This is a genomic window from Vibrio chanodichtyis (assembly GCF_028863985.1).
In the GTDB taxonomy this organism is placed as follows: domain Bacteria; phylum Pseudomonadota; class Gammaproteobacteria; order Enterobacterales; family Vibrionaceae; genus Vibrio; species Vibrio chanodichtyis.
In genome coordinates, this window is record NZ_JARBFT010000004.1 from 70,327 (window position 1) to 185,669 (window position 115,343).

A 115,343-nucleotide genomic window follows, 5' to 3' on the forward strand; every position below is an offset into this window, starting at 1 on the left:
GGTGGCTACGACGGGATTTGAACCTGTGACCCCATCATTATGAGTGATGTGCTCTAACCAGCTGAGCTACGTAGCCATCTTTTCGAGCGAGAGACTATAATACAATCCCGCTCTGACTTCCAATGGTTTTTACCAACTTGAAAGTTAAATAAAAATGGCAGGTCTACCTGGATTCGAACCAGGGAATGGCGGCATCAAAAGCCGCTGCCTTACCGCTTGGCGATAGACCTGCAGTGATGATTCACATCATCGTAATATGGTGCGGAAGAAGAGACTTGAACTCTTACACCTTGCGGCGCCAGAACCTAAATCTGGTGCGTCTACCAATTTCGCCACTTCCGCAAACTTGTTTCAACTTGATGCCTTTGGTGCGGAAGGAGGGACTTGAACCCTCACGTCCTAAGGACACTAACACCTGAAGCTAGCGCGTCTACCAATTCCGCCACCACCGCGTGTTCAAAGCATCAAATTGTCAAAATTTGGTGGCTACGACGGGATTCGAACCTGTGACCCCATCATTATGAGTGATGTGCTCTAACCAGCTGAGCTACGTAGCCTAATTTTCTCTCGCTGAGAAGGTTTTGCCTTATCGCTGAGAACGGAGCGCATTATGCGGATCTGACCTCGGAGCGTCAACAGTTTTTTTGAATAAATTCTTTGAAATTAACCGTTCGAGTTTTTTTTAAACAAAGAGGCGTGTTTATGATCAAAAACCATCAGCAAAACAACCAATTCATTACGCTGGATAGATCACAAAGATCATTTTTTATAGCGTATAAACAGCAAAAGCCAACACTTAGGTTGGCTTTTGCTTGAGCATTGCGTGAAATTTAAACGTTGAAGCGGAAGTGGATTACATCGCCATCTTTGACAATGTACTCTTTACCTTCCAAACGCCATTTCCCAGCCTCTTTGGCACCCGACTCACCGCTAAATTGGATGTAGTCATCATAACCAATCACTTCGGCACGGATAAAGCCACGCTCAAAATCGGTGTGGATTTTTCCTGCCGCTTGTGGCGCGGTCGCTCCAACCGGGATGGTCCATGCGCGTACTTCTTTAACACCCGCGGTGAAGTAGGTTTGCAGATTCAGTAAATCATAACCAGAGCGGATCACGCGGTTTAAGCCCGGCTCTTCAATGCCAAGATCGGCCAAAAACTCATCGCGTTCTTCTTCTTCCAGCTCAGACAGCTCAGCTTCGATAGCCGCGCACACCGCCACCACCGAAGAACCTTCTTGGGTGGCAAACTCGACCACGGCATCTAAGTAAGGGTTATTCTCAAAGCCATCTTCATTGACGTTAGCAATGTACATGGTTGGTTTGAGGGTGAGCAGATTGAGGTAACCGATCGCTTGCAGCTCTTCTTTGCTCAGTGCCACTGAGCGAGCCGATTCGCCTTCGCTGAGAACCGGTTGCAGTTTTTCTAATACGGTGAGTTCAAATTTGGCCTCTTTGTCGCCACCTTTTGCGCGTTTCGCTTGACGTAAAATCGCGCGATCACAGCTATCTAAGTCGGCCAATGCCAGTTCAAGATTGATCACGGCAATGTCTTCCAGTGGTGATACTTTACCAGCCACATGGATGATGTTTTCGTTTTCAAAGCAGCGTACAACGTGACCAATCGCATCGGTTTCGCGGATGTTTGCCAAAAATTTGTTGCCTAAGCCTTCCCCTTTTGATGCGCCCGCAACCAGACCGGCGATGTCAACAAACTCCATGGTTGTTGGCAAAATGCGTTCTGGTTTAACGATTGTGGCTAATGCATCTAGGCGAAGATCCGGCACCGGAACAACACCGGTGTTTGGTTCGATAGTACAAAACGGAAAGTTAGCCGCTTCGATGCCCGCTTTGGTCAGCGCATTAAAAAGAGTTGATTTACCTACGTTTGGCAAACCGACGATGCCACATTTAAAACCCATGACTGTAACCTTATTCAGCTTTGAAAGTGTGTAAACGATTTTGTGCTTTGGTGATGCCATCCTTCAATAGGATTTCGAGGCAGCGAACCGATTCGTCGACCGCCGCTTCAAGGCACTCCTGCTCTTTGGCGGGGGCTTTGCCTAACACATAACCTGCTACTTTATCTTTGTGTCCCGGATGACCAATGCCAAGCCGCAGACGATAGAATTCTTTGTTGTTGCCTAATTTGCTTATGGTGTCTTTGAGCCCGTTATGGCCACCATGTCCACCACCTTGCTTAAATTTAGCCACTCCTGGTGGCAAATCGAGCTCATCGTGGGCAACCATGATCTCTTCTGGTTTAATTTGATAAAAATTGGCCAGTGCCGCAATCGCTTTACCGGAGAGATTCATAAAGGTGGTCGGAATTAATACTCGTAATTCTTGCCCATTAATCAACATCCGCCCGGTCAGGCCAAAAAATTTCGCCTCATGCTTTAGGGTGACGTGATGAGCACGAGTGAGTTGTTCAACAACCCAAGCCCCCGCATTATGACGCGTTTTGGCGTATTCCGGCCCAGGATTGGCTAGTCCGACAAGCAGTTTGATTGGTTGACTCAAGGCTAAGATCTCTTCGGAAACTCAAAAGCGCAGTATGATAGCACACATCTTATTCAAGGTGCGAGTGAGCGTCTGTGGCAATAAAAAAGCGCTTCATCATCGATGAAACGCTTTCAGAGATTCAATCAATCGAATATAGACTATCAACGACCAGGCTTACCGAGCGTGGCTTAGCTAAACATGGCTGAGATAGACTCTTCGTTGCTGATGCGACGAATCGCTTCAGCCAGCATGCTTGATAGAGTCAGTTGCGTGACTTTACCGGTTGCTGCCATCTCTTTCGAGAGGGTGATAGAGTCGGTGACAATCACTTGATCCAATACTGAGTTTTTGATGTTTTTCGCAGCGTTACCTGAGAATACGGCGTGAGTTGCGTAAGCAAATACGCGTTTAGCACCACGCTCTTTCAGCGCTTCAGCGGCTTTACACAATGTGCCGCCAGTGTCGATCATGTCATCGACAATCACACAGTCACGGCCTTCAACATCACCGATAAGGTTCATCACTTCAGAAACGTTGGCACGTGGACGACGCTTATCAACGATCGCAATATCGATATCACCCAACGCTTTGGCCGTTGCACGCGCACGCACGACGCCACCTAAATCAGGTGAGACCACCACGGGATCTTCTAGATTACGTGCTTTCATATCTTCTAGCAGCACAGGTGTTCCGAAGATGTTATCAACCGGAACATCGAAGAAACCTTGGATCTGTTCAGCGTGAAGGTCAATGGTCAGCACGCGGTCAACACCAACGTTAGACAGAAAATCAGCCACGACTTTAGCGGTGATAGGCACACGCGCCGAGCGCACTCGACGGTCTTGGCGAGCATAACCAAAGTAAGGAATAACTGCCGTAATACGGCCTGCAGAAGCACGGCGCATTGCGTCAATCATAACCACCAGTTCCATTAGGTTGTCATTGGTTGGGGCACAGGTGGATTGAATGATAAATACATCGCTACCACGCACATTTTCATTGATTTGTACTGCCACTTCACCATCCGAGAAGCGGGAAACAGTAGCATCACCAAGCGAAATGTACAGACGATCTGCAATACGTTGGGCTAGTTCGGGTATAGCGTTACCAGCAAATAGCTTCATATCAGGCACGGTGGAAACCTCAGGGTTGCGTCCAGTTTTTAGTAAGGTCGGATTTTGGCTGATTGGTAATCAGCCAACGTCTTTATCAGCGGTGAAACATTGCGCCCTTCGGCGACAAACGCTAAGACGTGGTCAGATAATTGAGCGAAGACGGCCTGCGCATCTTTCCTGCTCGAAAACTCAGCAAAAACGCAAGATCCCGTCCCAGTCAATCTTGACGGCGCGTATTGTAGCAGCCATGAAAGTTGCTGATCAACCTCGGGGTACAGTGATCGGACAATTTTTTCGCAATCGTTTTCGTAAGGGGTGGTAAGAAGGCTTGCCAGATCACGCTTTGGGGTATCTCTCGTCAGCTGTGGATGGCTAAAAATATCTTTGGTCGCGATGCTGACTGGCGGGCGTACCACTAAATACCATTGCTCTGCTGGTGTGGCCGGGGTTAATTGTTCGCCCACGCCTTCGGCAAAAGCGGCAAATCCACGGGTAAAGACTGGCACATCCGCGCCTAAGGTTAAACCGATCTCGGCCAGTTGTTGGTCGCTAAGTCCGGTTTGCCACAGGTAGTTAAGCGCAACTAAAGTGGTCGCTGCGTTGGAAGATCCGCCACCGATCCCGCCGCCCATGGGTAACACTTTATGCAGTTTAATCTCTGCGCCGTAAGCGGATTGGCTATAGTCTTTGAGCGCGATTGCCGCTTGATAAATCAGATTATCTTGTAACGCGACGTCGGCGAGAGCCGGCGAGAGGGTGATATTCCCGCTGCGGTTGGCGGTAATGGTCAGCTCATCACCGTAATCGAGAAACTGAAACAAGGTCTGCAGATCGTGGTAGCCATTAGCACGGCGACCGGTGATATACAAAAACAGATTAAGTTTAGCCGGCGAAGGCCACACAGTGGTACCGTGGATCATGGGTGCAGTGTCCATTGTGAAATTGCGAGTTGAATCGAAGTGTTGTTTTGCTGGAGTTTGAGCCGATCAGGCAGTAACAACTGCTGATTTTGCCATTCAATCGTCTGATAACGTTGATATTCGACTTGCCATTGTGCAGTGGCGGTAAACTTACTCAACTGGGCAAGGGTGTTATGTGAATTAAGCTGATAAGCGCTGGCTTGGGTTGGCAAACCTAACAGCCAATCTTCCAACTGCGCCACTGGAATATCCAACCCGGTTAAACGTTGGATCAGGCTTTGCGCATCTTGGTCGCGGTAGGTTTGATCATCATAGGTATCGACTTGTGCGCCTTGCTCATTAACGTGTAAATTCAGCACGGTTTGACCAAGGAAATTGGTTAAACGTAGTGAAAGTTGCTGTGGGCTTTTTTGCCATTGAAAATTGAATGACTGGCGCTGATCTGGGGCGATATAACCGAGTTTTCCGGTCAGTTGATAGGCTTGAATGTCCTGTAAGACTAATTGGTGGGTCTGCCATTCAACATTAACGGGCTGCGATGGGGAAGTGGCACAACCGGCCAAAACCAGCAGACTGACCCATCCGAGAATCATATGGCGTATGAGAGAATGCATAGGGCGTTTTTTATCCCAAAAGACAATGAAAACGCGCTCACTATAGCATTGTTCTCGCCAACTGCGGAAAACAAATCCGGTCTGCCCTTTCAATCAAAGAGGGCATCAAGTAAAATTCGCTGTCTAAACCTTCACCCTATCTCGGAACACGCTATAGATGTCTTTGCTTGCCATTGGAATCAATCACAATACGGCGTCGGTAGAATTGCGAGAAAAAGTGGCATTCGGGCCAGAAAAACTCTGTTTGGCGCTGCAGCAACTCGCCAGCTATTCCTACGTAACCGGAGCGGTGATCCTCTCGACCTGTAATCGTACTGAAATTTATTGTGATGTGCGGGCGACAGGTAAACAGAAAGTGATTGAGTGGTTATCTCACTTCCACCAAATCAGTCTGGATGAGTTTAAACCGAGTCTGTATATCCATGAAGAACAAGCAGCAATTCGCCATTTGATGCGCGTGGCGTGTGGGCTGGATTCATTGGTGCTCGGTGAGCCGCAAATATTAGGCCAAGTAAAGCAAGCCTATGCGCAAGCCAGAGACGAACATGCGGTGAGCCCGGCTATCGAAAAGCTGTTCCAAAAAACCTTTTCCGTGGCCAAACGGGTACGTACAGAAACCGAAATTGGTGGCAGTGCGGTATCGGTGGCTTACGCCGCATGTACCTTGGCAAAACACATTTTTGAATCGCTGGCACAGGCTACTGTATTGTTGGTTGGTGCGGGCGAAACCATTGAGTTGGTAGCCAAACATTTGGCGAGTCACCATTGCAAACGGATGATCGTCGCCAACCGTACTCGTGAGCGAGCGATGAGTTTCGCTCAGCAGTTTGACGCTCAAGTCATCGCACTCAATGAGATCCCTGCTTATCTTGCGCAAGCCGATATTGTGATCAGTTCCACCGCAAGCCCACTGCCGATTATTGGTAAAGGTATGGTGGAAAGCGCGCTCAAAGCGCGCCGCTATCAGCCCATGCTATTGGTGGATATCGCCGTCCCGCGTGATATTGAACCGCAGGTTGGTCAGCTTAATGATGCTTATCTCTATTCAGTCGATGATCTGCAATCGATTGTTGAGAGCAACATCGAGCAGCGCAAGGTGGAAGCCATTGCTGCCGAGGCGATGGTTAGTCAAGAAAGTGCGACCTTTATGGGTTGGATGCGCTCATTACAGGCGGTGGATAGTATCCGAGATTACCGTCAGCAGGCTAATCAAGCGCGTGAAGAGCTGGTGAGTAAAAGCCTACAAGCGCTGGCGGCGGGAGGCGATCCCGAAAAATTGCTTATAGAATTAAGCAACAAACTGACCAACAAACTAATTCACACCCCGACCCGCGCCTTACAACTGGCGGCGGAGCAAGGGGAACCGGCTAAATTGGCCGTGATCAGACAAAGTTTAGGTCTTGACGATCTAAATTAAATCTCAACTTAGAGTTTAAAGAAGCAATTATGAAAGCGTCGATTTTAAGCAAGCTGGAATCCCTTGTTGAACGCTACGAAGAGGTGCAACACCTCCTCGGCGACCCAGCAGTTATTGGTGATCAAAATAAATTCCGTGCTCTTTCCAAAGAGTATTCACAACTGGAAGAGATCACCCAGTGTTTCCAAGCTTACCAACAAGCGAAAGATGACTTGCTGGCGGCCGAAGAGATGGCACAGGAAGATGACGCCGAAATGCGTGAAATGGCGCAAGAGGAAATCAAAGCGGCTAAAGCAGCCATTGAACGCCTCACTGATGAGCTGCAAATTTTGCTGTTGCCGAAAGATCCAAACGATGATCGCAACTGTTTCTTGGAAATCCGCGCTGGGGCCGGTGGTGATGAAGCGGGTATTTTTGCTGGCGATCTATTCCGCATGTACAGCCGTTTTGCCGAGAAAAAAGGCTGGCGTATCGAAGTGATGTCATCCAGTGAGGCTGAGCACGGTGGTTATAAAGAGATGATTGCCAAGGTCAATGGTGATGGTGCATACGGTACGCTGAAGTTTGAATCTGGCGGTCATCGTGTGCAACGGGTACCGGCCACCGAAGCGCAAGGGCGTATTCACACATCGGCTTGTACGGTCGCGATCATGCCTGAAATTCCTGAAGCAGAAATTCCAGAAATCAAAGCCAGCGATCTGAAAATCGATACATTCCGCTCCTCGGGCGCGGGTGGTCAGCACGTTAACACCACCGATTCGGCTATCCGTATCACTCACTTACCGACTGGTATTGTGGTTGAGTGTCAGGATGAGCGTTCGCAGCATAAGAACAAAGCTAAAGCGATGTCAGTGTTGGCGGCGCGGATTGCCCAAGCGGAAGAGTCGAAACGTGCGGCGCAAATTTCAGATACGCGACGTAACCTGCTCGGCTCTGGTGATCGCAGTGACCGGATCCGCACCTATAACTACCCACAAGGCCGGGTTTCTGATCACCGGATTAACTTGACCGTGTATCGCTTAACCGAAGTGATGGAAGGCGATCTGCAATCACTGATTGAACCGGTGATCCATGAACATCAAGCCGATCAGCTCGCGGCACTGGCGGATCAAAACTAATCCATGTCAGTCACGATTGAAGCGGCATTAAAAGCGGCCAGCGAGCAACTGCAACACAGCGGCAGTGATTCGCCAGCGCTTGATGCCGCGGTGTTACTTTGCCATGTATTGGCTAAGCCGCGCTCTTATTTGCTGACTTGGCCAGATAAACTGTTGGATCAAGCCACGCTGGCCGCTTGGCAAAATCTGCTCGCGCGTCGGATAGCTGGCGAGCCGGTGGCTTATATTCTTGGTGAGCGCGAGTTTTGGTCGCTGCCATTCAAAGTCTCTCCCGCCACGCTGATCCCACGTCCTGATACTGAACGCTTGGTCGAATTAGCGCTGGAGAAAGCGGCGTTAATTGACGGAGAACTGCTTGATTTAGGTACAGGAACTGGCGCGATTGCGCTGGCCTTGGCATCCGAATTACCAACGCGGCGAGTCACGGGCATCGATTTACGTCCGGAAGCGGCGGAGTTAGCTCAGGAGAACGCGACTCGCTTGGCGCTCGGCAATACGCAGTTTTTGCAAGGCAGTTGGTTTAGTCCGCTAGTTTATGGTACGAAGTTTGCTTTAATTGTTTCCAACCCGCCCTATATTGACCCACACGATCCACATTTAGATCAGGGGGATGTCCGGTTTGAGCCGAAAAGCGCGTTAGTCGCGGCTGAAAATGGTTTGGCGGATATTCGCTATATCAGTACCCATGCGCCTGATTTTTTACTCGATGGTGGCTGGTTGCTGTTTGAGCATGGCTATGATCAAGGGGCGGCAGTACGCACTATGTTGCATCAGTTGGGTTATCAAAACATTACCACTGAGCAAGATTATGCGGGTAATGATCGAGTGACACTCGGGCAATTCATCACGGGATGTGCATCATGTACGAAGGATTAAAACATTTTCATCTATTGACGATTGGCGTGAGCGCCATGCTGTTATCGATTCGCTATGTGTTGATGATGCTCGACTCAGTGCATCTTGAGCGTAAGTTTTTCAAAATTTTTCCCCATGTCAACGATACGTTATTGCTGTTATCGGGGATTGCTCTGGTCATGATCACTGGCTTTATTCCTTTTACCGATGCTGCGCCGTGGATGACCGAGAAATTCACCTGTGTATTGGCTTATATCGCGTTAGGCTTCTTTGCGCTTAAGCTCGGTCGCAACAAACTGCTGCGCAGTTTTGCCTTTTTTGGCGCATTAGGTTGGTTGGCGATGGCTGGTAAAATTGCGGTCGCCAAAGCTCCTCTTCTGTTTAGTTAAGGTAAGGGCTGGCTCATGCAGAACTGGTGTGATGAAGATTTTGATGCGCTGGAATTAGTTGAGGGTGCATTGGTACTTAATCAAGCAATTAATCCTGATACCCAAGTGGCATGGGCGCAGGGCGAGTTAACTCGCTTATTAAAGGAAGCGCAATTAGCGCTGAGCGATGAACATGATCCGCAAGCGCGTTTTACACGCTTTCTACACCTGTTCTACCATCAGTGGGGTTTTAGCGGTGATAGTGAAGCGTATTTTGATTCACGTAATGCTTTTATCGATCAGGTTCTAAAGCGTCGCAAAGGGATTCCGGTCAGTCTTGGCGCATTGCTACTCTATATCGGGCGTAAACTTGGCTTTCCACTGCACAGCATTAATTTTCCGACCCAATTTCTGTTGGCGCTGGATTGGCCGGGAGAAGCGCCGATCTATCTCAATCCGTTTAATGGTGAACGGGTCAGTCAACATACTTTGCAAGCTTGGCTGGTTGGTCAGCAAGGCCCGCTGGCCAAGCTCAACTCATCCCATCTACCGCGGGTGGATAACCCGAGTATTATTGGCCGCTGGTTGGCGCTGATCAAAAGTGCTTTACTGCGCGAAGAACACTATACTCTGGCGTTAAGATGCACCAATTTGGCGCTTACTTTTGTGCCCGATGACCCTTATGAAATCCGTGATCGTGGTTTTATCTATCAACAGTTAGCTTGTCACCAAATTGCGATGGCGGATTACCAATATTTTATTGAACATTGCCCGCACGATCCGGCGAGTGAACTGTTAAAAAAACAAGTCAATTTGCTCAGTCACGGCAGACCAGTGACGCTGCATTAACCTAATAAGAGAGATTAAGATGGAACACAAAATTGTCCATGTCGGTGATATTCCGGTAGCGAATAATCTGCCATTTACCCTATTTGCGGGCATGAACGTATTGGAATCGCGTGATTTGGCGATGCAAATTTGTGAATACTACGTAAAAGTGACTGAAAAACTCGGCATTCCTTACGTGTTCAAAGCCTCATTTGATAAAGCCAACCGCAGCTCAGTGCACTCATATCGTGGTCCGGGTCTTGAGCAAGGCATGAAAATTTTCCAAGAGTTGAAGCAAACTTTTGGGGTGAAAATCATTACCGATGTGCATACCGCAGAACAAGCTCAACCGGTTTCCAAAGTGGTGGATGTGATCCAATTGCCGGCATTTCTGGCGCGTCAAACCGATCTGGTGGAAGCGATGGCTAAAACCGGTGCCGTGATCAATGTTAAAAAACCACAATTTATGAGCCCAGGTCAAGTCGGCAATATCGTTGAGAAATTTGCCGAATGTGGCAATGACAAGGTGATTTTGTGTGAACGCGGCTCTTGCCATGGTTACGACAATCTGGTGGTGGACATGCTCGGGTTTGGCGTGATGAAGCAAGCATCTAACGGTAGCCCGATTATTTTCGATGTCACTCACTCACTGCAAATGCGTGATCCTTCAGGAGCGGCATCCGGTGGCCGTCGTCAGCAAACTGTCGAACTAGCCAAAGCGGGTTTAGCAACGGGCATTGCCGGTCTGTTTATTGAAGCGCATCCGAACCCAGACCAAGCGAGATGTGATGGTCCATCAGCGCTGCCACTGGATAAGCTTGAACCGTTCTTAGCGCAAATGAAAGCACTGGATGATCTGATCAAAAGCTTCGGGAACATCGATATCCGCTAAGCGGACGTTTTTCGCTCTAGCATCGATTTAAGGCCACCGACAGGTGGCCTTTTTCATTGTGCTGTTCGTCGGTCGTGTTTTGAACCGATGCTAGTCTGAGCCGATTGCTGGCCGCTATTGGGGCTTTTAAGTGATCTGAGCGACATAAATATGCAATTAAGCTGTCGCATTACTTATGTTATTTTAGACTCAAACGAGTTTTAATCGTGTGATCCGCCGCGTGTAGGATGTTAGCTCGCGGCGATACGATTGCTCATCTGCACTTTTTAGCCGTGGTTTTTTCCGATCAAAGGTATGACAATGCAATTAAAGCCTATTCTAAAATCTTTACTCAGCGTCGCGATCGTCGCCTCTTTGGCCGGGTGTGTCACTCAGCCAACACATCAGTGGCAAGCCGACCAAACTTACCGATTGACCATTTTACACACCAACGATCACCATGGCCGTTTTTGGCAGAATCAATATGGTGAATATGGCATGGCGGCTCGTAAAACACTGATTGATCAGTTACGGGCCGAGATTGAAGCGCAGGGCGGTAGTGTGTTGTTGCTCTCGGGGGGCGATATCAATACTGGCGTGCCAGAGTCTGATCTGCAAGATGCAGAGCCTGATTTCAAAGGCATGAGCAAAATTGGTTACGATGCGATGGCGCTCGGCAATCATGAGTTTGATAACCCACTCGAAGTGCTGTTTAAGCAGCAACAATGGGCCAATTTCCCGATGCTGTCAGCCAATATTTATGATAAAGCCTCCGGCAAGCGCCTGTTTGAACCGTACCATATCTTTGATAAGCAAGGGATCAAGATTGCTGTTATCGGGCTGACCACCGAAGATACGGCAAAAATTGGCAATCCTGAATTTATCGCTGGTATTGATTTTCGCGATCCCAAACCAGAAGCGAAACAAGTGATCGCTGAGCTAAAGAAAAAAGAGAAGCCGGATCTGATCATAGCGGTTACCCATATGGGGCACTACCAAAATGGCGAGCATGGAGTGAATGCGCCGGGTGATGTGGCTTTAGCCCGTTATCTGCCTGCAGGTGAGCTTGATATGATTGTCGGTGGCCACTCACAAGAACCGGTGTGTATGGAAGGGCCGAATCTGATCACCAAGAACTTTAAGCCGGGCGATCAATGTAAGCCGGATTTCCAAAATGGCACGTACATCGTACAAGCTTACGAATGGGGTAAATACGTGGGCCGTGCCGATTATGAGTTCCGTAATGGTGAGCTGAACATGGTCAGCTATGATCTGATCCCTGTGAACTTAAAAAATAAAGTTGACGTTAATGGTCAAACACAGCACGTATTTGCCACTACGGAAATTCAGCAAGATGCCGAGCTATTGGAATTTCTGCGCCCTTATCAGGAAAAAGGTCAACAGCAACTGGGGGTAAAAATTGCCGACAGCAATGGTAAGTTGGAAGGTGATCGACATGTCGTGCGCTTTCAGCAAACCAATTTAGGGCGAATGATTGCGCTTGCCCATATGCAGCGTGCCAAAGCGGATTTCGGTATTATGAACTCGGGTGGTGTGCGTGATTCGATCCCCGCCGGTGATATCACTTATAAAGATGTGTTGAAAGTGCAGCCGTTTGGCAACATCGTGAGCTATGTGGATATGAATGGTCAGGAAGTGCTGGATTATCTGAACGTGGTGGCGACTAAGCCGGTTGATTCGGGAGCCTATGCTCAGTTTGCTGGGATCGCGTTGACAGTGGCCGATGGTAAAGTCACCAATGTGCAAATCGCTGGTAAACCGCTGCGCCTAGATCAAACTTACCGTTTCACGCTACCCAGTTTTAATGCGGCAGGCGGTGATGGTTATCCAAAAATTTCCGATCATCCCGGGTATGTGAATACTGGGTTTGTCGATGCGGAAGTCTTGAAAGATTTCCTTGAAGCCCAGAGCCCGATTGACATCAAACGTTTCGCTCCAGCCGGTGAAATTGTTTATCGTTAATAAGATTTGACTGTGTGGGTTGAATTGCGTTTACTGACAAGCGGTGTAAAACACCGCTTTTTTGTTTTCCATTTCAATATGGAAGCGAGCTTTATCTGCCCAACCAGTAGGGTGAGTCAATGAGGATACGCGATTTATGACGCCTGCGATTAATCTTGCCAAGAAAAATAAAATCTCTCATATCATTCATCAATATCAACATGATCCGAACCACACCAGTTATGGCTTAGAGGCTGCGCAGGCACTTGGTCAAGATCCTAAACAAGTGTTTAAAACCTTACTGTTTTGCCTTAATGGTGAAGAGAAAAATCTCGCGGTGGCGATTATTCCAGTTGATTTAAAACTGAATTTAAAATTAGCCGCCAAAGCGGCACACGCCAAAAAAGCGGAGATGGCCAAGCCGGAGATTGCAGAGAAAACCACCGGTTATGTGGTGGGTGGGATCAGTCCACTTGGTCAAAAAAAATTATTGCCAACGTTTATTCACCAGAGCGCAGCATGCCAAGCGACCATTTGTGTCAGTGCCGGTAAACGCGGCTTAGAAATTGAGTTATCTCCCCAAGATTTGGCACGTTTAACGCGTGGTCAGTTTGCCGAATTGTGCCAAGCGGATATTTAGCCGCGCTAAATAAAAACGGCCTTGATCAAGGCCGTTGCTTTACTATCGCGAGATGAATGATGCTGCGAGATTATCATGTCGTTGAGAGATTAATCTCGCGCTTCTTGTTCCATTTGCGCATTGTCCACGACGTGGTTTTCACCTAAGTCTTTTGGCAGAATGAGGTTGAGCGCAATCGCAACGATACCGCACAAGCTCACCCCTTGTAGGCTGAAATCACCAACACCAAATGCCATGCCGCCGATACCAAACACTAAGGTTACCGCGACAATCACTAAATTGCGTGATTTGTGCAGATCTACTTGATTTTTGATCAGCGTATTCAAACCTACCGTGGCAATCGAACCAAACAGCAAGATCATAATACCGCCCATCACCGGCACTGGAATGGTTTGCAGCAATGCGCCGAGTTTACCCACCAACGCGAGGATAATGGCGGTGATGGCTGCCCAAGTCATGATCGCCGGATTAAATGCGCGGGTTAGCATAACGGCACCAGTCACCTCACTGTAGGTGGTGTTTGGTGGCGCGCCAAACATAGTCGCGGCCATGGTGGCCACTCCGTCACCAGCAATCGTGCGGTGTAAGCCTGGCTTTTTCAGATAATCTTTGTTGGTCACGTTAGAAATAGCCAACATATCGCCCACATGTTCAACCGCAGGAGCAATCGCGACTGGGATCATAAATAGAATGGCGTTGATGTTAAATTCAGGAAAGGTAAAGTTTGGTAACGCCAGCCAAGCCGCTTGTTCGACCGCTGTAAAATCGACCACGCCCATCACCAGTGACAACGCATAGCCGCTAATAATGCCCGCCAAGATTGGCACCAGCTTGAAAAAGCCCTTGGCGAACACGCTAAAGACAACCGTGACTAACAGCGAGAGACACGAGATCCACAGTGCCGCTTGTGGGTCGATGAGTTGTAGAGCGCCATCCCCTGTTTTACCAAGCGCCATATTGACCGCTGCCGGCGCTAGCCCTAAACCAATCACCATTATGACTGGGCCAACCACCACTGGTGGTAGCAGTTTATGGATGATGGCAACGCCACGTAATTTGATGACACAACCGAGGAAGATATATACCGCACCGGCTGCCATCAACCCCCCCATGGTTGCTGGGATCCCCCAAGTTTGGATACCGAACATGATTGGGGCAATAAAAGCAAATGAGGAGGCGAGGAAGATAGGAACTGAGCGGCGGGTAATGAATTGGAAAAGCAGTGTTCCGAAACCGGCACCGAACAGTGCGACATTGGGATCTAATCCCGTCAGCAATGGAACCAGAACCAACGCTCCAAATGCAACAAACAGCATTTGCGCGCCTTGGATGGCATTTTTCATCGTATTTTCCCTGATGCAAATAAAAATTCGCGCGATCTTACCATTTCTGCAATCGATTGCGAGCGCGGTGAGATCAAAAAATGCCAGAATTATTGGTTGCTATTGGATAATGACCTAGATCGCGTCGCACCAATTCAAATACGGAACGCTAGTCTGTCTGCCTTGCTGAACGAGGGATAGTTGCTTATCATCGTCATTCAGTAAACAGAATGTAGGTATAGTATGCGCTATTTAGTTGTGTTGATGCTGGGATTGCTGACCTTTCCCGCCCTCGCACTCACTCAAGTCAACTTGTATCAAACCGAAGTAGTGCTGGATCTGCAACAAAGCGATGCTGATGCTGCCGCACGTGTCCGTGCCATGCAAGAGGTGATTGTGCGCGCGACCGGTAGTCAAGCGGCTCTCACCAATGAGGCGGTGCAAAAAGCACTGCGCCAAAGCAATCAGTACATTACCCAGTTCAGCACTCTGCAGCAGGGCTCACAGCCTGTGATGCGCTTACAATTCAGTGCGCCACATATTCGTGCCTTGCTCACCCAAGCGCAGCTGCCTTTTTGGCCCGAAAATCGCAGTAACTTGTTAGTTTGGCTGGTTGAAGAGGCAAACTATGATCGCACGATTGCTTGGGAGCACTCTGATACTCAATGGCTAAACCAGATCAAAGCACGTGCGCGGGCGCGTGGCTTACCTTTGACCGTTCCTGTCGGTGATTTTGATGATGTGACTGGGGTACAAGTGGCGGATTTGTGGGGCGGTTTTGTCAATCCAATCAGTGTCGCCAGTCAGCGCTACCCAACCGATGCGGTATTGGTCATACGTGCTCAAGGTGCGGATTTACGTTGGAGTTTGTTTGATCAATCAGCCCGTTCGATGCTGCAGCAACCGACCTCCCCTTTGACTGGTCAGGCATCCGGCGCGCAAGCTGCCAGTGATATGATTGATCAAATCAGTGATTACTACGCGCGTAAAAGTGCTGTCGTGGTGAGCAGTGAATCTTCTCAGTTTGTGCTTGCGCAGTTTAGCCCGCTCAATAGTGGGGCGGATTTCTTTACGGTCGAGAATAAACTTAAGCGGTTAAGTTCGGTCGCGTCATTAGAGATTTTAAATATTCAGGGCGCTCAAGTGACGTTTAAAGTGCATTTGCTAACCAGTGCACAAGAGTTTAGCAATGAAGTGCTCAGAATGGGGCAAACAGTATTGCTCGATACACCAGCTGCCGAGCTTTCCTCGCCATCACCCGCTGAATATAGCGCTGGTGAGATTGCTGGCGAGGTGCCGAGCAATCAAGCGGATTTGCTGCCCGTGCAGCCTGAGCGGCCATCATCTCAACCGATGACGCTGTATTTTACTTGGCAAGGCTAAGTCATTTAGCGATATGTGATGGATAAAATAGCGCCCAATTAAGGCGCTATTTTTATGTGCTAATTTGATCTCATTTTGGGCGATGACGATGGCTAAGCGCCGCGTTTTGGGTTGCCCATAGGTAAAAAGATCATCGTTGGTCAAAAGGGGCGTTTTTTACGTTTTCAAATGGAACCCGCCACGTCGCTTATTGCTGAGTATTTACAGAATTTCCAGCACTTGCTCGGGTGGACGACCGAGACGTGCCTGACCACGACATACCACAATTGGCCGTTCGAGGAGTTTTGGGTGCTGCGCCAATGCGGCAAACAGTGCGTCATCACTTAGTTGGTGATCACCTAACTGGAGCTCGTGATACAAATCGTCTTTGCAGCGCATCATGCCACGGACTTCACTCAAGCCTAGCTGTTGGTAGAGTTGCTTGAGTTCTGGTATTGAAGGTGATTGCTGTAAATAGTCGATCACTTGCGGGGTGATCCCTTGCTGAGTCAATAGCGCTAAAGTTTCGCGACTTTTCGAGCATTTCGGATTGTGGTAAATCACGACTGACATTCTTTCTCCTTAACTGATTTTATTATTGGAGTGATAAAAAGCGTTCACGCTGCACCATCAACTGATCTATTCGTGCATCATAACGGGCTTGAGCTAAGCTGCCGAGTTCAACCAGTTGACTGGCCTGAGTGTAAAACTGAATGGCTTTGTTCCAGTTGGCTTGCAGTGCCATGATTTCGGCGCGTGCGGCAAGCTCTTCCGCACTATTGCCTAAGCGGTTATTGGCCTCTGACAGGAGTTGCCATCCATTAAGATCATTGGGGTGGTCGTGACTATAGCGCTGCAAGATGCGAATGGCATCGGCAAACTTATCCTGTTTGAGCAGTACATTGGCATAGTTTATGGTCAACACTGGGTTGTTGGGCGTTTGTTTGAGCGCAGTTTCTAATCGACTTTGCGCTTTGGTCGCTTGTTGAGTATCAAGATACAAATCGCTGATCGCATCGAGGTAAAAAGGGTTGTCTGGCTGCTGGCTGACCAATTGGCTAAGCAGCGGCTCCGCTTGATCGAATTGTTTTAAATCGAGATACACTAAAGCCTTACCATATTGAATGGCTGGCTGCAGGTTTGGGTTGATTTTTTTCTCATTACGGGCAAACCAATCTAAAGCGGCATCGGCATCAATCCCGGCATAACGGGCGATAATCCGCGCACGCGCTAACTGATAGTCGAGATCCGGAGTCCAACGAAGTGGCGGATATTGCCGTGCACGTTCCCGACTATCGGTGATGCGATCTTCGGGGAGTGGGTGAGTGAGCAGCATTGGCGGTGGTTTACTGGCATAACGGTATTCATCGGCGAGACGACCAAAGAATTGCGGCATTGCATTAGCATCGAATCCCGCTTTGGCTAAGGTCGCAATACCAAATCGATCTGCTTCTTTTTCATTATTGCGCGTGTAGTTAATCTGGCCTTGAATGCTGCCGGCCATAGTGGCATTGATGGCGGCAATGCCAACTTCTGGAGCGGCAATCGCTAATAGTAACGAGCCTGCCAGTGCGGCAATGGTTGCAGGAGAGCGGCGTGCTTGTTCTTCCATACTGCGCGCCAAATGACGTTGTGTTACGTGAGCGATTTCGTGCGCCATCACCGAGGCGAGTTCACTTTCACTCTGGGCATGTAAAAACAGCCCTGAATGCAGCGCGACATACCCGCCAAAGAAGGCAAAGGCGTTGATATTGCGATCGCGGATCATAAAGAACGTAAATGGTGTTTTAACATCATTGGCATTGGCGACCAAACGGTGGCCTAAATTATCGATGTATTGATTAAGTAACGGATCATTAATCACCGGTTGGCTATTACGCAGCATGCGCATATAGGCATCACCATAAATCAGCTCTTGATCGATAGTTAAGGTTGCTCCGGCGACGGTGCCGATATCCGGCAACTCGATGCTTTCTGTTTGAGCCAAGGTAAAGCATGAATGAGCGGCAATGCACAAGCATAATACGGTGCGGGTCGGGAACAATTTCATGATAGCGGTGCATACTCCGAATGTATTTGCCAGTAAGACATAATGGATGCCAATTGGTTGCGAGATCCGGCGCTAGTGCCGTGAATTTCCTGTTAAAATCTGTTAGCTATCAACGGCAATAGGTGTAACCCTGAACGAAAGCCGATACAATGTGTCACCTATATTAAGGATTAAGCGCCAGAATGGAACCGATTCTTCTCGATTTGCGTCAGCAACGTTGCCCGATAGCTTTGTTGTTAGCCAAGCGAGCCACCGCGGCACTCTTGCCCAATCAATCATTAACTATTTTGATTGCCGATCCCGCCTCATTACACGATATTGAACAATATATGGCTCAGTTGCCTGTTCACTGCCAGCGTACCCCACATCGCGAGTATGATTCGCTGATGGTTAGCCAGGAGATTTGTTTGAATGTTTGAAATGATCAGTCGTTGGTATAAGCGACGTTTCTCTGATCCGCATGCGGCCAGTTTAGTCGCGATTTTGCTATTTGGTTTTATTATCATCTATTTTTTCGGACATTTGATTGCGCCTTTGTTAGTAGCGATTGTGCTGGCTTATTTGTTGGAGTGGCCGGTCCATCAACTGCATCGCTTACGTATTCCGCGCACGCTGGCGGTGATTTTGGTGATCACCGTGTTTACTGGCTTGATGATTTTGGCGCTGTTTGGTCTAGCACCGACGATTTGGAAGCAGGTCGGTAACTTAATTAATGATGTACCGAATATGTATAACGGTACCCAGCAGTTCATCACCAGTTTACCTGAACGCTTTCCTGAATTGGCTCATTTGGAAATTATTGAGCCGGTGATCAGTAATGCGAAAAATAAAGTGCTCGGCATGGGTGAGAGTGTGTTGAAAGGCTCACTGGCCTCGTTGATCAGTTTAGCTACGCTAGCGGTTTATTTGATTTTGGTGCCTTTATTGGTGTTTTTCTTGCTCAAAGATAAACAACAAATGTTGCATATGGCGAGCGGTATTTTGCCGCGTAATCGCAAGCTGGCGACCAAAGTATGGGAGGAGATGAACCAACAAATCTCTAACTATATTCGCGGTAAGGTACTGGAAATCGTGATCGTCGGTACGGTCAGTTATATCACTTTCGCGATATTAGATTTACGTTACGCCGTGCTGCTGGCGGTCGCGGTTGGGCTTTCAGTATTAATCCCTTATATCGGTGCGGCGGCGGTAACGGTACCGGTGGCGATTGTGGCTTTGTTTCAATGGGGACTGACGCCACCTTTTTATACTCTGCTGATTGCTTACAGCATCATCCAAGTGTTGGATGGCAACATATTAGTACCAGTACTCTTTTCGGAAGCGGTTAACCTGCACCCGGTAGCGATTATTGTGGCGGTGTTAGTGTTTGGTGGATTATGGGGCTTTTGGGGGGTGTTTTTTGCTATTCCATTAGCCACGTTGGTCAAAGCAGTGTGGAAAGCGTTACCTAGTGTCGATGACGATCACGAACTTACCCCTTAATGGCCGTGTTAAGGCCAAATTATGTGTTGTTAAGCCTCACTTGTGTGAGGCTTTTTGCATCCAATGTGATCGCAGCTAGTGGCAAGAAAAAGTTAAAGTTATACTCTTGCTCAACGATATAGTTGATATGTTCCCCCTATTTTGCTGCACACAACGCGCGGTATATCTGGAGTTAGGTATGAAATTTAGTCATAAAATTGTCGCAGCGTCCTCGTTGTTGCTGCTAATCGTGCTCTCTTTGCTTTCTTTTCAGCAACAAATCACGGTGCGCAGCCAAGTAGAGTCTTTCGTTAATAGCAGTTTAATCGAGCTGGTGGAAGGGGTGAAAAATACCATCGAAGCGGATTTGAACAGCAAAAAAACCTTGGCGCAGACCACGACCGAAGTGGTTGCACTCGATCCTGATAACCGTGAATTCGTGCGTCAAGTGTTAGAAACCCCAAAACTTAAACAGAGCTATATCACGGTCGGAGTAGGTTATGACAGCGATGGGGCGGTAGTTGAAAACGATGATGCGTGGGAAGTGGAAGCGGATTATGAACCACGCACTCGGCCGTGGTATCTCGATGCCAAGCAGCAGCGTAAACTGGTGGTAACCGAGCCGTATGTGGATGCCACAACTCGGCAAACGATTATCTCAATCGGTGCACCATTGATCGATCAACGTCAATTCAAAGGGGCAATTTTCTTTGATGTGGAATTAACGGAGCTGGCCGATTTAGTCAATTCGGTGAATCTGTTTGATGCGGGCTATCTGTTTATTGTCACCAAAGACGGCAGCACAATTGCTCACCCGCAAACCCATTTCAATGGTGAGTCGTTCAATCGTTATTTGCCCGGCGTGAAGATCCAGCCAGGCATGCAGACCATTAAACATGATGGAAAAACTTATCTGGTCAATTTCACGCTTATTCCTGAAGAGAATTGGTATATTGGCGCGGTGATTGATGAGTCGATCGCATTCGCGACCTTAACCGAACTGCGCAATAGTTCGATTATTTATACCTTAATTGGTGTGGTGATCAGTATCTTGGGACTCGGAATGCTGATCAAAATCTTGATGAAGCCACTTGGGGTACTCAATCTGGCTATTCAAGATGTAGCTTCAGGCCAAGGCGATTTAACCCAGCGCCTAGATACCGATACCGATCAAGAATTTGCTCAACTGGCCAGTGGTTTCAATACCTTTACCCAAACCTTGCAGGGACAAATTCAGCAACTCAAAGCGATTGGGGTTGAAATCATGCACGGTACTGAACAAACCGTGGCGGGTGCTCAGGAGTCGGCCCATGCGGTAACTCAACAGTTGCAAGAATTAGAGCAGTTAGCCACTGCCATGCATGAGATGGCGGTGACTGCTACTGAAGTGGCCAATAATGCACAAGGTGCTGCCACTGCGGCTAATGAAGCAGATCAAGCCTCGCTAGAGGGCAGTCAAGTGGTAGGCGAGACTACTCGTTCAATTGATACCTTGTCCGCACGTATCGAACAAGCGGTGGAAGAAGTTAAAGGGCTGGAAGTCGCGACGAGCAATATCGAAACCATTTTAAAAGTGATTAACGATATCGCCGATCAAACTAACTTATTGGCGCTCAATGCGGCCATTGAAGCGGCGCGTGCCGGAGAGTCTGGACGTGGTTTTGCGGTGGTGGCCGATGAAGTTCGTACCCTGGCGCAGCGTACCCAGCAATCGACCACTGAAATTCGAAGCATGATTGAACAGCTACAATCGGGGGCTAATGCCGTTTCCGTGGCGATGAATGAAAGCAAATACACCGCCGATGATGCAGTGCAGAAAGCGCAACATGCCAACCAGTCATTGCAAAATATTCGTAGTGCGATTCAGCGTATCAGCGATATGAATATGCAAATTGCTTCTGCAGCAGAAGAGCAGAGTCTGGTGGCGGAAGAGATCAATAGTAATACTGTGAAAATTAAAGATTTATCGACCAAAGTTGCTGACGCGGCGGCGGCCTCAAGTATTGCGATGGAAGTACAGACTGAAAATGTGCGTGAACAAGATCGTTTATTGAATAAGTTTATTGTCTAGTTGTTACAACAACTGAGTATTTTGCATAGCATAAGGCCAGTCATTGACTGGCCTTAAATATATCCAAGCTGTGCTAAGTGAATCAGGCACTGAAGATTAGGCTTGATTGAGATAATCGAGCACCACTTGATGATGATTGGTGGTTTTGAATTTATCAAACACTTGTTCAATCACTCCTTGTTGGTCGATCAAAAAACTGACTCGATGCAGGCCATCAAATAATTTGCCCATGAATTTTTTTTCGCCCCACACGCCAAACTGTTCAGCCACGTGATGATGCTCATCAGACAGTAGTGTGAAGTTGAGTTGATCACGTTCGATAAATTTCGCCAGCCGTGGTACCGGGTCGATACTCACACCGAGTACCACCACGTGATGAGCTTGCAGTTCGGCTTGAATATCACGTAAGCCTTGGGCTTGTACGGTACAGCCAGGTGTCATCGCTCTTGGGTAAAAATACAGCAACACTTTTTTGCCGGCAAAATCAGTCAAAGAGACGGGGTGACCATGTTGATCGGGTAAACAAAACATTGGAGCTGGGGTACCAATCGTGAGCGTATTCATAGTTATTCCTTTGATTACTGACTGTTTTTTATAAAGTTTAGCGAGCCTTGCACATTCAGTTCGCGGCACAGTGCAGCAAACTCTTCTTGCAACTGCATGAGATTGCAGCCTGAGTCGACGCGAGCGCTGAGCGCGATATGGAATTGATCTTGTTCACTATCCAATTTGGTTTTGTTGATGGTTTGCGCACTGAGTGATGCCATGCCAATTTGGCGCTGGGCAAAGAATTGCGTGAATTGTTCGGTCAGGCCGAGCTGGTCATCAGATTCCACATACACTTCCACAGTATAGGCATGAGTTTGCTGATCATGCGGAGAAGTTCGCTTGGTCATGGTGATCAGATCATGCTGCTGACCAAGCACCGGCAGTGTGGTTTCGACTCGCGTAATCGTGCTTGGCGCTCCAGAGATCAACATCAATAGGGTAAATTCTTTACCAAACAGAGCGATACGACTGTCGATGATATTACAACCGGCTTGGGTAACCAGCCGAACCACTTCATTACAAATACCGGGGCGGTCGGTGCCGACAGCGGTGATCACTAGATGCTGAATCATATTGTCACTATTGAGATGATTTTCTCGGCATGTTAACACAGTTAAACCAGAGAAAAAGCGTGATCCAAGCGGTTTTTCTGCGTGCTTAAACGAGAAATTATCCCACTTGGCGAGGCTCTGATAAACGGGCCACCCAACAGGCCATCACTGTCATAGCGCGGCTTTATTGGGGGCATCTTAGCAATATTGATCGACATGATGATTTAAGCCCATTTCTCCGCTTGTATTTTTTCAGCCCCATGCATTACCATGCAGAGAGGATAAGATTAGGGAGATAGACATGTTTTCAGGAAGTATCGTTGCGTTAATAACGCCATTCACTCCAGGCGGTGAGGTTGATTATATCAGCCTGAAAAAATTGGTCGATTTTCATGTTGCGGCGGGAACAGATGCAATTGTTTCTGTCGGCACCACAGGTGAATCGGCCACATTGACCGTTGAAGAGCACGTCAAGGTTGTGGCAAAAACGGTAGAGTTTGCTGAAGGTCGTCTGCCTATCATTGCCGGTACCGGTGCCAATGCCACTCATGAAGCGGTTACTTTCAGTCGCTTGCTGAATAATACCGGTATTGCTGGTTATCTGAGTGTCACACCTTATTATAATAAGCCGACTCAGCAAGGCTTATTTTTGCACTATAACGCGATTGCTCAAGAGACCGATATTCCGGTGATTTTATACAATGTGCCGGGACGTACTGCGGTGGATATGCAGCCTGAAACTGTGGCTCGTTTATCTGAAATCAACAATATTGTGGCACTGAAAGATGCGACCGGAGATTTAAGTCGGGTCGCCAAACACCGTGCGCTGTGTAAAGAGGGCTTTGTGCTGCTCAGCGGTGATGATGCAACCGGTCTTGAGTTCGTCAAATTAGGTGGCCAAGGTGTCATTTCGGTGACCAATAATATCGCGGCCGCTGACATGGCCAATATGCTGCATTTGGCTTTGGCTGGAAAGTTTGCTGAAGCGGAAATTATCAATCAACGTTTGATGACGCTGCATAAAAATTTGTTTATCGAATCGAGTCCGATCCCTGTGAAATGGGCCGCGCATAAGATGGGATTGATCGCAAATGGTGATCTGCGTCTTCCTTTGACCGAATTGTCTGAACCTGCTCGCCCAATCATTGCCCAAGCACTGTCTGAAGCCTGTCTTTATTAAAATGCTATCGATTACTATGCCGGGGGAGTGATTACCCCGGTCATTTTTAGGAGTTTCAATGAAGTTTTCTCGCCAGCTAGTTGTTGGTTCACTGGCTGTTTTGGTATTAACTGCCTGCTCCAACAGCGCAACCCAGCGTCGCCAAGCCAAAAACGATTTCGACTACCTCGAAACCACGCCATTGAAGCCTTGGGTATTACCGCAAGGTGCCACGCCACAGTTTTATCCCAATTATGACCTTCCTGAAGGGGAGTTCCACGGTGGTGTCGGCGATGTGGTGGATATTCGTCCTCCTCAGCAGGTATTAGAATTGATCCCCGGTGCGCGAGCCGAGCGTCAAAATGGCGAAGTAACCTTATGGATGCTGCGTAAAGAGGAAGCGCAAAAAGTGTGGGATACCGCACTGGGTATGATTGCACAACGCGAGATTCCGTTGCGTCAGCAAACCCCGACTCAGCTTGAAACCGATTGGGTTGAATGGGTGGCTGAAGATGAAGATGTGACGATTGGTAGCCGCTATTTAATCTCAATGCGAGAGGCGAACAACCGCTATGGCTTTAATATTTCGCTGATTGATTGGCGTGAAAATGGTCAGGTGCAAACGGTGACGACGACCAACAAAGAGCGCTACAACGCCTTTATGACCAATTTGGTAACCACACGTTATGATGCGGACGTCCGAGCCGAGGCCGCGCGCCGAGCTCAACAACTGGTTAAACAAATTCCGATCACTATGGGCGCCGATCGTAGTGGTCTGCCGGTGATTATTGCACGTACTTCTTATGACGTGTTATGGCCACGATTGCCGGATTTGCTGCCGAAAATGGGCTTTACTATTGAAGAGCGTAACCAATCACAAGGCACGATCAAAGCGAAATACGCGGCGCCGGGTGACGCATTCTGGCAACAGGTTGGTGTGCAGCCGATTGAACTCAAATCGGGCATTTATACGTTGTTAGTGGGTGATTTAGGTAACCGTACTTCAATTAACGTGACCGATGCGACCGGTAAACCGGTCAATGAAGCGCTACTTAAAGATATGGTGCCGGTGCTGGCAGCCGTGGCCGATCATCAGTAGCCTACCTAATGTGGTGACACCAGATTCAGATCGATAATATTAAGGGATGCATTGGCATCCCTTTGTTGTGTTATCCCCTTGCTATTTGAAGCTGCCGCGGTGTTGGCTACGTTCCTTCACCTCAATCACATCGTTTGCCTATGCTCATCGGGATTCATTCACTGGCCGTTTACCTGCAATTCCAAGTTGTTTGGGTATAGGTGATTGCGTTTATGATTTATCTTGTGGCTTTGGTGATTGGTCGGCCTGTTTGACCTTTGCGTCAGCCGCTTCAGCAGGATGGCGCAGCTGATCGAGTTCATTCAGGCGATCGAGTTGGCTTTTCTTATTCATTTGCCCCCATTTCATATTGGCGGTGTATTTGAGTGCGGCAATATTGCCGATCATGACCGCAACCACAATCAGCGAAATTACCCAAGGGTTAAACAGTATCTCCATCTTATACCTCACAAATATTAGTGATAAAGCGCAGATAAATCTCTGGCAGCATGGCATGAATGGTGGTTTTACCTTCAATCGCTGCGCTGGCAAGTTGGGCTTGCAATAAGGGCTCACTGAATTCGCTTAAGCATTGCTGAGCCGTGGCGCGATGACTGATATGCCATGGCTCAAAGCCCACACCTTGCCCATTTTGATAGGGGAAGAAAAAGCCAAATTGGCTGAGGTGGCTGGTTAACCATTGCCAAAATTGGCTTTGATGACCGGTTAAATATTCCCATGGTTCAAGTAACAAACGAGTATTGCTTGGTAGGGCATCTCGGTCATACACATCAAAGTCGGTACCCCAATGGTGACGGCTTGCCCCCGGTAGAGCTGACCAGTGCAATATGGCCAGTACTTTGTCCGCTTCACTGATCGCACTCACATTCAATGGTTGGCTTTGTTGATCTAAGATCGGTCTTTGGCCGGTCATTTTTTGATCCCAAATTGCCAGTTGCTGTTCAAATGAGCGAAAGCCACTGGCGATACACAGATTAAAGCCTGCTTGCGCCGCTGCTTGCTTGAGCGCCAGCAAATCGGCGCTCACTTGTGAATGAACAAGAAAGGCTTTTTGTCCGATCATCACCGAGACTAAATGGCTATCGGTTTGTCCGGTCAATTGCTCTGGTGTCATAGTCAGTCCAAAAGCAGGGTTAAGATTTTTTGGTACATATCGGTCAGTTTTTCTAGATCGGCGACTCGCACACATTCGTTAACTTTGTGAATGGTGGCATTGACAGGGCCGAGTTCGACCACTTGAGCGCCCATTTGGGCGATAAAACGTCCATCAGAGGTACCACCAGTAGTCAGTAAAGCCGGCGCTTGATGATTCACCTGTTCAACGGCGGACACCACTGCAGCTAGCAGTTCGCCGGTTTCAGTGAGAAAAGGTTGGCCACTGAGTGTCCAGTTAAGATCGTAATCCAAACCATGTTTATCGAGAATGTGCTGGACACGGTGTTGGATATCATGATCGGTCAGCTCGGTACTGAATCGGAAGTTAAACTGCACTGAAAATTCACCCGGGATCACATTGGAAGCCCCAGTACCTGCATGCAAATTAGGGATTTGAAAGCTGGTCGGGGGGAAATAGCGATTTCCCGCATCCCACTCGGTCGCCGCCAATTCTGCCAGTGCGGGGAGCGCATGATGGATCGGGTTATTAGCCAGATGTGGATAAGCAACATGGCCTTGTGTCCCTTTGACTTTTAAATCGCCAGTGATAGAACCGCGGCGTCCATTTTTGACCACATCACCGACTTGTTCGGTACTGGATGGCTCGCCGACGATACACATATCAATCCATTCATTACGTGCCTGCAGCGTTTCTACTACTCGCACGGTACCGTTGATGAAAGGGCCTTCCTCATCCGAGGTGATCAAAAAGCCGATAGAGCCTTGGTGATCCGGGTGCTCCGCAATAAAGCGTTCAACCGCAACAATCATACACGCCAGTGAGCCTTTCATATCGGCTGCGCCACGGCCATATAACATGCCATCGATCACCGTTGGCACAAAAGGTGGGGTGTTCCACTGTTCAATTGGGCCTGCTGGTACGACATCGGTATGACCGGCGAAGACAAATAATGGCGCTTGTGTCCCGCGGCGTGCCCAAAAATTGGTGGTATCCGCAAACACCATGCTTTCAATCGTAAATCCAAGCGCGCTTAAACGCTCAATCATTACGGCTTGGCATCCAGCATCGACAGGGGTGATGGATTGGCGGCTGATAAGGTCTGTGGCTAAAGCCAGTACAGGGCTATCGGTCATCCTTGAAATTCCTTGTATTAAGCAAAAAGTGCGCGGTACTGCGCATCGCTAAAACCAAGATGATATTGATCTTGATAGTGTAAAATCGGACGTTTGATCATCGCCGGTAACTCGACTAACAGGTCGATGACATTTTCGGTATCTAAGCTGGCTTTTTGTGCATCACTGAGTTGGCGAAAAGTGGTACCGCGTTTATTGAGCACCTGCTGCCAGCCCAGTTGCTGACAAAACTCAGTGACTAACTGGTGGTCAATCCCTTGTTTACGATAGTCATGGAATTGGTAGGCAATTCCTTGTTGTTCTAGCCAGTTGCGCGCTTTTTTTATCGTGTCACAGTTAGTAATCCCGTACAGCGTGGTCGTCATATTGATCCTTAGATGAGTTCTGATTGAAGTGCTGAATCGGTGGCTTAGTCAAGCTTAGCTTGCTGATCACCTTGATTATTGTTGATTCAATCCTAACAGGAAGGGGCGACAGAGACAAAAGTGTGAGGGGAATATTTCACGCTTGAAAAAAATAACTGGCTCAGCAAATCGATTGGCAAGTTATTGATCAAACGCAACACATGGCATGCTAAAACGGAAATAATGAGTACAGCATACTTTAGGAGGTATCAATGGAACTGAGTCCTGTCTTTGCAAGACGCTTATATTTAGCGCTGTTAGTGGAAAGTATTGAGCGCCCTAACGTCCCCAAACTGATTGAAAAAACCGGTTGGCCGCGGCGTACTATTCAAGATGTGATCAAAGCGATGCCTGGGATTGGCATTGAATTGAATTTTGTGCAAGATGGCCGCCGACATAACGATGGCTATTATCAACTCTCAGATTGGGGACCTTTTGATAGCCAATGGGTTACCCAGCGTAAGCAAGCGATTGCAACCAGTTTGGGTTTTTGCGCTTAAATCAGCATGATGGGCTTGTTTTCTGTTTTTGCCGATCGATCGCTGCGAGGCTGTTGTGCATCAGTAATGCAATTTAAGCCGCTTGATTAAGCGGCTTAAACTTAGCAGATTATGGCTCACCAGCGATCGGTTGGCAGCGGTAGAGGCTACCTAGCATGGTGACTGAAGTTTGAAAATAATTGGTATAATCTAATGTGATGGTGTCACCACCATGGGCCAGCGCTTGGTTTTTCAACTGATTGATCGCCCCTTGGATCAGTACATTATTCGGATAAATCCAAGAGTTAAACCAAAACCCTTCACTACCCGTGGCATCGCCTAGCCATTGGCATTGACTGGCATCAAAGCCCGCATCAGTACGGATCTGAATTTGCTCCGCGCCATCAGACAGTGAATGGATTGGTGAGCTGCACCCCAATAGTAGGCTGCTGGCCACGCTCAGCATAGCAATACGTATCATTGAAATACTCCTTTCAAAATAGAAATCCCAAAAAAATCAGCCAACTGAAGGCGAGCAGTGTCCAAGCTAAGCGAGCATTGTTAAACCAATGATTCTGCGCAGAGGGCAAAGGCAATTCGCTCATCAAGGGTAAAGTCTGTGTGGCATTGATGTGGCTGGTTTTGACATTCAGTGCTTTTTTACGCGCCTTATCGGCTTGGCGCTGCTTCTCTTTGTGCTGCTTTTTATACAGTGCAATTCCTTTTTCGATCCCTTGCGCGATAAGCTTAGTCTGCTCTTTGGTTTGACCCGGGCGCTGAGTCGCTTTGCTGATTTTCAGCGCTTCTTGTTGCGTTTGTGGTGAGGGAAGCGGGCTGTGGTTTTTCATTATTAACTCAAATTAAAAAGCATGGGCGTAAGACTAGCACGTGCTAGCTCAGTAAAAAATGACGTGTTAGCACAATTAGCAGTGGTCATTTTAATCTATTGCGCTAGAGTGGCAAACTTGTGTTGAGTCGCTAGAGATTACTGTGCGTTATTCTATAGAACAGTATGATAGTCAAGGTTTTTTAAAAGCCCCATTGTGGTTATGGTTAGGATGGTTGTGGCTAAATCGAGCTTGGGTGATCTTGGTGATGGCCGGGGTTAGTCGTGAGCATGGCTCACGCTTACTAGAGCGGGTTTATCCTGACCACGGATTGTTGTACACCGGGTTAGCGATGAGCTTACCGGTGTTGGGTTTGATGTGGTTAATCACCCTGCGTCATGTGCAGCGGCCACGAATTAACCAAATCATCGCCCAAGGCCGCTTGATTACTTTATTGGTCGTCGTCGGCCAATTTGTGCAAGCCGCGTGGCAGGTTTATTTACAGCAAGGCGCTTTCCATTGGGCTAATGCCCTGACTTTACTGCTGCTACTGTGGTTTGGCATCTATTTGCTACGCAGCCGTCAGGTCGCAGATAGCTTAGCCATTTCGAAATTGGATAAGGCGTGATCGCCGTCAACGCCTTGATGTTACATTGGATTACACTGCGCAATACCAAAAAAAGAAGGACTCATTATGTTTAAGTCACAGACCGCAATTTTGCCTGAAGCTGGCCCATTTGCGTTGTATACCTTGATCAAAGTTCGGCAAAATGTTGCTCAGGTTTTATCGGCGCTACAGGCGTTGCCACAATTAGTAGCCGAGATAAATCAGCAACAGCCGGGCGCTGAATTGGCCATATCGATTGCGTTCAGCCAATCGTTCTGGCAGCACTTTGAGCTCGCGCCACCGCCAGAATTGATCACTTTTGCTGAATTGGGCACAGGCGAAATACATGCGCCAAGTAGCGAGGTTGATATACTGATCCACTGCCACTCAACCCGTCACGATTTATTGTTCTTCGCGCTACGCAAAGGGATCAGCGAAATTGCTGAGGATATTGAAATCATTGATGAAACCTACGGTTTTCGCTATTTAGATGCCCGAGACATGACGGGCTTTATCGATGGCACCGAAAATCCACAAGCCGAACAGCGTGCACAAGTCGCATTGGTGGCTGAGGGAGAATTTGCTGGCGGCAGTTATGTGCTAGTACAACGTTTTGTGCATAATTTGCCGGCGTGGAACCGACTTAACTTAGCGGCACAGGAAAAAGTGATTGGTCGAACTAAGGCCGATTCGGTTGAGCTTGAGCAGGTTCCTGCCGCTTCACATGTCGGCCGTGTCGATATTAAACAGCAAGGCAAAGGGCTCAAAATCGTTCGCCACAGTTTGCCTTATGGCAGCGTTAGTGGTGAGCATGGCTTACTGTTTATGGCTTATTGTCATACGTTGCATAATTTACACACTATGCTGGAAAGTATGTATGGTGTTACCGATGGCAAAACCGACCAACTACTGCGTTTCACCAAAGCCGTGACCGGTGCGTATTTGTTTGCTCCCTCGTCAGCTATGCTGCAAGCGCTGACCTTAAAGCAGTCGTAAATTAGGCGACATCGCTTAGCGAATTGGTTAAAGCCGAGCCCTGTGCTCGGTTTTTTTTATTAAAGAACCCGCGCTATTGCCCGATAACTCCATTGGTCAGTGATGAAATCCATTCCAGCTAACAGGCTGGGGAGCGATGGCGTAATTTACGGTTAGCAAGCCCTTCGTCCACCGGATAAAAATCTTGAGTCATAAAATGCGTTTTTTGTGCATTTTATGTGTTTGATGAGTAATTTATCGCCAAACAGACTTTTTTCTAAAAAAATTGAAAAATTTTACTAAAGGATTCAAAAATCACGCCGTTATAAAAGGTAACTTTAAGAGAACTACTTTGGTTTTCCGAGACGTCGGAAACCGGATCCATCGGAAAATCAATTGGAGAAATCACCATGGCAGTAAATGTAAATACCAACGTCTCAGCAATGACCGCTCAACGTTATTTGAACAGTGCAACTAGCGCACAACAAACATCGATGGAGCGTCTATCTTCAGGCTTTAAAATCAACAGTGCTAAAGATGATGCGGCTGGCCTGCAAATTTCTAACCGCTTGAATGTACAAAGTCGCGGTCTAGATGTGGCGGTGCGTAACGCCAATGATGGTATTTCGATTGCTCAAACGGCAGAAGGTGCGATGAATGAAACCACCAACATTCTGCAACGTATGCGTGATTTGTCACTGCAATCGGCTAATGGTTCAAACTCAAAATCTGAGCGTGTGGCGATTCAAGAAGAGATCACCGCGCTGAATGATGAACTGAACCGTGTGGCTGAAACGACCTCATTTGGTGGTAATAAACTGCTTAATGGCACTTTCGCAACCAAATCATTCCAAATTGGTGCGGATAATGGTGAAGCCGTGATGCTGACCCTAAAAGATATGCGCAGTGATAATACTGCAATGGGTGGCACTGGTTATGTTGCAACAGAGCAAAAAGACAAAAACTGGAAAGTTGAAGCGGGAGCTAACGATATCACTTTCACACTGAAAGATGTGGATGGTAACGATCAAAATATCACCATTAACGCCAAAGAAGGCGATGACATTGAAGAAGTCGCAACTTACATCAATGGTCAAACTGACTTAGTCAAAGCGTCAGTTAACGAGAATGGTCAACTGCAGATTTTCGCAGGCAATAATAAAGTGAGCGGTGATGTGGCTTTCTCTGGTGGTTTGGCCGATGAATTGAATATGCAAGCCGGTAAAGCGGAAACCGTTGATACCATCAATGTGACCACTGTTGGTGGTGCACAACAATCGGTGGCGATTATTGACTCGGCACTGAAGTATGTTGATAGCCACCGTGCAGAGCTCGGTGCATTCCAAAACCGCTTCAGTCATGCGATCAGCAACTTGGATAACATTAACGAAAACGTTAATGCATCGAAGAGTCGTATCAAAGACACGGATTTTGCGAAAGAGACGACTGCACTCACCAAATCACAAATTCTGTCGCAAGCGTCAAGCTCTATCTTGGCTCAGGCCAAACAAGCACCGAATGCGGCACTAAGCCTACTGGGTTAATCCCCATCAACGTCACAAAATCCAGCTGCGGCTGGATTTTTTTTGCATTAAATTTCATTAACTCAGCTCCAGCTTCACAAAAAAGCCGGTTATTTTATTTTTTCTGCAAAAAGCCCAAGATTTTTCTAAAGGATAAGAATTTCTCGCCGTTACAAGAGACGAGAGAAATGGGGTAAACCGACGTGAGGTGAGAGACACCGAGGTTTACCAACTTATTCGCCTAAGGAGATCAATATGGCAATTAATGTGAACACCAACGTGTCGGCGATGACCGCGCAGCGCTATTTAAATGGTGCGGTTGATGGTATGCAAAAATCAATGGAGCGTTTGTCGTCTGGCTACAAAATCAACAGTGCCCGCGACGATGCTGCTGGTCTGCAAATTTCTAACCGTTTGACATCGCAAAGCCGTGGTTTGGATATGGCAGTGAAAAATGCCAACGATGGTATTTCTATCGCCCAAACCGCGGAAGGGGCGATGAACGAAACCACCAATATCTTGCAACGGATGCGTGATCTGGCGCTGCAATCATCTAATGGATCCAACTCTTCTTCTGAACGTACCGCGATTCAGGAAGAGGTGTCGGCGTTGAATGATGAATTAAATCGAATTGCTGAAACCACTTCGTTCGGTGGCAATCGACTGCTGAACGGTTCATTTGGCAGCAAATCATTCCAAATCGGTGCTGATTCCGGTGAGGCGGTGATGCTGAGCATGGGCAATATGCGTTCAGATACCGAAGCGATGGGTGGCAAAAGCTATGTGGCGCAAGAAGGTAAAGCGGCTGATTGGCGAGTTGATGCGGCTACCGACTTAACGTTGAGTTACACCGATAAGCAAGGTGAAGCGCGTGAGGTGACCATTAATGCTAAACAGGGTGATGATTTAGAAGAGCTGGCAACTTATATCAACGGCCAATCGGACGATGTAAAAGCATCCGTCGGTGAAGGTGGTAAGTTACAGTTGTTTGCTTCGTCACAAAAAGTGGCGGGTGAGGTGACGATTGGCGGCGGACTTGGCGCAGAAATCGATTTTGCCGCTGGCCGTGATGTCACGGTGGCTAAGATCAACGTTTCAACCGTGGCCGGTTCGCAAGAGGCGGTAGCCGTATTGGATGGTGCTTTGAAGGCGGTGGATAGCCAACGTGCTTCATTAGGGGCATTCCAAAATCGTTTTAGTCATGCAATTAGCAATTTAGAGAACGTTAACGAGAACGTTAATGCTTCGCGTAGCCGGATCCGTGATACTGATTATGCCCGTGAAACCACGGCGATGACCAAATCACAAATCTTGCAACAAGCCAGTATGTCTGTGCTGGCACAAGCTAAACAGTCGCCATCTGCTGCTCTAAGTTTACTTGGGTAAACCCGTTAAAGGGCTCAAGCGAGTCAGTCACGGGCGATGAACCGTGACTGATAAGGTAGAAAGGAGAGTGCTATGGAAATACCATCCTACACATCGACCATTCAGCCTTACGTTTTGCAAAGTGGCACTAAAATTGCTTCAGAAATCGATAATGCAACTCGTGTTTCGTTTTCAGGGGAGAATAACCGTTCGGTTTCGCGTACAGATAAACCATCTGAACATCTTTCTGAGCAGGTCAAGGCAAGACAACAACAATCGGTTGAGGCAAGGCAGCAAGCAAAGCAGCGCCAGCGTCTCGATGAGGAGCAACTTGCCAAAGTAGTGGATCAAATGAACGATTTTGTGAAATCCATTAATAAAAGCCTGTCTTTCAGATTGGATCAAGAATCCGGACGCGAGGTGGTTACCATCTACGAAGCTTCGACGGGTGATATCATTCGTCAAATCCCTGAAGAAGAGATGTTGGAAGTATTGCGTCGCCTTGCCCGTGAGCAGGATCATCGATCTGGCTTATTGATGGCGAAGGTGTAACACGGTTTTGAGGTGATTGAATGAGTTTAGGCCCGATGGGGATGAATACTGGCTTTGACATCAATGGTGTCGTCAGCAAAATTGTGAATGCGGAGCGGGTACCTAAACAGCAACGCATTGATAATGAGCGGGCGAACATTGATACCAGTATTAGTGCCTATGGTCGACTCAGAGAGTCGCTGGATACGATGAAAAATCTGATGACCCAATTTCGTCAGGAGAAAGCTTTTGCGGCACGCAAAGTGGATACCAGTGATGAAAAAGTCATCTCCGCGACCGCCACCACGGAAGCGATTGCTGGAAACTATTCCGTCGATGTGCTGCAGCTTGCTCAAAGCCATAAAATTGCCTCTGAAGTCTTAGACAAAGACGCAAAGTTTGGTCCGGGCAAGCTGCATCTTTCATTGGGGCGCAGGAATTTTACTTTTGATGTGCCGGCCAATGCCAAATTGGTCGATATTGTGCGTGGCATTAATGGTGAAAAATCCAATCCAGGGGTGCGAGCCTCCATCATTAATGATGTGCAAGGGCCGCGGCTGATTGTTGCCTCCCACCTTTCCGGTAAAGATCACCGAGTGCAGATGTCAGCGGAAGCTGAGCTTGGTAATCCACTCAAACAACTCGAATACAAATCGCTCGAACAGCGGGTGCTTGATCTTGAACAGGCCCGAGCTCAAGCGCAGCAATTGATCACACCATTGACTCCTGAACAGCAAAAAATCGCAGCGACAGTGGCCGAAAAAATCGGCGCGGCGGCGCGTTTAGTGGATCAAGAAGTGGCGCAAGAAATTCGCTCGGCGGCACAAACTGCCCAAAATAGTGCCGCAAACGATGTGACCAATCCAGCCGAACTGACCGATAGCGCACTGAAAACAGTCGCGAGTGCGGCCAGTGAGGCAAAAAAATACCTTAGACCAGAAGAGCGAATTCCGGGCTGGAGCGAAACCGCTTCAGGAACTTTGCTCGACTCTTATTGGGAGCCCGAAGCGGAGTTGGATGCGAGTGGACAACAAAAAGCCGCCAATATACCCGGTTGGAGTAATACCGCTTCAGGAACCTTGCTGGATTCTTACCTGACACCGCAAGAAGCGCAGCAAAAACTCGATCAAAAATTAGCCAAGCAACAGGCGCAAATGGAAGCGGCACTGAGCAGTGGCAAAATGAGCCCAGAAGAGGCCAAAGCACAAGCTCGCAGTCAACTGAGTGCCCAAGAGCGTGACTATATTGAACAAGTTGAGCAAGCACAAACCGCACTTGTTGCCGCGCAAGCTGCTTTTGACGGTTATGGTGGCATGCTTGAGGTGCAAGCGGCACAAGACTCGATGGTGGTGCTCGATGGCATCGCGACGTTATCGAGTAATAACAATATTATTGAAAATGCCATCGAAGGGGTGAACCTAACCCTCAAAGGTAAGACTGATCCCAATCAAGCTCCACCTGAGATTGGGATTGAATACGATCGCGATCGGGTACGCAACGATATTGAACAGTTTGTCGCGGCTTATAACCAGTTTTTTCAAATCAGCAAAGCATTATCTGGCGTCGATCCACAAACAGGACAAGCCGGTCCATTGGCCGGAGATAGTATTGTGCGCAGCGCCGATTCGCGCTTAAAAAACGTATTCTCATCCAGCATTGAGCAGGCCCCTGAACACCTAAAATCGCTGACTGAATTTGGTATTACCACCACTCGGCAAGGTGGGCTAGAAATCAACTATACGATGCTGGATCGGCAACTGAATAATAACTTTAACACGCTGGGGGATTTTTTTGGCGGCAATCAAGGCTTTGCCAAACGCGTTGAAGATGCGATTGCCAGCATGACCGGCGTGACGGGCTCCATTCGCACACGTGAAAAAAGTTTGACCGAACAAACTTACCGATTAGGCGATAACCAGCGCTCGTTGGATCGCCATATGGATAGTTTAGAGAAACGCACCCATGCCAAATTTAGCGCCATGCAAGATGCTACCAGCAAAATGCAGTCACAGTTGGCTGGCATGATGGGGGCATTAGGTGGCTAAACCATGGCAACGCGCGGTACTGATCCCGCGAGGAAGTGATTAAGATGCAAACACAACTGCAATGTTTAAGTGATCTTGATCAACAAATTACCACTCTGCTGGCTGAAGATGAGATTGATGCTGAAGATATTTTGCAACTGGTCGATAACAGAGAACAACTGTTGCACAGCTTGTTAAGCGATTTAGCCGAGCACCCTGAATGGGCGCAATCAGATTTGTGGCGTCAAGCGATTGATAACACCCAACAACTTGTTGAACGGATGCAGTCAAAAACGGTGGCAATCGGCCAAGTGCTGTATCATTATCGGCGCGGTAAGAAATCGGTTCAGCAATACAAAAAGTTTTTATAAGAGGAAGACTATGCGTGGTTCTTTACAGGCGTACAAAAAAGTATCAGTGGATAGCCAACTCAGTGCGGCCTCTCCGCATAAAATTGTCCAGATGTTGATGGCTGGAGCGATTGAGCGCCTGATCCAAGGTAAAGCGGCCATGCAGCAAGGCAACATTCCGGTCAAAGGTGAACGTTTAGGTAAAGCGCTCGATATTATCATCAGTTTGCGCAGTTGTTTGTCGATGGAAGATGGTGGGGATATTGCCAAAAACCTCGATCAACTGTATGACTTTATGGTTAACCAAATTACTCAAGCCAATCATAAAAATGATCCACAGTTATTAGATGATGTGATTGAGATTATCCGCGAAATAAAATCGGCGTGGGATCAAATTCCAGCTGAATTTCATAATTTAACGGCAGCCGATGTGGGCATCTGATTTCTATTACAGAAACTTTTAACACACATCACACCAAGCAAATGCTTGGTTGCCTTATTTGCTGATTTAAATAGAATAGAAGCCACTAACTAGCCAAGTGGCTTTTTTTGTTGCTAAAGTTCACCAATTGTTCATCGTTTGTTCAGTATTTATAACAAAAATCAATCACCTGAAAATGATGACAAAAAGTGTAACCACAACTTTTTATCATAAAGGCAAATAATCTCACCTATGCAGAGTGTAGCGAAACTACTTGTAATTGAGGACGATGCCAAGATCCGGCTAATCCTCAGTGTTATTTTAGAGTTTGTAGGAGAGCAGTGTGAGATCATTGAGTCTACGCAAATCGATCAAGTCAATTGGTCAACCGTGTGGGCCGGATGTATTTTAGGCTCGTTGCGTGAACAAAAGCTGTCTGAAGCATTAATTCACTCTTTGAGTAAAGCCAACCATATTCCACTACTGCTAGCCAACAAACAGCCTTATTCATTAGACGAGTTTCCCCATTATGTGGGTGAATTAGAGTTTCCGCTCAATTACCCACAGTTAAGTGAAGCGCTGCGTCACTGTAAAGAATTTCTCGGGCGTAAAGGCGTGCAAGTCTTGGCCTGCGCACGTAACAACACACTATTTCGTAGCCTAGTCGGGCAAAGTAGTGGTATTCAAGATGTTCGTCACCTGATTGAACAAGTTTCCAGCACCGAAGCGAATGTGATGATTTTGGGCGACTCTGGCACCGGTAAAGAGGTGGTCGCGCGTAATATTCATTATCACTCAGGACGCCGTAATGGTCCTTTTGTGCCGATCAATTGTGGAGCGATCCCGGCTGATTTGCTAGAAAGTGAGCTATTTGGTCACGAGAAAGGCGCCTTTACGGGGGCGATTACCGCTCGCAAAGGTCGTTTTGAGTTGGCTGAAGGTGGCACGCTGTTTTTGGATGAGATCGGCGATATGCCGATGAGCATGCAAGTCAAGTTGCTGCGCGTGTTGCAAGAGCGCTGCTTTGAACGTGTCGGTGGTAACAGCACGATTAAAGCTAATGTGCGAGTGATTGCCGCCACTCACCGCAATTTGGAAGCCATGATCGAAGATCAGAAATTTCGCGAAGATCTCTACTACCGTCTCAACGTGTTCCCAATTGAAATGCCAGCATTGCGCGATCGGATTGATGATATTCCCTTGCTGCTGCAAGAATTAATGGCGCGTATGGAAGCGGAAGGTGCGCAGCCGATCTGCTTTACACCAAGAGCGATTCATTCACTGATGGAACACGATTGGCCGGGTAATGTGCGTGAATTAGCCAACTTGGTTGAGCGGATGATGATCCTGTATCCCAATAGTTTAGTGGATGTTAACCATCTACCGACCAAATATCGTTACAGTGATATTCCGCAATTTCAGCCTGAGTCAAACCGCTTTAGTTCGGTGGAAGAGCAAGAGCGCGATGCGTTATGTGACTTGTTTGCGGAAGATTTCAATTTTGATCCGGCATACGAATTCACGGCAGAGCTTGATTTGCCTCAAGCGCTACCACCGGAAGGGGTTAACCTTAAAGAGCTGCTTGCCGATCTAGAAGTCAACCTGATCAACCAAGCGCTTGAAGTGCAAGGTGGCGTCGTCGCCCGAGCGGCCGATCTGTTGGGGATGCGTCGCACGACTTTGGTGGAAAAAATGCGCAAATATAATATGCAGCGCTAAAAAGCATCTTGTTAATCTGTTTTTAATTTTAACATGTTGATTATTAAGCTTAATGGCTTGGCGTGGCTCTTGCTTGTCAAGCCATTATTGTCTTTAAAGGATGGAGAGTGAATGATGAGCCCAATGCTAGAGCAGCACTCCCATTTGGACTCGCTGGAAGATCAAGTTGAGCGCTATAAACAAGTGCTCGATGTGATGCCTGCTGGGGTGATTTTGCTTGATACTCAAGGTATCGTGCGTGAGGCCAACCCTGAAGCGCAGCGTTTGCTGGACATCTCACTGGTGGGCGAAAAATGGTACAGCGTGATCCAAGTGGCGTTTGCGCCGCGCGAAGATGATGGACATGAAATCTCGCTACGTAATGGACGCAAGGTGCGCTTGGCGATTTCAGCCTCGGCGACCGGCCAGCTTATTTTGATCACTGACCTCACAGAAACCCGCTTATTACAGTCGCGGATCAGTGATTTACAACGCCTATCTTCATTGGGACATATGGTCGCATCATTGGCTCATCAAGTGCGCACGCCACTGTCGAGTGCCATGTTGTATGCGGCTAATCTTGCTGCGCCAAATCTTGCTCCTGCAACTCGCGAGCGTTTCCAAAGTAAACTGGTCGATCGATTGCACGATCTTGAAAAGCAAGTGAATGATATGCTGCTGTTTGCGAAAGGCGGTGATAATAAAGTGGTTGCGCCTTTTTCGATTGGTGATCTGGCTGCAGAATTTATGCCGATGGTCGAAAGCGCCTTGAAAAATAGCCACATCGATTATGGTCAAGAAGTGGAAGGTGAAGAGATTACCCTGCTTGGAAATGCCAACGCTTTAGCCTCCGCATTGAGTAATTTAGTGCTGAATGCGCTACAAATGGCAGGTAAAAACGCACAAATTGATGTGTTTTTTCGGCCAGTGCAGGGCGAATTGAAGATTTCAGTACAAGATAATGGCCCTGGAGTGCCCGAAGCATTACAGCGCAAAATTATGGAACCCTTTTTCACCACTCGCTCACAAGGGACAGGCCTTGGCTTAGCGGTCGTGCAAATGGTATGCCGTGCCCATGGTGGGCGATTAGAACTGATCTCTAAAGAGGGAGAAGGTGCGTGTTTTACCATGTGCATCCCTCTTGAGCGTCAACCAATGGATAGCTCAAATTCAGTGACTGGAGAGTGACGATGGCTCAAAGCAAAGTCTTAATCGTAGAAGATGATGAAGGTCTACGCGAAGCATTGATCGATACCTTAGCTTTAGCCGGATACGAGTGGCTAGAAGCAGATTGTGCAGAAGAGGCGCTGCTTAAACTCAAAGCAAACAGCGTCGATATAGTGGTGTCTGATGTGCAAATGGCTGGTATGGGCGGGCTGGCACTATTACGTAGCATCAAACAGCATTGGCCGAATTTACCCGTGTTGTTAATGACCGCTTACGCCAATATTGAAGATGCGGTTGCAGCGATGAAAGATGGCGCGATTGACTACATGGCCAAACCGTTTGCCCCAGAAGTGCTGCTTAATATGGTCAGCCGCTACGCGCCAGTCAAATCCGATGATAATGGTGATGCGGTGGTGGCTGATCCGCAAAGCCTAAAATTGCTGGCATTAGCGGATAAAGTGGCGAAAACCGATGCGAACGTGATGATTTTAGGGCCGAGTGGTTCGGGGAAAGAGGTGATGTCGCGTTATATTCACAACGCTTCACCGCGCAGAGAAGGGCCATTTGTGGCGATCAACTGCGCAGCCATCCCTGAAAATATGCTTGAAGCAACGCTGTTTGGTTATGAGAAAGGCGCTTTTACCGGTGCGGTGCAAGCTTGTCCAGGCAAGTTTGAGCAGGCGCAAGGCGGAACCATTTTGCTCGATGAGATCAGTGAAATGGATTTGAACCTACAAGCCAAGCTACTGCGCGTACTGCAAGAGCGTGAAGTGGAACGCTTAGGTAGCCGTAAAAGCATTAAGCTCGATGTACGAGTGCTCGCCACCAGTAACCGTGACCTTAAGCAGTATGTGCAAGCGCAGCGTTTTCGCGAGGATTTATACTATCGCCTCAATGTGTTTCCAATCACTTGGCCCGCCTTGCAGCAACGGAAGGGTGACATTGAACCTCTGGCGAACCATTTAGTGGAACGCCACTGCAAAAAGTTAGGACTGCCAGTGCCCAGTATCGCTCCAGCGGCGCTGAATAAACTCCTCAATTACCCGTGGCCAGGTAATGTTCGTGAACTGGATAACGTCGTGCAGCGCGCACTGATTTTAAGTGAGAATGGTCACATTGGTAGTGAGCACATTCTACTCGAAGGGGTGGACTGGCATGATGCGAGCAGTCTGCAACAAGCGGTCGCTGGTGAAGCGATGCCAGCACCTGAGATTAAACCGCTAGCCGAGCCGCAGCGCGATCAAGCTTGGGCCTCGGAAACCCATCAGCCAAGCTCTTTAGCCACGGCAAGCCCGTTCACTGCAAGTACCTCTGCTGCGGGTTCGCTGACTTCCAGTGCCGGTTTAGGCGGCGAGCTGCGCGATCAAGAGTTTGCCATTATCCTTGATACCTTGGCCGAATGTCAGGGGCGGCGTAAGGAGATGGCGGAAAAATTGGGCATTAGCCCACGCACTTTGCGCTATAAACTGGCGAAGATGCGTGATGCTGGAATTGATATTCCAGGCTAAGAGCATGGCATATAAATTGCTGATGAGAGTGAGCGATACGATTTTTGAGTCAAACAATTGACATCAGAGGTAGCAATGAGACTTGATGGATTAAACAGTGAAATGCGCGCGATGATGTTTGAGGCGACCAATACTCAACCCAGCGCAACTGGTCAGAAAATTGGCGCAGACTTTGGCGCGATGCTGACTAACGCGATCAACAACGTTAATGGCCTACAGCAAACCTCTAGCGATTTGCAGATGCGCTTTGATCGTGGTGATGAAGGGATTTCACTTTCCGATGTGATGATCGCACGTAACAAGTCGAGTGTGGCTTTCGAAGCCACCATTCAAGTACGTAACAAATTGGTTGATGCGTATAAAGAACTGATGAACATGCCAGTATAATTTGGGTAGCAGACTGTGGCCGATGATAAACAAACTACCGATATCGCATTGACCACCAGTGGTGATCAAGCTTTATTGGCCAGTTCAGAGCTTGCGCTCGATACACAAAATCCAGACCTTAACGAAAAAAGCAGCAAACTGGACTTTACTGTTGGCGATCTGGATTTATTGCGCCAAGTGGTGTTGGTGCTGTCTATTTCGATCTGTGTTGCGCTGATTGTGATGCTGTTCTTCTGGGTGCGTGAGCCAGAAATGCGCCCACTGGGGGCTTACGAGACCGAAGAACTGATCCCAGTGCTTGATTACCTAGATCAACAGAAACAACAATACAAACTCGATGGCAACACCATTTCGGTGCCAGCGAGTGATTACAACAGCCTTAAGCTGGCGATGCTGCGTGCGGGGTTAAATCAACAGCGTCAAGCGGGTGATGAAATCTTGATGCAGGATATGGGCTTTGGGGTTTCGCAGCGCTTAGAGCAAGAGCGTTTAAAACTGAGCCGTGAGCGGCAATTGGCTAAAGCCATTGAAGAGATGCGCCAAGTCAATAAAGCGCGTGTATTACTTGCCCTGCCAAAACAGAGTGTGTTTGTACGCCATAATCAAGAAGCGTCAGCCTCAGTTTTTCTCACCTTGCGCACTGGCACTAACCTCAAACAGCAGGAAGTGGATGCGGTGGTTGATATGGTGGCGAGTGCGGTACCGGGCATGAGACCGAGCCGTGTTACGGTGACAGATCAACATGGTCGTTTGCTCAGTTCAGGTTCGCAAGACCCCGTATCGGCGGCGCGCCGTAAAGAGCAAGAGTTAGAGCAGCAGCAAGAAGAGACGCTGCGTGGCAAAATTGACTCCGTCTTGATCCCGATCCTTGGCTTGGGCAATTACACCGCTCAAGTAGATATTAAACTGGATTTCACCGCTGTAGAGCAGACCCGTAAAGTGTTTGATCCCAATACACCAGCGACGCGCAGTGAATATACCCTAGAAGATTACAATAATGGCAGCGTGATTGCCGGAGTGCCAGGTGCGTTGAGTAACCAGCCGCCCGCGGATGCTTCAATCCCACAAGATGTGGCACAGATGAAAGATGGTTCGGTGCTTGGTCAAGGTTCGGTGCACAAAGAAGCGACCCGTAACTATGAGTTGGATACTACCATTAGCCATGAGCGTAAACAGTCGGGCGTGGTGAATCGGCAGACCATCGCAGTGGCGGTAAAAAGTCGCTCAAGTATCAATCCGGAAACGGGGGAAGTGACTTATACCCCGTTGAGTGAAGCGGATCTTCATTCCATTCGTCAGATTTTAATCGGTACGGTGGGTTTTAGTGAAAGTCGTGGCGACTTGTTGAACGTACTGAGCATGCCGTTTGCCGAGCCAGAAATCGAACAAATCGCCGATATTCCAATTTGGGAACACCCGAACTTCAATGACTGGATCCGTTGGCTAGCTAGCGCATTAGTGATCATCATTGTGGTGCTGGTATTGGTGCGCCCAGCGATGAAGAAACTCATCAACCCGACCGCGGATTCCGATGACGCCATGTATGGCCCAGATGGTATGCCGATTGGGATGGATGGTGAAACCAGTTTAATCGGTAGTGAAATTGAGAATGGTGAACTGTTTGAATTTGGTTCAGGCATTGATTTACCGAATCTTCACAAAGATGAGGACGTACTGAAAGCGGTACGTGCATTGGTGGCAAACGAGCCGGAGCTTGCGGCTCAAGTAGTGAAGAACTGGATGCAAAATGGCTAAAGATAATCCAAATGGTGGTGAAGTTATCGAATCCACGATTGATATCAGTGAAATTCCCGGCGAAGAGAAAGCGGCAATTTTGTTGTTAAGCCTAAACGAAGCGGATGCGGCTGGCATTATTCGTCACCTTGAACCCAAACAGGTACAGCGGGTGGGGAGTGCGATGGCGCGCGCTAAAGATTTAAGCCAAAGCAAAGTTTCAGCGGTGCATCGTGCCTTTTTAGAAGATATTCAGAAATACACCAATATTGGAATGGGCAGTGAAGACTTCCTACGCAATGCGTTGGTAGCGGCACTCGGAGCGGATAAAGCCAATAACTTAGTCGATCAAATCTTACTCGGCACCGGCTCGAAAGGTTTGGATTCACTCAAATGGATGGATCCACGCCAAGTGGCGAGCATTATTGTTAATGAACACCCACAGATCCAAACCATTGTTTTATCCTACCTTGACCCAGATCAATCGGCAGAAATTTTGGCCCAGTTCTCTGAGCGTGACCGACTGGATCTGTTGATGCGGATTGCCAACTTGGAAGAGGTGCAACCTTCGGCACTGGCTGAGTTGAATGAAATCATGGAGAAACAGTTTGCAGGTCAAGCGGGGGCACAAGCGGCCAAAATTGGCGGCTTGAAAGCGGCGGCAGAGATCATGAACTATCTCGATAATAATATCGAAAGTGTGTTGATGGATCAGATGCGTGACCAAGATGAAGATTTGGCAACCCAGATCCAAGACTTGATGTTTGTATTCGAAAACTTGGTTGAAGTTGACGATCAAGGGATTCAAAAATTGCTGCGTGATGTACCGCAGGATGTACTGCAAAAAGCGCTCAAAGGTGCTGATGATACCTTGCGTGACAAAATCTTTAAGAACATGTCGAAACGTGCCGCTGAGTTGATGAAAGATGATCTTGAAGCTATGCCGCCGATTAAAGTCTCGGATGTCGAAACCGCGCAAAAAGAGATTTTGGCAATTGCACGCCGTATGGCCGATAACGGCGAATTGATTCTGGGCGGTGGTGCCGACGAATTCTTGTAATCAATCCTGGCCTGATTCGGCCTTGATTGAGCGATAAGTTTTGAATGAGTTTGCATAAGCTTGCACAGGTTGCATAATTGAGGATCACAATGTCTGGTGAAAGAAAGCGTGGGTTTATTCGCCCGGGTATCGACGATAATGCGGTCACCGCGCAAAAATGGGGACTACCGGATTACGGCTCCGCCACTGAACCCGCGGCCAAACCGACCGCCTTTAATTACGATCCCGGCTGGATGCCTGATTTTTCCGCTACAGAGCCGGAAGTCGAACTGGAATTAACTGCCCAAGAAATCGAGCAAATTCGCTTAGCTGCCCAGCAAGAAGGGTTTGCACAAGGGCAAGCAGAAGGCTATCAACAAGGTTTTGAGCAAGGTAAAACAGAAGGCTGGCAAGCGGGACATGACGAAGGGCAGCCACAAGGCTACCAACTCGGTATGGAAGAGGGGCAAGCGCAGATCCAACAACATGTGCAAACCTTTATCGCTCTGGCCAATCAATTTGCTCAGCCACTGGATTTGCTCAATGCTCAAGTGGAAAAGCAGTTGGTGAATATGGTGTTAGCACTGGTCAAAGAAGTCGTGCATGTTGAAGTGCAGACTAATCCGCAAGTGATCTTAGATACACTGAAAGCCTCGGTTGAAGCCTTACCGATCGCTGGCCATGCCATTACCCTTAAACTCAATCCGGAAGATGTTGAGATCATTCGCCAAGCCTATGGTGAGCAGGAGATTGCCACTCGCCACTGGACACTACTGAGTGAGCCCGCGTTAAGTCGTGGCGATGTACAAATTGATGCTGGAGAATCGAGCGTGAGCTATCGGCTGGAAGATCGGATCCGCAGCGTATTGCACAGTTTTTGTGGCATCAATCGCCACCATCCGGGAGAGTAAGCGATGTTGGCGTTAGCCGAGCGTCTTGCCCAATACAAGGTGACAGGCCATACCACCCGACCAATGGCTTCTGGCAAGTTGGTGCGCGTTGTGGGGCTGACTCTGGAGGCGACAGGCTGCAAAGCCCCAGTTGGCAGCTTGTGCAAAGTCGAAACCATGAATGGAGAGGTCGAAGCAGAAGTGGTCGGCTTTTCTGGCAACAACCTGTTTTTGATGCCCAGCGAACAAATTATTGGGGTACTGCCAGGAGCCAAAGTCACGCCTATCACGGCCGAATCAGGATTGCCGGTTGGCATGGAACTGCTGGGACGAGTGATTGATGGCGTCGGTAATCCTCTTGATGGACTCGGTCCTATCTACACCGATCAGCGCGCTTCATTGAATGGTGTACCGCTCAATCCGCTGGCACGTAAACCGATCAGTGAACCGTTAGATGTGGGGATTAAAGCGGTCAATGGCCTCTTAACGGTAGGTAAAGGTCAGCGAATTGGTCTATTTGCCGGTTCAGGGGTCGGTAAATCGGTCACGCTCGGTATGATGACGCGTGGCACGACTGCACAAGTGGTGGTGGTTGGGCTGATCGGTGAGCGGGGACGCGAAGTTAAAGAGTTTATCGAAGAGATCCTCGGTGTCGATGGTCGTCAGCGTTCCGTTGTGGTGGCTGCGCCTGCCGATGCTTCACCCTTGATGCGTTTAAAAGGCTGCCAAACAGCGTTAACCATTGCTGAATATTTTCGTGATCAAGGCTTAGATGTTTTGTTGCTGATGGATTCGTTAACCCGCTTTGCCCAAGCACAGCGTGAAATTGCTCTCTCGGTTGGTGAGCCGCCAGCCACCAAAGGTTATCCCCCCTCGGTATTTGCTAAACTTCCTGCTTTGGTGGAGCGGGCGGGTAATGGTGGCCCCCAACAAGGTTCGATCACCGCCTTTTTTACCGTGTTAACCGAAGGTGATGATTTGCAAGACCCGATTGCCGATGCCTCGCGAGCGATTCTGGATGGTCACATCGTATTATCACGAGAGATGGCCGATGCGGGCCATTATCCGGCGATTGATGTGGAAAAATCGGTCAGCCGAGTGATGCCACAGATCACCACCGATGAACATATGTTGATGTCTAAGGCGGTGAGGCAGATCCTTTCGGTATGTCGTAAGAATCAAGATTTAGTCTCGATTGGTGCCTATAAACCCGGCACTGATAAAGCGATTGATGCAGCCTTCACGCTCAAACCTAAACTCGATCAATACCTGCAACAGGCAATGAAAGAAACGGTACCCTATGAGATGTGCGTTAATATGCTACGCCATGTGTTGAGCAGCTAAAGGGAAGTGCTAAATGGATAACGCATTAGATTTTCTGCTCGAACAGATCCAAGAACAAGAAGATCAAGCGGTGCTGGCACTGAGTAAAGCGCGCAGCGAGCTGGAGAGCTATTACCAGCAACTGCGGCAGATAGAGCAGTATCGCTTGGAATATTGTCAGCAGTTGGTGGCACGTGGTCAATCTGGGCTAACCGCCAGTCAATATGGCCACTTAAATCGCTTTCTCACTCAGCTTGATGAAACGCTGGCCAAACAAAGAAGTGCTGAACAGCACTTTCAGCTACAGGTTGAAAATAGCCAACAACACTGGATGAGCCTGCGTCAAAAGCGTAAATCTTACCAATGGTTGATTGAGAAAAAACAAGTAGAACGTCAGCAATTACAAGCCAAACGCGAGCAAAATCAGATGGATGAATTTTCTACGCTGATATTTAATCGGCGTCGTCTCTCCTTATAGGTCGTCTCTCCTTACCGTTTGCTGCTCGGCTTACCAAGGTTCGCTGCTATCGTAATGCAGTGTTTTTGGTTTATCTGGCGTGTTTTTTGCTTGGTTTTTTGTAACCATGACCGATAGGTCAATCATGAGCGATGAGTTGATAGCCTGGGATTGCACGGATGGCCAGCTTGGCCAATACCTAAACTCATATCCCACTGTGCGAGTAGCGAATATGAATGTAAACCTCACCCCATCGTCTGAAGCGAATAAAGCCAGCTCTGTAGCGAAAAGCACCGCAACGGGTGTCGAGGCGCAAGATAACCAATCTAGCACAGGTTTTTTTGCCCAGTTACATAGTCTGATTTTTGGTGCTAAAGCGGTAGATCGAGATGACACAGAGCAAACTGCAGCCAGCGCGCAGCAACTGGCCAATCGGCTTTCAGCAACCGAGCACTCGGCTGTTGATGAACAGATCGAAGATGCCGAACAAACGGTAGGCGAGCTATCGTCGACAACAGACGACCTCGCTTTGCTCGATAGCGAGGTGTTTGCCGATCCGGCTTTTGATAGCCAAGCCGCGCCTGATAGCGATGAGCGCCGTGCATTAACCTCTGATGTACTAGAGCGAAAAGCTGCACAAGCGATCAGCGAGGGGGATCAGTTGCTTGGTCGTTTGCAACAAGCCAATCAAGTGTTGAATACTCAGCACGGCAAAAGCTTGCCGACGGCTGAGATGGCAGAGATTGAGTCTGATAATAGGCTTTCATTGTTTGAAGCAGAAGAAGCCGCAGGGGCGCTAGACTCTTTTGCTTCGTTGGTCGCGCCATCGGCGATAATCGGTACCGAGCAAGCTCAACCCACAGTTGCGCATATGATGGCGGATGGAGCAAACGAACCGGACTCTGGCTTAGGCAGTGCTGAGTTTGCGCCAGCAATAAATGCGCTGTCCACTCCACCCTCTGAGGTCAGTGAGTTAGGTCTGGCGGCAATTCCTTGGCGAACGGCTGTGCTTGAGGATCCTACTCACAGCAAAGGATTTACTGCGGATCGGCTGGCTCCGCAATCGACAGGACAATCGGCTACCGCCGCCGTTAGTAGTGGTTTATCACCGCATCTTGCCACTAATGAGGCTATCGACATGTTGGGTGTGGCGGCTCCCACGGCCTCTTCGCTGCTAAGTGCTCAGGCAAACTTGAATCCAGAATCATTAATGGCCGACTCAGCACTGCTCGCCAGTTTCGCTGGCCGCGGGGTGACAGAGCCTATGCGCTCAATCACCGCTGAGTCTGGGCAAGAGGGGCTGGCTGAACAAATGGCCGCCGCCGCAGGCTTGAGTGGACCAACCGCAACTTCGCCGCGCGCTGAGTCAAGCGTAGCCGCGAACCCTGCTAGCGCATTGCATTTGCATAAAGATCTGGCCGCAGAACAGATGGCAGAACGGGTGCAAATGATGCTATCGAAGAATTTGAAAAATATCGATATTCGCCTTGATCCACCAGAAATGGGCCGTTTGCAGATCCGACTCAATATGCAAGGAGATGGCGCGAATGTTCACTTTACGGTAGCCAATTCCCAAGCGCGAGATCTGTTAGAGCAAACCTTGCCAAGGCTGCGCGAAATGCTGGCTCAGCAAGGCGTGCAATTAGGTGAAAGCTCAGTACAGCAGCAAAGTACAGGACAGCAACAAAATTGGCAGCAAAGCACAGAATTTGCGCAAACTAGCCGCCATGAACCATGGCATAGCGAAGAAAAGGTTGATACCGACATCAAACTTGATTTGAATGTGGCAACAAAGCGTGATGGAATCAGTTATTACGCTTAAACTTATACAAAATTAACCACATACAGAGGTCATTATGGCAGAACAAGATCTGGCAACCACCGCCCCGAAGGGCAAGAGTAAACTGCTGCTGATGATTATCGCTGGCGTGGTATTGCTGCTCGGTGTGGCTGGCGCGGCATTTTTTATGCTGGGTTCAGAAGATAAAACCACGGCAGGAGATTCGCAAAGCGGGCAATCGGCTGCCAACCAAATCGCGCCAGTCGCTTATGTTAATATTGCGCAACCCTTTGTGTTTAATGTCACCGGTGATAGTCGTGATCGCATGGTGCAGATTAAGGTGCAATTGATGGTGCGTGGTGGTGAAAATGAGAATTTAGCCCGTTACCACTCTCCTCTGATCGAAAGCTCTTTGTTGGCGACCTTTGCTTCGGCAACGGTTGAGCAGTTGCGTACTCCTAATGGCCGAATTGAACTGCGTGATAAAGCGACGGAAGACATTAAAGCGGCACTCAATATGGCCGTCGGCAAGCCAGTGATTGAAAAAGTGCTGTTTACCGACTTTGTAATGCAATAGGTGACATGTGACTGATTTATTAAGCCAAGACGAGATTGATGCACTACTGCACGGTGTGGATAGTGTGGATGAGGAAGAAGAGGAGTTACCCCAATCGGGTTCCAGTGCGACCAGCTTCGATTTTTCTTCCCAAGATCGTATCGTTCGTGGGCGAATGCCAACGCTGGAGCTTATCAATGAACGTTTTGCACGCCACTTACGCATCAGTCTGTTTAATATGTTGCGAAAAACGGCTGAGGTATCAATTAACGGCGTACAAATGATGAAATTTGGTGAATACCAAAATACTTTGTACGTTCCAACCAGTTTGAACATGGTGCGTTTTCGGCCATTAAAAGGCACCGCCTTAGTCACCATGGAAGCCCGCTTAGTGTTTATTTTGGTGGAAAACTTCTTTGGTGGTGATGGTCGCTACCATGCGCGTATTGAAGGGCGTGAATTTACCCCGACAGAACGCCGCGTGATCCAGTTACTGCTCAAAATCGTGTTTGCTGACTATAAAGAAGCGTGGTCGCCAGTGATGGGGGTCGAGTTCGAATACCTCGATTCTGAAGTGAACCCGAGTATGGCGAATATTGTCAGCCCGACCGAAGTGATTGTGGTGAGTTCATTCCACGTTGAAGTGGATGGTGGCGGTGGTGATTTCCACATGGTGATGCCTTACTCGATGGTAGAGCCGATCCGCGAACTGCTCGATGCGGGTGTGCAGTCGGATAAGATGGAAACTGACGTGCGTTGGAGCACGGCGCTGCGTGAAGAGATCATGGATGTGCCGGTCAATTTTCGCGTCAATTTGCTCGAAATGGATATTGCCCTGCGCGATCTGATGGAGCTGCAAGTAGGGGATGTGATCCCGGTTAAAATGCCAGAGCACGCAGTGATGTTTGTCGAAGAGCTGCCGACCTACCGTGTTAAAATGGGCCGTTCCGGTGAAAAACTGGCGGTACAAGTGTCCGAAAAAATCAAACGGCCGGATGTGGTGAAAACCGATCTGGCATTTTTAGGTAAAGATATTATGGCCGAGTTTGAAAACGCAGAACAAGATGGGTTTGAGTAAGTCACTCCCCGTTATTCGTTCGCGGTAACTTGGTCATTTGCAGAGTAGTGCTGTCGTTCAGCACATCATGATCAGAACAATAGGTAGTTGAAGATGGGAAAAAGTGAAGATGAAAGACTCGCCGAAGAGTGGGCTGCGGCACTAGGGGAAGATCCGAATGCGCCGGATATTGATATCGATGAAATATTGGCCGCACCACTGGAAGAGCTAAAAAACACTGCGCCTGCATTTTCTGAGGATGAGCGGCGTAAACTGGATACCATCATGGATATTCCAGTTACCATTTCAATGGAAGTTGGCCGTTCTAAAATCAGTATTCGTAATTTATTGCAGCTTAACCAAGGCTCGGTGGTGGAGTTGGATCGGATTGCCGGTGAATCACTGGATGTGATGGTAAATGGTACCCTGATTGCGCATGGTGAAGTGGTCGTGGTCAACGACAAATTTGGGATCCGTTTAACTGACGTGATCAGCCAAACTGAACGTATCAAGAAATTGAGATAACCGATGCGAAAATGGGCAACTCTGCTGGTTATCCCGATCCCAGCTCTGGCGGCACCTAGCAGCCAACTCGATTTAGCGACCACTTTGGGGTCGCTGTTGTTGGTGATAGGGCTGATCTTATTTTTGGCCTGGTTGCTAAAACGGATGCGAGTTCCGGTGTTTGGCCAATCCAATGGTTTAAGTGTGGTTAAACAGTTACCGGTTGGCACCAAAGAGCGGGTAATGATTATTCAAGCCGGGGAGCAACAGTATTTAATTGGCGTGACCAGCCAATCGATCCAATTGCTCGCCCAACTTGAGCAGCCGTTGCCGCAAGAGGTGCAGTCCAGCAGACCATTTCCCAACCAATTGATGCAGTTACTAAAAAAACATGAAACAGACGCAAAAAGTTAATTTCACCACTTGGTTGATCGCTGGCTTATCGACTTGGCTGCTGTCGAGTTTACTCGGGTTTACTGCGCTGGCTTTTGCCGAAGAGCCGCTGGCCACCAGCATACCATCAACTGCCGCGGGCGCTTCATCGGTCACGGTTACCGCACTGGAAAGAGAGCAAGCGAACGCCAGAACCATGGCATTAGGCAGTCGCAGTGGTGGCGGTGGGATCCCCGCTTTTACTATGACCAGCAATCCTGATGGTAGTGAAGATTACTCGATCAATCTGCAAATTTTAGCGCTGATGACCATGCTCGGCTTCTTGCCGGCGATGGTCATTTTAATGACCTCATTTACGCGGATTGTGGTGGTGATGTCGATTCTGCGTCAAGCGATGGGTTTACAACAGACCCCCTCCAATCAAGTGATTATCGGTATTGCGCTGTTTTTAACCTTTTTTATTATGGCCCCGGTGTTTAACCAAATTAATCAACAAGCGGTGCAGCCCTATCTGGATGAGCAGATCTCTGCCCGCCAAGCCTTTGATGTCGCCCAGCAGCCACTGAAAGCCTTTATGCTCAAACAGACTCGGGTGAATGATTTGGAAACCTTTGTTGCCATGTCGGGATCACAAGTGACCGAACCGGAGCAAGTTTCGATGGCGGTACTCATTCCGGCTTTTATCACCTCTGAGCTGAAAACCGCGTTTCAAATCGGCTTTATGCTGTTTTTACCATTTTTAATCATCGATTTGGTGGTAGCTTCGGTGTTGATGGCGATGGGTATGATGATGCTGTCGCCGATGATTGTCTCACTACCGTTTAAATTGATGTTATTCGTGTTGGTGGATGGTTGGAATCTGATCTTATCGACCTTAGCCAGCAGCTTTGCCTTGTGATGGAAACGACAATATGACCCCAGAGATATTTGTCGAACTGTTTCGCGAAGCACTATGGATGGTGCTGGTCATGGTGTGTGCCATCATCATACCGAGCTTGATGATTGGCCTCGTGGTGGCGATTTTTCAAGCGGCGACCTCGATTAACGAGCAGACGCTGAGCTTTTTACCGCGTCTGATCATCACGCTATTGGCCTTGATGTTCTTTGGGCATTGGATGACCCAAATGCTGATGGATTTTTTCTACAGCATGGTTGAGCGTCTGCCGCAGATTCTGTACTAGGAGCACTTATGGAGTACCCAGCCAGTGTCGTGCTCGATTTCATTGCCAACTATTTTTGGCCCTATACGCGTATTGCCGCCATGTTGATGGTGATGTCGGTGACTGGTGCGCGTTTTGTTCCTGCCCGTGTGCGCCTCTATCTTGGCTTAGCTTTGACGCTGGCGGTGATGCCCGCCATTCCTGCCGTCCCTGCCGATATCGCGTTGCTGTCGCTGCGCGGTTTTATGATCACCTTTGAACAGGTGGTGATTGGCATGGCGATGGGCATGGTGACTCAATTTTTAGTGCAATCTTTTGTGATGCTTGGTCAAATCTTGGGGATGCAATCGAGCCTTGGTTTTGCCTCGATGGTCGATCCTGCCAACGGCCAAAATACGCCGGTATTGGGGCAGATGTTTATGCTGCTCACCACCTTATTTTTTCTCGTCACTGATGGTCATTTAAAAATGATCCAATTAGTGGTGTTTAGCTTTAAAAGCTTGCCGATTGGCAGTGGCTCATTGACCGCGGTTGATTATCGCGAGCTGGCACTGTGGCTCGGCATCATGTTTAAAGCCGCATTGGCCATGTCACTTTCTGGCATCATTGCCTTGCTCACCGTCAACCTTTCCTTTGGTGTGATGACCCGTGCCGCACCGCAGCTGAACATTTTTTCGCTCGGTTTTTCATTTGCATTGTTGGTCGGCTTATTGCTGTGTTGGTACATCCTCAATGGTTTGTACACCCATTACGAAATTTATTGGCAAGAGGCGGAAGATCAGATCTGTCGCCTGATCCGCTTGAGCTGCTAGGGGGCTGATATGGCAGAATCGGATGGACAAGAAAGGACAGAAGCGGCCACCCCCCGAAGGTTGCAGCAGGCCAAGGAAAAAGGTCAAGTTGCGCGATCGAAAGAGTTGGCTTCTGTCTCAGTATTAGTGATTGGCGCGTTATCACTGATGTGGTTTGGTGAAACGCTGGCTCATGGACTGATGGCCGCGATGCAGCGTCTGTTTGCCTTGAGTCGTGAGGAAATTTTTGATGTAGGCAAACTATTCGATATCGTGGCCGGTGTCCTGATCGGTTTGTTGTGGCCATTGCTGCTGATTTTGATCACCTTGTTTGTTGCCGCCTTGCTTGGCGCAGCAGGCGTCGGCGGGGTCCGCTTTTCCGCAGAAGCTGCGATGCCCAAACTGTCGAAAATCAATCCACTCAGTGGGTTGAAGCGAATGTTTGGTTTAAAAAGTTGGGTTGAGCTGATCAAATCAATCCTCAAAGTGCTGCTGGTGGCGGGGATGGCCTTTTATCTGATTGAGTCATCCAAAACCGATCTGTTTCAACTCAGTTTTGATGTTTATCCGCAAAACATTTTTCACGCGCTCGATATTTTACTTAACTTTATTTTGCTGATCAGTTGCTCACTGCTGGTAGTTGTGGCGATTGATATTCCTTTTCAGATTTGGCAGCACAGCGAACAACTGAAAATGACCAAGCAAGAAGTGAAAGATGAGTACAAAGATACTGAAGGTAAACCTGAAGTGAAAGGGCGGATCCGTATGCTGCAACGTGAAGCTGCGCAGCGGCGTATGATGGCCGCCTTGCCACAGGCCGACGTGATCATCACCAACCCAGATCACTTTTCGGTGGCATTACGCTATAAGCAAAATACTGACAAAGCCCCAGTAGTGATTGCCAAAGGGGTGGATCATATGGCGCTGAAAATTCGTGAAATTGCCCGCGAATACGATATTACCATTGTACCTGCGCCCCCTTTGGCGCGAGCGCTGTATCATACCACCGAGCTAGAGCAGCAGATCCCCGATGGTTTATTCGTGGCAGTGGCGCAAGTATTAGCTTTTGTGTTCCAGTTAAAACAGTACCGCCGTAAAGGGGGACAACGACCCAAACTCAACCCAGATAGCATGCCGATCCCAACGGATATGCGCTATTAAAACCAGCACAGTGTGGAGCAAGCTCGGCTTAACTTGGATTATTTTTCGGGAATCGAGAGCAGCACTAACAACGCACCGCCACCACCAAATTCGAGTGGAGCTTGGTGGAATGCTAACACTTCTGGGTGCTGGGCCAACCACAGTGGTACATTTTGCTTTAAGATGTGTTTGCCTATCCCATGTTGCACACAGGCACAATGCACGTTGTTTTTTAAGCAGTAGCTGATCATCGCGCCTAATTCGCGTTTGGCTTCTTGCTGAGTCATGCCGTGCATATCCAAAAACACATCTGGCACGTACACTCCACGGCGCAACCTTTTCACTTCATATTTCGAAACATCACTGCGCGCATAGCGTGTAGGTCCTTCATCACTCAAATGTGGCATAAATTGATCGGAGAAATAGAAATCGTTGTCGCAAGCTTCCCGTTCGCTACGCTGGATTTCTTTTTGCTTGGGATTTCTGTTTGGGGCGTGGAATATGGTATCCTGACGCAACTTTTTTACGCCCTGTACTTCGTCACGAAACAGTGAGAAATCGTCGTCAACATTCTCGTTATCGCGAGCATTGTGGGCTATGTTCTGCTGGTGTTTATTCATTGGTGGGACGTATTTTGGTTACTGTAAATTGATGACGCAGTATTGTAGCGCTTTTTGGAGGCAATTTTGGATAAGATTTTCGTTGAGGAGGCGGTTGCAGAACTGCATACCTTGCAAGACATGATTCGTTGGACGGTGAGTCGTTTTAACGCCGCTAACCTATTTTATGGTCAAGGCACAGATAACGCTTGGGATGAAGCGGTACAACTGATTTTGCCAACGCTCTATCTACCGATTGATGTGCCTCCGCATGTTTTGAATTCTCGCCTAACTAATAGTGAGCGTTTACGTGTGGTTGAGCGGGTGATCCGCCGGATTAATGAACGTACTCCTGTCGCCTATCTGACCAATAAAGCCTGGTTCTGCGGGCTGGAGTTTTTCGTTGATCAACGCGTACTGGTGCCGCGCTCGCCGATCGGTGAGTTGATCCAAAACCGCTTTGAACCTTGGTTGAGCGAAGAGCCAACCCGGATTATGGATTTGTGTACCGGTAGTGGTTGTATTGCGATTGCCTGTGCCAACGCATTTCCTGACGCGGAAGTGGATGCGATTGATATTTCGCTGGATGCGCTACAAGTTGCCGAGCAAAACATTCAAGATCATGGTTTAGAGCAGCAAGTTTTCCCGATCCGTTCTGATCTGTTCCGTGACTTACCGGTCGAGCCGTATGATCTAATCGTGACCAATCCTCCTTATGTCGATCAGGAAGATATGGATAGCCTGCCTAGCGAATTTCGTCATGAGCCAGAATTGGGTCTTGCGGCAGGTAGCGATGGCTTGAAGCTGGCGCGTCGGATCTTAGCCAATGCACCAGCCTATTTAAAAGAGAATGGGATTTTAGTGTGCGAAGTGGGTAACTCTATGGTGCATATGATGGAGCAGTATCCCCATATCCCATTTACTTGGTTAGAGTTTGAAAATGGTGGCCACGGGGTGTTCTTGTTAACTCGTGAGCAACTGATTGACTGTGCCGCGGATTTTGCACTGTATAAAGATTAAGCATCAATATTCAGTCTAAATATTGATGAGCTCCTCTTAGCGCCGACTGAACCGTCGGCGTTTTTATTGGCTGCCAGTCGTAGCAGGGGGCGCTTGAGAGCTAAGTCGGGTGACAGAATCGAGCGCAATCTGATGATGTTTAACACTTTACATCATTGAGCATAAACGCCACTATGAAGCCACTAACCATCGTTAATCAGTGAAAGTCAATTTTACTGAACATTGAGGAAATCATGGCAGGAAACAGTATCGGACAACATTTCCGAGTCACCACCTTCGGAGAAAGTCACGGTATCGCACTGGGATGTATTGTGGATGGCTGCCCACCAGGGCTCGCTCTCTGCGAAGCGGATTTACAAGTCGATCTCGACCGTCGTCGCCCGGGTACATCACGTTATACCACTCAGCGGCGCGAACCGGATCAAGTCAAAATTCTTTCTGGCGTCTTTGCTGGTCACACCACGGGTACATCGATTGGGCTGTTGATCGAAAATACTGACCAACGCTCGCAAGATTATTCAGAGATTAAAGATAAGTTTCGCCCCGGACATGCGGACTACACCTACCAGCAAAAATATGGTACGCGAGATTATCGCGGTGGTGGCCGTTCATCGGCACGTGAAACCGCAATGCGTGTCGCAGCCGGCGCGATTGCCAAAAAATATCTGCAGCAAGAATTTGGTATTCAAGTGCGGGCTTATTTGTCACAGATGGGTGAGATTGCGATAGATAAAGTCGATTGGGACCAGATTGAACACAACGATTTTTTCTGCCCAGATGCTGATAAAGTCGCGGCATTTGATGCACTGATCCGTGATTTGAAAAAACAGGGCGATTCGATTGGTGCCAAAGTTCAAGTGGTGGCGACCGGGGTTCCGGTTGGACTAGGCGAACCCGTATTTGATCGCTTGGATGCGGATATTGCCCATGCACTGATGAGCATTAATGCGGTGAAAGGGGTAGAAATCGGTGATGGTTTTGCTGTGGTGCAGCAAAAAGGTAGCCAACATCGTGATCCGCTGACCCCGCAAGGATTTCGCTCTAACCATGCCGGTGGCATTTTAGGCGGGATTTCCAGTGGGCAGGATATTGTGGCGAGCATCGCGCTCAAACCGACCTCAAGTATTACCATTCCGGGTGAGACGATTGATCTGCACGGAGCCGCAACCGAGCTTATTACTAAAGGGCGTCATGATCCTTGTGTGGGGATCCGTGCCGTTCCGATTGCTGAAGCGATGTTAGCGATTGTGTTGATGGATCACCTGCTGCGTCATCGTGGTCAGAATCAAGGGGTAGTAACCACCACTCCGAAAATCTAGCTTTATTTTTAGAGCTTAGCCGCTGATAGCACAACGCCCTCGATGGAGGGCGTTGTTATTTTTACAATCCGCGACTAGTGAAGCGAGTTTTCCGCTTCTAAGTGGAATGAGGGGAGACGCCATTTAAAGCGTACTGCGGCCATGCGTAATGTGTAGCCGACCACCAGAGTGGCGATGGTACTGGGCACATCGCTCACTCCCAATTCTAGCAAGGTGAGATAGAGTCCAGAGGCGATTAAGGCAACCGAAGCATACAGCTCTTCATGCAATACCAGAGGTGGTTGGCGGCAAATCAAATCGCGTAATAGCCCGCCAAATACACCGGTGACCACCGCCGAAACGAGGCAGATACCAGGGTGTAGCCCCATTCCCATCGCGACTTGAGTTCCGATGATCGAAAACACGATTAAGCCTAACGCATCGAGGCGAATGAATAAGCCTTTTAGCTTGATCACCCAGCGATAGATCCCTGTGGTGAGTATGCCCGCCACACAAGTGATCGCCAGATATTCAGGATGTTTCACCCAACCTAATGGGTAGTGACCCAGCAGAATATCGCGCACCGTACCACCACCAATGGCGGTCGCACTCGCGACTAACATCACGCCAAACCAGTCCATTTTACGCCGCCCAGCACTGAGTGCGCCGGTCATGGCTTCTGCCGTAATTCCAATCACATACAAAACGCTAAGTAGCATGCGCCTTACCTTATTTCGTGCCAGGGTCTCAGATTAATGCTTATCAACTAGCTGGATAAATTGACTTGTTCACTGTCATTGCAAGCAGTTTTGAGATAGGAAAATTAAGGCAAAATTTTAGAGAATCACTAAGCAAATAAATAATGATTTTTTATAAGGTTGAAACTATTTGGATTAGAAAAAATAATGCTTAAAGTTAAGGTCTGCTGAGCGTTTTTTTGGTCAGTCGAGCGAAGATCTTGCTTAACACTTTACCCGCCAATAAAAAATCGCCAGAATGCACAGCGTCATCCATTGCGACCCTGTGCCATGAATCATAACTATCAAGACTTAATTGAGATTTTCAACCAGACTTTTTTCGAGTCTTATCAGACTAAATTAGAGTTGGGTGGCGATGAGCCGATCTACCTGCCTGCGGATCAGCAGGTGAATTATCACCGGATCATTTTTGCACGAGGCTTTTACGCTTCGGCATTGCATGAAATTGCCCATTGGTGTGTGGCAGGCCCTGAGCGGCGTTTATTGGAAGATTTTGGCTACTGGTATGAACCTGATGGGCGTAGTGCGCAAGTCCAGGCTGAATTTGAACGAGTAGAAATTCGTCCGCAAGCTTATGAATGGATTTTGGCACAGAGTGCTGGTTTTCCGTTTACCGTGAGTTGTGACAACCTCAATGGTGATTTTGAACCGGATCGTTTGGCATTTATGAGCAAAGTTCACACTCAAGTGCTCAATATTCTTGAACAAGGTTTACCACTACGCGTCAAAATGCTGGCTGAGGCATTGCAAGCTTTTTACCGCACTCCCGCTTTACAGGCTGAGCAGTTTATTATTCGATAACTGTTTGGTTTAAAATGCTACTGTGTAGCGGATTAATTAATCCCCGTTACCCACCACTAGCCTAATAATGAGACATCATGATTATTGAATTTGAAGAAAAACTGCTGGCTCTGATTGATGCACAAGTTGCTCATGCATCGAATGATGAACTGTTTGCGGGTGGCTATTTGCGTGGACACATATCACTGTCCGCAGCGCAGTGTGAAGAAGAGGGCATCGAGGATCTGGATGTCTTCAAACGGCAAATTGAACAGAGTATTGCCGCCGCTCGCTCGGAGCTTAGCCCGCTCGATCGGGTGATAGTGACTGAGCTTTGGCAGCAGCTTGCTCGCCAAGTATTCGCCAATCAATATCCCCTTACTACTTGAAGTTGCAGCGGTGTTGGTGACGTTCGCTCACCCCAATCACATAGTTTGTTTGGCTCTGATTTAAGGTTGTTCAATTTTTTTGAACAACTAAGTGAAAAAATTGAGATTGCTGGCTATAGGTTTGCAGACTACTCTTTATTCAACACGGATCAGGGGATACCTCAATGAAAATTATCGCTTTTGGTGCAAGCAGCAGTTCTACTTCGATTAACCAAGCGCTGGCTACTTTTGCCGCCGGTCTGATTGATGGCGCACAAGTACAAGTGTTGCATATCAATGATTACGCTGTACCTATGTTTAGTGAAGATTTGGAAAAGGAACTGGGTCATGCGGCAGGTGCGCAAGCCTTTTTAGATGATTTAGCACAAGCGGATGCCTATGTTATCTCGTTTGCTGAGCACAATGGACATCATCCAGCCGCCTATAAAAACCTGTTTGATTGGGCGACCCGTATTAATCGTGCGATGTTTGCTGACAAGCCGGCGGTGTACTTAGCCACCTCACCAGGTCCTGGTGGTGCAAAATCGGTGCTCGCCGCGGCAACCGCTGCAGCCCCTTTCTTTGGTTGTAATGTGCAAGCTTCCGTTTCTGTGCCGAGCTTCTATGACAACTTCGATGTTGAGCAAGGGGTGATCACCAATCCTGCGATAGTTGCTGAGCTGAAAGCGGCGGTGGCTAAGCTTTCTGCCTAAAAACGGCCTATTAACGCTGAAATGAATAACGCCTCGCAGTGCGAGGCTTTTTTGATCGACTTTTGATGGTTTGACTCTTGGATACACTCTTCCTACTTGAAGCTGCAGCGGTGTTGGCGACGTTCGTTCACCCCAATTGCATAGTTTGTCTATGCTGATGGGGACTCACTCACTTGCCGCCTACCTGCAACTCCAAGTGGTTTGAGTATGGCTCGATTAAGCTTTCTGAGTTAGTGCTTTTCCTTTACGCAGTTTACGTACCCACATCCGACATGGGTGTAACTGTTCTAACAGATCAACACTTAGTGGCAGAGGATCGCCACATATTTGTGAGGCGAGCAGCTCAGCCATCAGCGGTGCGCTACTTAAACCGCGTGAGCCAAGTCCAGCAAAAGCATAAAGCTGAGGATAGAGTGCAATCGGCTCCGCTTCTGGTTGCTGTGCTAACTCTCGGTATTGCTCGGTAATTTTTGTCAGTTCACCGATATTGCCAACCAAAGGCAGATGATCGCGACTCACACAGCGCACGCCTTGGCGTGATTGATTACCGCTAACATCCACTTCCAATGGCCAAGTTTGCTTAGCTAAGCAGTGGATCAGTTTTTGCGCATTTTCCTGTTGTGCTTGCGCATCAAACGTTAGCGTTAGATTTTGCCGATCATAACTTGCGCCAATGCAGTGCTGACCATTTTGCTGGCTGACTGGCGTCATATAGCCATCATAACAGAGCACGCTGTTGATTTTGCTGAGCGTATCGGTGGTTGGAATATGGCTGACCTGACCTTTAACTTTGCCGAGTGGTAAGTCGGCGGTTTGTGCCACACAGTCAAATTGATGACCACTGGCAATCACTACGGATTGATGTTGCATCACTTTATCGCCACTGTGCAGTTGCCATTGCTGTGTTTCAGGCAGCCAAGTTAGGGCATCAATCGGAGTGTGATAATGGGCGCTGAGCTTACCGGCTTGCACTAACGTATTGAGCAGTCCTTGGGTGAGTTCTGCCGGACAGAGCCAGCCGCCAAGCGGATAATGTACACTGGCTTGATCCACTGGCACGCCGACTTGTTGGTTGGTTTGCTCGGCGGATAAACCATGAACTAATGGTTCTGGGAAATCTCCCTTAAGCATACTGGTGAGTTTTTCGGTGGCTTTTTGATCCCACATTAATTGGGTCACTCCGCACCAAGCATGGTCAAAGCTTATCTGCTCTGCTGCTTGTTCAATAAATTGGCGAGCAAACAGGAAGGCGGGAGCAAATACGCGTGAGACCGGGCTGTGATCGCCACTGAGCAGTGGATAGACCGCGCCTTGTCGGTTACCCGATGCGCCTTGCGCAGGTTTTTCATCGGCACAGTAAAGTGTAACGGCAATACCACGTCTAGCTAGGGTAGTCGCTAAGGTCGCACTGGCGATGCCGCCGCCAATGATGGCGACTTCTTGTAGACCTTGCGTGGCGGCAAATCGAAATTCTGGCGCGATATTGGTGTAGGGCAGTTTCTCGCGCAGACGGCCGGCCAGCATCTCCCGCTTGGTGCCAAAACCTTTGACCTTTTGCATGGCAAAACCCGCTTCGATTAAGCCGCGGCGGACAAATCCGGCTGCGGTGAAGGTGGCGCAGCTACAGCCATTTTTCGCCAGTTTCGCCATACTTTCAAACAGGCCTTGATTCCACATTTCTGGGTTTTTGCTTGGCGCAAAACCGTCGAGGAACCATGCATCGACCAAACCTTGTTCTTGGGTTGCCACTTTCGGCAGACAGTCTTTAATATCGCCAAACCACAGATCGAGCGTGATCAGTCCGTCATCTAACACAATCCGCTGACACTCAGGAATGGCTAATGGGTAGTGCTGATGCAGCTTTTGTGCGAATGGTGCCAGCTCAGGCCATGCTTGATGGGCTTGGATTAAGTCGTTTTTACTCAGCGGGTATTTTTCAAAACTAATAAAATGCAGTTGTTTGAGCTTAGCGCTGGGATTGCTGTGCCGAAATGCGACAAAAGCTTGCCAAACTGCCAGAAAATTCAGCCCAGTACCAAAACCAGTTTCCGCAATCACAAAGCGAGTTTGGTCATCATGGTGCCATCTTTGTGGTAGATGATTCTGCTCAAGGAACACATAACGTGTCTCGGCTAACCCATTGACGTTAGAGAAATAGACATCGTCAAATTGAGCGGAGACTGGGGTTCCGGCTTCGTTCCAGCCAAGCTGGGCGTGAGAAATGGATGACATAGTGAACAAATTTTATTAAATCAAGCTGAATGTGGGCTGAGATTGTACGAATTAATGGGAAAGCTGACCACTTCTGTTATTCTTCTTCGCTATTATCTAGCCAAATTTATACAATAGGAATGTTACATGAAACGAGTCGTCATCACCGGTATGGGTATTATTTCGAGTATCGGTAACAACGTCGAAGAAGTTTTAGCCTCACTAAAAGCTGGTAAGTCAGGCATTACTGCCTCTGAACAGTTTAAAGAGCATGGCTTGCGTTCACAGGTATGGGGTGATTTAAAAATTAACCCACAAGAGCATATTGATCGTAAGCAAATGCGTTTTATGGGTGATGCGGCTGCGTATGCATACCTATCTCTTGAGCAAGCGATTGCGGATGCGGGTCTGACTGCTGAGCAAGTTTCCAATGATCGTACCGGTATTGTTGCTGGCTCTGGTGGCGCATCGTCTGAAAACCAAATGATCGCGGTGGATACGCAGCGTGAAAAAGGCGTTAAGCGTGTTGGACCTTACATGGTGCCTCGTACCATGTCTTCTACCGTTTCTGCATGTTTGGCAACACCATTTAAAATTCGCGGTGTGAACTACTCAATCAGTTCTGCTTGTGCCACTTCTGCTCACTGTATTGGTCATGCGGTTGAACTGATCCAACTGGGTAAGCAAGACATCGTATTTGCCGGTGGCGGCGAAGAGCTGTACTGGTCACAAACCATGATGTTTGATGCGATGGGTGCGCTGTCGACCAAATACAACGAAACCCCAGAAAAAGCCTCGCGGACTTACGATGCGGATCGCGATGGTTTTGTGATCTCTGGTGGCGGCGGTATGGTGGTCGTGGAAGAGTTGGAACACGCGTTGGCACGTGGTGCCACCATCTACGGTGAAATCGTTGGTTATGGCGCGACATCAGATGGCTACGATATGGTGGCTCCATCGGGTGAAGGTGCGGTGCGTTGTATGAAAATGGCAATGCAAGATGTTGATAAAATTGACTATATCAACACTCACGGCACCTCTACACCAGTGGGTGATGTGAAAGAGCTCGGTGCCATCCAACAAGTGTTTGCTGGTAACAGTCCTGCTATTTCAGCCACCAAAGCGATGACTGGTCACGCATTGGGCGCAGCAGGGGTACATGAAGCGATTTACTCAACTCTGATGTTGCATCACAGTTTTATTGCGCCAAGCATCAACATTGATACCTTGGATGAAGCGGCACACGGTCTCGATATTGTGACGGAAATGCGTGAACAAGCGCTGACCACTGTGATGTCGAATAGCTTTGGTTTTGGTGGCACGAATGCAACCTTGGTGATCAAAAAGTACCAAGGCTAAGTGCCCCAATCCAACCTAGTTTCCAGAACAGATTAGTCTCACTAATCGCAACAGACGCAGACTTTGTTCCATGGAAAGCGGAACAAAATCCTTAGGTTCTGGATGTTTACCCGGTGGCTTAGGCCTCCGGGTATTTTTATTCTCGACAGCCTCCACGCTTTTCTGCACAATGCCCGCAACTTTGACTGCCGCAAATTCCGACGATGAAAATTCTAATTGATGAGAACATGCCTTACGCTGAAGCACTGTTTAGTCAGCTTGGTGAAGTGATTTTAAAACCGGGTCGTAGCTTAACGGCCGATGATTTGATTGATGTCGATGCCTTAATGATTCGCTCGGTCACTAAAGTGAATCAGGCGCTGCTAGCCAAAGCCAATCGCTTGAAGTTTGTTGGCAGTGCGACGGCGGGGATGGATCATGTTGACCAAGCGTTACTGGCCGAACGTGATATTTTGTTTACCGCGGCACCTGGCTGTAACAAGGTTGGGGTGGCGGAATATGTGTTTAGCGTACTGATGGTGCTGGCACAGCAGCAAGGTTTTTCTATTTTTGATAAAACGGTTGGCATTGTGGGAGCCGGGCAAGTGGGCAGTTATTTAGCGCGCTGCTTGTCTGCCATTGGGATCAAGGTCCTGCTCAATGATCCCCCGAAACAAGCACAAGGCGATCCGCGCAGCTTTACTGAGCTGGATGCCTTACTCGAACAAGCGGATGTGATCACTTTACACACGCCCATTACACGCGAAGGTGAATGGCCGACCCAGCATTTGATTAATGAGCCGATCTTACAAAACTTACGCAGTGATCAAATTTTGATTAATGCGGCGCGTGGCCCTGTGGTCGATAACGCAGCGCTTAAAGCGCGTTTGCAGCAAGGTGATGGTTTTACCGCGGTGTTAGACGTGTTTGAATTTGAACCGCAAGTGGATATGGAATTGCTGCCCCTGCTGGCATTTGCTACCCCGCATATTGCCGGCTATGGTCTGGAAGGTAAGGCGCGTGGTACCACCATGATTTTCAACAGCTATTGTGCGTTTCTTGGCCGAACACTGCATGCGGATCCAGCCAGTTTATTGCCTCGCGCTCCTGTGCCTAAGGTCTATCTCGATCGGGCATGGAATGAAGTAACGCTGCATACGCTGACTCAAATTATTTATGATGTGCGCCAAGATGACGCACTGTTTCGCCGCGAGATCCATCAACCCGGAGCGTTTGACTTAATCCGCAAACACTATTGGGATCGACGTGAATACAGCGCGGTGACATTAACCGGAGGTGCTGAGTGTGATTTGGCTCCTTTGGCTAAACTCGGTTTTCAAGTAGAGGTATGTGATGAGCCAACAATTTAATGTTGCCATTTTTGGCGCAACGGGCGCCGTAGGCGAAACCATGTTGCAAGTGTTGCAGGAACGTGAGTTTCCTGTCGCGGAACTTTTCTTGCTGGCCAGTGAGCGCAGTGAAGGTAAAACCTATCGCTTTAACGGTAAGACAGTGCAAGTGCAAAATGTTGAAACCTTTGATTGGTCACAAGTGCATATCGCGCTATTTTCGGCCGGTGGTGAACTATCGGCACATTGGGCTCCGATTGCGGCTGAAGCGGGCGTGGTGGTGATCGATAACACCTCACATTTCCGTTATGACTATGATATTCCTCTTGTGGTGCCGGAAGTGAATCCAGAAGCGATTGCTGAGTTTCGTAACCGCAATATTATTGCCAACCCGAACTGCTCCACCATTCAGATGTTAGTCGCGCTAAAGCCGATTTACGATGCGGTTGGCATTGAGCGGATTAACGTGACCACTTATCAATCGGTTTCTGGTGCAGGTAAAGCGGGGATTGATGAGCTGGCGGGACAAACGGCCAAGCTACTTAATGGTTATCCTGCAGAAACCAATGCCTTTAGCCAACAGATCGCATTCAACTGTATTCCACAAATCGATCAATTTATGGATAACGGTTACACCAAAGAAGAGATGAAGATGGTATGGGAAACCCAGAAAATCTTCAATGATCCGTCAATCATGGTTAACCCAACGTGTGTACGAGTACCGGTGTTTTACGGCCATGCGGAAGCGGTGCATGTAGAAACCGGCTCGCCGATTGATGCAGAGCAAGTGCTCGATCTGCTTGAACAAACCGCTGGCATTGAAGTGTTCCGTGGCGCCGATTTCCCAACCCAAGTGCGTGATGCGGGCGGAAGAGATGATGTTTTGGTTGGCCGAGTACGTAATGACATCAGCCATCATAGCGGAATTAACTTGTGGGTAGTGGCCGATAACGTGCGTAAAGGTGCTGCCACCAATGCAGTACAAATTGCTGAGCTGTTAGTGCGCGATTATTTGTAAACGACCTTGATGAGCACTCATTTATAACAAAACCCACCGGCTGGTGGGTTTTGCTTTATCTGGTTCTCGCCATCTAAACCAAGCTTGGTTTAGCGATTTATTTCGCTGGGCGATGGGCGTTAGGGTTGTCTTTGCAGTTGCCTTGACTACCGCACTTACCGTACAGATACAGACTGTGGTTGGTCAATTGCACATTGTATTTTGCCGCGATCTCTTTTTGGCGCTGTTCAATCACATCATCCGAAAACTCGATCACCTCACCGCAGTCCAGACACACTAAGTGGTCGTGGTGATGTTGAGATGAGAGTTCAAACACCGACTTACCACCTTCGAAGTGGTGGCGGGTTACAATGCCGGCATCATCAAATTGGTTCAGAACTCGGTACACGGTGGCAAGACCAATCTCTTCGCCAAGATCAATCAACTTTTTGTACAGTTCTTCAGCACTAATATGTTGGCATTCTGGTTGTTGTAACACTTCTAAAATTTTAAGCCGTGGAAGGGTAATTTTAAGACCCGCATCCTTTAGCGCTTGATTGTTGTCTGACATATACTTTCCTGTTGATGTTCTGCCGTGATAAATCGCTGCTACATGAGGTTAATCGTTGTCAAATCCACGTCAACTGTCGAATCGGTGAACATTTCTCACTGGCTATTTAGCTGCATCTCAATTCGTTGGGGATAACAGAAATTGATGTTGAACTGCATTATAGGTGAGTCGCCGTGAACAATAAACCACGAACTTCAAGCGGTTAATTGGAAGCCTGTACCTTCGTGGCAACACATTGGAACAGGATACGGATTTCACGGTTTGCTGTTTCTCCAGTATGGTGGCAATGGTTATCCACATTATTTCGCAATAGTGAGTTATAACGGTGGTTGCTTTAGCTGCAGTCTAGGCTACTCAAGGTATGAAGAAAATACTCTTGAGACGTTATCTCGCGAATAGTGTGAAGTCGCTACGGAACTGTAGAGCACTTTTAGTGGCTTTGCTGATGAGAGATTGGATGGTTTAGGCGTAGAGTCTGGATTAATAAAAACATCCCCTAGCAAAAGCAGGGGATGTTAGGTTTATGCTGCCATCAAACTTAGTCTTCCAGTTCAGCCAAGCACATCTCTTGATAAACTTGGTTTACCCATTGGGTGACACGTTGTTCGGTGAGTTCTGGTTGGCGGTCTTCATCGATACACAGGCCAATAAAGTGGTTTTCATCGGCGAGAGCTTTAGAGGCTTCGAATTCATAACCTTCGATTGGCCAGTGACCGACGATGGTTGCGCCTTTGGCTTGCACGATATCACGTACACTTCCCATCGCATCGCAGAAATACTCTGCGTAATCTTCTTGGTCGCCACAACCAAAAATTGCAACAAGTTTGGTTGAAAAATCAATGGCTTCTAACTCAGGAAAAAAATCATCCCAGTCACACTGAGCTTCACCGTAATACCAAGTCGGAATGCCTAATAACAGCAAGTCGAAGTTGTTAATATCTTCTTTGCTGCTTTTAGCAATATCTTGTACGTGAACCAGTTTTTTACCGAGTTGTTTTTGAATCATCTTTGCAATCGCTTCGGTGTTGCCGGTGTCGCTGCCAAAGAAGATACCTACACTTGCCATAGAATCATTACCTTTAGATTGTTAAAGAGTCGAGAGGCTTGGTTGAGCTTAACCTAGTCCACCGCCTTCCCAAGTCAATTGAATTATGCCTTTGGCGACAAAGCCTGCGCACCCTAAAAAGAGCACTAACCATACGATACGACGTCCTAATAAGGGAACATTGGCTTGTTTCAACACATCTTTAATCGCCATTCCGATCAGGAAAAACAGCGAAGCAAACAACAGATCGAGTCCAATTGCCTCTAATGTGTTGATATCGTCGTAAAGCATGCACATTCCTTGATGCCAAATTACTTGCGCGCACTATACCACTGTTAGTCGACAAAGTTAATCGGCGTAGTGTTTCTCAATTCACTTCGTAGCGGCGTGCGGTCAATCGATAAATTTGCGGATCGTGCGCAGTACCTCGTTTGGTTTTTCTGCGTGTAACCAGTGACCGGTATTAGCGATCACATGCGCTTTGGCTTGGCTAAACTGTGCTTGTACTATCGGTTGGTGTTGCGCAGTCAAGTAATCAGAATCTGCCCCTTTAATAAATAAAGTAGGAATGGGACAAGGGGCGATCGTCTGCCAGCCTAAAATGTCGGCATAGTGCTTTTTTAACGCCGCGACATTGAAGCGCCAAGTCATCACGTTTTGCTCTGCTTGCAAAGATTTGCCAAGAAACTGTCGAACGCCCTCTTGCTCAATGTGCTGGGCAAGCAGTGACATCACTTCACTGCGCGAAGTAGGTTTTTGTGCCAACACCGCCTCCAGCGCAGCGAACACCTGATCGTGACGGTGCTGGTGGTAGGCGACGGGTGACATGTCTAATACCACCAGTTGTCGAATTTTTTGCCGAGCAAGCTCGGCGAGTTTCATTGCGACTTTACCACCCATTGAGTGGCCAATCACAGTCACTGCCGTGAGGTTAAGATGTTCAAGTAATTGGTTCACATCGTGTGCCATCAAAGGATAATTATGTGCATCACTATGGAACGACTGTCCATGGTTACGCAGATCCAGACTCAGGACTTGATGATCTCGTTTGAGATCACGAGCCAGTAAGCCAAGGTTGTCCATGCTGCCAAATAGGCCGTGGATCAAAACAACGGTATTACCGCTGCCTTCAAGTTTGTAATTAAGAAGTGCTGACATTTTATCTTATTAGTGATTGGTTTAACGTAGAGTCTCAGTCAAGATCTCGCTATAATCCGCAAAAGTTTAAACATAGAGATTGTGAAAAGCGAATGAAAACAATTGAGGTTGATGAGGATCTATACCGTTACATTGCCAGTCAAACGATGCATATTGGTGAAAGTGCTTCCGATATTTTGCGTCGTCTACTCAATGCTGACAGTGGTGAGTGGGTTGTTGCGCCGATGGCTGAGCCGAAAGGATTAGTGGTGAGCAAAGATGCCGCGTTAGAGACCAAAATTGATAGCGTAAAAGCGATGCGTTCGCTACTGATTTCCGATGAGTTTGCTAGCCTGAAAAATGCGATCGATCGCTTTATGTTAGTGTTGTCGACCCTATACCGCATCGACGCTATTAGCTTTTCAGCCGCGACGATGGTTAAAGGTCGTAAGCGGGTTTATTTTGCCGATAATCAACAGACGTTATTGGCGAGTGGCCAAACGACTAAGCCTAAGTCGATTCCTAACACGCCATTTTGGGTGATCACCAACAACAACACCAGCCGTAAGCAACAGATGGTAGAACAGGTGATGGTGCGGATGGGGTTCCCAAGTGACATTATTGAGAAAGTTACTCATTCGATTTAATTTTTGCTAATCACAGCCAAAAATTCTGATTTAAGCCTCATAATGCGTAGCGCGATGCCGTTATATTATGGGGTTTTATTTTAGACAAAATTTAAACAAAGGATGTCACTATGGCGATGCACCCTCGTGCTGGACAAAAGGCGCGACAAGAGGATCTGCACAATATCCCTGCGCTAGTTGCAAATTATTACTTACTCCAGCCAGAAGCTGGCAATCTGGCGCATAAAGTCGAATTTGGTACCTCGGGGCACCGTGGTACGTCAGATAAAACTACGTTTAATGAACAGCATATTTTAGCGATTGCCCAAGCGGTAGCCGATGTGCGCCGTGCACAAGGGGTGACCGGGCCGATCTTTATTGGTAAAGACACGCATGCGTTGTCAGAGCCTGCGTTTAGTAGTGTCTTGGAAGTGCTGATTGCCAATGGTATTGAAGTCATCGTGCAACAACATAACGGCTACACCCCGACACCGGGGATTTCCCATGCGATCTTAACTTACAATCGTAAGCATACTGCGCAAGCCGACGGTATTGTGATCACGCCATCGCACAATCCACCACAAGACGGTGGCATTAAATATAACCCACCCCATGGCGGCCCAGCGGAAGGTGAATTAACCCAAGCGATTGAAGATGGTGCTAACGCTTATATCAGTGCCAATCTTAGTGGGGTCAAACGTATGCCGTTGGCTTTGGCATTACAATCGCCACTGTTTAAGCAAATCGATTTGGTTAAACCGTATGTTGATGATTTGGTCAATGTGATCGATATGGCGGCGATTCAACAGGCCAAGCTAAAAATCGGGGTTGATCCTCTTGGTGGCAGTGGTATCGATTATTGGCGTCAAATTGCGCAAGCCTATCAGTTGGATATTACTTTGGTCAGCGAAGCGATCGACCCAAGTTTCCAATTTATGTCACTGGATAAAGATGGTGCAATCCGTATGGACTGCTCTTCGCCCTATGCGATGGCGGGCTTATTGGCGTTGAAAGATGAGTACGATTTAGCGTTTGGTAATGATCCAGACTACGATCGCCACGGTATCGTTACGCCTAAAGGCTTGATGAATCCCAACCATTTCTTAGCAGTGTGCATCGATTATTTGTATCGTCACCGTCAAGGATGGGCAGAGCATGTCGCGGTTGGTAAAACATTAGTTTCCAGTGCCATGATTGATAAAGTGGTAGCCGATCTTGGTCGTGAATTGTGTGAAGTGCCGGTTGGCTTCAAATGGTTTGTTGATGGCTTGTACTCTGGGCGTTTTGGCTTTGGTGGTGAAGAAAGTGCGGGAGCTTCTTTCCTACGCCAAGATGGTACACCTTGGTCGACCGATAAAGATGGCATCTTGTTATGCCTATTAGCGGCAGAAATCACGGCGATTACCGGCAAAAATCCACAGCAATATTACGATGAGCTAGCGGCCAAACATGGTGAATCTCATTACAGCCGTTTGCAAGCGGTGGCCAATGGGCCGCAGAAGAATGTACTGAAAAAACTCTCACCAGAGAAGGTGGCAGCGCAAACATTAGCCGGTGATCCAATCACCGCTCGTTTAACGCATGCACCGGGCAACGGCGCAGCGATTGGCGGTTTGAAAGTGACCACCGATTATGGCTGGTTTGCCGCCCGCCCTTCTGGTACCGAAGATATTTACAAGATTTATTGTGAGAGCTTTAAAGGGCCTGAGCACTTAAAGCAAATCGAATCTGAAGCGCAGCAGATTGTGAACCAAGTGTTTAAAGACGCGGGTTTATAACCGAGCTGTGAGGATGAAAATAAGGGGCGCTGACATCGCCCCTTTGTCTTTTATATCGCTTAATAATTTGTATGATACAGCAAGCCTAAACGTGGATGGCCTTGAGATATTCCACTCTGCTGCTCAATGGATTACAAGATGAACAATTTACAGCTAGAAGCTTTGCTAAATGAGACATTGTCACCACAGTTAATCAAAGATTACTGTCCTAATGGTTTGCAAATTGAAGGTAAAACTCAGGTGCAACGGATTGTTACCGGAGTGACGGCCAGCTTGGCTTTAATCGAGGCGGCGATCGAGAACAATGCCGATGCGTTGTTAGTCCATCACGGTTATTTTTGGAAAAATGAACCGGAGGCTATCCGCGGTATGAAAGGCCGCCGGATCCGTACCCTGATCCAAAATGATCTCAATTTGTATGCATACCATCTGCCTTTAGATATCCATCCGCAACTGGGCAATAATGCACAATTAGCCCAGCGTTTAGGGATTTGTGTCGAAGGTGGTTTGGAAGGGCATCCGCAATCGGTGGCGATGTTTGGTCGCTTGGCTTCACCATTGACCGCACAACAACTCGCGCAGCGAATTGAACAAACGCTTAACCGAGCACCGTTGCACATCGCTCCGGAGCAAGCGGATAAGTTGATTGAAACGATCGGTTGGTGTACCGGTGGTGGACAAGATTACATTGAGTTGGCGGCCAGTTGTGGCCTCGATGCGTTTATCTCCGGAGAGATCTCGGAGCGTACCACCTATGCGGCACGTGAACAGTCGATTCACTATTTCTCAGCGGGCCATCATGCGACCGAACGTTACGGAATTAAAGCGTTAGGCGAATGGTTGGCACAACATCACGGATTCGATGTTACCTTTATTGATATTGATAATCCGGTGTAGTGCACAGCATGCTCACCGCATTAGGTGGTGATTTAAGGATGGCAATATCAACTAGAGCGAGATGACCTCGCTCTAGTTGTATATTAGTGGTGTGATGGATCACCGGTTAGGATCACGAATGGCGTTCATGCAGGGGTAGGAAATCACGCAATTGTTGGCCAGTGTACAACTGACGTGGGCGACCAATACGGTTGTCTGGATCGCTGTGCATCTCATTCCAGTGCGCAATCCAACCTATGGTCCGTGACATAGCAAAGATCACGGTAAACATTGAGATAGGAATACCGATCGCTTTAAGAATAATACCGGAGTAAAAATCGACATTCGGGTAGAGTTTTTTGTCGATAAAATAGCTGTCAGATAGGGCAATACGCTCCAATTCCAAGGCGACATCCAGCAGTGGATCTTGAATATTCAACTCTTTGAGCACTTCATGACACGCTTCGCGCATGACCGTCGCGCGTGGGTCATAATTTTTATAGACCCGATGACCAAAGCCCATCAAACGGAAAGGATCATCCTTATCTTTCGCACGTCGGACATACTCCGGAATTTTATCGACTGAGCCGATCTCTTCCAGCATACGTAAACATGCCTCATTCGCGCCACCGTGAGCTGGCCCCCACAGAGAAGCAATTCCTGCAGCGATACAGGCAAATGGATTCGCCCCCGATGACCCCGCCAAACGTACGGTAGAAGTAGAGGCATTTTGCTCATGGTCGGCGTGCAAAGTAAAAATCTTATCCATGGCACGCGCGACGATGGGGTTAACCTCATACTCCTCACAAGGGGTCGCAAACATCATATGTAAAAAGTTTTCTGCGTAACTCAAATCATTACGTGGATAGATAAACGGCTGACCGACTGAATATTTGTAACACATTGCGGCCAAGGTTGGCATTTTTGACAGCAGACGATAAGCCGCGATTTCTCGGTGAGTATCATTATTGTTGTCAAGAGAATCGTGATAAAACGCCGCTAACGCACCAACCACACCACACATTACCGCCATTGGGTGTGCATCACGGCGGAAGCCGTGGAAAAAGCTGGCGATCTGTTCGTGCACCATAGTGTGGCGAGTTACGATTTTTTTGAATTCTTCATATTGCTTGCGATTGGGCGCCTCACCGTACAGAAGGATGTAGCACACTTCTAAGTAGTCCGCGTTATTGGCGAGCTGATCGATCGGGTAACCACGATGCAATAAAATACCTTTATTGCCATCGATGTAGGTAATTTGAGACTCACAAGATGCAGTGGCAAGAAAGCCTGGGTCAAAAGTAAAGTAACCGTTGGCGCCTAAGGTGCGAACGTCGATGACTTGTGGGCCAAGAGAACCATCCATTATCGGCAATTCGATTGGCGCTTTACCTTCAATGTGCAGGGTCGCTTTCTGATCCGCCATAACCATCTCCTTTGTTTGTTAATTTAATCCGTCCAGGATCTTTGTGTGTGATTCTTGTACGTCTGATCTCAGGCAAAGTCAATGCTTGTCCTCTGATGTGTGCAGTCACTTTGATTTTTTACCGTGCTAAAGTTAAAAATATGTTCCATGTGGCAGAACTTGTTAACTCAACCGTACTAAAATGTTGCAGCCTAGGTTTGGCAAATAAATTTACTGATACGCCTATAAATTCAAGGGAATAGAGATATGTTATGCTGATATTTCAACCTTGAATGAAATAGTTAAATGGCCGTTACCTTGAGAATTTACTGGTTGATGTGTTGTTTAAATGTTAATCAGTGTGTTGTTATTTGAGATTGACAGACCAAGCTTGATTATCGACATAACACAGTTTTACGATCGCTCTATCGAATATTAAGCCTTTATCGATGGCTGGGTGGCAAGCTTTTAAAACAGAGCAACGTTTATCGGATCTTGATGATAAATTTAGCGTTTTTCGTTGCCACGGTATTATGAATTGTGTCAGTGTTTGCCTTAAAGGTTTGAATCCAATCCAAGCGATGAGAGATATGCAGTTTTAATCCATCCATCGTGCGGCTTAAATTGAAGATTGCAGGCGTTAGCGTCTGCTTTGTATAGCTCGGCGCAGACCGTAGCAAACGTGAAAACAACTGATTAAGGGAAAAAAATGCACAATAGCGTGATGAAGGCATGGCTCGAGTCTTCACATTTGGCTGGCGCTAATGCAACTTATGTAGAAGATCTCTACGAATTGTATCTCAGTGATCCCGATCTGGTGAGTAATGAGTGGAAACGTGTGTTTGAGGAGTTGCCTGTGCACTCCAGCAATGTGGTGGAACAACCACACTCACGGGTTCGCGACTACTTCCGACGGCTCGCGCAAGAGAGCAAGCATTACAGTGCCCAAGTGAGTGATCCTGAAGTCGATGCAAAACAAGTTAAAGTTTTACAGCTCATCAATGCATACCGCTTTCGCGGCCATGAAGCCGCGCAATTGGATCCGCTCGGTTTATGGCAGCGTCCTGACATCGCAGAACTCAATCCACTATTTCATTCTTTAACCCAAGAAGATTTACAAGCCACTTTCAATGTCGGCTCTTTTGCTATCGGCCAGGAGACCATGCAACTGCAAGAGATCCACCAATCGTTGCAAAAAATCTATTGTGGTGCGGTGGGGGCTGAGTACATGCATATCACCGATACGGAGCAGAAGCGTTGGATCCAGCAACGTTTGGAGCCAGTGGTTGGCAGCCCAGTCTTTACCCAGCAAGAAAAGCAAACTTTCCTTGAAGAGCTCACCGCCGCGGAAGGCCTTGAGCGCTATCTTGGTGCGAAGTTTCCAGGTGCCAAACGTTTCTCTTTAGAAGGGGGGGACGCTTTAGTGCCAATGACCAAAGAGCTGATCCGCCAGGCAGGTGCAAGTGGCATGCGAGAAGTGGTGATTGGCATGGCACACCGTGGTCGTTTAAACATGCTGGTGAACGTGCTGGGTAAAAAACCACAAGATCTGTTTGATGAATTTGCAGGCAAGCATGCCGAAGGATGGGGCACTGGGGATGTTAAATACCATCAGGGTTTCTCGGCAGATTTTGCGACGCCAGGTGGCGATGTTCATTTAGTTTTAGCGTTTAACCCGTCCCATTTAGAAATTGTAAATCCAGTGGTGATGGGTTCGGTACGCGCCCGGCAAGATCGCTTAGGCGACCAAGATGGCAGTAAAGTCTTGCCGATCACCATTCACGGTGACTCGGCGATTGCAGGGCAAGGCGTGGTGGCCGAAACCTTCAATATGTCGCAAGCGCGCGGTTTCTGTGTCGGCGGTACGGTACGGATTGTGATCAACAATCAAGTTGGTTTTACCACTTCTAATCCACGCGATACGCGTTCGACTATGTACTGTACCGATATTGCCAAAATGGTTCAGGCTCCCATTTTTCACGTTAATTCAGACGATCCTGAAGCGGTCGCTTTCGTCACCCGCTTAGCCTTGGATTATCGTAATCAATTTAAGCGCGATGTGGTCATCGATCTGGTATGTTATCGTCGTCACGGTCATAACGAAGCGGATGAGCCGAATGCCACGCAGCCGCTGATGTACCAAAAAATCAAAAAACATCCCACCCCACGTAAATTGTATGCTGATGTGTTGACCGAGCGTGGTGAGTGCTCGCTCGAAACCGCTACACAACTGGTCAACGAATACCGTGATGCGTTAGATCGCGGTGAAGTGGTGGTCAAAGAGTGGCGGCCCATGGCGATGCATTCGGTGGATTGGTCGCCATACCTTGGCCATGATTGGACAACGTCATGGCAGAACGCATTTGCGATGACACGCTTGCAAGATCTCGGTCGCCGAGTGTGCCAATATCCAGACAGCCATGCTCTGCATAGTCGAGTTGAAAAAATCTATCAAGACCGCTTAGCGATGATGGCTGGCGAAAAGATGTTGGATTGGGGCATGGCGGAAACCCTAGCTTACGCGACGTTACTGGATGAAGGAAAACGCATCCGCATTTCTGGGCAAGATTCCGGTCGTGGAACCTTTTTCCATCGCCATGCCGTGCTGCACAACCAAAATGATGCCAGTACTTATATTCCATTGACGCAAATCCATGCTGGCCAAGGTCCGTTTGAAGTGTACGACTCGGTGCTATCCGAAGAAGCGGTATTGGCATTTGAGTATGGTTATGCAACGGCTGAACCCAGTGGTTTAACCGTATGGGAAGCCCAGTTTGGTGACTTTGCCAATGGGGCGCAGGTGGTGATCGATCAGTTCATTTCGTCAGGTGAACAAAAATGGGGGCGTTTATGCGGCCTAACCATGTTGTTACCACATGGCTATGAAGGCCAAGGCCCTGAACACTCTTCAGCACGTTTAGAGCGCTATTTGCAATTATGTGCCGAGCAAAACATGCAGGTGGTGGTGCCATCTACCCCCGCGCAGGTATACCACATGCTGCGCCGCCAAGTGGTGCGCCCAATGCGTCGGCCACTGGTAGTGATGTCGCCTAAGTCTTTGCTGCGTCATCCATTATGTGTGTCCAGTGTACAAGAGCTAACCGATGGCACGTTCCAGCCAGCGATTGCTGAAATCGATCATTTAGAGGCGACGCAAGTCAAGCGGGTAGTATTTTGTTCTGGTAAGGTTTACTACGACTTACTTGAGCAGCGTCGAGCCAATCAGCAGCAAGATGTCGCGTTAGTGCGTATTGAGCAGCTCTATCCTTTCCCACTGGACGATGTACAAGCGGCGATTGCCGATTACCCGAATGTATTGGATTACGTCTGGTGTCAAGAAGAGCCTCAAAACCAAGGGGCTTGGTACAGTAGCCAGCACAATTTCCGCGCAGCGATTCCTGCTGGTGCCGAGCTGAAATACGCTGGTCGTCCTGCTTCAGCATCGACCGCGGTTGGCTATATGTCACTGCATATGAAACAACAAAAAGCGTTGCTTGAAGACGCGCTAAACTTAGCCTAAGAACGAGAAGTATAAGGAAGAGACGATTATGACCATTGAAATTCTGGTTCCAGATTTGCCTGAATCCGTCGCAGATGCCACGGTGGCGACTTGGCATAAACAGCCGGGCGATTTCGTTGCGCGTGACGAAGTGATTGTGGATATTGAGACGGACAAAGTGGTACTGGAAGTTCCGGCTCCTGATGCCGGAGTGTTGGAGGTAATTCTAGAGCCAGAAGGGGCGACAGTATTGTCAAAACAGCTATTGGCCCGCTTGAAGCTGAGTGCGATTGCCGGTGAGCCGACTCAAGATTCTCCAGATGCGACCCAACCGTCACCCGATAAACGCCATAAAGCGACGCTGAGTGAGGAAAGTAGTGATGCGCTCAGTCCAACCGCCCGCCGTTTGTTGGCTGAGCATAATTTACTCGCTGATCAAGTCAAAGGCTCTGGGGTCGGTGGTCGTATTACCCGGGAAGATATTCAAGCCCATTTGGCAGCGACCCCGGCACCAGCTGTGATAGTGGCACCTGCTACCATGGTTGTGGCAGAGTCTCACGCTGGCCGTACCGAGAAGCGTGTACCCATGACCCGGCTGCGTAAGCGGATTGCCGAGCGTTTGTTAGAAGCGAAAAATAGCACTGCGATGCTCACAACGTTTAACGAAGTCAACATGAAGCCGATCATGGAGATGCGCCAGCAATATCAAGATGTATTTGAAAAGCGCCATGGGATCCGGCTCGGTTTTATGTCGTTCTTTGTTAAAGCGGTAACTGAAGCGCTCAAGCGCTATCCTGAGGTGAATGCGTCTCTAGATGGTGAAGATATTGTCTATCACAACTATTTTGATGTCAGTATTGCCGTATCGACACCGCGTGGCCTTGTTACCCCAGTGCTGAAAGATTGCGATAGCTTGAGCTTGGCGCAAATTGAAAAAGGTATCAAAGGGTTATCTGAAAAAGGCCGCGATGGTAAGCTAACAGTTGAAGAGCTGACGGGCGGTAACTTTACCATCACTAATGGTGGTGTGTTTGGTTCGCTGATGTCGACACCCATTATCAATCCACCGCAGGCCGCGATTTTAGGCATGCACAAAATCCAAGATCGCGTGATGGTCGTGGATGGTAAAATGGAAATCTTACCGATGATGTATCTCGCTCTGTCTTACGATCACCGCTTAATTGATGGTCGAGAATCGGTGGGTTTCTTGGTAACGATTAAAGCACTGCTCGAAGATCCTGCTCGCCTGTTGCTGGACGTTTAAGGGGCGTGAATGTCCGTGGTTGAGTGAGATTTTGGTCAGGCATGTAGCATGTCTGACCTGATATCGGCTTAATGTTGACCGCTTGCTCAAATGGCTTAGCCACCGTACAGTTCAGTCACCGTGAACGCTATGGAAGATAATCAATAAATGGAACAACACAATGAATTTGCATGAATATCAAGCTAAACAGCTGTTTGCAGAATTCGGTTTACCAGTACCGGAAGGCTACGCTTGTGATACGCCACAAGAAGCGTTTGAAGCCGCTGGACGCATTAGCAGCGTTAAGAAAGTCGTAAAATGTCAAGTTCACGCCGGTGGACGTGGTAAAGCGGGTGGCGTGGAATTACATGACAGCAAAGAAGGGGTAAAAGCGTTTGCGCAGAAGTGGTTAGGTAATCATTTAGTCACTTATCAAACCGATGCTCAAGGTCAACCAGTGTCGAAAATTTTGGTGGAAGAAGCCTCTCACATTGCTAAAGAACTCTATTTAGGGGCGGTAGTGGATCGCTCAACACGTCGCATTGTTTTTATGGCTTCGACCGAAGGTGGCGTGGAGATTGAAAAAGTCGCACAGCACACACCAGAACTTATTCATAAGATGGCGATCGATCCATTGGTTGGCCCACAAGCTTATCAAGGGCGTGAGTTGGCGTTTAAGCTCGGCCTGCAAGGCGATCAAATCAAACAGTTTGTGAAAGTTTTCATCGGTCTGGGTGAGATGTTTATGCACTACGATCTCGCGCTGCTGGAAATTAACCCATTGGTTATTACCCAAGAAGGCAATTTGTTGTGCCTAGATGGCAAGATCAATATCGACTCAAATGCGATGTTTCGCCAGCCTAAATTGCGTCAGATGCATGATGCTTCTCAAGAAGATGTGCGTGAAGCCCATGCCGCGAAATGGGAGCTCAATTATGTCGCTCTGGATGGCAATGTTGGCTGTATGGTGAATGGTGCCGGACTGGCGATGGGCACGATGGATATTGTCAATTTGCACGGTGGTAAACCTGCGAATTTCCTTGATGTGGGTGGTGGTGCGACCAAAGAGCGAGTCGCCGAAGCGTTTAAAATTATTTTGTCTGATGCCCATGTTAAAGCGGTACTGGTGAATATTTTTGGTGGCATTGTGCGCTGCGATATGATTGCCGAGGGGATTATTGGTGCGGTTAAACAAGTTGGCGTCAGTGTGCCAGTAGTGGTGCGTCTTGAGGGCACTAACGCAGAGCTTGGTCGTCAGCGATTGGCGGCCTCTGGTTTAGATATTATTGCTGCGGAATCACTGACTGATGCAGCGCAAAAAGTGGTTGCTGCTGCGGAGGGCAAATAATGTCGATCCTTATCAATAAAGACACCAAAGTGATTTGTCAGGGCTTTACCGGAGGGCAAGGCACTTTCCATTCAGAGCAGGCACTGGCTTACGGTACACAAATGGTAGGCGGCGTTTCACCCGGTAAAGGTGGGACGACTCACTTAGGCTTACCGGTATTTAACACGGTGCGCGAAGCGGTTGAACAGACGGGGGCAACCGCCAGCGTCATTTATGTTCCTGCGCCATTTTGTAAAGATGCGATCTTAGAGGCTATCGATGCCGGCATTAGTTTGATTGTCACGATTACCGAAGGCATCCCAACATTGGATATGCTAGAGGTCAAAGTGAAACTAGAGCAGACCGGAGTGCGGATGATCGGCCCTAACTGCCCTGGAGTGATCACTCCTGATGAATGCAAGATTGGTATTATGCCCGGTCATATTCATCATAAGGGGAAAGTGGGCATTGTCTCTCGCTCTGGCACCTTGACCTATGAAGCGGTCAAACAAACCACCGATGAAGGTTTTGGGCAATCGAGCTGTGTCGGAATTGGTGGTGATCCGATCCCAGGATCGAATTTCATTGATATTCTGCAGCTGTTTGAAGATGACCCCGAAACGGAAGCGATTGTGATGATTGGCGAAATCGGTGGCACCGCCGAAGAAGAAGCGGCGGCATTTATCAAAACCAACGTTACTAAACCGGTCGTCTCTTACATTGCTGGGGTGACCGCTCCTGCGGGTAAGCGGATGGGACACGCCGGTGCGATCATCTCTGGCGGTAAAGGTACTGCGAAAGAGAAATTTGCTGCGTTGGAATCTGCGGGTGTGAAGACAGTAAAAAGTCTGGCCGACATTGGCAAAGCGCTGCGTGAAGTGACTGGCTGGTGATGTTGTTGGTTATGATGATTGGTTAGTCTCACTGAGTAACCATTAGCCCCGATCTCAGATCGGGGCTAATTATTTAAGCTGTCAGTGGATTAAGTTACCCGTTAATTAAATTGCTAGCGGATTAAGCGACTCGCTTAAATTGAGTCAAGACAAATAACCCTGCGGCACACACCACCACCGAAGGACCCGCTGGCGTATCAAAATGCCAAGATAGGGCGAGCCCACCGACTACGCTTACCATACCAAGTAAGATGGCCCAACCCGCCATCGCTTCAGGGCTACGCGATAGGCGACGTGCAGTAGCGGCAGGAATAATCAGCAGCGACCCCATGATCAACGCCCCAACAAACTTCATACCCACGGCAATCACCAAACCGATCAATAGCATTAGGATCAGGCGCATTAAATCGGTATTGATCCCCTCAACAAAGGCCAGCTCTTCATTGACACTGGTTGAGAGTAGAGGGTGCCAAAGTAGGTAAACAATTAGGCTAACGATAGCAACACCGAGCCAGATAAAGGTTAGATCGGATGTGGAGATGGCCAACAAATCACCAAACAGATAGCTCATTAAATCGATACGGACATGATCTAGGAAGCTCACCGCAATCATACCGAGCGACAAAGCACTGTGCGCCATAATTCCCAATAATGTATCGGTGGCAATTATGGTCTGTTTTTGCATCGCGACTAAAAGGGTCGCCATACCCAAACAGCAGACTAATAACGCCAGATACAAATTAATCTCAAGTAAAAAGCCTAAGGCAAGGCCCAGCAATGATGCGTGGGCAAGGGTATCGCCGAAATAGGCCATTTTACGCCAGACGACGAATGAGCCAAGTGGACCTGCAATGATCGCAATCCCAAGTCCAGCAAGCAGAGAAGGTAATAGAAGTTCAATCATGTTGATGGTGACCATGTGAGTGATGTGCGCAAGAGCTGGCTTTACCTTGCACTGGTTGACCAGCAAGATCGTGATGGTGGTGCTCGTGATGGTGTTGGTAAAACGCCAGCGTTTCACGGCTGCGGTGACCAAACATTGCCAAATAACTGGGATGTTGGGCGATGTTTTCTGGTGAGCCAGAGCAGCAAATATGATGCTGTAAGCAAATGACTTCATCAGTTTTCGCCATCACTAAGTGTAAATCATGGGAAACCATTAATACCGCACAGCCAAAACGATTACGTAAGGTATGGATAAGATCGTATAAATCGATTTGTCCTTGAACATCCACCCCTTGAGCCGGCTCATCTAATACCAATAAATCCGGTTGTTGTAACAGTGCTCTCGCCAGTAATACGCGCTGTGTTTCACCGCCGGATAGCTTATGCATATCATGCTGTTGTAAATGTTCACCACCGACTAAAGCTAGTGCTGCAGTTAATTGTTGCTGGGTAAAGCGCCCAGCGAGGCGTAAGAAACGCTCGACGCTGAGTGGCAGAGTATCATTGAGTTTCAGTTTTTGTGGTACGTAGCCGATACGAACTCCAGCTTGGCGAATCATTTTGCCTGAGCTGATCTCTTGTAATCCCAAAATGACTTTGACCAGCGTCGACTTACCCGCGCCATTCGGGCCAATGAGGGTTGTGATCTTACCTTTAGTCAGAGTCAGTTGGATCTGGTCTAGTACGCGTCGCTGCTCAAAATTGACGCAAATTTGCTGCAATTCAATCAAATTAGCCATTAATAGAACTCATTTGCAAAATGGTTATGTTATAAAGTAACATTATGCTTCAGCAAAAGCCACTAACGGGAGTGCGATTACCATGTTACCGAGATTTATTGTTTTGACGGCGATTGTCTTATTCACGAAATCGGCCAGTGCCATTGAGGTGCTAACCAGCATTAAGCCGATACAGATGATCACTTATGAGTTGATGCTCGGTACTGGCACCCCGGATGTATTGTTGCCTGCGGGGGCATCGCCGCATGATTATGCGCTCCGTCCTTCAGATGTAAAGCGGATTCAGCAAGCCGATCTGGTGATTTGGTTTGGTCAAGACCTTGAACCGTTCATGAGTAAGTTGTTAGCCAATCAACCATCGGTACTGACATTAAGTCAAGTGCCTAACTTAGCTTTGCGTGAGTATGGGGCTCAAGATCACCATGATCACGCAGGGCATCAGCATGGCAGTCATGATCCACATTTTTGGCTAGGTATTCAGCCGGTTGCGCAGGTAGCCAGTGCGATAAGCGCGCAATTGATCGCACTGGATGCGACTAATCAATCAAAGTATCAAGCGAATTTGCAACGTTTTTTAGCTAGTTTAAGTGAGCGTGAGCAGGCCATTCGTGAGCAGCTAACACCAGTGATGAGCGTACCTTATTATGTGTTCCATGATGCTTATGGATATTTTGAGCAACATTTTACCCTTAATCAGCTCGGGCATTTTACGGTGAATCCAGAGCGTAAACCTGGTGCGAAAACCTTGATCGCAATCAAGCAGACTCTGAATGCCCAGTTAGCTAAATGTGTGTTTGCTGAGCCGCAGTTTGAACCCGCAATTATTGAAACAGTAGTCAGAGGTACCCCAGCAAAAATTGGCGTGTTAGATCCATTGGGCAGCTCGGTGCAATTAAAAGCGGGTAGCTATTTTGTGTTCCTCAATCAATTGGCGGATAGCTATTACCAATGTTTAGCTCAGCCTTGAGCTAATCATGAGAGGAAAAATTATTTAAATGCGGCTTAAGCCGCATTTTTTGATCCAAGCATGAAAAATTATACATTGCCCTGCCTTTCACACTGCATCTCGCTTAACGATTAGTTAGAATGCCTGAAAATTTGTACGCCTAATGGTATTCCACTCACGGGGACAAATTCTAACTGCTTGCTGACAGGGGAACGCGTGTTTCGCACATTTTTATACAGCTGCTGGCTGAGTCTTATCATTCCGTCACTAGGAGTGGCCAACAATAACCCGATGTCGGTTTTCTACCCTTTATCTATGCAGGAAAAAGGGACGGTGATAGTGGCGAAAAATCTGTATCTCGGCGACGACGGCGGAATATGGATCCATGATGTCCATGGCAAGGTGATGTTTTTTGATGGACAGAATATTTTGCCAGCGCGTGGTTCGGTATTACCCGAAACCTCAAAGCATATTATTTATGCCAAGCGCGCGTTGTGGACCTTTGAGCAACATCAACTGTTTCGCACCTATCCGGGAGGAGAGAAAGAGCCCATCTTAACCCTGCCCCCAGGTTCTCAAATTAATCAGATCGGCGTGTCAAATGGCATGATTTGGTTGAACGATAGCGCGAATTTTTATAGTTATGATATTGATAATGCAAGGCTTGATACTTTTTCTTTGCACCAGCTTTATTCGTTGAACAGCGCCAGCCAAGTAGTAATTAATGATGCGCAGTTTTTCGCCTCAAAATGGGCTTTAGCGACCAATGTCGGTGTTTATTTGTCGATGCCACAAGGCTTTAGCCATATCACGGACTCTGGTAAGTCGGCGATCCAAAAGCTCTATTTTTCTGAACAGCGGCGCGAGCTATTGGTTGGCTCTGCACATGGCGCATTGATCATCGATATTGAGCACTCGCGCTTATTGTCCAAACCAATCGGTGCTGCGGAAGTGTTGTCAATCGCTGAAACCGACACTGAGTATTGGATTGGTACTGAAAATGGTCTGTATCTTTACAGACTAGATAGCGGAAAAGTCACTCCACCTGAAACATATCGCAACGATGATTATGCACTATTGGGTAAGAAAATTTACTCAATGGTTAATGATTTACAAGGTGGTATGTGGATCGCGACTGATAAAGGTATGTTTTATTATTCATTATTGGCTCAGCAGCTGACGCGATATCCTGCGCAAAGCTTATCCAGTGATGGTAGTCGGGTCCAAATCAGTAAAATTAAGTCGTTCAACACGCAGGGAGATTATTTAGCGATAACCCAACAAGGCCTATATCGATTTAACTTTACTGGCGAATTTCGTAAAAACTTGATTTATCCCGGTCAAGTCAATGATTTCGTTATTGCTGGAGATGACGTCTGGATTGCTACTGAGCAAGGGCTGGTGAGCTACAATCTTGCACAGCGCCAGATCAACGCTCCGTCATTGCCGGTGTCATTGCTGCACAATTCGGTTAAACGGCTCACCGTCGATGGTGATGGTCGGCTTTGGGGAGCCAGCCATGAGCAGCTTTGGTCTTATTTGCCGAGCGAACAAAGCGAGACCAATTATGGGATGGAGTGGATGGTGAAAGGATTATCACCCGCGAAGATCACCGTACTTGCCGCCGTTGAACAAGGCATAGTGATTGGTACCGAACATGGTGCTTACACTTTGTTTGATAAACAGATCCGCTTTGATTTCTCCAGTCATCGCTATGGTGAAATAGTACAAGTTGTGGAAGATAACACTGGTCATATTTGGCTGGTCGGGGCTTATGGTGTCTTTCAGTGGCAGAACCATCAACCGCCGGCAATTGCAGTTGAGTTAGTTGAAGAGAATATTCAGCCGCGCTGTATTGCTCAGTCAGCTCAGGGGATGTGGCTCATTTCATCGCAGGGAATCAGTCTCTATTCGCATCAAGCTCAACTCAGTAAACACTTTGCTGCGCCTTATGGCTTGATCAGCAATGAGTTTATATTAGATGCTTGTGCGGTCGGTGAAGTGTTGGATAGTTCCTTTCTTATCATGGGATCGCAATTTGGTGTGGTGCAAGCTAATACCCAAGCACTAGCGGTCTCTAATTTGCCCAATATTCAGATCATGTTTAGTCAAGTGAGTGTGAATCATCAGCCGAAACTATTGGGTTATCAGCCGGATGGTCTGTTGCAAATTGCCTATGATGATGCGATTAGTTTTCAGTTTGGGGCCTTGTCATCGTTACGTAATCCATCGTTGGAATATAAGCTCAATGATGAGCGAGAATGGCAGCGGTTTGACTGGGCTCAGCTCAATTTTGATCGACTACTGCCCGGCGAATATCGTTTAAAAGTGCGTAGCGCAAATCCAACCCACCAAGATCAAACCCCGGCTATATTCGATTTTGAGGTTCTCCCTCCTTGGTATCTGAGCCCTGCCGCTATCATTGGTTATGTGATGCTATTGGGTGGTGGTTTGTCTTTAATGCTAAGTTGGCGAACTCGAGTCATTGTTGAGGCAAATCGACAGCTAAAAAACCAAGTCGAGCTTAAAACCAGTCAATTGCATCATCAAACTAAAATTGTACAGAGCAGTAATCAGCAATTACGAAAGTTACTGCAAGTACATCACAATTTGTTTGGCAAAGTATTTGAGAGTATTGATCCCGCATTACGCCATCTTTCCTCTTATGCCAAAGTGCGTGGGTGGAATGAGTTCGAGTTGCCGTTTAATAAAGTTAAACAAGAATTAACCCAATTGCATTTCATGCATCGAGGCGAAACCCCAGAGAGTCAACGCCACGATTTAAATTTATTGATGGAATCGGCCTTAAAAAGTTGGCAGGAAGAATACAACAAAGCAGAAATCCAGTTGGTGTACCGTGGTGAAGTCTGTCTTATCGAAATTCGCCAATTTAACCTCGATATACTGTTTAATGTCGTGTTCACCGATGCGATTCGACGGCTTGCTAAACAGCAACAGTTATCTATCCAACTTGAGCAGAGAGATTCACAAGGCGTGCTGATTTTTTCAGATCACGGATCAGTGATTGATAACTTCAGTGCCATTCCCGTTTCATTCAACGGTGCGTGTACTTATTCGGTGCAAGAGTTAGTACAGCATAGTGGTGGGGAATTACGGATTTTACGCTTCGACAAGCGTAATGTTCTCGAGTTAGCGTGGCCGCTGGCCGCATTACCCGTCACTCAGCCATTTAAGGCGCAAGCGTTATCCATCGTTGATCACATTGTGCTTGATGATGGGGAAAAAAAGTGGCTGCGCAAAGTCAATCAGTTAATTGAGCACAATTATAGTGATTCTGATTTCACCACCTCTAGGGCGGCACAATTACTGTTTGTCTCCGAGCGTAGTTTGCAGCGCCGTTTTAAAGCCGCAACCGGTAAAACCTTTAAAGAATCGCTCAATCAAATGCGTTTAGAGAAGGCGTGCCAGAGTTTATTGTGTGGTGCCAGAATTGCTCAAGTTGCCTTTGATTGTGGATTTAATGACCCTTCTTATTTTAGTCAGCGTTTTAAGCACCATTTTGGTTTATCACCGAGCCAATTTATCGAGGATCAAGAGGGTAGATAATGGTAATGCGGTGCGCCTAGTTGATATAACGTAGTAGGGGAGATTGAGTGCTGAAAAAAATATCGTGGTATAGCCGGGGGGACTATACCACGGGTGCCAACGACACCTTCGCTTGCTGCCGGAGTAATATGGCACAGCCATATCACCTCTGGAATTCTTGTTGCTAGGAGGGATATCCTTTCAACCCGCTCACTATAATTCCAGTGACTTATTTTTCTTATAAAATTTACGCCAGCTTGATATAGAAAAACGACAGAAAATAGCACTAAGGTTTAACTTGTTGATTATTGAGAATTAATTATTTAGTTTGGTTTTGATTGGGTCGTTTTAGATTTCGCTAGGAATGTGGTTAAGTCGCTTTTTAACGTTTTTGACGAAGTTATTTTGACGAAAATAACGCTGGTGATTAATTCGGCAAACATTGTTTTCACGCAAAAAAATCATCTATTCACTGTGTTAATCTTTCTGATATTAATGCTAATGTTTCTTATTAATACTTCCTTTTAAGGTTGCGATCATGAAATTATCACAGATGAAAGCGGGCGAGCGTGGTGTGATTCTCGCATTAGAAGGGCTTTCTGACTCGGTCAGAAAGAAGCTCATGGTGATGGGCGTGCTGCCTAATACGTCAGTGATCCTGATCCGACGTGCTCCGATGGGCGACCCGTTGCAAGTAGAAGTGCGCGGTGTGTCGATTGCTTTGCGTGAAAATATTGCGGCGCAGATCCAAGTGGAGTCAATTCAATGAACTATCAGATACTCACGGTCGGTAACCCGAACAGCGGTAAAACTACACTCTTTAATGGATTAACCGGGGCTAAACAGCAGGTTGGTAACTGGAGTGGCGTGACGGTTGAGAAAAAAACTGGCAGTTTTTCTCATGCAGGGGATGAGTTTTCATTAACCGATTTACCCGGCATTTATGCTTTAGATAGTGGTAATGATAGCAACAGTATTGATGAATCGATCGCTTCGCGCGCGGTACTTACCCATCCAGCGGATGTGATTATCAATGTGGTCGATGCCACTTGTCTTGAGCGTAGCCTATATATGACGCTGCAGCTGCGTGAATTGCAGCGCCCAATGATCGTCGTGCTCAATAAAATGGATGCGCTGAAACGTGAGCGAGTGCATCTTGATTTAAAACAGTTGGAAGCTTTCTTGGGCTGCCCAGTTGTGGCACTTTCTGCTAATAGCCAGCCGCAGGTGCGTCGTTTTAAAGAGAAACTGCATAAGCTAGTAGTGCAGGGGATTGCGCTCAAGCCGCTGGAACTCAATTATGGTGATCAATTTGAGCCATTGATTGGTCAATTAGCCGATCAGTTTCATGAGCAGACCGTATCGGCCCGCGCCTTGGCCATTCGAGCGCTTGAAAATGACCTGTTAGTGATCAATCAATTGCCTCCGGCGGCTCGCCACCAAGTACAGCAACTGCAACATCAATGCTCAGTGGATATCGATTTGCTGGTGGCAAACACTCGTTATACTTATCTGCATGAACTTTGTATTTATGCACGCCGCAGCGAAGGTAAGCTCAGCCATCGATTCACTGAAAAAGCCGATCGAGTGATCCTTAATAAATGGATTGGTATCCCATTCTTTTTTGCCGTGATGTACCTGATGTTTATGTTTGCGATCAATATTGGTAGCGCCTTTATTGACTTTTTCGACATCGGCGTTGGGGCATTATTGGTCGAGGGTGGACACTACTTGCTGGATGAACATCTGCCAGTTTGGTTGGTGACCTTGATTGCGGATGGGGTCGGTGGTGGGATCCAGACCGTGGCCACATTTATCCCTGTGATTGCCTGCTTATATTTATTCTTAGCAGTGTTAGAAAGCTCGGGTTATATGTCGCGCGCCGCTTTTGTGCTGGATAAAGTGATGCAGAAAATTGGTCTGCCGGGCAAAGCTTTTGTGCCACTGGTGCTCGGTTTTGGCTGTAACGTGCCATCGATTATGGCCACACGAACGCTGGATCAAGAGCGTGAGCGTAAGCTAGCGGCCTCGATGGCACCCTTTATGTCTTGTGGTGCGCGTCTACCGGTTTATGCGTTGTTTGCGGCGGCATTTTTCCCACAAAGTGGCCAAAATGTGGTGTTTGCTCTGTATTTATTAGGCATTGTGGCGGCAGTCTTGACCGGCTTGGTGCTGAAAAAGACTCTATATCCAGGGGCAAGTGAAAGCTTAATCATGGAGATGCCAGATTATGAAATTCCGACCCTACAAAACGTCGTCATCAAAACTTGGCAGAAGCTGAAACGTTTTGTATTGGGTGCAGGCAAAACCATCGTGGTGGTGGTCACTATCTTAAGTTTCTTAAACTCGGTGGGCACTGATGGTTCATTTGGTAATGAAGATACAGATAAATCGGTATTGTCTAAAGTAGCCCATGTGGTGACGCCGGTATTTTCTCCGATGGGCATCACACAGGAAAACTGGCCAGCAACCGTTGGCATTATTACCGGTATTTTTGCTAAAGAAGCAGTGGTGGGAACTTTAAATAGCTTGTACACCACAAATGCCGATGATGATGAAGAAGATGTGGAATATGATCTGCGAGCCAGTTTGCAGGAAGCGCTAATGTCGATCCCTGACAACCTTGCCGCCTTGAGCTTTAGTGATCCGCTTGGGATTGAGGTTGGTGATTTAACCGATAGCGATGCGGTGGCTGAAGAGCAAGAAGTGGATGCCTCTATCTTTGGCAACTTACACACTTATTTTTCGAATGGGCATGTAGCATTTGCTTATCTGATTTTTATCCTGCTGTATACCCCTTGTGTCGCGGCGATGGGGGCTTATGTGCGCGAGTTTGGTGCTGCCTATGCACGTTTTATTGCGCTCTGGACGATGGGCCTCGCGTATGGTTCAGCGGTGTTGTACTACCAAATTACCCATATTAGCCAGCACCCTTGGTACAGTTTAGCTTGGATTGGTGGGATCATGGTGTTTGCAGCTATCACCTATTGGGGATTAAAGCAAAGCGGACGTAAGCAAAAAATGGTTGAGGTACCCGCTGCGTGATTTTGAACGAGCTTAAAGAGGCGATTGAGCAGCAGCATGGCATCACTCGTCAACAATTAGCCCAGCGGTTTGCGCTGAGTGAAGATGGGGTTGAGGCGATGCTCGCGGTATGGATTAAGAAAGGAGTGCTCTCTCGCCAGCAATACACTAACGCGCAAGATGCGGTGGTGCGGGTGCGTTATGTACTGAATCGTCGCTGTGATCTTGCGGTGAGCGTGACCATGTAGTCATAGTCCGCACTTACACGTTTACTAAAAGCCGCATAATGCGGCTTTTTTATGCTCGAAAGGATTTACGTTCGAAAGGGTTTATGCTCGAAAAGAAGTGATTTAAATCGATTTTACGCGGGCTTAAAGAGTGAATGTGAACTCAGGGTTGTGCGGAGTGTATTGAGCAGATCTTGCTGCTCAAAGGGGGAGCGTAACTGACCTGAGGTTCTGCCCCACACAGGGCCCGGCCACGCAATATCGCGAGTAAAGCGCGCGATATGGTGAATGTGTAGCTGCGGCACCATATTGCCCAGCGCGCCTAAGTTCAGCTTGTCTGGATTAAATAGGTGTTCTAGCGTTTGACAGACGATTTGTGATTCAAGCAAAAATTGCTGCTGCTCTTGCATTGGTAAATGATGCAATTCGCGCAGATTGGCACGCTGTGGGACTAAAATAATCCAAGGTACCGCAGCATCTTTATGTAATAGGGCGATGCAGAGCGGAAAATGGCCGATCACATCGGTATCTTTTTGCAGTTGTGAATGCAGTTCAAAGTGCAGCATGTGATGCCTCTTAAGCACAATAAGTGGTGATGTTTTATTAATCCAGTCAGTCATAAAATAAAGGTTGGCGAAGTGCCAACCTTTATTATGCAAGACGATTACATTCTTTCTAGCGTCTCAATTCCGAGTAACGCAAGACCTTGTTTGATGGTTTTTGCGGTCAGTGCAGCGAGTTGCAAGCGGCTCTGTTTCACGCTCTCTTGCTCTGCCACTAAAATTGGGCAAGCTTCGTAGAAGCTAGAGAACAGGCCGGCTAACTCAAACAGATAGCTACACATTAGGTGTGGTTGACCTTCACGAGCGACCGCTTGGACCGCTTCTTCAAACTGCAGCAGTTTGGCCGCTAGGGTCTTCTCTTTTTCTTCAGTAATTTGAATATGACCAGTCAACTGGTTCATCTCAATTCCCGCTTTGGCAAAAATCGATGCGACGCGAGTATAGGCATATTGCATATAAGGCGCGGTGTTGCCCTCAAAGGCCAACATGTTATCCCAATCAAACACATAATCGGTGGTGCGGTGTTTGGACAGATCCGCGTATTTGACCGCAGCCATCGCTACTGTGTTGGCGATGTTGGCTTTTTCTTCGGCAGACAGGGTCGGATTTTTTGACTCAATTAATGTGCTAGCACGTTCTTGAGCTTCATCCAGCAAATCCGCTAAACGCACCGTTCCGCCAGCACGAGTTTTAAATGGGCGACCATCTTTACCGAGCATCATGCCAAAAGCATGGTGTTCTAAGCTCACTTGCTCAGGGATATAACCTGCCTTGCGCACAATGGTCCAAGCTTGCATCAAATGTTGATGTTGGCGTGAGTCAATGAAGTACAGTACGCGATCCGCACCAAGAGTCTCATAGCGGTATTTAGCACACGCAATATCAGTGGTGGTGTAGAGGAAGCCACCATCGCGTTTTTGGATGATCACGCCCATGGCTTCGCCGTCTTTATTCTTGAACTCATCCAAGAACACCACTTGTGCACCATCATCTTCAACCGCTAAGCCTTTGGCTTGCAGGTCGCTGACAATCTGCGCCAGCATGTCATTGTACATGCTCTCACCCATTACATTATCACGGGTCAGCGATACATTGAGGCGATCATAGTTACGCTGGTTTTGGATCATGGTGACATCGACCAATTTTTTCCACATTGCGAGGCAGAAGGGATCGCCGCCTTGCAGTTTTACCACATAATTACGTGCCGTTTCGGCAAACTGCGGATCTTCATCATACAGCTGTTTTGATTCACGGTAGAACGCTTCCAGATCGGCCAGTTCCATTGACACTTCGCCAGAGGCTTGCTGTACCCGCTCAAGGTTAGCGATCAACATACCAAATTGCGTGCCCCAGTCTCCGATGTGGTTAGCGCGGATCACATTATGGCCCAAGAACTCCAACGTGCGCACCACTGCATCACCAATAATGGTGGAACGCAAATGGCCGACATGCATCTCTTTGGCAACGTTAGGCGCTGAGTAATCGGCAACGATGGTTTGGGGGGTATCTTGGGCGACACCTAGGCGTTCATCGGCGAGTGCCGCTTCGGCTTGAGCGGCCAAAAAGGTTTCGCTCAGGAAAATATTGATAAAACCCGGGCCCGCGATTTCAGTTTTGCTGGCGATACCGTCAAGATTCAGAACATCCAACACTTTTTGTGCAAACTCACGAGGATTGCAGCCTAGTTGCTTCGCGGCACCCATGATGCCATTGGCTTGGTAGTCACCAAATTGGACTTTCGCCGATTGACGAACGAGTGCTGGAGTGCCAGCGGGTGCGCCTGCGGCTTCAATAGCCTGAGAAACTCTCTGATTGATCAGTGCTTGGATATTCACACGTTTGCCCTTCAATTCAAGGAAATAGAGATGGAATGCCGTCATGTGGAGAGTGAGGCATATCACAATAATATGGTTTAATTGGTCGTTATGATAACAATATTCAGCCTGAGCACCTAGGGTGAAGCATAGGAAATTTTCACCTTTTGCTGTCAATCTTGCTAGTATCGCGCGCAAACTGGCATTTTAAGGTGAACCAATGCAACCACAACTTTATGAGACAGGGCTGGCTCCAGAGCAACTGCTCGAAAAACTGGGCTTATTTATGGCTAAAATTGAGCAATTGCTTGATCTTTTAGGCTTAGATCTGCGTGAACATCAGCTAGACCATATTGCACTGCGAATTAATGATCCTGCATTGGCACAAGCGGCGCATCTAGCCTGGTTAGGCTATGGCCAACAAATCTCGTGTGCGCAGATTAACGGTCGGCCGATCATCGTGATTCGTTTTGATCAACCGTTGTCGGTTAGCCACTGGCAAATTGAGTGCTTAGAATTGCCTTATCCGGCGTTAGGAAAAACCTATCCCGTGCAGAGTTGGGAGCATGTTGAATTTGTGATCCCTGCGTCATCTTCAAGTGCGGCAGAGTTTTGTATTGAGCTGCAGCAGCGATATCCGGCGTTGGCGGCAAAATGGGATTTTCTCCATGAGCTTGGAGTTCAAGTTAAATTATCCAGTCCGCAGGGGGAGGGGGAGCGCTTAGCCAATCCTACGCTGGCTTTTCAATGGCAAGGGGTGTGCGTTAAGCTCCACCCCCACGCCTTAGCGACGATTGTCGCTAGTGAAGTAGCCAATTAAGCTAACCCACATCATAAGCTTTAGTGCGCTGTTGGAATTGCTCAACTGAGGTGATGGCTTGACCTAGTTGCCAAGCAGACTGCGCGTGATGCGCTTGGCCTTGGCTGTGCATGATCAAGCGGTGCGCTGTGCGGGGTTTCAATTGATTGACCACAAAGCGGATCATATCGGCGCGGCTGAGTGTTTTTAGCTCCTGCAACACTTGCTCTCGTTGATCAAAGCTCAGATCTTGATTGCCAATCGCGACCCAGAGCCGTTGGGCTCGCACTCTTAGTGTTGGATCGGGTGCGACAATTTGGTTCCATAAGCCCCGTTTACTGCTATGCCATTGATATTCGTTTAACTCAAGTAACACGAGGTACAGCGCATTTAAAAACTCATCAATCGCACGGATTAATTCACTCGGTGGGGCGAAAGGTGACTGCACATACATAATTAAGCCCGGATGGCGATTTAACGGCATATTACCGGTACCGACCATATAACCTAATTGCTGTTTGGTGCGAATTTCATCAAAAAATGCGGCTGACATTAAATGATTGGCTAACGAATATAAGGCAATATTACGTGGACTTACCTCGGTTGATTGGTAATAAACCACAATCGCAGAATCATCTTGTTGGCAATCAACTTCGCGCTGAAAGGTTCCATGCTTGCCAAGCATTACCAGAGGGCGCAGTGCGGTTTGGTAAGTTTGACCTTGCACACGCAGTGCCTGTTTAAGCACGCTGGCCATTTGATGCGCTTGATCGGCGGGCCAGTCACCATAGACCAACATTTCAATATGCAGTTGTGCCAAAATCGCTTCGACAAAACTGGCCAGCTCTTCGACATGCACCGTTTCAATCGCGGCCAGTAAGTCAGCATAGGGCGGATTATTCGGTTGCAGCAGTCCGCTTAGCGCATTAAATAGCTGTGATATCGGTTTGTCGTGCGCCGCATTACGCCAGTGACGGGTCAACTGCTGTTTGATGGTATTAAAGCGTTGAGGCTGAAAATCACGCTCAGCAAATTTATTGAGGATCAGCGCCATCAGTTGTGGCAATTTTTGACTAAAACCAGACAGCGTCAAGGTTACCCCACCCTGATGAGCGTACAGGTTATAGCTCATGCCGGCGATTTCGGCTTGATAGGTCTGTTTGGCTAAAGTGTCTAAAAACATCTCAACACATAAGCGGGTCATGGCAATATTGCGACAACTGGCCACCGCATGTGGGCTATCAATCGCGATGTAAATAACCCCTTTCGGGACTCTAAATTCGGTATCTTGTTGGTGCCAAAGTTTAAAGCCCGGCAAATCTTGCAGCACTTGGGGGCACGCAGTGATTTGTTTGAGGTCTGCTGGATTAAGCTCATCGCAGATGAACGGGTTTGGTTCGGGCAATTTGAGTGGCAAATCTAAGGGGTTGCGGAAACGACGCAATTGTTCGGTACTGAATGGTGTGACCGAATAAGGGGTGAAGTACCACTGAGCAATCTGATCATAATGGCCTCCTTTGGCAATTAAGGTAGCACGCAGATTTTCTGGGCAGAGATGGCTTAAAATCTCTTCCAACTGTGCTTGCTCAAAACCCATCATCATATAGTCGCCATAAATGGTATCTTGCGCCGCATAATGCTGCATGTTGATCACTAAATGGCTGGCCATATCCAGTGGTCGCTGAGTTTCTTGGAAGCGAAAGGCTGACTCTAGCACCGCACGTTTTTCTTGATAACGCCAAGCTTGTAGCCCTTGGCTGGCAATTAAATCCAGCGTTTGGAATACGCTTTGGATGATCTCATCCACATGCTCTAATCCTTGTGGGGTGAGCAAGCAACTGATCGCGAACTCGCGGTAGTCACGGCCACTGATCCCACCACCCGCAGAGAGGCTAGTGATCCAACCTTGCTCTTTGAGCGCTTGCAGCAGGCTGCCTTGACTTTCATCACCGATCAAATGGGCTAAGTAAGAGAGCGGCTTGTTACGATAGTCATTTGCCGTGCTTGGCAGTACAAAGGCTAAGATCAGCTTACGGAGCTCTTTGATTGGCTCAACCTGAATCAAAATGCCGGTGTGTTCTCGCTCAACAAAAGGTGGCAATGGCTTAAGCTTGCGCGCTGGGCTTGGAATGTGGGCAAAATAGTTTTCCGCCCACAGTGTCAACTGCTCAATGCTTTGTGGACCAGTTAAAACCAGCGTCATTAATTTGGCTGAATAGTGATTTTGATAGAAATCCAGCAGTTCATCACGAATGGAACTTTGATCACCATCACTAAGGGTTTGCGCGTTGCCGACCGAAAATTGGCTGAACGGATGACGCGGATTTATGGTTTCTTTTTGTACTTGATACAGGCGACGTGATTCATCTTTCAGTTTGAGTTTATATTCTGAATCGACTGCTTGTCGCTCCTTATCTAAAGCCTCAGGATTAAACAATGGTGCGATAAAAAATTGGCTGAAACGGTCGAGGGCTTTCGTAAAAATGTTGGGTGCAATATCAAAGAAAAAACAGGTGTGTTCAGTACCCGTCCAAGCATTATTCGAACCGCCATGTTGAGTAATGAAATGTTGAAATTCACCTACTTTCGGGTATTTTTCGGTACCCAAAAACAGCATGTGTTCGAGATAGTGTGCTAAGCCTTGCCGTTCGATTGGGTCATCAAAATGACCCACATTGACTGCCAGAGCCGCGGCACATTTGCTGGCATTTGGACTGTGGATCAGCAGTGTACGTAACCCATTGTTTAAGGTGATATAACGGTACTGATTGGTATCATTAGGGCTGATATGCACAGTATTTCTCCGGATTGATAGCGGCAATCGCAAATCATGTCGATATCTTGAGGATGGTAGCAGTCAGTTTAGTCGGTCGTGGAGCTTTTTTATAGACTGTTAACGAAGTCGAGGTCTTTAGTTTGACTGCTGTTATAATCACAAAAATTGAGCAGCCATAGACTGCATAGCTTAGGTAGTGTACATGAAGATTTATATTATGCGTCATGGTGAGGCGCAGCAGTTTGCGGCCAGTGATGCACAGCGATCATTAACCAAACGTGGGTGTGATGAGTCCGCTGCCGTGGCAAGCGCCAGTGTTAGTCAACAGGGAGTGAGTGGTTTTGATCTGGTGTTGGTGAGCCCTTACCTGCGAGCGCAACAAACGTGGCAAGTACTGACGGAGCATTTTTCGGCCGCAAAAGTGCAAACCTGTGATGAGATCACCCCTTATGGACAGTCAGATCGGGTATTCGATTACTTAGCTGCCTTGATTGATATCGAACAGTTGCAGTCAGTGCTATTGGTTTCGCATTTGCCTCTAGTTGGCTATTTGGTGGCTGAATTGGTCGATGAGATGATCCCCCCCATGTTTCCAACCTCGGGGATGATGTGTATTGATTACGATCCGCTGACCCAGACCGGGCAGGTATTATGGAATATCTATCCTTAATTTGCGCCAATCCACCCGGTGTGATTGAGTGAAAAAGAGCGTCTTAGTTGGCGCTTTTTTAATGTCCTGTTTTTAACGATCTGTTTTAAAACAATTAATGGTGATATTTGGTTTGTCATAAAATTGACGTATGTTATGGACTGAAAATTGCATTCAGTAGTACCATTCATACGGTGTGCCAATAATAATCTTCCGTTTAACCTTTCAGTGACAGCCAGAAATTTATGAAATTTACTCTGCCATTTGCGGACAAATTACCTGCTATTCCACAGCGCAGCATACCCGCGATCGGTGCTCCGGTTATGGTGCTGGCGGCATTGGCGATGGTTGTGCTGCCTATCCCAGCCTTTCTGCTGGATTTATTCTTTACCTTCAACATTGCTCTCTCACTCATCGTGCTGTTGGTGACGGTCTATACTCGACGTCCACTGGATTTTGCTGCATTTCCGACGGTTTTGCTGATCGCGACACTACTGCGCTTGGCGCTCAACGTCGCCTCGACACGAGTGGTGTTACTGTATGGTCATGAAGGGCCTGGCGCAGCGGGTAATGTGATTGAGGCCTTTGGTAATGTGGTGATCGGTGGTAACTACGCAGTTGGTTTAGTAGTGTTTTTGATCCTGATGATCATCAACTTTATGGTGGTGACCAAAGGTGCAGGACGAATTTCAGAAGTAAGTGCTCGCTTTACCTTGGATGCATTGCCCGGTAAGCAGATGGCGATTGATGCTGACTTAAACGCAGGGTTAATTGATCAGGAGCAAGCGCGCCTGCGACGTTTCGAAGTGACCAAAGAGGCCGATTTTTACGGCTCAATGGATGGTGCGTCAAAATTTGTTAAAGGTGATGCGATTGCCGGTATTTTGATCCTGTTCCTGAATATTATCGGTGGCCTTAGTATTGGCATGATCCAGTATGGTCTTAGTTTCAAAGAAGCGATTGAAATCTACACCTTACTAACGATTGGTGATGGCCTCGTAGCACAAATTCCATCACTGCTGTTGTCAATTGGCGCAGCAATGATGGTTACTCGTCAAAATACCGATGAAGATATGGGCCAACAGCTCATTTTTCAGTTATTTGATAATCCGAAAGCGTTAACTATTACTGCAGGTATTCTGGGGGTTATGGGGATTGTCCCTGGCATGCCACATTTTGCTTTCTTATTGTTAGCACTCTTAGCCGGTGGCGTAGCATATTGGTTACAGCGCAAACAGAAAACCAAAACAGAAGATAAACACCTGCCCGCCAAGAGACATCTTGATGCACCAACCCAACGTGAACTCTCTTGGGATGATGTGCAGCCGGTTGATGTGATCGGCTTGGAAGTAGGTTATCGGCTGATCCCATTGGTCGATAAAGATCAAGGTGGCGAGTTATTGGAACGTGTTAAAGGGGTACGCAAAAAACTGTCGCAAGATTTTGGTTTTTTGATCCCATCGGTACATATTCGTGACAACTTAGAATTGACGCCCAATAGTTACCGCATCACCTTAATGGGCGTTGCAGTGGGAGAGGCCGAAATCCGCCCTGACCAAGAACTGGCGATTAACCCCGGTCAGGTGTATGGCATGATCGATGGTGAGGCCACCCGTGACCCTGCGTTTGGTTTGGATGCGGTGTGGATCCGTGAAGAGCAGCGCGAGCACGCGCAAGCGCTGGGTTACACTGTCGTCGATTCATCAACGGTACTTGCCACTCATCTTAGCCAACTATTGACCAATAACGCGGCGCAGTTAATTGGCTACGAAGAAGTACAAAATCTGCTGGAAATGCTCTCTCGCTCAGCGCCTAAATTGGTGGAAAATTTTGTGCCGGATCAACTGTCGCTCGGAGTGGTGGTTAAAGTGTTGCAAAATCTGCTGCATGAGGCGATCCCCATTCGTGATATTCGAACGATTATCCAAACACTTTCTGAATACGCCAGTAAGAGTCAAGAACCTGACATTTTGACCGCGGCAGTGCGTATCGCGCTAAAACGGTTGATTGTCCAAGAAATCAATGGGGTAGAGCTTGAATTACCGGTGATAACCCTCGTTCCAGAGCTGGAACAAATTTTGCATCAGACTATGCAAGCTTCAGGTGGGGAATCGGCGGGGATTGAGCCTGGATTAGCTGAACGACTGCAAATGGCGCTTAGCCATGCAACTCAAGAGCAGGAGTTGAAAGGAGAGCCTGCAGTATTGCTGACCTCTGGTGTGTTGCGTTCAACACTGGCGAAATTTGTGAAAAATACCATTCCAAATCTTCGCGTACTCTCTTATCAAGAGATCCCCGATGAGAAACAAATTCGAATTGTGCAGGCTGTGGGAAATTAATCGTCGGCACATTGTTTAAAGACGGAAATCTGCTTTGAAAATAAAACGATTTTTTGCCAAAGATATGAAAACCGCGCTGCTGCAGATCAAAGAAGAGCTGGGTGTGGATGCGGTGATCATGTCCAATAAAAAAGTCGCAGGTGGCGTCGAAATTGTGGCGGCCGTTGATGGTGATACCGCGCCTGCGCCTGCTCAACTTTACAGCTCGCAGCCTCGACCTGCGTATAACCAAGTTTCACCCTCGATCGCGGCGACCAAAAATCGAGAATTAGCCGATGATCGGGTCAGTCTACAGTCGAGCGCCGATAATGGTCGTTCGATGACACGTCGTTTTGCCAATATGCTTAAGCAATACAGCCAAGGTGCCAGCGATGAGCCAGCGCACCGTGCCGAAAATGAAGATTCACTTTCAGCTTTGCTCAAACGTCAGTCAGACAATCGTGCACCGCAGGCAAGACGTTTAACCGATCGCCAACGTCCAGAGTCTGCGCTCAGTCAATTATTGCAAGATGATACTAGTACTCGCCATAAGCCACGTCTCGATCCGACACGTTATGATCGCAATACCGCTCCGGAGCCGAGCGTAGCCGCCAGTGAACTAGAGTCGATGCGTGAAGAGATGAACTCGATCCGTCGCCTGCTTGAGCATCAAGTTTCCGGATTAATGTGGCAAGAAGTAGAGCGCCGTGAACCGCTACGCGCGATGTTAATCAAGCGCTTAGAGCGGATGGGAGTCTCGTTGGAAATGGCGGATCAACTAGCGTGTTATATTCCAGAAGATACCCCGCCGCCGAAAGCGTGGAAGGCGTTACTGGGTTTGGTCTCGGATCAAATTCCAGTTGTTAAACATGACATTCTCAAACGCGGTGGTGTGGTGGCTCTGCTTGGGCCGACTGGGGTGGGGAAAACCACCACCGTCGCCAAATTAGCGGCACGCGCTGCGATGGAATTTGGCTCAGACAATGTCGCATTGGTCACCACCGATACCTATCGGATCGGTGCTCATGAACAATTGTCGATTTATGGCCGAATTATGGGTTGTCCGGTAAGAGTTGCTAAAGATTCCAACGAGTTAGCCGATATTATTTATCAACTACGTAATCGACACTTAATTTTGGTCGATACTGCAGGGATGGGGCAGCGTGATGTTCGCTTATCCGAGCAGCTTGATACCTTAATGCAAGAAAGCGGAGAAATTATTCATAGCTACCTTGTATTACCTGCGACAGCACAGCGTAAAGTGCTGCAAGAAACCATAGAGCATTTCAGAAGGATACCGCTTTCTGGGTGCATTATGACCAAACTCGATGAGTGCCTCAGTTTAGGGGAATTTGTCAGTGTCGTTGTACAAAATGCGTTGCCCGTTGCATATATCGCAAATGGACAACGAGTGCCCGAAGATATTGTAATCGCACAACCCAAATACATGGTCGTAAAGGCAAACGAATTGCTAGAGAAGTCGACTGAAGATGAACCTCATTACTGGACCAGTGATGCAGAGAGATTCTAGGTGGCGGACAGGTATGACAAATAAAATGATATATGACCAAGCAAGCGGCCTACGCCGTTTAACACAACCCTCGGTGACGAAAGTGATTGCCGTCACCGGTGGTAAAGGTGGTGTAGGAAAATCGAATGTCACCCTAGGCATGGCTATTTGCATGGCCAAACAAGGCAAAAAAGTGATGGTGCTCGACGCCGACTTAGGCTTAGCCAATATTGACGTCATGCTCGGGATCCGACCTAAACGTAACTTAGGCCATGTTCTTGCCGGTGAATGTGAACTTAAAGATGCGATCGTTGATGGTCCGCATGGTATTCGCATCATCCCTGCGACATCGGGTACTCAATCGATGACCGAATTGTCTCATGCGCAGCATGTTGGATTAATCCGTGCTTTTGGTTCGCTAGAAGATGAGATGGATATCCTGCTGATTGATACTGCGGCTGGCATTTCGGATATGGTGGTGAGCTTTTCACGTGCCGCACAAGATGTAGTGGTGGTGGTGTGTGATGAACCGACATCCATCACCGATGCTTATGCACTGATCAAACTGCTCAGTAAAGAGCATCAAGTACAACGGTTTAAAATCGTCGCCAACATGGTGAGAAGCTATCGAGAAGGCCGAGAATTGTTCGCTAAGTTAACCTTAGTCACAGAACGGTTTTTAAATGTGAGCTTAGAACTTGTCGCCTGCATCCCTCTCGACGACAATGTGCGGCAAGCGGTTAAACGGCAAAAGATCGTAGTGGATGCGTATCCTCGTTCGCCTGCGGCGCTGGCGATAAGCTCATTGGCAAGCAAAGCGTTAACTTGGCCGATACCTCGTACCCCAAGTGGACACTTAGAGTTTTTCGTAGAACGCTTACTTAATCGGCCTGACATTATTGTAGGGGAGCCTTTTGGTGAATAAAGCGCTTACATACGATCAATACGGAAATCTAAATAGTCAGCAGCTATTTATTGAGAAGTATTCGGTATTGGTTAAGCGTATCGCCCATCATTTAATTGGTCGTTTACCTCCGAGTGTGCTGATTGAAGACCTGATACAAGCAGGAATGGTTGGCTTACTTGAGGCACAAAAGAATTATGATGGAAGCAAAGGTGCCAGTTTTGAAACCTATGCTGGAATTCGGATCCGTGGGGCGATGCTCGACGATATCCGACGTGGTGACTGGGTTCCGCGATCGGTACATAAAAACAATCGGGAAATCAGTCAAGCGATAGCGGTGCTCGAAGGAGAGCTTAATCGTGATCCAACCGATGCCGAAGTGGCCAAATTTTTAGAGATGTCGCTAGAGCAGTATCACAGCGCACTGATGGACATTAATTGTTCACGGATTGTTGGGATAGAAGATCTCGGCATTTCGGATGATGCCATTTCACCGTTTGAAGAGGGAGATGAAAATTCTCCATTTCAGGGCGTTGCTGAACAATCTTTCCGCAAAGCACTGGTTGAATCAATAAAATCACTACCAGAGCGTGAAGCGTTAGTGCTTTCGCTCTATTATGATGAAGAACTAAATTTAAAAGAAATTGGTGAGGTACTTGGGGTTAGTGAATCTCGCGTTAGCCAAATACTCAGCCAAGCAATACAGCGACTAAGAACCAAGTTAAGTTCTTGGACTCGGAATGATTAAATATCACTGATTTCAAACTCAGTGGAGGCAATTTTGAATAAAAACATGAAGATCCTTATTGTTGATGACTTTTCAACAATGCGCCGAATCGTTAAAAACCTACTTCGAGATCTAGGATTCAACAATACGCAGGAAGCGGATGATGGCTTAACTGCATTGCCAATGCTCAAGAAAGGTGACTTTGACTTTGTCGTGACTGACTGGAACATGCCAGGAATGCAAGGCATTGATCTACTTAGAAACATTCGTGCTGACGAACAATTAAAGCACCTGCCTGTACTGATGATCACCGCAGAAGCGAAACGTGAGCAAATCATTGAAGCCGCTCAAGCTGGTGTCAATGGTTACATTGTAAAACCATTCACCGCAGCCACGCTGAAAGAGAAGCTAGAGAAAATTTTTGAGCGTTTATAAGGCGTTTACAGTAGCAAACAACGCTCTACCGACAGGCGTACAAGGCTGATTCAGGATGATTGCATTAGAACAGGCTAAACAACTCGTGCAACTTTTAGAACAGGGCCAGCAAGACGAAGCGAATCGCTTGCTGACCTATGTTTATGAGTCTGCGAGCAATCCTATGTTCAACGAGATAGGGATGTTGACACGGGATTTACATGAATCGTTGAAAAATTTTCATATTGATGAACGCTTCAATCAAATCGCGACCGATGAAATTCCGGACGCGCGGGAAAGATTGCACTACGTGATGCAGAAAACGGAAGTGGCAGCCAATAAAACGATGGATGCGGTAGATCGGTGTATGCCGATTGCTGACCAGTTACATGAAAGTTTGTTGCAGATCCGCCCGGAATGGAATCGTTTGATGAAGGGACAAATTGAACTGGTCAGTTTTAAATCACTGTGCCATCGAATTGATGACATGTTGTCACAAGTTGAAGGTGACAGTAGCCAGTTACGTGGAGAATTGACGGAAATTTTGCTGGCGCAAGATTTTCAGGATTTAACCGGACAGATCATCAAGCGCGTGATCAACTTAGTCAATGAAGTTGAAAGCCGTTTGATTGAGATCTTAATGGTATTTGGCGCCACACAACAAGAAGAGCCAGCCGATAAGCCGACCATAGCATCAACCGCCGTCGAGGGACCAATCATGAATCCTCATGAAAGAATTGATGCTGTCTCATCGCAAGACGAAGTTGACGATTTGTTATCGAGTCTTGGATTTTAGGGGTACCTATGAGCTACGAATTAGACGAAGACATTCTGCAGGACTTTCTGGTGGAAGCCGGCGAAATTTTGGAGTTGCTTTCCGAGCAACTGGTTGAACTGGAAAATAATCCTGAAGATCGCGATCTATTGAATGCCATATTCCGTGGTTTTCATACCGTAAAAGGTGGGGCTGGTTTCTTAGCATTATCCGAGCTGGTGGAGACCTGCCACGGTGCTGAAAACGTGTTTGACATCCTGCGTAATGGTCAGCGACACGTTTCTCCAAGTTTGATGGATACCATGCTCAAAGCATTGGATACCGTCAATGAGCAGTTCCGTGCGGTACAAGATGGCGAATCGCTGCAAAGCGCGGATCCAGCGTTGCTGGATGAACTGCACCGTTTAAGCAAACCAGCAAGCGATGATGAAACCGAATCACATGAGGTGGAACTCGCGGCAGAGCCGGTAGTCGAGGCTGTTGCTGAGGTCGTTGTCGAGACTGAAGCGATCATTGAGGCACCAGTGTCGAATAATGACAGCGTGGTTCATCAGGGCTCGATCGACGATATTACCGATGATGAGTTTGAAAAGCTGTTGGATGAGCTACACGGTAAAGGTAAAGCACCGGGAACGGAGCAAAATAACGCTGCGGTGCCGACTCCATCAGTCCCTCATGCTGATATCGGTGGCGATATCACCGATGACGAGTTCGAAAAATTACTGGATCAGTTGCATGGCGTGGGTAAAGGACCATCGATTGAATCTTTGGCTTCATCACCGGCCAGCGTCTCTACCCATACTGAAAAACCTGCTGCGGCAGCGAAGATCAGCATGGGTGGCGATGATTTAATGACTGATGATGAGTTTGAGCGACTGCTCGATGAGCTGCATGGTTCCGGTAAAGGACCGTCAGTCGAAGAGCTCGATATGGCAACGCGTTCTGTGGCGGAATCTGCCCACTCATCGACAGCTCAAACCTTGGTTAGTCAAGCTACAGATAAACCTAGTCCAGTTGTCGCGGCTCCAGTGGCTAAACCGATGACCGTGCAAAAACCTGCCGCAAAAGCACCCGTTGCTGCGCTAAAAGAGGCGGATGAGTCTCGTGAAGTTGCCGCAACCGGCGGGGCGAAAAAAGCCCAAGCTGAATCGACCGTTCGGGTTGATACCTCAACCCTCGATACCATTATGAATATGGTGGGTGAGTTAGTATTGGTGCGTAACCGTCTGCTGAGTCTTGGCCTGAACAGCAATGATGAAGAGATGTCAAAAGCGGTGGCCAACCTTGATGTTGTGACGGCTGATTTGCAAGGTGCGGTAATGAAAACCCGCATGCAGCCAATCAAAAAAGTGTTTGGACGTTTCCCCCGCGTGGTACGTGATTTAGCTCGTAGCCTAAATAAAGAAATTGATCTTGAGCTGCGTGGCGAAGATACCGATTTAGATAAAAATCTGGTTGAAGCTCTGGCTGATCCGCTCATTCACTTGGTGCGTAACTCGGTCGATCACGGTATTGAAATGCCCGATGAGCGTGCCAAAAATGGCAAAGCACGTACTGGTAAAGTGATCCTTTCTGCTTCTCAGGAAGGCGATCATATCGAATTGGCTATCGTGGATGATGGCGCGGGGATGGATCCGGATAAACTGCGTGCTATCGCGGTAAAACGAAGCGTGATGGATGAAGATGCAGCCGCGCGTTTAACCGATAAAGAGTGCTTCAATCTGATCTTTATGCCGGGCTTCTCAAGCAAGGAAAAAATCTCCGATATTTCAGGCCGTGGGGTTGGCATGGACGTGGTGAAAACCGCGATCAATACCCTGAATGGCTCGATCGATATTGATTCTAGCATTGGTAAAGGCACCAAAATTACCATCAAAGTGCCATTGACACTCGCCATCTTGCCGACCTTGATGGTTGGTGTCGCTGGCCATCCATTTGCCTTGCCTCTGGCGAGTGTTAATGAAATTTTCCATTTAGATCTGCGCCGGACCAACGTTGTTGATGGTCAACTGACCATCATTGTGCGCGAAAAATCAATTCCGCTATTCTATTTGCAAAACTGGCTTGCACCGAAACAAGGTAAAGCACAACTGCGCCAAGGTCATGGCCATGTGGTGATTGTCCAAATTGGTAGCCAGCGGATTGGTTTAGTGGTTGATACCTTAATCGGTCAAGAAGAAGTGGTGATCAAACCGCTTGATAAGCTGTTACAGGGGACTCCTGGTATGTCTGGAGCCACCATCACCAGTGATGGCCATATCGCGTTGATTTTGGATGTGCCGGATCTGCTTAAGCAGTATGCGGCGGCTTCTCGGATCTGATTAGCAGTATAACGATAAGGATAAACATGGCGATTAAAGTATTAGTGGTTGATGATTCGAGCTTTTTCCGTCGACGGGTGAGTGAAATCATCAACGCTGAATCGCGTTTAGAAGTCATTGATGTTGCTGTAAATGGCAAAGAAGCGGTCGAAAAGGCCGCTCGACTCAAGCCTGATGTGATCACGATGGATATTGAAATGCCGGTGATGGATGGTATTTCTGCGGTCCGTGAAATTATGGCCAGCAATCCTGTACCGATTTTGATGTTCTCTTCTCTGACCCATGATGGCGCTAAAGCAACATTAGATGCGTTAGATGCCGGAGCGTTAGATTTTTTACCCAAAAAATTTGAAGATATTGCACGCAACCGTGATGAAGCGGTCACGCTACTTCAACAGCGCGTGCTCTCGATCGCCTCGAAAAAAATCTTTTTACGTCGTCCGACGATCACTCGGCCAGCGTCATCTAGTTCGCTGAGTACTCCGTTAGCACAAGATCGCACGGTATCGAGCACGCCACTAAACAGCCGTAGTGTACCCGCTGCCTCGACCACACGTTTTAAAGCTTCCGGTAAAAAATATCAGCTCACCGCGATTGGCACCTCAACCGGTGGCCCGGTGGCATTACAGAAAATTTTGACCAAATTACCGGCCAATTATCCCCACCCGATTGTGCTGATCCAACATATGCCAGCCACGTTTACCGCAGCGTTTGCTAGCCGTCTTAACTCGCTGTGTAAGATTGAAGTCAAAGAAGCTGAAGACGGTGATATTCTGCGCCCTGGTGTTGCTTATTTGGCTCCTGGTGGCAAGCAAATGATGTTGGATGGACGTTTAGGTAGTGCGCGGCTGCGCATTATTGACGGTGGTGACCGCATGAATTACAAACCTTGTGTGGATGTCACCTTTGGCTCTGCCGCTAAAATCTTTGCCGACAAAGTATTATCTATGGTGTTGACTGGCATGGGCGCAGATGGCCGTGAAGGTGCGCGGATGCTGAAAGAGGCTGGCGCAACGATTTGGGCTCAAGATGAAGAGAGCTGTGTGGTGTATGGTATGCCACAAGCGGTGGCTAAGGCTGGCATCTCATCTGAAGATCTGCCATTGGATAGAATCGCAGAGCGCATGTTGGTAGAAGTCGGGCTCGCATAAGGAATCGCCATGATCGTTTGGAGTGTCGCAAACCAAAAAGGTGGGGTTGGAAAAACCACCACTACGATTACTCTGGCAGGCTTGTTAAGCCAGCAGGGTAAGCGTGTTTTGCTGGTGGATACTGACCCGCACGCTTCGCTGACCACCTATTTGGGCTATGACTCAGATGGGGTTCCTGCGAGCTTATTCGACCTGTTTCAGTTAGCGGAATACAATGAGGCGACGGTGCGGCCTTTAATCTTAAAGACCGATATTCAAGGGATTGACCTTATCCCGGCGCATATGTCATTGGCCACTCTCGATCGGGTGATGGGCAATCGTAGTGGTATGGGGTTGATCCTAAAGCGTGCTTTGTTGGCGCTGCGCCATGCGTACGATTATGTGCTGATCGATTGTCCACCGATCCTTGGTGTGATGATGGTCAATGCATTGGCCGCCAGTGATCGGATTTTGATCCCAGTGCAGACCGAATTTCTGGCCATGAAAGGCTTAGAGCGCATGGTGCGTACGCTGGCGATTATGCAAAAATCGCGTAGCCGTGAATTTAAAGTCACTATCGTTCCCACCATGTACGATAAGCGGACTCGAGCGTCGCTACACACATTAAATCAGTTGAAAAAGGATTATCCAGCTCAAGTCTGGACCTCTGCCGTACCGATTGATACTAAGTTTCGCGATGCCAGTTTACAACGTCTGCCGGCTTCTCATTTTGCCGAAAGCAGTCGCGGTGTATTCGCCTATAAGCAGCTACTGCTGTTTTTAGAGAGGCTCGCTATCGATGAGTAATGCCTTGATCTCAAGCGAACAAGCGCTGAATGATTACTTCAGCGCATTATTGGATGAAGAGACAGCCGATAGTGAGTTAACTCAAATTGTACCACCTGCTGATTTGGTACCGGCTCCTGTCGTCCAGCCTGTGTTCAATCCTCGCTACTTGGATGCCGAGTTGGAAGAACTCGAACTGCCCAACTTAGATGATGTACAGCGCTTGCTAAGCCAGTTGGAAACGAGTAACCCTATCGCAGACTTGGATCTTGAGCCGATTTTTGCTGAGAATACCGCCAAAATTGTGCGAGTGGAGCCTAAGCTCGAATCAGCCACAGTGCAGGAAGAGCTCCAAGAGTGGGAGATTGAAAATAGTGATCCAGAGATCACGCTTACTGAAACTTTAGCGCTGGCGGAGAGTGAAGTAGAACCAACGATCCCTTTGGTGGAAGAAGTGGAAGTGGTGGCTGAGCCGGTGAGCGTGGCCGCCGTAGAACCAGAAACTCAAGCGGGCTCGGCTCAACTCGGAACCTGGAACAACACCATCCGTACCAGTGATTTTCAAGTGCTCTATTTTGATGTGAATGGTGTCACGTTTGCGGTACCACTAGAGGAATTAGGCGGAATTCATCGTATGGCAAGCCTGAATCACTTAATTGGTCGCCCCGCTTGGTATTTGGGGTTGCAAACCAATCGTGATGCCCAACTTGATGTGGTGGATACTGCGAAGTGGGTTATGGCTGAGAAGCTGCATGATGATAGTTACAAACAAGCTTATCAGTATATTGTGATGTTAGGTGAGAGTGCGTGGGGATTGGCCAGCACTCAGCTGCTGGGCACAGAATTACTCAGTAGTGACAAAGTACGCTGGCGTGAACAGGTAGGTAAACGACCTTGGCTAGCGGGTATGGTTAAACAAAAAATGTGCGCTTTAATCCATGTGCAAGCATTGATCGCGATGCTCAATGCTGGGCTCGATGTCAAAGCACTGGAAAACTAATGTACTGGAAAACTAATATATTGAGAGTCGGCAACGACTTAGAGAGGGAAAAGTATGTCTCAGGCGAATGAAGTGAAACTCAGAAAAGACAAGTCGAACGATGAAGTACTTCAATGGGTAACGTTCCAATTGGAAGAAGAAACCTACGGCATTAACGTAATGCAGGTTCGTGAAGTGTTGCGCTATACAGAAATTGCGCCAGTACCAGGAGCGCCTGATTATGTATTAGGTATTATCAACTTACGTGGCAATGTTGTGACCGTGATTGATACCCGTTCACGCTTTGGTTTGATGCAAGGTGAAATCACCGACAACACGCGGATCATTGTGATTGAGTCTGAACGCCAAGTGATTGGTATTTTGGTTGATAGCGTGGCCGAAGTGGTTTACTTGCGTTCATCTGAAATTGATTCAACCCCAAGTGTTGGCACTGATGAAAGCTCTAAATTCATTCAAGGGGTGAGCAACCGTGATGGTAAGTTGTTGATCTTGGTCGATCTGAATAAGTTTCTCAGCGATGAAGAATGGGACGACATGGCTCACCTATAATGGCTGACTTAACGTGGTTAACACCTTCTGTCTTGGCAGGAGGTGTGGTAGCGATCTTGCTTGGCATCATTTTGATTGGATGGCGCTTCAAGTTTGCTTTGCGTCGGCAAAGCGAATCTTTTCGTCAGCAGATCCGTCAGCTGGATAAAGAGTTGCAAAAGTCCAACCGACAGTTACTGGAAGTTCGTTCGGCTATGGTCGGTTTAGGCCAAAAAGTCAGTGAGCAACAAGATGTGATCCGCCATTTAAATGACCGGTTACTGGAGCAAGAAAATACCGACGCAGACGCGCGTCTGTATACCCGAGCCAGTAAAATGGTGCAATTGGGCGCCGATCTCAATGAACTGATCCAAGAGTGTGAACTGCCCAAAGCCGAAGCTGAGCTGATGATGTCGCTGCAAAATAAGTTGACGGGTAAAGAGACGATCCCGCCTTTAGCGAGTCATCCGGAAGGTCGTACCCATAAGGTGAGATCTTAAGTGCCGTTTGGTGAGTGATTGCAACAAGTGTCGATGGTTGAAGGAAGCGCAAGCTTCCTTTTTTTATTGCTGCGTAGTATGAAATAAAAGCATACCGATAAATGATTAGCCAGCTAACCATAAAGGGTTATTTGCCGACAAGATCTGCGAAGTTTTAATAGTTTCTTACCTAGTTTCGTGATGGACAAGCCGCTTAGCGGCTTTAGTCTGCCTCTTGCTGTGGTAATATAACCGCCCCCTAATCTGTGTGTGGATAAGCATGTTACAAGTTAAAAATCTTACCGCGATCCGTGATGAGCGGACTTTATTTGAAGCACTCAGTTTTGAGATTGGGGCGGGTGAATTAGTCCAAATTGAAGGGCGTAATGGCACCGGTAAAACCACATTATTGCGCATTATTGCTGGCCTAGCGGAGTGCGAGTCTGGTGATATTCTCTGGCAGCAGCGCCGGATCCAAGCCGATCGTGAAAGCTACCATCAAGATTTGTTGTTTCTAGGCCATCAAACGGGCATCAAGCGTGAACTTACTGCATTAGAAAATTTGCGTTTTTACTTAGCGGTACATCAGCAAAGTTGTGAGCAATCAGCTATTTTTGAAGCATTGGCTAAAGTGGGTATGGCGGGGCTAGAAGATGTGCCAGTGGCACAACTTTCCGCAGGCCAACAGCGTCGAGTGGCACTGGCGAGATTGTGGTTAAGCCAAAAAACATTGTGGATTCTCGATGAGCCATTGACCGCGATTGATAAACAGGGCGTTAAAGTTCTCGAAGCGCTATTTTTAGCTCATGCTGAGCAAGGAGGGATTGTGATCCTAACCACCCATCAGGATATGTTTGCCGACAATCCTAAACTGCGCAAAATTCGCCTTGGTGGTGAACGGTTATGATGGCGGCTTTTACTCAGTTTATCCGTCGTGAATTGCTGATTGCCTTGCGCCGTCAAGCCGATGTGTTTAATCCGCTGTGGTTTTTTATCATAGTGATCACGCTGTTTCCGTTAAGTGTTGGCCCTGAGCCTGCGTTATTGGCGCGCATTGCACCTGGTATCGTCTGGGTGGCGGCATTATTAGCCGCCTTACTTTCGTTAGAGCGGCTGTTTCGTGATGATTTTCAAGATGGCGCTTTAGAGCAGGCCATGCTGACGCCGCTACCGCTCGCGATGGTGGTACTGGCTAAGGTGGTGGCACACTGGTTATTGACCGGATTACCGCTGATTTTGCTCAGTCCATTACTGGCAATTTTACTCGCGTTTGATAGCACAACTTGGTTAGCCGTAGTGTTAACGCTGTTACTCGGGACTCCAACCTTAAGTTTTATTGGCGCGATTGGCGTGGCGTTAACCGTAGGCCTGCCCAAAGGTGGTGTGCTATTGAGTCTGCTGGTGCTGCCACTATTTATTCCCGTGCTGATCTTTGCGACGTCAGCCATCGATGCGGCCAACCTCGGTATGGCATATAACGGGCAACTGGCCATTTTAGGCGCGATGCTGGTCGGGTCGATGACATTGACTCCGTTAGCGATCAGTGCGGCACTGCGCGTGAGTGTGCAGTAATGTGCTCGAACTTACGCAGCCTGCGTGAGATTTAAATTCAAAATTTATTTATATATCAACGATATTTCAATCAAAAATTAAAGTGAGATCAACATGTGGAAATGGCTTCATCCCTATGCCAAACCAGACGTCGCTTATCAACTGTGTGGTAAGTTGCTGCCTTGGTTTGCCAGCCTAGGATTTGTGTTGCTCGCGCTAGGGACAGTGCTTGGCTTAGCTTATGCGCCCGCCGATTATCAGCAAGGTGACAGTTTTCGGATCATCTATATCCATGTACCAGCCGCAATCTGGTCGATGGGGGTATATATGTCGATGGCCATTGCTGCCTTTATCGGCATTGTTTGGCAGATCCGCTTGGCGGATATGGCCGCTTTAGCGATGGCGCCGATCGGTGCGCTATATACCTTTATTGCCCTGATCACCGGGGCAATTTGGGGCAAACCGATGTGGGGTGCTTGGTGGGTGTGGGATGCTCGCTTAACCTCGGAACTGGTATTGTTGTTCCTCTATTTAGGTGTGATTGCGCTTTATCATGCATTTGATGATCAAAAGACCGCGGCCAAAGCCGCCGGTATCTTGGCGATCGTCGGAGTGATTAACTTACCGATTATCCATTTCTCGGTTGAGTGGTGGAATACCTTACATCAAGGAGCCACCATCACTAAATTGGCGAAACCTTCGATTGCACCGCAGATGTTATGGCCATTGCTGGCTTGTATCTTCGGTTTTGGTCTGTTTTTTGCGGCGTTAACCATGATCCGTCTGCGCAATGAAATTGTGAGTCGGGAAAGTCACCGACCTTGGGTTAGTGAGTTGGCCAATCAATCTCTACGAGGCAAGCAGTAATGCATTTTCAATCTTTCAGCGATTTTTTAGCGATGGGCGGGTATGCCAGCTATGTCTGGAGCGCATTTGGTTTGACCTATCTCTCAATGGCGGTGTTGTGGGTGGCCAGCGTTAGACGCAAGCAGCAGCTACTGGCTGAGGTGCGCAATAAACTTGAGCGGCAAGCGCGTATCGATGCCGCAAAACAGAGTGAGAACACACTATGAACCCAAGACGTAAAAAGCGGCTCGCTGTGGTGTTAGCCATCTTGTTTGGTTTAAGTACCACCGTGGGATTAATTATCTATGCGCTGAACCAGAATATGGATCTGTTCTATACCCCAACCGAGCTAGTGTATGGCAAAGAAGGGAAAAAACCCGAAATTGGTCAACGGTTGCGTATTGGCGGCATGGTGGTTGAAGGTTCTGTCAAGCGCGATGCAAGTTCGTTACAAGTGAGTTTTGATCTACACGATGTAGGGCCAAGTATCACTGTGACCTATGATGGCATTTTGCCGGATTTATTCCGCGAAGGTCAGGGCATTGTTGCACAAGGGATCTTAGTTGAGCCGACGCGGATTGAGGCGTTCGAAGTGCTGGCCAAGCATGATGAGAACTACATGCCACCAGAAGTTGCAGAAGCGATGCAAAAAACTCATGCACCGTTACAGTACACGGAACAACAACAAGGAAGCGCTCAATGATTGCGGAAATTGGCCATTTTGCACTTATCCTGGCATTAGCATTAGCGGTTTTACTGAGTGGATTGCCGCTACTCGGTGCCTCACGCAATAACACAATACTGATTAACACTGCACGCCCTTTGTCCTGGGGTATGTTCTGCATGTTATTGGTTTCTTTTGTAATTTTGCTATGGGCATTCTACAGCAATGATTTTACTGTGCAGTATGTGGCCAGTAATTCCAATAGTGAATTGCCTTGGTACTACCGGTTAACCGCAGTATGGGGGGCCCATGAAGGTTCGCTATTGCTTTGGGTGTTAATCCAAGCGGGCTGGACGGTGGCGGTAGCCAGTTTTAGCCGTGGTATGCCACAAGAGTCGGTAGCCCGAGTGCTGGCGGTGATGGGGATGATCACGGTTGGATTTTTGCTGTTTATCATTGTTACCTCCAATCCTTTCTTACGCACTTTGCCTTATTTTCCCATTGATGGGCGTGATTTAAACCCATTATTGCAAGATCCTGGTTTAATCATTCACCCTCCGATGCTGTACATGGGCTACGTCGGTTTTTCGGTCGCTTTTTCATTTGCGATTGCCTCGCTGATGACCGGTCGGCTTGATACCACTTGGGCACGTTGGTCGCGGCCTTGGACAATTGCCGCATGGCTGTTTTTAACACTAGGCATCGTATTGGGTTCTTGGTGGGCTTACTACGAACTCGGTTGGGGCGGCTGGTGGTTCTGGGATCCGGTTGAAAACGCATCATTTATGCCTTGGTTGGCCGGTACTGCGTTAATGCATTCGCTCGCGGTGACGGAAAAACGTGGCATATTTAAGGCGTGGACGGTATTACTGGCGATATCTGCTTTCTCATTGAGCTTGCTCGGCACTTTTTTAGTGCGCTCGGGTATTTTGGTCTCGGTTCATGCGTTTGCCTCCGATCCGGCGCGCGGTATGTTTATTCTTGGCTTTTTGATCGCCGTGATTGGTGGTTCATTACTGTTATTCGCGATCAAGGGTGCTGCGGTGCGAGTGCGGGGTAACTTCGACCTTGTGTCGCGTGAAAATGGCCTACTGGTGAATAACATATTGTTAATGACCGGGTTAGCCGTGGTATTGATTGGCACTCTACTGCCTTTGGTGCATAAACAGCTTGGCCTTGGTTCGGTCTCGATTGGTGCCCCTTTCTTTAACATGCTATTTGCTTGGTTAATGATCCCATTTGCGTTTTTTATGGGTATTGGTCCGCTGATCCGCTGGAAGCGAGATCAATTCTCAAGCTTAGTCAAACCTATGCTGATCAGTGCATCTGCCGCATTGACGCTGTCGGGGCTGATGATGTGGCTCAATGCTACCTCTTTTAGCTTGATGGCCTATCTTGGCTGGGTGATGGCGTGGTGGATTTTACTGCTGCATGGTTATGAACTGTATACACGAGCTACCCACCGGCATAGTTTTATCCGAGGGATCAGTAAGTTGCCGCGTAGCCACTGGGCGATGCTGCTCGGACATGCTGGATTGGCCGTCTCGATTATCGGTATTGCGATGGTACAAAATTACAGTATTGAGCGTGATGTACGTTTAGCGCCAGGCGAGAATTTCGTGCTTAACCAGTATGACTTTTATTTCCAAGCGGTGCGCGATAACGATGGCCCGAACTACGACGGCTATATTGCGGAGTTTGAAATCACTCGCCAAGGCCAATACATCAATACCTTACATGCGGAAAAACGTTTCTACCGTACCGCTAAATCAATGATGACCGAAGCGGCGATCGACCGCGGTATCACGCGTGATCTCTATATTGCGCTAGGTGAGCGTTTAGATGACAACCGTTCTTGGGCGGTACGGATTTATTATAAACCGTACGTTCGCTGGGTTTGGGCGGGCGGTTTGCTGATGGCGCTGGCTGGAATATTGGCAATTAGTGACAAACGCTACCGTTTTAGAAAGCACCTATCGCCGGAGGTTTAAGTGAATAAGAAAATTTTATTTATCCCACTCATCGCATTTTTATTACTGGCTGGAGTGTTTGCAACTCAGTTAGTCAGAAATTCCGACGGCGATGATCCGACCAAGTTGGAATCGGTGCTGGTTGGAAAAAGTGTGCCGGAATTTCGGCTTGAAGATTTAGCTGCACCGGGCAAGTTATATGATCAATCGATCTTTACCGGTGAGCCGCTACTGTTAAACGTATGGGCGACCTGGTGCCCGACTTGCTATGCCGAGCATCAATACCTCAACCAGCTTGCTGAGCAGGGGGTGAAAATCATTGGTCTTAACTATAAAGATCAACGCGATAAAGCGACCCAATGGCTGAATCAATTAGGCAATCCTTATCTGATCAGCTTGTTTGATGGCAATGGTATGCTGGGGTTGGATCTGGGGGTGTATGGCGCACCAGAGACTTTCCTGATTGATGCTCAGGGGGTGATCCGTTATCGCCATGTTGGTGATGTCAATGCGCGTAATTGGCAAACCACCTTAGCTCCTCTTTATGCTCAGTTACTGGCGGAGGCGAAACAATGAAGCAGTGGTGGGTTGCGGCTTGTGTCGCCATGCTGGTATCGCTTTCTGCTCTAGCGACCATCGAAGTGTATGATTTTGATACCCCTGAGCAAGAAAAACAGTTTCAGGATTTAGGTGCTACTCTGCGTTGCCCTAAATGTCAAAACAACACGATTGCCGATTCGAATGCGGAGCTGGCGCAAGATCTGCGGCAAAAAGTCTATGAGATGACTAAAGAGGGTAAATCGAAAGCAGAAATCGTCGATTACATGATCGCCCGTTACGGGAATTTTGTGACCTACAATCCGCCGCTGACCATCGGCACGGCGATCCTTTGGTTAGGACCGATTGCTGTCTTAGTGATCGGTTTTGCGGTGATTGTGCTGCGTAGTCGTCGTAAAAAGCAGGATTCACTCAATGCCAGCGACTGGAGTGCAGAGCAAGAAGCACGTTTACAGGATCTGCTCACTGAAAAGCATAAGGGAGAGAAATAATCATGTGGCTGTTTTGGATTTCGACCCTATTGTTGATCGCGATTGCGGTGGCGTTTATCGTCATCCCGTTGATGCAACCCGGTGTGAATAATGATCAACTGTTGCGTGATCAACTCAATAAAGCTTTTTATAAAGACCGCTTGCAAGAGCTTGAACAAGAAACGGCAGAAGGGATTGTTTTAGATCAGCAAGAGCTGATTGCCGATTTAAAGCAAACCCTGTTAGATGATATCCCGCTACAGCAAAAGCACCAGCCAGAAAACCGAGTGGCAGTTTGGCGAGTGATTGTGCCTGCAGTTTTGGTGGTGATCGGATTAAGCTCTGCTTTATACGC

111 protein-coding genes, 5 tRNA genes and 3 pseudogenes (1 of these 119 running past the window's edge) are annotated in these 115,343 nt (G+C 47.9%); 85 read left to right on the forward strand and 34 right to left on the reverse strand.

The window, feature by feature from the left end:
- Window positions 1-2: 2 nt before the first annotated feature.
- From PUN32_RS05580 to lolB, 10 genes are all read right to left on the reverse strand, one after another.
- Window positions 3-76, reverse strand: a tRNA-Met gene (locus PUN32_RS05580).
- A 79-nt stretch (window positions 77-155) separates the two neighbouring features.
- A tRNA-Gln gene (locus PUN32_RS05585) sits at window positions 156-230 on the reverse strand.
- A gap of 27 nt (window positions 231-257) precedes the next feature.
- Window positions 258-342, reverse strand: a tRNA-Leu gene (locus tag PUN32_RS05590).
- A gap of 24 nt (window positions 343-366) precedes the next feature.
- Window positions 367-452: transfer RNA gene (locus tag PUN32_RS05595), tRNA-Leu, on the reverse strand.
- Window positions 453-480: 28 nt separating this feature from the next.
- Window positions 481-557 (reverse strand) — tRNA-Met (locus PUN32_RS05600).
- 273 nt (window positions 558-830) lie between these two features.
- Window positions 831-1,922: a redox-regulated ATPase YchF gene (ychF, locus tag PUN32_RS05605; RefSeq protein ID WP_274722164.1), complete on the reverse strand. Its 1,092-nt coding sequence runs from the start codon at window positions 1,920-1,922 to the stop codon at window positions 831-833.
- 10 nt (window positions 1,923-1,932) lie between these two features.
- Window positions 1,933-2,523, reverse strand: coding sequence for an aminoacyl-tRNA hydrolase (gene pth / locus PUN32_RS05610; RefSeq protein WP_274722165.1), 591 nt, complete (start codon window positions 2,521-2,523; stop codon window positions 1,933-1,935).
- Between the two features lie 170 nt (window positions 2,524-2,693).
- Complete coding sequence (locus PUN32_RS05615; protein WP_166013425.1) at window positions 2,694-3,638, reverse strand: ribose-phosphate pyrophosphokinase; 945 nt, start codon at window positions 3,636-3,638, stop codon at window positions 2,694-2,696.
- 29 nt (window positions 3,639-3,667) lie between these two features.
- Window positions 3,668-4,540: a 4-(cytidine 5'-diphospho)-2-C-methyl-D-erythritol kinase gene (gene ispE, locus PUN32_RS05620; RefSeq protein ID WP_274722330.1), complete on the reverse strand. Its 873-nt coding sequence runs from the start codon at window positions 4,538-4,540 to the stop codon at window positions 3,668-3,670.
- Window positions 4,537-5,154: a lipoprotein insertase outer membrane protein LolB gene (lolB, locus tag PUN32_RS05625; protein ID WP_274722166.1), complete on the reverse strand. Its 618-nt coding sequence runs from the start codon at window positions 5,152-5,154 to the stop codon at window positions 4,537-4,539. The genes ispE and lolB overlap by 4 nt, the downstream gene beginning before the upstream one ends.
- A 157-nt stretch (window positions 5,155-5,311) precedes the next feature.
- Between lolB and hemA the strand changes: the two genes are divergently transcribed.
- The 8 genes from hemA to ybaK all read left to right on the forward strand — a co-directional run bounded on the left by hemA (window position 5,312) and on the right by ybaK (window position 13,213).
- Window positions 5,312-6,571, forward strand: coding sequence for a glutamyl-tRNA reductase (gene hemA / locus PUN32_RS05630; RefSeq protein ID WP_274722167.1), 1,260 nt, complete (start codon window positions 5,312-5,314; stop codon window positions 6,569-6,571).
- Between the two features lie 29 nt (window positions 6,572-6,600).
- Window positions 6,601-7,689 (forward strand): peptide chain release factor 1, encoded by a 1,089-nt coding sequence (gene prfA, locus PUN32_RS05635; RefSeq protein ID WP_166013422.1) that lies wholly within the window; start codon window positions 6,601-6,603, stop codon window positions 7,687-7,689.
- A gap of 3 nt (window positions 7,690-7,692) precedes the next feature.
- Window positions 7,693-8,565, forward strand: a complete 873-nt coding sequence (prmC, locus tag PUN32_RS05640) for a peptide chain release factor N(5)-glutamine methyltransferase (RefSeq protein WP_274722168.1) — start codon at window positions 7,693-7,695, stop codon at window positions 8,563-8,565.
- Window positions 8,550-8,933, forward strand: a complete 384-nt coding sequence (locus PUN32_RS05645) for a SirB2 family protein (RefSeq protein ID WP_274722169.1) — start codon at window positions 8,550-8,552, stop codon at window positions 8,931-8,933. The genes prmC and PUN32_RS05645 overlap by 16 nt, the downstream gene beginning before the upstream one ends.
- Window positions 8,934-8,948: 15 nt before the next feature.
- A complete protein-coding gene (locus PUN32_RS05650) occupies window positions 8,949-9,761 on the forward strand; it encodes a SirB1 family protein (protein ID WP_274722170.1) in 813 nt (270 codons plus the stop codon).
- Between the two features lie 19 nt (window positions 9,762-9,780).
- Window positions 9,781-10,632, forward strand: a complete 852-nt coding sequence (kdsA, locus tag PUN32_RS05655; protein ID WP_274722171.1) for a 3-deoxy-8-phosphooctulonate synthase — start codon at window positions 9,781-9,783, stop codon at window positions 10,630-10,632.
- 300 nt (window positions 10,633-10,932) lie between these two features.
- Window positions 10,933-12,594, forward strand: a complete 1,662-nt coding sequence (ushA, locus tag PUN32_RS05660; RefSeq protein WP_274722172.1) for a bifunctional UDP-sugar hydrolase/5'-nucleotidase UshA — start codon at window positions 10,933-10,935, stop codon at window positions 12,592-12,594.
- 136 nt (window positions 12,595-12,730) lie between these two features.
- On the forward strand, window positions 12,731-13,213 hold the full coding sequence (gene ybaK, locus PUN32_RS05665) for a Cys-tRNA(Pro) deacylase (protein ID WP_274722173.1): 483 nt from the start codon (window positions 12,731-12,733) through the stop codon (window positions 13,211-13,213).
- Between the two features lie 89 nt (window positions 13,214-13,302).
- On the opposite strand, the gene PUN32_RS05670 is transcribed toward ybaK, so the two are convergent.
- Window positions 13,303-14,556, reverse strand: a complete 1,254-nt coding sequence (locus PUN32_RS05670) for a uracil-xanthine permease family protein (RefSeq protein ID WP_274722174.1) — start codon at window positions 14,554-14,556, stop codon at window positions 13,303-13,305.
- A gap of 222 nt (window positions 14,557-14,778) precedes the next feature.
- On the opposite strand from PUN32_RS05670, the gene PUN32_RS05675 reads away from it, so the two are divergent.
- Window positions 14,779-15,918: a DUF2066 domain-containing protein gene (locus tag PUN32_RS05675; RefSeq protein WP_274722175.1), complete on the forward strand. Its 1,140-nt coding sequence runs from the start codon at window positions 14,779-14,781 to the stop codon at window positions 15,916-15,918.
- Between the two features lie 201 nt (window positions 15,919-16,119).
- Here the strand turns inward: PUN32_RS05675 and arsC are convergent, their stop codons facing one another.
- On the reverse strand, window positions 16,120-16,470 hold the full coding sequence (gene arsC / locus PUN32_RS05680) for an arsenate reductase (glutaredoxin) (RefSeq protein WP_274722176.1): 351 nt from the start codon (window positions 16,468-16,470) through the stop codon (window positions 16,120-16,122).
- Window positions 16,471-16,492: 22 nt separating this feature from the next.
- Window positions 16,493-17,947, reverse strand: a complete 1,455-nt coding sequence (bepA, locus tag PUN32_RS05685; RefSeq protein WP_274722177.1) for a beta-barrel assembly-enhancing protease — start codon at window positions 17,945-17,947, stop codon at window positions 16,493-16,495.
- Window positions 17,948-18,129: 182 nt separating this feature from the next.
- On the opposite strand from bepA, the gene PUN32_RS05690 reads away from it, so the two are divergent.
- The 3 genes from PUN32_RS05690 to PUN32_RS05700 all read left to right on the forward strand — a co-directional run bounded on the left by PUN32_RS05690 (window position 18,130) and on the right by PUN32_RS05700 (window position 21,479).
- Complete coding sequence (locus PUN32_RS05690; protein WP_274722178.1) at window positions 18,130-18,366, forward strand: sulfurtransferase TusA family protein; 237 nt, start codon at window positions 18,130-18,132, stop codon at window positions 18,364-18,366.
- Entirely contained in the window at window positions 18,359-19,429 is a 1,071-nt protein-coding gene (locus PUN32_RS05695) for an AI-2E family transporter (protein WP_274722179.1), read from the forward strand. Before PUN32_RS05690 ends, PUN32_RS05695 begins: the two co-directional genes overlap by 8 nt.
- A gap of 178 nt (window positions 19,430-19,607) precedes the next feature.
- A complete protein-coding gene (locus PUN32_RS05700) occupies window positions 19,608-21,479 on the forward strand; it encodes a methyl-accepting chemotaxis protein (RefSeq protein WP_274722180.1) in 1,872 nt (623 codons plus the stop codon).
- Between the two features lie 96 nt (window positions 21,480-21,575).
- Here PUN32_RS05700 and bcp read toward each other — a convergent pair whose 3' ends face one another.
- Complete coding sequence (bcp, locus tag PUN32_RS05705; protein WP_274722181.1) at window positions 21,576-22,043, reverse strand: thioredoxin-dependent thiol peroxidase; 468 nt, start codon at window positions 22,041-22,043, stop codon at window positions 21,576-21,578.
- A gap of 14 nt (window positions 22,044-22,057) precedes the next feature.
- Complete coding sequence (locus tag PUN32_RS05710; RefSeq protein ID WP_274722182.1) at window positions 22,058-22,600, reverse strand: glycine cleavage system protein R; 543 nt, start codon at window positions 22,598-22,600, stop codon at window positions 22,058-22,060.
- A 280-nt stretch (window positions 22,601-22,880) separates the two neighbouring features.
- Between PUN32_RS05710 and dapA the strand changes: the two genes are divergently transcribed.
- Window positions 22,881-23,759: a 4-hydroxy-tetrahydrodipicolinate synthase gene (gene dapA / locus PUN32_RS05715; protein WP_274722183.1), complete on the forward strand. Its 879-nt coding sequence runs from the start codon at window positions 22,881-22,883 to the stop codon at window positions 23,757-23,759.
- A gap of 58 nt (window positions 23,760-23,817) precedes the next feature.
- A complete protein-coding gene (gene bamC / locus PUN32_RS05720; RefSeq protein WP_274722184.1) occupies window positions 23,818-24,837 on the forward strand; it encodes an outer membrane protein assembly factor BamC in 1,020 nt (339 codons plus the stop codon).
- Between the two features lie 210 nt (window positions 24,838-25,047).
- Here the strand turns inward: bamC and PUN32_RS05725 are convergent, their stop codons facing one another.
- Genes PUN32_RS05725 through PUN32_RS05740 form a run of 4 tightly spaced genes read right to left on the reverse strand, consistent with a single transcriptional unit; the run spans window position 25,048 to window position 27,452 of the window.
- Window positions 25,048-25,275 carry a DUF2897 family protein gene (locus tag PUN32_RS05725; RefSeq protein WP_274722185.1) on the reverse strand — a complete coding sequence of 76 codons (228 nt, stop codon included), beginning with the start codon at window positions 25,273-25,275 and terminating at the stop codon, window positions 25,048-25,050.
- Between the two features lies 1 nt (window position 25,276).
- A complete protein-coding gene (locus PUN32_RS05730; protein ID WP_274722186.1) occupies window positions 25,277-25,951 on the reverse strand; it encodes a M15 family metallopeptidase in 675 nt (224 codons plus the stop codon).
- Between the two features lie 2 nt (window positions 25,952-25,953).
- On the reverse strand, window positions 25,954-27,087 hold the full coding sequence (dapE, locus tag PUN32_RS05735; protein WP_274722187.1) for a succinyl-diaminopimelate desuccinylase: 1,134 nt from the start codon (window positions 27,085-27,087) through the stop codon (window positions 25,954-25,956).
- Between the two features lie 17 nt (window positions 27,088-27,104).
- Entirely contained in the window at window positions 27,105-27,452 is a 348-nt protein-coding gene (locus PUN32_RS05740) for an ArsC family reductase (RefSeq protein ID WP_274722188.1), read from the reverse strand.
- Window positions 27,453-27,703: 251 nt separating this feature from the next.
- Between PUN32_RS05740 and PUN32_RS05745 the strand changes: the two genes are divergently transcribed.
- A complete protein-coding gene (locus PUN32_RS05745) occupies window positions 27,704-27,991 on the forward strand; it encodes a winged helix-turn-helix domain-containing protein (RefSeq protein ID WP_166013401.1) in 288 nt (95 codons plus the stop codon).
- A gap of 109 nt (window positions 27,992-28,100) precedes the next feature.
- Here PUN32_RS05745 and PUN32_RS05750 read toward each other — a convergent pair whose 3' ends face one another.
- Together PUN32_RS05750 and PUN32_RS05755 are read right to left on the reverse strand one after the other, a co-directional pair.
- Entirely contained in the window at window positions 28,101-28,451 is a 351-nt protein-coding gene (locus PUN32_RS05750; protein ID WP_274722189.1) for a DUF4156 domain-containing protein, read from the reverse strand.
- A 13-nt stretch (window positions 28,452-28,464) separates the two neighbouring features.
- A complete protein-coding gene (locus PUN32_RS05755; RefSeq protein WP_274722190.1) occupies window positions 28,465-28,818 on the reverse strand; it encodes a DUF2956 domain-containing protein in 354 nt (117 codons plus the stop codon).
- Window positions 28,819-28,960: 142 nt separating this feature from the next.
- Here PUN32_RS05755 and PUN32_RS05760 point away from each other — a divergent pair, with 142 nt between their 5' ends.
- The 26 genes and pseudogenes from PUN32_RS05760 to flhB all read left to right on the forward strand — a co-directional run bounded on the left by PUN32_RS05760 (window position 28,961) and on the right by flhB (window position 54,198).
- Window positions 28,961-29,425, forward strand: a complete 465-nt coding sequence (locus PUN32_RS05760) for a DUF2919 domain-containing protein (RefSeq protein ID WP_274722191.1) — start codon at window positions 28,961-28,963, stop codon at window positions 29,423-29,425.
- 66 nt (window positions 29,426-29,491) lie between these two features.
- A complete protein-coding gene (locus PUN32_RS05765) occupies window positions 29,492-30,400 on the forward strand; it encodes a Dyp-type peroxidase (protein WP_274722192.1) in 909 nt (302 codons plus the stop codon).
- Between the two features lie 389 nt (window positions 30,401-30,789).
- Entirely contained in the window at window positions 30,790-31,923 is a 1,134-nt protein-coding gene (locus PUN32_RS05770; protein ID WP_274722193.1) for a flagellin, read from the forward strand.
- 234 nt (window positions 31,924-32,157) lie between these two features.
- Window positions 32,158-33,288, forward strand: coding sequence for a flagellin (locus tag PUN32_RS05775; RefSeq protein ID WP_274722194.1), 1,131 nt, complete (start codon window positions 32,158-32,160; stop codon window positions 33,286-33,288).
- 72 nt (window positions 33,289-33,360) lie between these two features.
- The gene (flaG, locus tag PUN32_RS05780) at window positions 33,361-33,819 is read left to right on the forward strand and encodes a flagellar protein FlaG (protein ID WP_274722195.1); all 459 of its coding nucleotides are present in this window, start codon (window positions 33,361-33,363) and stop codon (window positions 33,817-33,819) included.
- Window positions 33,820-33,839: 20 nt separating this feature from the next.
- On the forward strand, window positions 33,840-35,843 hold the full coding sequence (gene fliD, locus PUN32_RS05785; protein ID WP_274722196.1) for a flagellar filament capping protein FliD: 2,004 nt from the start codon (window positions 33,840-33,842) through the stop codon (window positions 35,841-35,843).
- Between the two features lie 44 nt (window positions 35,844-35,887).
- Window positions 35,888-36,193, forward strand: a complete 306-nt coding sequence (locus PUN32_RS05790) for a flagellar protein FliT (RefSeq protein WP_274722197.1) — start codon at window positions 35,888-35,890, stop codon at window positions 36,191-36,193.
- A gap of 10 nt (window positions 36,194-36,203) precedes the next feature.
- Window positions 36,204-36,614 (forward strand): flagellar export chaperone FliS, encoded by a 411-nt coding sequence (gene fliS / locus PUN32_RS05795; protein WP_166013391.1) that lies wholly within the window; start codon window positions 36,204-36,206, stop codon window positions 36,612-36,614.
- Between the two features lie 231 nt (window positions 36,615-36,845).
- Window positions 36,846-38,312 (forward strand): sigma-54 dependent transcriptional regulator, encoded by a 1,467-nt coding sequence (locus PUN32_RS05800; protein WP_274722198.1) that lies wholly within the window; start codon window positions 36,846-36,848, stop codon window positions 38,310-38,312.
- Between the two features lie 111 nt (window positions 38,313-38,423).
- Window positions 38,424-39,479: a sensor histidine kinase gene (locus PUN32_RS05805; protein WP_274722199.1), complete on the forward strand. Its 1,056-nt coding sequence runs from the start codon at window positions 38,424-38,426 to the stop codon at window positions 39,477-39,479.
- A gap of 2 nt (window positions 39,480-39,481) precedes the next feature.
- The gene (locus PUN32_RS05810) at window positions 39,482-40,966 is read left to right on the forward strand and encodes a sigma-54-dependent transcriptional regulator (protein ID WP_274722200.1); all 1,485 of its coding nucleotides are present in this window, start codon (window positions 39,482-39,484) and stop codon (window positions 40,964-40,966) included.
- A gap of 75 nt (window positions 40,967-41,041) precedes the next feature.
- On the forward strand, window positions 41,042-41,353 hold the full coding sequence (gene fliE / locus PUN32_RS05815) for a flagellar hook-basal body complex protein FliE (protein ID WP_166013387.1): 312 nt from the start codon (window positions 41,042-41,044) through the stop codon (window positions 41,351-41,353).
- 15 nt (window positions 41,354-41,368) lie between these two features.
- Window positions 41,369-43,108: a flagellar basal-body MS-ring/collar protein FliF gene (fliF, locus tag PUN32_RS05820; protein ID WP_274722201.1), complete on the forward strand. Its 1,740-nt coding sequence runs from the start codon at window positions 41,369-41,371 to the stop codon at window positions 43,106-43,108.
- On the forward strand, window positions 43,101-44,147 hold the full coding sequence (fliG, locus tag PUN32_RS05825; RefSeq protein WP_274722202.1) for a flagellar motor switch protein FliG: 1,047 nt from the start codon (window positions 43,101-43,103) through the stop codon (window positions 44,145-44,147). Before fliF ends, fliG begins: the two co-directional genes overlap by 8 nt.
- Before the next feature lie 89 nt (window positions 44,148-44,236).
- A complete protein-coding gene (gene fliH / locus PUN32_RS05830; RefSeq protein WP_274722203.1) occupies window positions 44,237-45,037 on the forward strand; it encodes a flagellar assembly protein FliH in 801 nt (266 codons plus the stop codon).
- A 3-nt stretch (window positions 45,038-45,040) separates the two neighbouring features.
- Complete coding sequence (fliI, locus tag PUN32_RS05835) at window positions 45,041-46,360, forward strand: flagellar protein export ATPase FliI (protein WP_166013383.1); 1,320 nt, start codon at window positions 45,041-45,043, stop codon at window positions 46,358-46,360.
- Between the two features lie 13 nt (window positions 46,361-46,373).
- On the forward strand, window positions 46,374-46,817 hold the full coding sequence (fliJ, locus tag PUN32_RS05840) for a flagellar export protein FliJ (protein ID WP_274722204.1): 444 nt from the start codon (window positions 46,374-46,376) through the stop codon (window positions 46,815-46,817).
- Between the two features lie 589 nt (window positions 46,818-47,406).
- Window positions 47,407-48,618, forward strand: a pseudogene (locus PUN32_RS05845) (flagellar hook-length control protein FliK); the annotation flags it as partial.
- Window positions 48,619-48,652: 34 nt separating this feature from the next.
- Window positions 48,653-49,153: a flagellar basal body-associated protein FliL gene (gene fliL, locus PUN32_RS05850; protein WP_274722206.1), complete on the forward strand. Its 501-nt coding sequence runs from the start codon at window positions 48,653-48,655 to the stop codon at window positions 49,151-49,153.
- Between the two features lie 7 nt (window positions 49,154-49,160).
- Window positions 49,161-50,210: a flagellar motor switch protein FliM gene (fliM, locus tag PUN32_RS05855; RefSeq protein ID WP_274722207.1), complete on the forward strand. Its 1,050-nt coding sequence runs from the start codon at window positions 49,161-49,163 to the stop codon at window positions 50,208-50,210.
- Window positions 50,211-50,303: 93 nt separating this feature from the next.
- The gene (fliN, locus tag PUN32_RS05860) at window positions 50,304-50,714 is read left to right on the forward strand and encodes a flagellar motor switch protein FliN (protein WP_166013378.1); all 411 of its coding nucleotides are present in this window, start codon (window positions 50,304-50,306) and stop codon (window positions 50,712-50,714) included.
- A gap of 3 nt (window positions 50,715-50,717) precedes the next feature.
- Window positions 50,718-51,107 carry a flagellar biosynthetic protein FliO gene (gene fliO, locus PUN32_RS05865; protein WP_274722208.1) on the forward strand — a complete coding sequence of 130 codons (390 nt, stop codon included), beginning with the start codon at window positions 50,718-50,720 and terminating at the stop codon, window positions 51,105-51,107.
- The gene (gene fliP, locus PUN32_RS05870; protein WP_274722209.1) at window positions 51,085-51,984 is read left to right on the forward strand and encodes a flagellar type III secretion system pore protein FliP; all 900 of its coding nucleotides are present in this window, start codon (window positions 51,085-51,087) and stop codon (window positions 51,982-51,984) included. Before fliO ends, fliP begins: the two co-directional genes overlap by 23 nt.
- Before the next feature lie 13 nt (window positions 51,985-51,997).
- Entirely contained in the window at window positions 51,998-52,267 is a 270-nt protein-coding gene (fliQ, locus tag PUN32_RS05875; protein WP_166013375.1) for a flagellar biosynthesis protein FliQ, read from the forward strand.
- Between the two features lie 8 nt (window positions 52,268-52,275).
- Window positions 52,276-53,058, forward strand: coding sequence for a flagellar biosynthetic protein FliR (gene fliR / locus PUN32_RS05880; RefSeq protein ID WP_274722210.1), 783 nt, complete (start codon window positions 52,276-52,278; stop codon window positions 53,056-53,058).
- Window positions 53,059-53,067: 9 nt separating this feature from the next.
- Window positions 53,068-54,198, forward strand: a complete 1,131-nt coding sequence (flhB, locus tag PUN32_RS05885) for a flagellar biosynthesis protein FlhB (RefSeq protein ID WP_274722211.1) — start codon at window positions 53,068-53,070, stop codon at window positions 54,196-54,198.
- Window positions 54,199-54,236: 38 nt separating this feature from the next.
- On the opposite strand, the gene smrB is transcribed toward flhB, so the two are convergent.
- The gene (gene smrB / locus PUN32_RS05890) at window positions 54,237-54,797 is read right to left on the reverse strand and encodes an endonuclease SmrB (protein WP_166013372.1); all 561 of its coding nucleotides are present in this window, start codon (window positions 54,795-54,797) and stop codon (window positions 54,237-54,239) included.
- A gap of 66 nt (window positions 54,798-54,863) precedes the next feature.
- Between smrB and prmB the strand changes: the two genes are divergently transcribed.
- Both prmB and aroC read left to right on the forward strand, forming a co-directional pair.
- Window positions 54,864-55,796 carry a 50S ribosomal protein L3 N(5)-glutamine methyltransferase gene (gene prmB, locus PUN32_RS05895; protein ID WP_274722212.1) on the forward strand — a complete coding sequence of 311 codons (933 nt, stop codon included), beginning with the start codon at window positions 54,864-54,866 and terminating at the stop codon, window positions 55,794-55,796.
- A 233-nt stretch (window positions 55,797-56,029) separates the two neighbouring features.
- Window positions 56,030-57,115, forward strand: a complete 1,086-nt coding sequence (aroC, locus tag PUN32_RS05900; RefSeq protein WP_274722213.1) for a chorismate synthase — start codon at window positions 56,030-56,032, stop codon at window positions 57,113-57,115.
- A 74-nt stretch (window positions 57,116-57,189) separates the two neighbouring features.
- Here the strand turns inward: aroC and PUN32_RS05905 are convergent, their stop codons facing one another.
- Window positions 57,190-57,813, reverse strand: a complete 624-nt coding sequence (locus tag PUN32_RS05905) for a trimeric intracellular cation channel family protein (protein ID WP_274722214.1) — start codon at window positions 57,811-57,813, stop codon at window positions 57,190-57,192.
- A gap of 309 nt (window positions 57,814-58,122) precedes the next feature.
- Here PUN32_RS05905 and PUN32_RS05910 point away from each other — a divergent pair, with 309 nt between their 5' ends.
- The 3 genes from PUN32_RS05910 to PUN32_RS05920 all read left to right on the forward strand — a co-directional run bounded on the left by PUN32_RS05910 (window position 58,123) and on the right by PUN32_RS05920 (window position 59,713).
- Window positions 58,123-58,653 carry an elongation factor P hydroxylase gene (locus tag PUN32_RS05910; protein WP_274722215.1) on the forward strand — a complete coding sequence of 177 codons (531 nt, stop codon included), beginning with the start codon at window positions 58,123-58,125 and terminating at the stop codon, window positions 58,651-58,653.
- Between the two features lie 77 nt (window positions 58,654-58,730).
- Window positions 58,731-59,021: a YfcL family protein gene (locus PUN32_RS05915; RefSeq protein WP_274722216.1), complete on the forward strand. Its 291-nt coding sequence runs from the start codon at window positions 58,731-58,733 to the stop codon at window positions 59,019-59,021.
- Window positions 59,022-59,185: 164 nt separating this feature from the next.
- On the forward strand, window positions 59,186-59,713 hold the full coding sequence (locus PUN32_RS05920) for an NADPH-dependent FMN reductase (protein WP_274722217.1): 528 nt from the start codon (window positions 59,186-59,188) through the stop codon (window positions 59,711-59,713).
- Between the two features lie 216 nt (window positions 59,714-59,929).
- On the opposite strand, the gene mnmC is transcribed toward PUN32_RS05920, so the two are convergent.
- The gene (gene mnmC / locus PUN32_RS05925; protein WP_274722218.1) at window positions 59,930-61,945 is read right to left on the reverse strand and encodes a bifunctional tRNA (5-methylaminomethyl-2-thiouridine)(34)-methyltransferase MnmD/FAD-dependent 5-carboxymethylaminomethyl-2-thiouridine(34) oxidoreductase MnmC; all 2,016 of its coding nucleotides are present in this window, start codon (window positions 61,943-61,945) and stop codon (window positions 59,930-59,932) included.
- Window positions 61,946-62,071: 126 nt separating this feature from the next.
- Between mnmC and fabB the strand changes: the two genes are divergently transcribed.
- From fabB to PUN32_RS05940, 3 genes are all read left to right on the forward strand, one after another.
- Complete coding sequence (fabB, locus tag PUN32_RS05930; RefSeq protein WP_166013364.1) at window positions 62,072-63,283, forward strand: beta-ketoacyl-ACP synthase I; 1,212 nt, start codon at window positions 62,072-62,074, stop codon at window positions 63,281-63,283.
- Between the two features lie 203 nt (window positions 63,284-63,486).
- Window positions 63,487-64,632 (forward strand): 4-phosphoerythronate dehydrogenase, encoded by a 1,146-nt coding sequence (locus PUN32_RS05935; protein ID WP_274722219.1) that lies wholly within the window; start codon window positions 63,487-63,489, stop codon window positions 64,630-64,632.
- Window positions 64,616-65,629 (forward strand): aspartate-semialdehyde dehydrogenase, encoded by a 1,014-nt coding sequence (locus PUN32_RS05940; RefSeq protein ID WP_274722220.1) that lies wholly within the window; start codon window positions 64,616-64,618, stop codon window positions 65,627-65,629. The genes PUN32_RS05935 and PUN32_RS05940 overlap by 17 nt, the downstream gene beginning before the upstream one ends.
- Window positions 65,630-65,726: 97 nt before the next feature.
- Here PUN32_RS05940 and fcrX read toward each other — a convergent pair whose 3' ends face one another.
- The 4 genes from fcrX to PUN32_RS05960 form a co-directional block, all read right to left on the reverse strand.
- Window positions 65,727-66,179, reverse strand: coding sequence for a ferric iron uptake transcriptional regulator FcrX (gene fcrX, locus PUN32_RS05945; protein ID WP_274722221.1), 453 nt, complete (start codon window positions 66,177-66,179; stop codon window positions 65,727-65,729).
- 538 nt (window positions 66,180-66,717) lie between these two features.
- Window positions 66,718-67,245 (reverse strand): flavodoxin FldA, encoded by a 528-nt coding sequence (gene fldA / locus PUN32_RS05950; RefSeq protein WP_274722222.1) that lies wholly within the window; start codon window positions 67,243-67,245, stop codon window positions 66,718-66,720.
- Window positions 67,246-67,293: 48 nt separating this feature from the next.
- A complete protein-coding gene (locus PUN32_RS05955) occupies window positions 67,294-67,515 on the reverse strand; it encodes a DUF2788 domain-containing protein (RefSeq protein ID WP_166013359.1) in 222 nt (73 codons plus the stop codon).
- A 102-nt stretch (window positions 67,516-67,617) separates the two neighbouring features.
- Complete coding sequence (locus tag PUN32_RS05960; RefSeq protein ID WP_274722223.1) at window positions 67,618-68,382, reverse strand: alpha/beta fold hydrolase; 765 nt, start codon at window positions 68,380-68,382, stop codon at window positions 67,618-67,620.
- Between the two features lie 92 nt (window positions 68,383-68,474).
- Here PUN32_RS05960 and seqA point away from each other — a divergent pair, with 92 nt between their 5' ends.
- From seqA to PUN32_RS05975, 3 genes are all read left to right on the forward strand, one after another.
- Window positions 68,475-69,008, forward strand: a complete 534-nt coding sequence (seqA, locus tag PUN32_RS05965; protein WP_274722224.1) for a replication initiation negative regulator SeqA — start codon at window positions 68,475-68,477, stop codon at window positions 69,006-69,008.
- 110 nt (window positions 69,009-69,118) lie between these two features.
- On the forward strand, window positions 69,119-70,765 hold the full coding sequence (gene pgm, locus PUN32_RS05970; RefSeq protein ID WP_274722225.1) for a phosphoglucomutase (alpha-D-glucose-1,6-bisphosphate-dependent): 1,647 nt from the start codon (window positions 69,119-69,121) through the stop codon (window positions 70,763-70,765).
- Between the two features lie 138 nt (window positions 70,766-70,903).
- On the forward strand, window positions 70,904-71,662 hold the full coding sequence (locus tag PUN32_RS05975; protein WP_274722226.1) for a Nif3-like dinuclear metal center hexameric protein: 759 nt from the start codon (window positions 70,904-70,906) through the stop codon (window positions 71,660-71,662).
- Window positions 71,663-71,774: 112 nt separating this feature from the next.
- On the opposite strand, the gene PUN32_RS05980 is transcribed toward PUN32_RS05975, so the two are convergent.
- Entirely contained in the window at window positions 71,775-73,067 is a 1,293-nt protein-coding gene (locus tag PUN32_RS05980; RefSeq protein ID WP_166013354.1) for a citrate synthase, read from the reverse strand.
- 688 nt (window positions 73,068-73,755) lie between these two features.
- Between PUN32_RS05980 and sucA the strand changes: the two genes are divergently transcribed.
- From sucA to sucD, 4 genes are all read left to right on the forward strand, one after another.
- Window positions 73,756-76,566, forward strand: coding sequence for a 2-oxoglutarate dehydrogenase E1 component (gene sucA / locus PUN32_RS05985; RefSeq protein ID WP_274722227.1), 2,811 nt, complete (start codon window positions 73,756-73,758; stop codon window positions 76,564-76,566).
- Between the two features lie 28 nt (window positions 76,567-76,594).
- Window positions 76,595-77,809 carry a 2-oxoglutarate dehydrogenase complex dihydrolipoyllysine-residue succinyltransferase gene (odhB, locus tag PUN32_RS05990; protein WP_274722228.1) on the forward strand — a complete coding sequence of 405 codons (1,215 nt, stop codon included), beginning with the start codon at window positions 76,595-76,597 and terminating at the stop codon, window positions 77,807-77,809.
- 160 nt (window positions 77,810-77,969) lie between these two features.
- Window positions 77,970-79,136 (forward strand): ADP-forming succinate--CoA ligase subunit beta, encoded by a 1,167-nt coding sequence (gene sucC, locus PUN32_RS05995; protein ID WP_274722229.1) that lies wholly within the window; start codon window positions 77,970-77,972, stop codon window positions 79,134-79,136.
- Entirely contained in the window at window positions 79,136-80,008 is an 873-nt protein-coding gene (gene sucD / locus PUN32_RS06000; protein WP_274722230.1) for a succinate--CoA ligase subunit alpha, read from the forward strand. Before sucC ends, sucD begins: the two co-directional genes overlap by 1 nt.
- A 121-nt stretch (window positions 80,009-80,129) precedes the next feature.
- On the opposite strand, the gene znuB is transcribed toward sucD, so the two are convergent.
- Both znuB and znuC read right to left on the reverse strand, forming a co-directional pair.
- On the reverse strand, window positions 80,130-80,912 hold the full coding sequence (gene znuB / locus PUN32_RS06005) for a zinc ABC transporter permease subunit ZnuB (RefSeq protein WP_166013349.1): 783 nt from the start codon (window positions 80,910-80,912) through the stop codon (window positions 80,130-80,132).
- Entirely contained in the window at window positions 80,905-81,693 is a 789-nt protein-coding gene (gene znuC, locus PUN32_RS06010; protein WP_274722231.1) for a zinc ABC transporter ATP-binding protein ZnuC, read from the reverse strand. Before znuC ends, znuB begins: the two co-directional genes overlap by 8 nt.
- An 82-nt stretch (window positions 81,694-81,775) precedes the next feature.
- Between znuC and znuA the strand changes: the two genes are divergently transcribed.
- The 5 genes from znuA to PUN32_RS06035 all read left to right on the forward strand — a co-directional run bounded on the left by znuA (window position 81,776) and on the right by PUN32_RS06035 (window position 89,457).
- Window positions 81,776-82,660, forward strand: a complete 885-nt coding sequence (znuA, locus tag PUN32_RS06015) for a zinc ABC transporter substrate-binding protein ZnuA (protein WP_274722232.1) — start codon at window positions 81,776-81,778, stop codon at window positions 82,658-82,660.
- Window positions 82,661-82,855: 195 nt separating this feature from the next.
- A complete protein-coding gene (locus tag PUN32_RS06020; RefSeq protein ID WP_274722233.1) occupies window positions 82,856-86,206 on the forward strand; it encodes an AraC family transcriptional regulator in 3,351 nt (1,116 codons plus the stop codon).
- 517 nt (window positions 86,207-86,723) lie between these two features.
- Entirely contained in the window at window positions 86,724-86,954 is a 231-nt protein-coding gene (locus PUN32_RS06025; RefSeq protein ID WP_274722234.1) for a FeoA family protein, read from the forward strand.
- On the forward strand, window positions 86,951-89,230 hold the full coding sequence (feoB, locus tag PUN32_RS06030; protein ID WP_274722235.1) for a Fe(2+) transporter permease subunit FeoB: 2,280 nt from the start codon (window positions 86,951-86,953) through the stop codon (window positions 89,228-89,230). The genes PUN32_RS06025 and feoB overlap by 4 nt, the downstream gene beginning before the upstream one ends.
- Window positions 89,227-89,457, forward strand: coding sequence for a FeoC-like transcriptional regulator (locus PUN32_RS06035; protein WP_274722236.1), 231 nt, complete (start codon window positions 89,227-89,229; stop codon window positions 89,455-89,457). Before feoB ends, PUN32_RS06035 begins: the two co-directional genes overlap by 4 nt.
- Before the next feature lie 113 nt (window positions 89,458-89,570).
- Here PUN32_RS06035 and PUN32_RS06040 read toward each other — a convergent pair whose 3' ends face one another.
- The gene (locus PUN32_RS06040; RefSeq protein WP_274722237.1) at window positions 89,571-90,002 is read right to left on the reverse strand and encodes an HIT family protein; all 432 of its coding nucleotides are present in this window, start codon (window positions 90,000-90,002) and stop codon (window positions 89,571-89,573) included.
- Window positions 90,003-90,100: 98 nt separating this feature from the next.
- The gene (gene argS, locus PUN32_RS06045; protein ID WP_274722238.1) at window positions 90,101-91,834 is read right to left on the reverse strand and encodes an arginine--tRNA ligase; all 1,734 of its coding nucleotides are present in this window, start codon (window positions 91,832-91,834) and stop codon (window positions 90,101-90,103) included.
- Window positions 91,835-92,033: 199 nt separating this feature from the next.
- Between argS and PUN32_RS06050 the strand changes: the two genes are divergently transcribed.
- On the forward strand, window positions 92,034-92,633 hold the full coding sequence (locus tag PUN32_RS06050; RefSeq protein WP_274722239.1) for a VOC family protein: 600 nt from the start codon (window positions 92,034-92,036) through the stop codon (window positions 92,631-92,633).
- Window position 92,634: 1 nt separating this feature from the next.
- Here PUN32_RS06050 and PUN32_RS06055 read toward each other — a convergent pair whose 3' ends face one another.
- Window positions 92,635-95,406, reverse strand: a complete 2,772-nt coding sequence (locus PUN32_RS06055) for an insulinase family protein (RefSeq protein ID WP_274722240.1) — start codon at window positions 95,404-95,406, stop codon at window positions 92,635-92,637.
- A 184-nt stretch (window positions 95,407-95,590) separates the two neighbouring features.
- Here PUN32_RS06055 and sixA point away from each other — a divergent pair, with 184 nt between their 5' ends.
- The 23 genes and pseudogenes from sixA to ccmI form a co-directional block, all read left to right on the forward strand.
- Entirely contained in the window at window positions 95,591-96,058 is a 468-nt protein-coding gene (gene sixA, locus PUN32_RS06060; protein WP_274722241.1) for a phosphohistidine phosphatase SixA, read from the forward strand.
- A 224-nt stretch (window positions 96,059-96,282) separates the two neighbouring features.
- The gene (flhA, locus tag PUN32_RS06065; protein WP_274722242.1) at window positions 96,283-98,376 is read left to right on the forward strand and encodes a flagellar biosynthesis protein FlhA; all 2,094 of its coding nucleotides are present in this window, start codon (window positions 96,283-96,285) and stop codon (window positions 98,374-98,376) included.
- A gap of 34 nt (window positions 98,377-98,410) precedes the next feature.
- Window positions 98,411-99,886: a flagellar biosynthesis protein FlhF gene (flhF, locus tag PUN32_RS06070; protein WP_274722243.1), complete on the forward strand. Its 1,476-nt coding sequence runs from the start codon at window positions 98,411-98,413 to the stop codon at window positions 99,884-99,886.
- 13 nt (window positions 99,887-99,899) lie between these two features.
- The gene (locus PUN32_RS06075) at window positions 99,900-100,790 is read left to right on the forward strand and encodes a MinD/ParA family protein (protein WP_166013335.1); all 891 of its coding nucleotides are present in this window, start codon (window positions 99,900-99,902) and stop codon (window positions 100,788-100,790) included.
- A complete protein-coding gene (locus PUN32_RS06080; protein ID WP_166013334.1) occupies window positions 100,783-101,517 on the forward strand; it encodes an RNA polymerase sigma factor FliA in 735 nt (244 codons plus the stop codon). Before PUN32_RS06075 ends, PUN32_RS06080 begins: the two co-directional genes overlap by 8 nt.
- A gap of 45 nt (window positions 101,518-101,562) precedes the next feature.
- A complete protein-coding gene (cheY, locus tag PUN32_RS06085; RefSeq protein ID WP_166014972.1) occupies window positions 101,563-101,931 on the forward strand; it encodes a chemotaxis response regulator CheY in 369 nt (122 codons plus the stop codon).
- Window positions 101,932-101,986: 55 nt separating this feature from the next.
- Window positions 101,987-102,706, forward strand: coding sequence for a protein phosphatase CheZ (locus PUN32_RS06090; RefSeq protein WP_166013333.1), 720 nt, complete (start codon window positions 101,987-101,989; stop codon window positions 102,704-102,706).
- An 8-nt stretch (window positions 102,707-102,714) separates the two neighbouring features.
- Window positions 102,715-103,660 (forward strand): annotated as a pseudogene (locus PUN32_RS14165) (Hpt domain-containing protein); the annotation flags it as partial.
- An 83-nt stretch (window positions 103,661-103,743) separates the two neighbouring features.
- Window positions 103,744-105,006 (forward strand): annotated as a pseudogene (locus tag PUN32_RS14170) (chemotaxis protein CheA); the annotation flags it as partial.
- Window positions 105,007-105,032: 26 nt separating this feature from the next.
- Window positions 105,033-106,157 (forward strand): protein-glutamate methylesterase/protein-glutamine glutaminase, encoded by a 1,125-nt coding sequence (locus PUN32_RS06100; RefSeq protein WP_274722245.1) that lies wholly within the window; start codon window positions 105,033-105,035, stop codon window positions 106,155-106,157.
- 9 nt (window positions 106,158-106,166) lie between these two features.
- Window positions 106,167-106,943 (forward strand): ParA family protein, encoded by a 777-nt coding sequence (locus tag PUN32_RS06105; protein WP_274722246.1) that lies wholly within the window; start codon window positions 106,167-106,169, stop codon window positions 106,941-106,943.
- On the forward strand, window positions 106,936-107,922 hold the full coding sequence (locus PUN32_RS06110) for a chemotaxis protein CheW (protein ID WP_274722247.1): 987 nt from the start codon (window positions 106,936-106,938) through the stop codon (window positions 107,920-107,922). The genes PUN32_RS06105 and PUN32_RS06110 overlap by 8 nt, the downstream gene beginning before the upstream one ends.
- Before the next feature lie 54 nt (window positions 107,923-107,976).
- Window positions 107,977-108,471, forward strand: a complete 495-nt coding sequence (locus PUN32_RS06115; RefSeq protein WP_166013328.1) for a chemotaxis protein CheW — start codon at window positions 107,977-107,979, stop codon at window positions 108,469-108,471.
- Window positions 108,471-108,950, forward strand: coding sequence for a DUF2802 domain-containing protein (locus PUN32_RS06120; protein WP_274722248.1), 480 nt, complete (start codon window positions 108,471-108,473; stop codon window positions 108,948-108,950). The genes PUN32_RS06115 and PUN32_RS06120 overlap by 1 nt, the downstream gene beginning before the upstream one ends.
- Before the next feature lie 259 nt (window positions 108,951-109,209).
- The gene (gene ccmA, locus PUN32_RS06125) at window positions 109,210-109,836 is read left to right on the forward strand and encodes a cytochrome c biogenesis heme-transporting ATPase CcmA (protein ID WP_274722249.1); all 627 of its coding nucleotides are present in this window, start codon (window positions 109,210-109,212) and stop codon (window positions 109,834-109,836) included.
- Entirely contained in the window at window positions 109,833-110,501 is a 669-nt protein-coding gene (gene ccmB, locus PUN32_RS06130) for a heme exporter protein CcmB (protein ID WP_274722250.1), read from the forward strand. Before ccmA ends, ccmB begins: the two co-directional genes overlap by 4 nt.
- Window positions 110,502-110,594: 93 nt before the next feature.
- The gene (locus PUN32_RS06135; RefSeq protein WP_274722251.1) at window positions 110,595-111,347 is read left to right on the forward strand and encodes a heme ABC transporter permease; all 753 of its coding nucleotides are present in this window, start codon (window positions 110,595-110,597) and stop codon (window positions 111,345-111,347) included.
- Window positions 111,347-111,553, forward strand: a complete 207-nt coding sequence (gene ccmD / locus PUN32_RS06140; RefSeq protein WP_166013323.1) for a heme exporter protein CcmD — start codon at window positions 111,347-111,349, stop codon at window positions 111,551-111,553. The genes PUN32_RS06135 and ccmD overlap by 1 nt, the downstream gene beginning before the upstream one ends.
- Window positions 111,550-112,029 (forward strand): cytochrome c maturation protein CcmE, encoded by a 480-nt coding sequence (gene ccmE / locus PUN32_RS06145; protein ID WP_274722252.1) that lies wholly within the window; start codon window positions 111,550-111,552, stop codon window positions 112,027-112,029. The genes ccmD and ccmE overlap by 4 nt, the downstream gene beginning before the upstream one ends.
- Complete coding sequence (locus tag PUN32_RS06150; protein ID WP_274722253.1) at window positions 112,026-113,981, forward strand: heme lyase CcmF/NrfE family subunit; 1,956 nt, start codon at window positions 112,026-112,028, stop codon at window positions 113,979-113,981. The genes ccmE and PUN32_RS06150 overlap by 4 nt, the downstream gene beginning before the upstream one ends.
- Window positions 113,982-114,536 carry a DsbE family thiol:disulfide interchange protein gene (locus PUN32_RS06155; RefSeq protein WP_274722254.1) on the forward strand — a complete coding sequence of 185 codons (555 nt, stop codon included), beginning with the start codon at window positions 113,982-113,984 and terminating at the stop codon, window positions 114,534-114,536. It begins immediately after the preceding gene.
- Between the two features lie 29 nt (window positions 114,537-114,565).
- Window positions 114,566-115,009, forward strand: a complete 444-nt coding sequence (locus tag PUN32_RS06160) for a cytochrome c-type biogenesis protein (protein ID WP_274722331.1) — start codon at window positions 114,566-114,568, stop codon at window positions 115,007-115,009.
- A 2-nt stretch (window positions 115,010-115,011) separates the two neighbouring features.
- Window positions 115,012-115,343 carry the 5' portion of a c-type cytochrome biogenesis protein CcmI gene (gene ccmI, locus PUN32_RS06165; protein ID WP_274722255.1) on the forward strand. It continues 886 nt past the right edge of the window, so 332 of the gene's 1,218 nt are visible here — the first part of the coding sequence; the start codon lies at window positions 115,012-115,014; its stop codon lies beyond the right edge, outside the window.

What these genes read in the sequence shown, in the direction of transcription:
- fldA (WP_274722222.1), bottom strand. Translation starts at nt 67,245, where the DNA reads ATGGCAAGTGTAGGTATCTTCTTTGGCAGCGACACCGGCAACACCGAA.
- PUN32_RS05690 (WP_274722178.1), top strand. Translation starts at nt 18,130, where the DNA reads ATGGAACCGATTCTTCTCGATTTGCGTCAGCAACGTTGCCCGATAGCT.
- PUN32_RS05980 (WP_166013354.1), bottom strand. Translation starts at nt 73,067, where the DNA reads ATGGCGGATCAGAAAGCGACCCTGCACATTGAAGGTAAAGCGCCAATC.
- bcp (WP_274722181.1), bottom strand. Translation starts at nt 22,043, where the DNA reads ATGAATACGCTCACGATTGGTACCCCAGCTCCAATGTTTTGTTTACCC.
- PUN32_RS05915 (WP_274722216.1), top strand. Translation starts at nt 58,731, where the DNA reads ATGATTATTGAATTTGAAGAAAAACTGCTGGCTCTGATTGATGCACAA.
- flhB (WP_274722211.1), top strand. Translation starts at nt 53,068, where the DNA reads ATGGCAGAATCGGATGGACAAGAAAGGACAGAAGCGGCCACCCCCCGA.
- PUN32_RS05745 (WP_166013401.1), top strand. Translation starts at nt 27,704, where the DNA reads ATGGAACTGAGTCCTGTCTTTGCAAGACGCTTATATTTAGCGCTGTTA.
- sucC (WP_274722229.1), top strand. Translation starts at nt 77,970, where the DNA reads ATGAATTTGCATGAATATCAAGCTAAACAGCTGTTTGCAGAATTCGGT.
- sucA (WP_274722227.1), top strand. Translation starts at nt 73,756, where the DNA reads ATGCACAATAGCGTGATGAAGGCATGGCTCGAGTCTTCACATTTGGCT.
- fliJ (WP_274722204.1), top strand. Translation starts at nt 46,374, where the DNA reads ATGGATAACGCATTAGATTTTCTGCTCGAACAGATCCAAGAACAAGAA.
- PUN32_RS05670 (WP_274722174.1), bottom strand. Translation starts at nt 14,556, where the DNA reads ATGAAAAATGCCATCCAAGGCGCGCAAATGCTGTTTGTTGCATTTGGA.
- PUN32_RS05645 (WP_274722169.1), top strand. Translation starts at nt 8,550, where the DNA reads ATGTACGAAGGATTAAAACATTTTCATCTATTGACGATTGGCGTGAGC.
- PUN32_RS05800 (WP_274722198.1), top strand. Translation starts at nt 36,846, where the DNA reads ATGCAGAGTGTAGCGAAACTACTTGTAATTGAGGACGATGCCAAGATC.
- kdsA (WP_274722171.1), top strand. Translation starts at nt 9,781, where the DNA reads ATGGAACACAAAATTGTCCATGTCGGTGATATTCCGGTAGCGAATAAT.
- PUN32_RS05905 (WP_274722214.1), bottom strand. Translation starts at nt 57,813, where the DNA reads ATGCTACTTAGCGTTTTGTATGTGATTGGAATTACGGCAGAAGCCATG.
- PUN32_RS05710 (WP_274722182.1), bottom strand. Translation starts at nt 22,600, where the DNA reads ATGATTCAGCATCTAGTGATCACCGCTGTCGGCACCGACCGCCCCGGT.
- PUN32_RS05650 (WP_274722170.1), top strand. Translation starts at nt 8,949, where the DNA reads ATGCAGAACTGGTGTGATGAAGATTTTGATGCGCTGGAATTAGTTGAG.
- ispE (WP_274722330.1), bottom strand. Translation starts at nt 4,540, where the DNA reads ATGATCCACGGTACCACTGTGTGGCCTTCGCCGGCTAAACTTAATCTG.
- prfA (WP_166013422.1), top strand. Translation starts at nt 6,601, where the DNA reads ATGAAAGCGTCGATTTTAAGCAAGCTGGAATCCCTTGTTGAACGCTAC.
- dapA (WP_274722183.1), top strand. Translation starts at nt 22,881, where the DNA reads ATGTTTTCAGGAAGTATCGTTGCGTTAATAACGCCATTCACTCCAGGC.
- PUN32_RS06090 (WP_166013333.1), top strand. Translation starts at nt 101,987, where the DNA reads ATGATTGCATTAGAACAGGCTAAACAACTCGTGCAACTTTTAGAACAG.
- PUN32_RS05725 (WP_274722185.1), bottom strand. Translation starts at nt 25,275, where the DNA reads ATGGAGATACTGTTTAACCCTTGGGTAATTTCGCTGATTGTGGTTGCG.
- sixA (WP_274722241.1), top strand. Translation starts at nt 95,591, where the DNA reads ATGAAGATTTATATTATGCGTCATGGTGAGGCGCAGCAGTTTGCGGCC.
- odhB (WP_274722228.1), top strand. Translation starts at nt 76,595, where the DNA reads ATGACCATTGAAATTCTGGTTCCAGATTTGCCTGAATCCGTCGCAGAT.
- PUN32_RS05920 (WP_274722217.1), top strand. Translation starts at nt 59,186, where the DNA reads ATGAAAATTATCGCTTTTGGTGCAAGCAGCAGTTCTACTTCGATTAAC.
- PUN32_RS05675 (WP_274722175.1), top strand. Translation starts at nt 14,779, where the DNA reads ATGCGCTATTTAGTTGTGTTGATGCTGGGATTGCTGACCTTTCCCGCC.
- PUN32_RS05740 (WP_274722188.1), bottom strand. Translation starts at nt 27,452, where the DNA reads ATGACGACCACGCTGTACGGGATTACTAACTGTGACACGATAAAAAAA.
- fliP (WP_274722209.1), top strand. Translation starts at nt 51,085, where the DNA reads ATGAAACAGACGCAAAAAGTTAATTTCACCACTTGGTTGATCGCTGGC.
- ccmD (WP_166013323.1), top strand. Translation starts at nt 111,347, where the DNA reads ATGCATTTTCAATCTTTCAGCGATTTTTTAGCGATGGGCGGGTATGCC.
- arsC (WP_274722176.1), bottom strand. Translation starts at nt 16,470, where the DNA reads ATGTCAGTCGTGATTTACCACAATCCGAAATGCTCGAAAAGTCGCGAA.
- bamC (WP_274722184.1), top strand. Translation starts at nt 23,818, where the DNA reads ATGAAGTTTTCTCGCCAGCTAGTTGTTGGTTCACTGGCTGTTTTGGTA.
- hemA (WP_274722167.1), top strand. Translation starts at nt 5,312, where the DNA reads ATGTCTTTGCTTGCCATTGGAATCAATCACAATACGGCGTCGGTAGAA.
- PUN32_RS05960 (WP_274722223.1), bottom strand. Translation starts at nt 68,382, where the DNA reads ATGTCAGCACTTCTTAATTACAAACTTGAAGGCAGCGGTAATACCGTT.
- ychF (WP_274722164.1), bottom strand. Translation starts at nt 1,922, where the DNA reads ATGGGTTTTAAATGTGGCATCGTCGGTTTGCCAAACGTAGGTAAATCA.
- seqA (WP_274722224.1), top strand. Translation starts at nt 68,475, where the DNA reads ATGAAAACAATTGAGGTTGATGAGGATCTATACCGTTACATTGCCAGT.
- znuC (WP_274722231.1), bottom strand. Translation starts at nt 81,693, where the DNA reads ATGGCTAATTTGATTGAATTGCAGCAAATTTGCGTCAATTTTGAGCAG.
- PUN32_RS06105 (WP_274722246.1), top strand. Translation starts at nt 106,167, where the DNA reads ATGATCGTTTGGAGTGTCGCAAACCAAAAAGGTGGGGTTGGAAAAACC.
- PUN32_RS05775 (WP_274722194.1), top strand. Translation starts at nt 32,158, where the DNA reads ATGGCAATTAATGTGAACACCAACGTGTCGGCGATGACCGCGCAGCGC.
- smrB (WP_166013372.1), bottom strand. Translation starts at nt 54,797, where the DNA reads ATGAATAAACACCAGCAGAACATAGCCCACAATGCTCGCGATAACGAG.
- PUN32_RS06120 (WP_274722248.1), top strand. Translation starts at nt 108,471, where the DNA reads ATGGCTGACTTAACGTGGTTAACACCTTCTGTCTTGGCAGGAGGTGTG.
- PUN32_RS05805 (WP_274722199.1), top strand. Translation starts at nt 38,424, where the DNA reads ATGATGAGCCCAATGCTAGAGCAGCACTCCCATTTGGACTCGCTGGAA.
- fliG (WP_274722202.1), top strand. Translation starts at nt 43,101, where the DNA reads ATGGCTAAAGATAATCCAAATGGTGGTGAAGTTATCGAATCCACGATT.
- fliS (WP_166013391.1), top strand. Translation starts at nt 36,204, where the DNA reads ATGCGTGGTTCTTTACAGGCGTACAAAAAAGTATCAGTGGATAGCCAA.
- sucD (WP_274722230.1), top strand. Translation starts at nt 79,136, where the DNA reads ATGTCGATCCTTATCAATAAAGACACCAAAGTGATTTGTCAGGGCTTT.
- PUN32_RS06025 (WP_274722234.1), top strand. Translation starts at nt 86,724, where the DNA reads ATGAAATTATCACAGATGAAAGCGGGCGAGCGTGGTGTGATTCTCGCA.
- PUN32_RS05695 (WP_274722179.1), top strand. Translation starts at nt 18,359, where the DNA reads ATGTTTGAAATGATCAGTCGTTGGTATAAGCGACGTTTCTCTGATCCG.
- pgm (WP_274722225.1), top strand. Translation starts at nt 69,119, where the DNA reads ATGGCGATGCACCCTCGTGCTGGACAAAAGGCGCGACAAGAGGATCTG.
- dapE (WP_274722187.1), bottom strand. Translation starts at nt 27,087, where the DNA reads ATGACCGATAGCCCTGTACTGGCTTTAGCCACAGACCTTATCAGCCGC.
- aroC (WP_274722213.1), top strand. Translation starts at nt 56,030, where the DNA reads ATGGCAGGAAACAGTATCGGACAACATTTCCGAGTCACCACCTTCGGA.
- fliI (WP_166013383.1), top strand. Translation starts at nt 45,041, where the DNA reads ATGTTGGCGTTAGCCGAGCGTCTTGCCCAATACAAGGTGACAGGCCAT.
- PUN32_RS05765 (WP_274722192.1), top strand. Translation starts at nt 29,492, where the DNA reads ATGTTTAAGTCACAGACCGCAATTTTGCCTGAAGCTGGCCCATTTGCG.
- PUN32_RS05790 (WP_274722197.1), top strand. Translation starts at nt 35,888, where the DNA reads ATGCAAACACAACTGCAATGTTTAAGTGATCTTGATCAACAAATTACC.
- ushA (WP_274722172.1), top strand. Translation starts at nt 10,933, where the DNA reads ATGCAATTAAAGCCTATTCTAAAATCTTTACTCAGCGTCGCGATCGTC.
- PUN32_RS05730 (WP_274722186.1), bottom strand. Translation starts at nt 25,951, where the DNA reads ATGACACCAGAGCAATTGACCGGACAAACCGATAGCCATTTAGTCTCG.
- flhA (WP_274722242.1), top strand. Translation starts at nt 96,283, where the DNA reads ATGAAATTTACTCTGCCATTTGCGGACAAATTACCTGCTATTCCACAG.
- fliN (WP_166013378.1), top strand. Translation starts at nt 50,304, where the DNA reads ATGGGAAAAAGTGAAGATGAAAGACTCGCCGAAGAGTGGGCTGCGGCA.
- PUN32_RS05810 (WP_274722200.1), top strand. Translation starts at nt 39,482, where the DNA reads ATGGCTCAAAGCAAAGTCTTAATCGTAGAAGATGATGAAGGTCTACGC.
- PUN32_RS05940 (WP_274722220.1), top strand. Translation starts at nt 64,616, where the DNA reads ATGAGCCAACAATTTAATGTTGCCATTTTTGGCGCAACGGGCGCCGTA.
- PUN32_RS05750 (WP_274722189.1), bottom strand. Translation starts at nt 28,451, where the DNA reads ATGATACGTATTGCTATGCTGAGCGTGGCCAGCAGCCTACTATTGGGG.
- PUN32_RS05755 (WP_274722190.1), bottom strand. Translation starts at nt 28,818, where the DNA reads ATGAAAAACCACAGCCCGCTTCCCTCACCACAAACGCAACAAGAAGCG.
- PUN32_RS06040 (WP_274722237.1), bottom strand. Translation starts at nt 90,002, where the DNA reads ATGCTGCACTTTGAACTGCATTCACAACTGCAAAAAGATACCGATGTG.
- PUN32_RS06135 (WP_274722251.1), top strand. Translation starts at nt 110,595, where the DNA reads ATGTGGAAATGGCTTCATCCCTATGCCAAACCAGACGTCGCTTATCAA.
- cheY (WP_166014972.1), top strand. Translation starts at nt 101,563, where the DNA reads ATGAAGATCCTTATTGTTGATGACTTTTCAACAATGCGCCGAATCGTT.
- ccmB (WP_274722250.1), top strand. Translation starts at nt 109,833, where the DNA reads ATGATGGCGGCTTTTACTCAGTTTATCCGTCGTGAATTGCTGATTGCC.
- mnmC (WP_274722218.1), bottom strand. Translation starts at nt 61,945, where the DNA reads ATGTCATCCATTTCTCACGCCCAGCTTGGCTGGAACGAAGCCGGAACC.
- fliH (WP_274722203.1), top strand. Translation starts at nt 44,237, where the DNA reads ATGTCTGGTGAAAGAAAGCGTGGGTTTATTCGCCCGGGTATCGACGAT.
- PUN32_RS05955 (WP_166013359.1), bottom strand. Translation starts at nt 67,515, where the DNA reads ATGCTTTACGACGATATCAACACATTAGAGGCAATTGGACTCGATCTG.
- PUN32_RS05910 (WP_274722215.1), top strand. Translation starts at nt 58,123, where the DNA reads ATGAATCATAACTATCAAGACTTAATTGAGATTTTCAACCAGACTTTT.
- PUN32_RS06115 (WP_166013328.1), top strand. Translation starts at nt 107,977, where the DNA reads ATGTCTCAGGCGAATGAAGTGAAACTCAGAAAAGACAAGTCGAACGAT.
- fcrX (WP_274722221.1), bottom strand. Translation starts at nt 66,179, where the DNA reads ATGTCAGACAACAATCAAGCGCTAAAGGATGCGGGTCTTAAAATTACC.
- PUN32_RS05935 (WP_274722219.1), top strand. Translation starts at nt 63,487, where the DNA reads ATGAAAATTCTAATTGATGAGAACATGCCTTACGCTGAAGCACTGTTT.
- lolB (WP_274722166.1), bottom strand. Translation starts at nt 5,154, where the DNA reads ATGCATTCTCTCATACGCCATATGATTCTCGGATGGGTCAGTCTGCTG.
- PUN32_RS06050 (WP_274722239.1), top strand. Translation starts at nt 92,034, where the DNA reads ATGCAACCACAACTTTATGAGACAGGGCTGGCTCCAGAGCAACTGCTC.
- ccmE (WP_274722252.1), top strand. Translation starts at nt 111,550, where the DNA reads ATGAACCCAAGACGTAAAAAGCGGCTCGCTGTGGTGTTAGCCATCTTG.
- fliQ (WP_166013375.1), top strand. Translation starts at nt 51,998, where the DNA reads ATGACCCCAGAGATATTTGTCGAACTGTTTCGCGAAGCACTATGGATG.
- fliE (WP_166013387.1), top strand. Translation starts at nt 41,042, where the DNA reads ATGAGACTTGATGGATTAAACAGTGAAATGCGCGCGATGATGTTTGAG.
- ybaK (WP_274722173.1), top strand. Translation starts at nt 12,731, where the DNA reads ATGACGCCTGCGATTAATCTTGCCAAGAAAAATAAAATCTCTCATATC.
- znuA (WP_274722232.1), top strand. Translation starts at nt 81,776, where the DNA reads ATGTTACCGAGATTTATTGTTTTGACGGCGATTGTCTTATTCACGAAA.
- PUN32_RS05975 (WP_274722226.1), top strand. Translation starts at nt 70,904, where the DNA reads ATGAACAATTTACAGCTAGAAGCTTTGCTAAATGAGACATTGTCACCA.
- PUN32_RS05700 (WP_274722180.1), top strand. Translation starts at nt 19,608, where the DNA reads ATGAAATTTAGTCATAAAATTGTCGCAGCGTCCTCGTTGTTGCTGCTA.
- znuB (WP_166013349.1), bottom strand. Translation starts at nt 80,912, where the DNA reads ATGATTGAACTTCTATTACCTTCTCTGCTTGCTGGACTTGGGATTGCG.
- ccmA (WP_274722249.1), top strand. Translation starts at nt 109,210, where the DNA reads ATGTTACAAGTTAAAAATCTTACCGCGATCCGTGATGAGCGGACTTTA.
- bepA (WP_274722177.1), bottom strand. Translation starts at nt 17,947, where the DNA reads ATGAAATTGTTCCCGACCCGCACCGTATTATGCTTGTGCATTGCCGCT.
- fliR (WP_274722210.1), top strand. Translation starts at nt 52,276, where the DNA reads ATGGAGTACCCAGCCAGTGTCGTGCTCGATTTCATTGCCAACTATTTT.
- flaG (WP_274722195.1), top strand. Translation starts at nt 33,361, where the DNA reads ATGGAAATACCATCCTACACATCGACCATTCAGCCTTACGTTTTGCAA.
- PUN32_RS06110 (WP_274722247.1), top strand. Translation starts at nt 106,936, where the DNA reads ATGAGTAATGCCTTGATCTCAAGCGAACAAGCGCTGAATGATTACTTC.
- feoB (WP_274722235.1), top strand. Translation starts at nt 86,951, where the DNA reads ATGAACTATCAGATACTCACGGTCGGTAACCCGAACAGCGGTAAAACT.
- fliO (WP_274722208.1), top strand. Translation starts at nt 50,718, where the DNA reads ATGCGAAAATGGGCAACTCTGCTGGTTATCCCGATCCCAGCTCTGGCG.
- fliD (WP_274722196.1), top strand. Translation starts at nt 33,840, where the DNA reads ATGAGTTTAGGCCCGATGGGGATGAATACTGGCTTTGACATCAATGGT.
- PUN32_RS05770 (WP_274722193.1), top strand. Translation starts at nt 30,790, where the DNA reads ATGGCAGTAAATGTAAATACCAACGTCTCAGCAATGACCGCTCAACGT.
- PUN32_RS06100 (WP_274722245.1), top strand. Translation starts at nt 105,033, where the DNA reads ATGGCGATTAAAGTATTAGTGGTTGATGATTCGAGCTTTTTCCGTCGA.
- PUN32_RS06150 (WP_274722253.1), top strand. Translation starts at nt 112,026, where the DNA reads ATGATTGCGGAAATTGGCCATTTTGCACTTATCCTGGCATTAGCATTA.
- prmC (WP_274722168.1), top strand. Translation starts at nt 7,693, where the DNA reads ATGTCAGTCACGATTGAAGCGGCATTAAAAGCGGCCAGCGAGCAACTG.
- PUN32_RS06160 (WP_274722331.1), top strand. Translation starts at nt 114,566, where the DNA reads ATGCTGGTATCGCTTTCTGCTCTAGCGACCATCGAAGTGTATGATTTT.
- fliL (WP_274722206.1), top strand. Translation starts at nt 48,653, where the DNA reads ATGGCAGAACAAGATCTGGCAACCACCGCCCCGAAGGGCAAGAGTAAA.
- fabB (WP_166013364.1), top strand. Translation starts at nt 62,072, where the DNA reads ATGAAACGAGTCGTCATCACCGGTATGGGTATTATTTCGAGTATCGGT.
- PUN32_RS06075 (WP_166013335.1), top strand. Translation starts at nt 99,900, where the DNA reads ATGACAAATAAAATGATATATGACCAAGCAAGCGGCCTACGCCGTTTA.